Source organism: Geodermatophilus sp. SYSU D00879 (assembly GCF_054050375.1).
The window spans coordinates 448180-561746 of record NZ_JBJGZF010000001.1 but is presented as its reverse complement, the minus strand read 5'-3'; the positions used below and the strand labels follow the sequence as shown (position 1 = coordinate 561746).

109 protein-coding genes and 3 tRNA genes (2 of these 112 only partly in view) are annotated in these 113567 nt (G+C 76.3%); 64 read left to right on the top strand and 48 right to left on the bottom strand.

The features are described from left to right. Window positions 1–762, bottom strand: partial view of an MFS transporter gene (locus tag ACI79B_RS02840; RefSeq protein ID WP_456928082.1) — the 5' portion only. The gene continues 609 nt to the left of window position 1, outside the view; only the first 762 of its 1371 coding nucleotides appear in the window; the start codon lies at window positions 760–762; its stop codon lies off the left edge, out of view. A 396-nt stretch (window positions 763–1158) separates the two neighbouring features. On the opposite strand from ACI79B_RS02840, the gene ACI79B_RS02835 reads away from it, so the two are divergent. Then, the gene (locus ACI79B_RS02835; protein ID WP_456928083.1) at window positions 1159–1947 is read left to right on the top strand and encodes a DUF3027 domain-containing protein; all 789 of its coding nucleotides are present in this window, start codon (window positions 1159–1161) and stop codon (window positions 1945–1947) included. Between the two features lie 9 nt (window positions 1948–1956). Here the strand turns inward: ACI79B_RS02835 and ACI79B_RS02830 are convergent, their stop codons facing one another. After that, window positions 1957–2193, bottom strand: a complete 237-nt coding sequence (locus ACI79B_RS02830) for a DUF2530 domain-containing protein (protein WP_456928084.1) — start codon at window positions 2191–2193, stop codon at window positions 1957–1959. A 109-nt stretch (window positions 2194–2302) separates the two neighbouring features. Here ACI79B_RS02830 and ACI79B_RS02825 point away from each other — a divergent pair, with 109 nt between their 5' ends. Genes ACI79B_RS02825 through thpR form a run of 5 tightly spaced genes read left to right on the top strand, consistent with a single transcriptional unit; the run spans window position 2303 to window position 6669 of the window. Continuing rightward, window positions 2303–3826, top strand: a complete 1524-nt coding sequence (locus ACI79B_RS02825; RefSeq protein ID WP_456928085.1) for an NCS2 family permease — start codon at window positions 2303–2305, stop codon at window positions 3824–3826. 29 nt (window positions 3827–3855) lie between these two features. Continuing rightward, the gene (locus tag ACI79B_RS02820; RefSeq protein WP_456928086.1) at window positions 3856–4290 is read left to right on the top strand and encodes a MarR family winged helix-turn-helix transcriptional regulator; all 435 of its coding nucleotides are present in this window, start codon (window positions 3856–3858) and stop codon (window positions 4288–4290) included. Then, the gene (locus tag ACI79B_RS02815) at window positions 4287–5663 is read left to right on the top strand and encodes an MFS transporter (protein ID WP_457000055.1); all 1377 of its coding nucleotides are present in this window, start codon (window positions 4287–4289) and stop codon (window positions 5661–5663) included. The genes ACI79B_RS02820 and ACI79B_RS02815 overlap by 4 nt, the downstream gene beginning before the upstream one ends. A gap of 35 nt (window positions 5664–5698) precedes the next feature. Then, window positions 5699–6097, top strand: coding sequence for a hypothetical protein (locus ACI79B_RS02810; protein ID WP_456928088.1), 399 nt, complete (start codon window positions 5699–5701; stop codon window positions 6095–6097). Beyond that, entirely contained in the window at window positions 6094–6669 is a 576-nt protein-coding gene (gene thpR / locus ACI79B_RS02805; RefSeq protein WP_457000058.1) for an RNA 2',3'-cyclic phosphodiesterase, read from the top strand. The genes ACI79B_RS02810 and thpR overlap by 4 nt, the downstream gene beginning before the upstream one ends. On the opposite strand, the gene ACI79B_RS02800 is transcribed toward thpR, so the two are convergent. Next, a complete protein-coding gene (locus ACI79B_RS02800) occupies window positions 6638–7606 on the bottom strand; it encodes an aldo/keto reductase (RefSeq protein WP_456928089.1) in 969 nt (322 codons plus the stop codon). The genes thpR and ACI79B_RS02800 overlap by 32 nt on opposite strands. A 28-nt stretch (window positions 7607–7634) precedes the next feature. Between ACI79B_RS02800 and ACI79B_RS02795 the strand changes: the two genes are divergently transcribed. Then, window positions 7635–8450 carry a thioesterase family protein gene (locus tag ACI79B_RS02795; RefSeq protein WP_456928090.1) on the top strand — a complete coding sequence of 272 codons (816 nt, stop codon included), beginning with the start codon at window positions 7635–7637 and terminating at the stop codon, window positions 8448–8450. On the opposite strand, the gene ACI79B_RS02790 is transcribed toward ACI79B_RS02795, so the two are convergent. The 5 genes from ACI79B_RS02790 to ACI79B_RS02770 form a co-directional block, all read right to left on the bottom strand. Next, the gene (locus tag ACI79B_RS02790) at window positions 8447–9007 is read right to left on the bottom strand and encodes a TetR/AcrR family transcriptional regulator (protein ID WP_456928091.1); all 561 of its coding nucleotides are present in this window, start codon (window positions 9005–9007) and stop codon (window positions 8447–8449) included. The genes ACI79B_RS02795 and ACI79B_RS02790 overlap by 4 nt on opposite strands. Before the next feature lie 53 nt (window positions 9008–9060). After that, the gene (locus ACI79B_RS02785) at window positions 9061–9837 is read right to left on the bottom strand and encodes an ABC transporter permease (RefSeq protein ID WP_456928092.1); all 777 of its coding nucleotides are present in this window, start codon (window positions 9835–9837) and stop codon (window positions 9061–9063) included. Further along, window positions 9834–10556, bottom strand: a complete 723-nt coding sequence (locus tag ACI79B_RS02780; RefSeq protein WP_456928093.1) for an ABC transporter ATP-binding protein — start codon at window positions 10554–10556, stop codon at window positions 9834–9836. Before ACI79B_RS02780 ends, ACI79B_RS02785 begins: the two co-directional genes overlap by 4 nt. Before the next feature lie 95 nt (window positions 10557–10651). Then, a complete protein-coding gene (locus ACI79B_RS02775) occupies window positions 10652–11683 on the bottom strand; it encodes a hypothetical protein (RefSeq protein WP_456928094.1) in 1032 nt (343 codons plus the stop codon). After that, complete coding sequence (locus ACI79B_RS02770; RefSeq protein ID WP_456928095.1) at window positions 11684–12637, bottom strand: NAD(P)/FAD-dependent oxidoreductase; 954 nt, start codon at window positions 12635–12637, stop codon at window positions 11684–11686. It abuts the gene before it with no gap. Between the two features lie 50 nt (window positions 12638–12687). On the opposite strand from ACI79B_RS02770, the gene ACI79B_RS02765 reads away from it, so the two are divergent. Then, entirely contained in the window at window positions 12688–13488 is an 801-nt protein-coding gene (locus tag ACI79B_RS02765) for a TrmH family RNA methyltransferase (protein ID WP_456928096.1), read from the top strand. On the opposite strand, the gene ACI79B_RS02760 is transcribed toward ACI79B_RS02765, so the two are convergent. Continuing rightward, complete coding sequence (locus tag ACI79B_RS02760) at window positions 13485–13958, bottom strand: general stress protein (RefSeq protein WP_456928097.1); 474 nt, start codon at window positions 13956–13958, stop codon at window positions 13485–13487. The two genes, ACI79B_RS02765 and ACI79B_RS02760, sit on opposite strands and share 4 nt — an antisense overlap. Before the next feature lie 92 nt (window positions 13959–14050). Then, the gene (gene sepH, locus ACI79B_RS02755; protein WP_456928098.1) at window positions 14051–14944 is read right to left on the bottom strand and encodes a septation protein SepH; all 894 of its coding nucleotides are present in this window, start codon (window positions 14942–14944) and stop codon (window positions 14051–14053) included. Window positions 14945–15097: 153 nt separating this feature from the next. Here sepH and ACI79B_RS02750 point away from each other — a divergent pair, with 153 nt between their 5' ends. Next, window positions 15098–16339: an osmoprotectant NAGGN system M42 family peptidase gene (locus ACI79B_RS02750; protein WP_456928099.1), complete on the top strand. Its 1242-nt coding sequence runs from the start codon at window positions 15098–15100 to the stop codon at window positions 16337–16339. 106 nt (window positions 16340–16445) lie between these two features. On the opposite strand, the gene serC is transcribed toward ACI79B_RS02750, so the two are convergent. Next, window positions 16446–17561: a phosphoserine transaminase gene (gene serC, locus ACI79B_RS02745; protein WP_456928100.1), complete on the bottom strand. Its 1116-nt coding sequence runs from the start codon at window positions 17559–17561 to the stop codon at window positions 16446–16448. Window positions 17562–17599: 38 nt separating this feature from the next. Beyond that, window positions 17600–18730, bottom strand: a complete 1131-nt coding sequence (locus ACI79B_RS02740; RefSeq protein WP_456928101.1) for a citrate synthase 2 — start codon at window positions 18728–18730, stop codon at window positions 17600–17602. A 162-nt stretch (window positions 18731–18892) separates the two neighbouring features. Here ACI79B_RS02740 and pdxH point away from each other — a divergent pair, with 162 nt between their 5' ends. Further along, the gene (gene pdxH, locus ACI79B_RS02735) at window positions 18893–19540 is read left to right on the top strand and encodes a pyridoxamine 5'-phosphate oxidase (RefSeq protein WP_456928102.1); all 648 of its coding nucleotides are present in this window, start codon (window positions 18893–18895) and stop codon (window positions 19538–19540) included. A gap of 107 nt (window positions 19541–19647) precedes the next feature. Beyond that, entirely contained in the window at window positions 19648–20898 is a 1251-nt protein-coding gene (locus ACI79B_RS02730; protein ID WP_456928103.1) for an MFS transporter, read from the top strand. Here the strand turns inward: ACI79B_RS02730 and ACI79B_RS02725 are convergent. Both ACI79B_RS02725 and ACI79B_RS02720 read right to left on the bottom strand, forming a co-directional pair. Continuing rightward, window positions 20895–21572 (bottom strand): UdgX family uracil-DNA binding protein, encoded by a 678-nt coding sequence (locus tag ACI79B_RS02725; protein WP_456928104.1) that lies wholly within the window; start codon window positions 21570–21572, stop codon window positions 20895–20897. The genes ACI79B_RS02730 and ACI79B_RS02725 overlap by 4 nt on opposite strands. A gap of 81 nt (window positions 21573–21653) precedes the next feature. Next, a complete protein-coding gene (locus ACI79B_RS02720; protein ID WP_456928105.1) occupies window positions 21654–22097 on the bottom strand; it encodes an SRPBCC family protein in 444 nt (147 codons plus the stop codon). Window positions 22098–22239: 142 nt separating this feature from the next. On the opposite strand from ACI79B_RS02720, the gene ACI79B_RS02715 reads away from it, so the two are divergent. The 3 genes from ACI79B_RS02715 to ACI79B_RS02705 all read left to right on the top strand — a co-directional run bounded on the left by ACI79B_RS02715 (window position 22240) and on the right by ACI79B_RS02705 (window position 25303). Continuing rightward, window positions 22240–23169 (top strand): ABC transporter ATP-binding protein, encoded by a 930-nt coding sequence (locus ACI79B_RS02715; RefSeq protein ID WP_456928106.1) that lies wholly within the window; start codon window positions 22240–22242, stop codon window positions 23167–23169. Further along, entirely contained in the window at window positions 23166–24338 is a 1173-nt protein-coding gene (locus tag ACI79B_RS02710; RefSeq protein WP_456928107.1) for an ABC transporter permease, read from the top strand. Before ACI79B_RS02715 ends, ACI79B_RS02710 begins: the two co-directional genes overlap by 4 nt. Before the next feature lie 104 nt (window positions 24339–24442). Continuing rightward, window positions 24443–25303 carry a tetratricopeptide repeat protein gene (locus tag ACI79B_RS02705; protein ID WP_456928108.1) on the top strand — a complete coding sequence of 287 codons (861 nt, stop codon included), beginning with the start codon at window positions 24443–24445 and terminating at the stop codon, window positions 25301–25303. A 34-nt stretch (window positions 25304–25337) separates the two neighbouring features. Here ACI79B_RS02705 and ACI79B_RS02700 read toward each other — a convergent pair whose 3' ends face one another. Next, the gene (locus ACI79B_RS02700; protein ID WP_456928109.1) at window positions 25338–26237 is read right to left on the bottom strand and encodes an SMP-30/gluconolactonase/LRE family protein; all 900 of its coding nucleotides are present in this window, start codon (window positions 26235–26237) and stop codon (window positions 25338–25340) included. 57 nt (window positions 26238–26294) lie between these two features. On the opposite strand from ACI79B_RS02700, the gene ppc reads away from it, so the two are divergent. Next, window positions 26295–29102 (top strand): phosphoenolpyruvate carboxylase, encoded by a 2808-nt coding sequence (ppc, locus tag ACI79B_RS02695; protein WP_456928110.1) that lies wholly within the window; start codon window positions 26295–26297, stop codon window positions 29100–29102. On the opposite strand, the gene ACI79B_RS02690 is transcribed toward ppc, so the two are convergent. After that, complete coding sequence (locus ACI79B_RS02690) at window positions 29065–30024, bottom strand: glycosyltransferase (protein WP_456928111.1); 960 nt, start codon at window positions 30022–30024, stop codon at window positions 29065–29067. The two genes, ppc and ACI79B_RS02690, sit on opposite strands and share 38 nt — an antisense overlap. A gap of 66 nt (window positions 30025–30090) precedes the next feature. Here ACI79B_RS02690 and ACI79B_RS02685 point away from each other — a divergent pair, with 66 nt between their 5' ends. Continuing rightward, a complete protein-coding gene (locus ACI79B_RS02685) occupies window positions 30091–31155 on the top strand; it encodes an inositol monophosphatase family protein (RefSeq protein WP_456928112.1) in 1065 nt (354 codons plus the stop codon). On the opposite strand, the gene ACI79B_RS02680 is transcribed toward ACI79B_RS02685, so the two are convergent. After that, a complete protein-coding gene (locus tag ACI79B_RS02680; RefSeq protein WP_457000054.1) occupies window positions 31152–32558 on the bottom strand; it encodes an FAD-dependent oxidoreductase in 1407 nt (468 codons plus the stop codon). The genes ACI79B_RS02685 and ACI79B_RS02680 overlap by 4 nt on opposite strands. A 74-nt stretch (window positions 32559–32632) precedes the next feature. Between ACI79B_RS02680 and ACI79B_RS02675 the strand changes: the two genes are divergently transcribed. After that, window positions 32633–32941, top strand: coding sequence for a putative quinol monooxygenase (locus ACI79B_RS02675; RefSeq protein ID WP_456928114.1), 309 nt, complete (start codon window positions 32633–32635; stop codon window positions 32939–32941). A 62-nt stretch (window positions 32942–33003) separates the two neighbouring features. Here ACI79B_RS02675 and ACI79B_RS02670 read toward each other — a convergent pair whose 3' ends face one another. From ACI79B_RS02670 to ACI79B_RS02640, 7 genes are all read right to left on the bottom strand, one after another. Continuing rightward, window positions 33004–33813 (bottom strand): Fpg/Nei family DNA glycosylase, encoded by an 810-nt coding sequence (locus ACI79B_RS02670; protein ID WP_456928115.1) that lies wholly within the window; start codon window positions 33811–33813, stop codon window positions 33004–33006. Beyond that, complete coding sequence (locus tag ACI79B_RS02665) at window positions 33806–35179, bottom strand: cryptochrome/photolyase family protein (RefSeq protein ID WP_456928116.1); 1374 nt, start codon at window positions 35177–35179, stop codon at window positions 33806–33808. Before ACI79B_RS02665 ends, ACI79B_RS02670 begins: the two co-directional genes overlap by 8 nt. Before the next feature lie 48 nt (window positions 35180–35227). Further along, window positions 35228–35548 (bottom strand): GNAT family N-acetyltransferase, encoded by a 321-nt coding sequence (locus ACI79B_RS02660; protein WP_456928117.1) that lies wholly within the window; start codon window positions 35546–35548, stop codon window positions 35228–35230. A gap of 124 nt (window positions 35549–35672) precedes the next feature. Beyond that, on the bottom strand, window positions 35673–35843 hold the full coding sequence (locus ACI79B_RS02655; RefSeq protein WP_456928118.1) for a hypothetical protein: 171 nt from the start codon (window positions 35841–35843) through the stop codon (window positions 35673–35675). A 49-nt stretch (window positions 35844–35892) separates the two neighbouring features. Continuing rightward, the gene (locus ACI79B_RS02650; protein ID WP_456928119.1) at window positions 35893–36189 is read right to left on the bottom strand and encodes a hypothetical protein; all 297 of its coding nucleotides are present in this window, start codon (window positions 36187–36189) and stop codon (window positions 35893–35895) included. 64 nt (window positions 36190–36253) lie between these two features. Then, complete coding sequence (locus ACI79B_RS02645; RefSeq protein WP_456928120.1) at window positions 36254–36778, bottom strand: hypothetical protein; 525 nt, start codon at window positions 36776–36778, stop codon at window positions 36254–36256. 58 nt (window positions 36779–36836) lie between these two features. Further along, a tRNA-Arg gene (locus tag ACI79B_RS02640) sits at window positions 36837–36909 on the bottom strand. Window positions 36910–37004: 95 nt separating this feature from the next. Between ACI79B_RS02640 and ACI79B_RS02635 the strand changes: the two genes are divergently transcribed. The 5 genes from ACI79B_RS02635 to ACI79B_RS02615 are packed head-to-tail and all read left to right on the top strand — an operon-like array spanning window position 37005 to window position 39996. After that, complete coding sequence (locus tag ACI79B_RS02635) at window positions 37005–37328, top strand: hypothetical protein (protein ID WP_456928121.1); 324 nt, start codon at window positions 37005–37007, stop codon at window positions 37326–37328. 44 nt (window positions 37329–37372) lie between these two features. Next, window positions 37373–37810: an SRPBCC family protein gene (locus tag ACI79B_RS02630; protein ID WP_456928122.1), complete on the top strand. Its 438-nt coding sequence runs from the start codon at window positions 37373–37375 to the stop codon at window positions 37808–37810. A gap of 41 nt (window positions 37811–37851) precedes the next feature. Beyond that, entirely contained in the window at window positions 37852–38706 is an 855-nt protein-coding gene (locus tag ACI79B_RS02625; RefSeq protein WP_456928123.1) for an NAD-dependent protein deacetylase, read from the top strand. Continuing rightward, entirely contained in the window at window positions 38703–39002 is a 300-nt protein-coding gene (locus tag ACI79B_RS02620; RefSeq protein ID WP_456928124.1) for a biopolymer transporter Tol, read from the top strand. The genes ACI79B_RS02625 and ACI79B_RS02620 overlap by 4 nt, the downstream gene beginning before the upstream one ends. A 31-nt stretch (window positions 39003–39033) precedes the next feature. Next, window positions 39034–39996 (top strand): MSMEG_6728 family protein, encoded by a 963-nt coding sequence (locus tag ACI79B_RS02615; protein WP_456928125.1) that lies wholly within the window; start codon window positions 39034–39036, stop codon window positions 39994–39996. Here ACI79B_RS02615 and ACI79B_RS02610 read toward each other — a convergent pair. Genes ACI79B_RS02610 through ACI79B_RS02600 form a run of 3 tightly spaced genes read right to left on the bottom strand, consistent with a single transcriptional unit; the run spans window position 39966 to window position 41559 of the window. Further along, window positions 39966–40784 carry a phosphotransferase family protein gene (locus ACI79B_RS02610; RefSeq protein ID WP_457000053.1) on the bottom strand — a complete coding sequence of 273 codons (819 nt, stop codon included), beginning with the start codon at window positions 40782–40784 and terminating at the stop codon, window positions 39966–39968. The genes ACI79B_RS02615 and ACI79B_RS02610 overlap by 31 nt on opposite strands. After that, window positions 40781–41200 carry a PaaI family thioesterase gene (locus tag ACI79B_RS02605; protein WP_456928127.1) on the bottom strand — a complete coding sequence of 140 codons (420 nt, stop codon included), beginning with the start codon at window positions 41198–41200 and terminating at the stop codon, window positions 40781–40783. The genes ACI79B_RS02610 and ACI79B_RS02605 overlap by 4 nt, the downstream gene beginning before the upstream one ends. After that, window positions 41197–41559 carry a VOC family protein gene (locus ACI79B_RS02600; RefSeq protein WP_456928128.1) on the bottom strand — a complete coding sequence of 121 codons (363 nt, stop codon included), beginning with the start codon at window positions 41557–41559 and terminating at the stop codon, window positions 41197–41199. Before ACI79B_RS02600 ends, ACI79B_RS02605 begins: the two co-directional genes overlap by 4 nt. An 89-nt stretch (window positions 41560–41648) precedes the next feature. On the opposite strand from ACI79B_RS02600, the gene ACI79B_RS02595 reads away from it, so the two are divergent. Then, the gene (locus ACI79B_RS02595; protein ID WP_456928129.1) at window positions 41649–42347 is read left to right on the top strand and encodes a YbaK/EbsC family protein; all 699 of its coding nucleotides are present in this window, start codon (window positions 41649–41651) and stop codon (window positions 42345–42347) included. Here the strand turns inward: ACI79B_RS02595 and mscL are convergent. The 3 genes from mscL to ACI79B_RS02580 form a co-directional block, all read right to left on the bottom strand. After that, window positions 42344–42775: a large conductance mechanosensitive channel protein MscL gene (gene mscL, locus ACI79B_RS02590; RefSeq protein ID WP_456928130.1), complete on the bottom strand. Its 432-nt coding sequence runs from the start codon at window positions 42773–42775 to the stop codon at window positions 42344–42346. The two genes, ACI79B_RS02595 and mscL, sit on opposite strands and share 4 nt — an antisense overlap. Window positions 42776–42787: 12 nt before the next feature. After that, window positions 42788–43405 carry a Flp pilus assembly protein CpaB gene (gene cpaB, locus ACI79B_RS02585; RefSeq protein WP_456928131.1) on the bottom strand — a complete coding sequence of 206 codons (618 nt, stop codon included), beginning with the start codon at window positions 43403–43405 and terminating at the stop codon, window positions 42788–42790. A gap of 85 nt (window positions 43406–43490) precedes the next feature. Beyond that, window positions 43491–43835: an FmdB family zinc ribbon protein gene (locus ACI79B_RS02580; RefSeq protein WP_456928132.1), complete on the bottom strand. Its 345-nt coding sequence runs from the start codon at window positions 43833–43835 to the stop codon at window positions 43491–43493. A 216-nt stretch (window positions 43836–44051) separates the two neighbouring features. Between ACI79B_RS02580 and ACI79B_RS02575 the strand changes: the two genes are divergently transcribed. Beyond that, the gene (locus ACI79B_RS02575) at window positions 44052–45074 is read left to right on the top strand and encodes a class I SAM-dependent methyltransferase (RefSeq protein WP_456928133.1); all 1023 of its coding nucleotides are present in this window, start codon (window positions 44052–44054) and stop codon (window positions 45072–45074) included. A 55-nt stretch (window positions 45075–45129) separates the two neighbouring features. Here ACI79B_RS02575 and ACI79B_RS02570 read toward each other — a convergent pair whose 3' ends face one another. Further along, the gene (locus ACI79B_RS02570; RefSeq protein WP_456928134.1) at window positions 45130–45927 is read right to left on the bottom strand and encodes a bestrophin-like domain; all 798 of its coding nucleotides are present in this window, start codon (window positions 45925–45927) and stop codon (window positions 45130–45132) included. A gap of 222 nt (window positions 45928–46149) precedes the next feature. Here ACI79B_RS02570 and ACI79B_RS02565 point away from each other — a divergent pair, with 222 nt between their 5' ends. Continuing rightward, the gene (locus ACI79B_RS02565; RefSeq protein ID WP_456928135.1) at window positions 46150–46602 is read left to right on the top strand and encodes an SRPBCC family protein; all 453 of its coding nucleotides are present in this window, start codon (window positions 46150–46152) and stop codon (window positions 46600–46602) included. Window positions 46603–46610: 8 nt separating this feature from the next. Here ACI79B_RS02565 and ACI79B_RS02560 read toward each other — a convergent pair whose 3' ends face one another. From ACI79B_RS02560 to ACI79B_RS02550, 3 genes are all read right to left on the bottom strand, one after another. Continuing rightward, window positions 46611–47510: an alpha/beta fold hydrolase gene (locus ACI79B_RS02560; RefSeq protein WP_456928136.1), complete on the bottom strand. Its 900-nt coding sequence runs from the start codon at window positions 47508–47510 to the stop codon at window positions 46611–46613. A gap of 72 nt (window positions 47511–47582) precedes the next feature. Further along, window positions 47583–47990 (bottom strand): YkvA family protein, encoded by a 408-nt coding sequence (locus ACI79B_RS02555; protein ID WP_456928137.1) that lies wholly within the window; start codon window positions 47988–47990, stop codon window positions 47583–47585. Between the two features lie 26 nt (window positions 47991–48016). Beyond that, window positions 48017–50104 carry a SpoIIE family protein phosphatase gene (locus tag ACI79B_RS02550; RefSeq protein ID WP_456928138.1) on the bottom strand — a complete coding sequence of 696 codons (2088 nt, stop codon included), beginning with the start codon at window positions 50102–50104 and terminating at the stop codon, window positions 48017–48019. Between the two features lie 147 nt (window positions 50105–50251). Between ACI79B_RS02550 and ACI79B_RS02545 the strand changes: the two genes are divergently transcribed. Continuing rightward, window positions 50252–50773 carry an SRPBCC family protein gene (locus ACI79B_RS02545; protein ID WP_456928139.1) on the top strand — a complete coding sequence of 174 codons (522 nt, stop codon included), beginning with the start codon at window positions 50252–50254 and terminating at the stop codon, window positions 50771–50773. Here the strand turns inward: ACI79B_RS02545 and ACI79B_RS02540 are convergent. Continuing rightward, entirely contained in the window at window positions 50740–52020 is a 1281-nt protein-coding gene (locus ACI79B_RS02540) for an aminotransferase class I/II-fold pyridoxal phosphate-dependent enzyme (RefSeq protein WP_456928140.1), read from the bottom strand. The genes ACI79B_RS02545 and ACI79B_RS02540 overlap by 34 nt on opposite strands. 229 nt (window positions 52021–52249) lie before the next feature. Here ACI79B_RS02540 and ACI79B_RS02535 point away from each other — a divergent pair, with 229 nt between their 5' ends. From ACI79B_RS02535 to ACI79B_RS02525, 3 genes are all read left to right on the top strand, one after another. After that, a complete protein-coding gene (locus ACI79B_RS02535) occupies window positions 52250–52744 on the top strand; it encodes a MarR family winged helix-turn-helix transcriptional regulator (protein ID WP_456928141.1) in 495 nt (164 codons plus the stop codon). Window positions 52745–52787: 43 nt separating this feature from the next. Next, window positions 52788–53813, top strand: a complete 1026-nt coding sequence (locus ACI79B_RS02530; RefSeq protein WP_456928142.1) for an LLM class flavin-dependent oxidoreductase — start codon at window positions 52788–52790, stop codon at window positions 53811–53813. A gap of 254 nt (window positions 53814–54067) precedes the next feature. After that, window positions 54068–54466 carry a VOC family protein gene (locus tag ACI79B_RS02525; protein WP_456928143.1) on the top strand — a complete coding sequence of 133 codons (399 nt, stop codon included), beginning with the start codon at window positions 54068–54070 and terminating at the stop codon, window positions 54464–54466. Window positions 54467–54548: 82 nt separating this feature from the next. On the opposite strand, the gene ACI79B_RS02520 is transcribed toward ACI79B_RS02525, so the two are convergent. The 4 genes from ACI79B_RS02520 to ACI79B_RS02505 are packed head-to-tail and all read right to left on the bottom strand — an operon-like array spanning window position 54549 to window position 59250. Further along, window positions 54549–56069 carry a carboxyl transferase domain-containing protein gene (locus ACI79B_RS02520; protein WP_456928144.1) on the bottom strand — a complete coding sequence of 507 codons (1521 nt, stop codon included), beginning with the start codon at window positions 56067–56069 and terminating at the stop codon, window positions 54549–54551. Then, complete coding sequence (locus ACI79B_RS02515) at window positions 56066–57244, bottom strand: CaiB/BaiF CoA transferase family protein (RefSeq protein ID WP_456928145.1); 1179 nt, start codon at window positions 57242–57244, stop codon at window positions 56066–56068. Before ACI79B_RS02515 ends, ACI79B_RS02520 begins: the two co-directional genes overlap by 4 nt. Before the next feature lie 20 nt (window positions 57245–57264). Beyond that, a complete protein-coding gene (locus tag ACI79B_RS02510) occupies window positions 57265–58614 on the bottom strand; it encodes an SLC13 family permease (RefSeq protein ID WP_456928146.1) in 1350 nt (449 codons plus the stop codon). 42 nt (window positions 58615–58656) lie between these two features. After that, window positions 58657–59250 (bottom strand): 5-formyltetrahydrofolate cyclo-ligase, encoded by a 594-nt coding sequence (locus ACI79B_RS02505; RefSeq protein WP_456928147.1) that lies wholly within the window; start codon window positions 59248–59250, stop codon window positions 58657–58659. A gap of 57 nt (window positions 59251–59307) precedes the next feature. Here ACI79B_RS02505 and galU point away from each other — a divergent pair, with 57 nt between their 5' ends. The 5 genes from galU (at window position 59308) to ACI79B_RS02480 (ending at window position 63307) form a co-directional block, all read left to right on the top strand. Beyond that, a complete protein-coding gene (gene galU, locus ACI79B_RS02500; protein ID WP_456928148.1) occupies window positions 59308–60225 on the top strand; it encodes a UTP--glucose-1-phosphate uridylyltransferase GalU in 918 nt (305 codons plus the stop codon). 31 nt (window positions 60226–60256) lie between these two features. Next, entirely contained in the window at window positions 60257–61651 is a 1395-nt protein-coding gene (gene glp / locus ACI79B_RS02495; protein WP_456928149.1) for a molybdotransferase-like divisome protein Glp, read from the top strand. 10 nt (window positions 61652–61661) lie between these two features. Continuing rightward, a complete protein-coding gene (locus ACI79B_RS02490) occupies window positions 61662–62270 on the top strand; it encodes a GNAT family N-acetyltransferase (protein WP_456928150.1) in 609 nt (202 codons plus the stop codon). A gap of 189 nt (window positions 62271–62459) precedes the next feature. Next, window positions 62460–63161 carry a divisome protein SepX/GlpR gene (sepX, locus tag ACI79B_RS02485; protein ID WP_456928151.1) on the top strand — a complete coding sequence of 234 codons (702 nt, stop codon included), beginning with the start codon at window positions 62460–62462 and terminating at the stop codon, window positions 63159–63161. 72 nt (window positions 63162–63233) lie between these two features. Beyond that, a tRNA-Ala gene (locus ACI79B_RS02480) sits at window positions 63234–63307 on the top strand. A 77-nt stretch (window positions 63308–63384) separates the two neighbouring features. Here the strand turns inward: ACI79B_RS02480 and ACI79B_RS02475 are convergent. After that, a complete protein-coding gene (locus ACI79B_RS02475; protein WP_456928152.1) occupies window positions 63385–64179 on the bottom strand; it encodes an ArsR/SmtB family transcription factor in 795 nt (264 codons plus the stop codon). 109 nt (window positions 64180–64288) lie between these two features. Then, the gene (locus tag ACI79B_RS02470) at window positions 64289–65821 is read right to left on the bottom strand and encodes a dolichyl-phosphate-mannose--protein mannosyltransferase (protein WP_456928153.1); all 1533 of its coding nucleotides are present in this window, start codon (window positions 65819–65821) and stop codon (window positions 64289–64291) included. Between the two features lie 54 nt (window positions 65822–65875). On the opposite strand from ACI79B_RS02470, the gene rsmI reads away from it, so the two are divergent. Then, complete coding sequence (gene rsmI, locus ACI79B_RS02465) at window positions 65876–66712, top strand: 16S rRNA (cytidine(1402)-2'-O)-methyltransferase (protein WP_456928154.1); 837 nt, start codon at window positions 65876–65878, stop codon at window positions 66710–66712. A gap of 611 nt (window positions 66713–67323) precedes the next feature. On the opposite strand, the gene corA is transcribed toward rsmI, so the two are convergent. Beyond that, complete coding sequence (gene corA, locus ACI79B_RS02460; protein WP_456928155.1) at window positions 67324–68418, bottom strand: magnesium/cobalt transporter CorA; 1095 nt, start codon at window positions 68416–68418, stop codon at window positions 67324–67326. Window positions 68419–68539: 121 nt separating this feature from the next. Here corA and ACI79B_RS02455 point away from each other — a divergent pair, with 121 nt between their 5' ends. The 8 genes from ACI79B_RS02455 to ACI79B_RS02420 all read left to right on the top strand — a co-directional run bounded on the left by ACI79B_RS02455 (window position 68540) and on the right by ACI79B_RS02420 (window position 77608). Then, window positions 68540–70021, top strand: a complete 1482-nt coding sequence (locus ACI79B_RS02455; protein WP_456928156.1) for an amino acid permease — start codon at window positions 68540–68542, stop codon at window positions 70019–70021. A 99-nt stretch (window positions 70022–70120) separates the two neighbouring features. Continuing rightward, window positions 70121–70732 (top strand): hypothetical protein, encoded by a 612-nt coding sequence (locus ACI79B_RS02450; RefSeq protein ID WP_456928157.1) that lies wholly within the window; start codon window positions 70121–70123, stop codon window positions 70730–70732. A 36-nt stretch (window positions 70733–70768) separates the two neighbouring features. Next, entirely contained in the window at window positions 70769–72565 is a 1797-nt protein-coding gene (gene metG / locus ACI79B_RS02445) for a methionine--tRNA ligase (protein WP_456928158.1), read from the top strand. A gap of 37 nt (window positions 72566–72602) precedes the next feature. Further along, window positions 72603–73493, top strand: a complete 891-nt coding sequence (locus tag ACI79B_RS02440; protein WP_456928159.1) for a TatD family hydrolase — start codon at window positions 72603–72605, stop codon at window positions 73491–73493. A gap of 27 nt (window positions 73494–73520) precedes the next feature. Then, on the top strand, window positions 73521–74360 hold the full coding sequence (locus ACI79B_RS02435; protein ID WP_456928160.1) for a hypothetical protein: 840 nt from the start codon (window positions 73521–73523) through the stop codon (window positions 74358–74360). Between the two features lie 322 nt (window positions 74361–74682). Then, the gene (locus ACI79B_RS02430) at window positions 74683–75774 is read left to right on the top strand and encodes a transglycosylase family protein (protein WP_456928161.1); all 1092 of its coding nucleotides are present in this window, start codon (window positions 74683–74685) and stop codon (window positions 75772–75774) included. After that, window positions 75747–76652, top strand: coding sequence for a 16S rRNA (adenine(1518)-N(6)/adenine(1519)-N(6))-dimethyltransferase RsmA (rsmA, locus tag ACI79B_RS02425; RefSeq protein WP_456928162.1), 906 nt, complete (start codon window positions 75747–75749; stop codon window positions 76650–76652). Before ACI79B_RS02430 ends, rsmA begins: the two co-directional genes overlap by 28 nt. After that, window positions 76649–77608 carry a 4-(cytidine 5'-diphospho)-2-C-methyl-D-erythritol kinase gene (locus ACI79B_RS02420; protein WP_456928163.1) on the top strand — a complete coding sequence of 320 codons (960 nt, stop codon included), beginning with the start codon at window positions 76649–76651 and terminating at the stop codon, window positions 77606–77608. Before rsmA ends, ACI79B_RS02420 begins: the two co-directional genes overlap by 4 nt. Window positions 77609–77611: 3 nt before the next feature. On the opposite strand, the gene ACI79B_RS02415 is transcribed toward ACI79B_RS02420, so the two are convergent. Beyond that, window positions 77612–78199 carry a TetR family transcriptional regulator gene (locus ACI79B_RS02415; RefSeq protein WP_456928164.1) on the bottom strand — a complete coding sequence of 196 codons (588 nt, stop codon included), beginning with the start codon at window positions 78197–78199 and terminating at the stop codon, window positions 77612–77614. Window positions 78200–78228: 29 nt separating this feature from the next. Next, a complete protein-coding gene (locus tag ACI79B_RS02410; RefSeq protein ID WP_456928165.1) occupies window positions 78229–79218 on the bottom strand; it encodes an acyl-CoA desaturase in 990 nt (329 codons plus the stop codon). A 186-nt stretch (window positions 79219–79404) separates the two neighbouring features. Here ACI79B_RS02410 and ACI79B_RS02405 point away from each other — a divergent pair. From ACI79B_RS02405 to ACI79B_RS02395, 3 genes are all read left to right on the top strand, one after another. Continuing rightward, window positions 79405–79477 (top strand) — tRNA-Gln (locus ACI79B_RS02405). A 39-nt stretch (window positions 79478–79516) separates the two neighbouring features. Then, window positions 79517–81028: a bifunctional UDP-N-acetylglucosamine diphosphorylase/glucosamine-1-phosphate N-acetyltransferase GlmU gene (gene glmU, locus ACI79B_RS02400; protein WP_456928166.1), complete on the top strand. Its 1512-nt coding sequence runs from the start codon at window positions 79517–79519 to the stop codon at window positions 81026–81028. A gap of 12 nt (window positions 81029–81040) precedes the next feature. Continuing rightward, window positions 81041–82021, top strand: a complete 981-nt coding sequence (locus tag ACI79B_RS02395; RefSeq protein ID WP_456928167.1) for a ribose-phosphate diphosphokinase — start codon at window positions 81041–81043, stop codon at window positions 82019–82021. Window positions 82022–82116: 95 nt separating this feature from the next. On the opposite strand, the gene ACI79B_RS02390 is transcribed toward ACI79B_RS02395, so the two are convergent. Then, the gene (locus ACI79B_RS02390) at window positions 82117–82815 is read right to left on the bottom strand and encodes a hypothetical protein (protein ID WP_456928168.1); all 699 of its coding nucleotides are present in this window, start codon (window positions 82813–82815) and stop codon (window positions 82117–82119) included. A gap of 467 nt (window positions 82816–83282) precedes the next feature. Between ACI79B_RS02390 and ACI79B_RS02385 the strand changes: the two genes are divergently transcribed. The 10 genes from ACI79B_RS02385 to ACI79B_RS02340 all read left to right on the top strand — a co-directional run bounded on the left by ACI79B_RS02385 (window position 83283) and on the right by ACI79B_RS02340 (window position 97610). Continuing rightward, entirely contained in the window at window positions 83283–83987 is a 705-nt protein-coding gene (locus ACI79B_RS02385) for a 50S ribosomal protein L25/general stress protein Ctc (RefSeq protein ID WP_456928169.1), read from the top strand. A 92-nt stretch (window positions 83988–84079) separates the two neighbouring features. Next, entirely contained in the window at window positions 84080–84643 is a 564-nt protein-coding gene (pth, locus tag ACI79B_RS02380) for an aminoacyl-tRNA hydrolase (RefSeq protein ID WP_456928170.1), read from the top strand. 162 nt (window positions 84644–84805) lie between these two features. Further along, window positions 84806–86311, top strand: coding sequence for a sugar transferase (locus ACI79B_RS02375; RefSeq protein ID WP_456928171.1), 1506 nt, complete (start codon window positions 84806–84808; stop codon window positions 86309–86311). 137 nt (window positions 86312–86448) lie between these two features. Beyond that, window positions 86449–87735, top strand: coding sequence for a DUF1972 domain-containing protein (locus ACI79B_RS02370; protein WP_456928172.1), 1287 nt, complete (start codon window positions 86449–86451; stop codon window positions 87733–87735). Next, on the top strand, window positions 87732–88487 hold the full coding sequence (locus tag ACI79B_RS02365) for a CDP-alcohol phosphatidyltransferase family protein (protein WP_456928173.1): 756 nt from the start codon (window positions 87732–87734) through the stop codon (window positions 88485–88487). Before ACI79B_RS02370 ends, ACI79B_RS02365 begins: the two co-directional genes overlap by 4 nt. Next, entirely contained in the window at window positions 88484–89155 is a 672-nt protein-coding gene (locus ACI79B_RS02360) for a hypothetical protein (RefSeq protein WP_456928174.1), read from the top strand. Before ACI79B_RS02365 ends, ACI79B_RS02360 begins: the two co-directional genes overlap by 4 nt. 231 nt (window positions 89156–89386) lie before the next feature. Further along, window positions 89387–93691, top strand: a complete 4305-nt coding sequence (locus ACI79B_RS02355) for a PKD domain-containing protein (RefSeq protein WP_456928175.1) — start codon at window positions 89387–89389, stop codon at window positions 93689–93691. A gap of 89 nt (window positions 93692–93780) precedes the next feature. Further along, window positions 93781–95838 carry a glycosyltransferase gene (locus ACI79B_RS02350; protein ID WP_456928176.1) on the top strand — a complete coding sequence of 686 codons (2058 nt, stop codon included), beginning with the start codon at window positions 93781–93783 and terminating at the stop codon, window positions 95836–95838. 36 nt (window positions 95839–95874) lie between these two features. Then, on the top strand, window positions 95875–96879 hold the full coding sequence (locus tag ACI79B_RS02345; protein WP_456928177.1) for a glycosyltransferase family 2 protein: 1005 nt from the start codon (window positions 95875–95877) through the stop codon (window positions 96877–96879). After that, window positions 96876–97610 carry a polysaccharide deacetylase family protein gene (locus ACI79B_RS02340; protein WP_456928178.1) on the top strand — a complete coding sequence of 245 codons (735 nt, stop codon included), beginning with the start codon at window positions 96876–96878 and terminating at the stop codon, window positions 97608–97610. Before ACI79B_RS02345 ends, ACI79B_RS02340 begins: the two co-directional genes overlap by 4 nt. A gap of 12 nt (window positions 97611–97622) precedes the next feature. On the opposite strand, the gene ACI79B_RS02335 is transcribed toward ACI79B_RS02340, so the two are convergent. From ACI79B_RS02335 to ACI79B_RS02325, 3 genes are read right to left on the bottom strand one after another with little or no spacing between them, the layout of a single operon-like run. Then, the gene (locus ACI79B_RS02335; protein WP_456928179.1) at window positions 97623–98639 is read right to left on the bottom strand and encodes a glycosyltransferase; all 1017 of its coding nucleotides are present in this window, start codon (window positions 98637–98639) and stop codon (window positions 97623–97625) included. Beyond that, window positions 98636–100138 (bottom strand): oligosaccharide flippase family protein, encoded by a 1503-nt coding sequence (locus tag ACI79B_RS02330; protein WP_456928180.1) that lies wholly within the window; start codon window positions 100136–100138, stop codon window positions 98636–98638. Before ACI79B_RS02330 ends, ACI79B_RS02335 begins: the two co-directional genes overlap by 4 nt. After that, complete coding sequence (locus tag ACI79B_RS02325) at window positions 100135–101382, bottom strand: hypothetical protein (RefSeq protein WP_456928181.1); 1248 nt, start codon at window positions 101380–101382, stop codon at window positions 100135–100137. Before ACI79B_RS02325 ends, ACI79B_RS02330 begins: the two co-directional genes overlap by 4 nt. 240 nt (window positions 101383–101622) lie before the next feature. Between ACI79B_RS02325 and ACI79B_RS02320 the strand changes: the two genes are divergently transcribed. The 8 genes from ACI79B_RS02320 to ACI79B_RS02285 form a co-directional block, all read left to right on the top strand. Further along, complete coding sequence (locus ACI79B_RS02320; protein ID WP_456928182.1) at window positions 101623–103038, top strand: polysaccharide biosynthesis tyrosine autokinase; 1416 nt, start codon at window positions 101623–101625, stop codon at window positions 103036–103038. Beyond that, entirely contained in the window at window positions 103035–103610 is a 576-nt protein-coding gene (locus tag ACI79B_RS02315; protein WP_456928183.1) for an arsenate reductase/protein-tyrosine-phosphatase family protein, read from the top strand. Before ACI79B_RS02320 ends, ACI79B_RS02315 begins: the two co-directional genes overlap by 4 nt. A 141-nt stretch (window positions 103611–103751) precedes the next feature. Next, window positions 103752–104225, top strand: a complete 474-nt coding sequence (locus ACI79B_RS02310) for an adenylyltransferase/cytidyltransferase family protein (protein WP_456928184.1) — start codon at window positions 103752–103754, stop codon at window positions 104223–104225. Further along, window positions 104222–105316, top strand: a complete 1095-nt coding sequence (locus tag ACI79B_RS02305) for an acyltransferase family protein (RefSeq protein ID WP_456928185.1) — start codon at window positions 104222–104224, stop codon at window positions 105314–105316. The genes ACI79B_RS02310 and ACI79B_RS02305 overlap by 4 nt, the downstream gene beginning before the upstream one ends. A 186-nt stretch (window positions 105317–105502) precedes the next feature. After that, on the top strand, window positions 105503–106756 hold the full coding sequence (locus tag ACI79B_RS02300; protein ID WP_456928186.1) for an MFS transporter: 1254 nt from the start codon (window positions 105503–105505) through the stop codon (window positions 106754–106756). Beyond that, on the top strand, window positions 106749–107783 hold the full coding sequence (locus ACI79B_RS02295) for a hypothetical protein (RefSeq protein WP_456928187.1): 1035 nt from the start codon (window positions 106749–106751) through the stop codon (window positions 107781–107783). Before ACI79B_RS02300 ends, ACI79B_RS02295 begins: the two co-directional genes overlap by 8 nt. Window positions 107784–108023: 240 nt before the next feature. Beyond that, complete coding sequence (locus ACI79B_RS02290) at window positions 108024–109544, top strand: sugar transferase (RefSeq protein ID WP_456928188.1); 1521 nt, start codon at window positions 108024–108026, stop codon at window positions 109542–109544. After that, on the top strand, window positions 109544–113567 hold the 5' portion of the coding sequence (locus tag ACI79B_RS02285; RefSeq protein WP_456928189.1) for a DUF4082 domain-containing protein. 2723 nt of this gene lie beyond the right edge of the window; only the first 4024 of its 6747 coding nucleotides appear in the window; its start codon is at window positions 109544–109546; its stop codon lies beyond the right edge, outside the window. The genes ACI79B_RS02290 and ACI79B_RS02285 overlap by 1 nt, the downstream gene beginning before the upstream one ends.

The window sequence follows — 113567 nt, the reverse complement described above, 5'->3', positions numbered from 1 at the left end:
CCGCAGCGCGAGCACCACGTGCGGGTTGACCGGGCGGCGCCGGCGGCCGGCGACCGGCACCGGGCCGGTGCTGAGCACGTCGGCCGGCTGCTCGCCGGTGGGCACGTCGACGTGGCGGGGCAGCCGGACGGCGAGCACCCCGGTGACGGCGAAGACCGCGGCGGTCGCCCACAGCAGCGGCTCGAAGCCGGAGGCCCAGGCCAGGCCCGCCCCGATGCCGCCGAAGACGCCGGCGGTGACCAGCCCGAACACCGACAGCCGGGCGTTGGCCGAGGTGAGCGACATGGCGCCGGGCAGCACCCGTGGCACGACGGCGGCGCGCAGCACGTTGTGCGCCTTGGACAGCACCAGGACGCCGAGCGCCGCGGGGTAGAGCAGCCAGTCGGTCTGGTGCGCGGCCATGACCAGCGCCAGCGCCGCCCGCCCCAGCGAGGCCGCGCCGAGCGCCCAGCGGCGGCCGCGCTGCAGCCGGTCCAGCAGCGGGCCGACGACCGGGGCGACCACGGCGAACGGCGCCATCGTGACCAGCAGGTAGAGCGCGACGTTGCCGCGCTGCGCGTCGGCGGCCGCGGCGAAGAAGAGGGTGCCGGCCAGCGAGACGGCGACCATCGCGTCCCCGGCCATGTGCAGGGCGTTGACCCACAGCAGCTGGGTGAGGCCGCTCTCGGCGGCGCCGTCGGCGCGGCTGGCGGCGCGCACCCGGGCGACGGCCGCGCCGGTGAGCTCGCGGGTGCGGGCGACGGCGACCCGGGTGACGGTCACCCGCGGCTGCGCCTGCGGCGGCTGCTCCTGCGGGGGCGGTGCCGGGGGGAGCGCCTGCGGCGGAGGGCCGTACCCGGGCGGTGCCGGGTCCGTGGGCGGGCCGTACCCCGGCGGGCCGTACCCCGGCGGGCCGTACGCGGGTGGCACGTACCCGGGCGGGGGCACCGCGGCCTGCGGCCGGGTCCCTGGTCGGGGCAGGTCCAGCGGGGTGGTGTCCAGGCGGTCGGGCGGGACCGGGTCCGGCCGCGACCGGCGCAGCGGGCCCCGGCGGGACCCGGGCGGACGCGACGACGGCACGCTCCCATGGTGCCGCACCCACCTGGGAGTCCGGGCGGGCGTGATCACGCGGGTCCCCGCGTGCGCGTCGTCGGCACCCACGTCTGGGAACATGGGGCCGTGACCCCCGATCCCGCCCCCAGCGACGTGCTGACCGGCGCGGTCGACCTCGCCCGCGCCGCGGCCGAGGAGACCGCCGGCGACCCCGCGGTGGTCGGCGAGCACCTGGGCGCCACCCCGGAGCAGCCCGGGGACGCCGCGACCGCCGTCCTCGGCGAGGTGGTCACCCACTCGTTCGCCAGCCGGCTGCCCGGCTACGTCGGCTGGCACTGGGCGGTCACCCTCGCGCACGTCCCGGGCGACGACGTGGCCACCGTCGACGAGGTCGTGCTCCTGCCCGGCGACGCCGCGCTGCTGGCGCCGGCCTGGGTGCCCTGGCACGAGCGGCTGCGCCCGGGCGACCTGTCGGTGGGCGACGTCCTGCCGGCCACCGAGGACGACCCGCGGCTGGTGCCCGCCTACACGACCGAGGACGACGCCGCGGCCGACCCCGAGGCGCAGGCGCTGGCGAGCGAGATCGGCCTGGGCCGGGAGCGGGTCATGTCCCGCGAGGGGCGCAGCGCCGCGGCCGCCCGCTGGCTCGCCGGGGACTTCGGCCCGCGCGCGCCGATGGCCCGCCAGGCCCCCGGCCCGTGCGGCACGTGCGGCTTCTTCCTCCCGCTGGCCGGGTCGCTGCGGACCCTGCTCGGCGCCTGCGGCAACGAGTACGCGCCCGCCGACGGCCGGGTGGTCGCCGTCGACTACGGCTGCGGCGCGCACAGCCAGGCCACCCTCGCGGTCGGGGAGCCGGCCGAGGTCGTGACGTCGGCCCGCTACGACACCGCGGAGTTCGACGTCCTCACCGACTAGCGGCCCGGCTCAGCGGCGGGGCCCCAGCTGGCCCTGCCAGCGCATCACCGCCAGGCCCACGCCGGCCAGCGCGATCCCGGCCACGCAGGTCCACGTCCACACCCGGTCCACCCGGTCGCCGAGGAGCAGCAGGACGACGAGGGCCAGCGCCCACAGCGCCGTCAGGGCGAGGACGACGCGCGCGGTGTCGACGCGCAGCGGCGGAGGGGCCGGCTTCAGGGGGCCGGGTGCAACGGGGCGGGACACACCGCCGACACTAGGCGGCGTCCCCCGGAGACCGGCGGGGAGGCGCGCGTGCGGTGTGGCACGCTGTCGCGGCTCACCGCCCGGCAGCCGCATGTCCGCAGGAGCCCGCATGCCCGAGAAGTCCCGTCCCGCCCGCGGCGCCCGCGCCGCCGCCCCCACGGGGGACACGCCGGCCGACGTCGCGGTGGAGGCACCCCGCCCGCGCCGCAGCGCCGGCCCGCAGGTCCGGCCGCGCAACGGGCTGGACCGTTACTTCGGGATCAGCGCCCGGCGCAGCACGGTCGGCCGCGAGGTCCGCGGCGGCCTGACCACCTTCTTCACGATGGCCTACATCGTGGTGCTCAACCCGATCATCCTGTCCGGCGTCGACGTCACGGGCGCCTCGCTGCCCTTCGGCGCCGTCGCCGCGGTCACCGCGCTGGTCGCCGGCGCGCTCACCGTGCTCATGGGCGTCGTCGGGCGGTACCCGTTCGCGCTGGCCACCGGCCTCGGCATCAACGCGATCGTCGCGGTCTTCGCCGCCACCCAGCTGGCCTGGCCGGAGGTCATGGGCCTGGTCGTGCTCGAGGGCCTGCTGATCACCGTGCTCGTGCTCACCGGCTTCCGCCGGGCGGTGTTCGAGGCGATCCCGCCGCAGCTGAAGACGGCGATCGCCGTCGGCATCGGCTTCTTCCTCACGATCATCGGCCTGGCCGACGCCGGGGTGATCCGCCCGGGCTCGCCGCTGATCAGCTTCGGCGTGGGCGGCCAGCTGGCCGGGTGGCCGCTGCTGGTGTTCGTCGTCGGGCTGCTGCTCACCGCCGTCCTGGTGGTGCGCAAGGTCCGCGGCGCGCTGCTGATCGGCATCGTCGTCTCGACCGTGCTGGCGATCGTCATCGAGGCGGTGGCCGGGGTCGGCGCCCGCACCCCCGACGGCGGCAACCCGCGCGGGTGGGCGCTGCAGGTGCCCAGCCTCCCCGACCAGGTGGTGAGCGCCCCCGACCTGTCGATCGTCGGGCAGTTCTCGCTGTTCGGCGGGTTCGAGCGGATCGGCGTCGTCGCCGCGCTGCTCATCGTCTTCTCGATCATGATCGCCGACTTCTTCGACACCGTCGGCACGGTCACCGCCGTCGGCGCCGAGGGCGGCCTGCTCGACGAGGACCGCAACCTGCCCGGCTCCCAGCCGGTCCTGCTGGTCGACTCGGTGGCCGCGGCGGCCGGCGGTGCGGCGAGCGTCTCGTCGAACACGACCTACATCGAGAGCGCCTCCGGCGTGGCCGACGGCGCCCGCACCGGCCTGGCCAGCGTCGTCACCGGCGTGCTGTTCCTGCTGGCGATGTTCTTCACCCCGCTGGTGCAGGTCGTGCCCTCGGAGGCCGCGGCCCCGGCGCTGGTGATCGTCGGCGCGCTGATGATCAGCCAGATCCGCACGCTCACCTGGGACGACATGTCCCTGGTCATCCCGGCCTTCCTCACCATCGCGCTCATGCCGTTCACCTACTCGATCACCAACGGCATCGGCGCCGGCGTGGTCAGCTACGTCCTGCTGCGGACGGCGGTGGGCCGCCGCCGCGAGGTGCACCCGCTGATGTGGGTGATCGCGCTGGCGTTCGTCGTCTACTTCGCGCTGGAGCCGCTCCAGCAACTGTTCTGAGCGGCGCTAACGACCGGTAGGCTGGGGTCGTGACCCGGTCGACGCTGGACACCGCAGCGCTGGCCCACGACCTCCGCCTGGCGGTGATGCGCTTCTCCCGCCGGCTGCGCAACCAGCGGGTCGACACCTCGGTCACGCTCACCCACCTCGCCGCGCTGTCCACGATCCAGCGGCACGGCGCGATGAGCCCGGGGGAGCTGGCCGCGCACGAGCGGGTGCAGCCGCCGTCGATGACCCGCGTCGTCGTCGCGCTCGAGGGCATGGGCCTGGTCACCCGCACGCCGCACCCGACCGACGGCCGCCAGGTGGTCATCGACCTGACCCCGGCCGCCGAGACGCTGCTGGCCGAGGAGGCCCGGGCCCGGGAGGCGTGGCTGTCGGGCCAGTTGCAGCGGCTCACCCCCCAGCAGCGGGCGACCCTGCGCGAGGCCGCGGAGATCATGGAGGAGCTCGCCGGTGGGTGACGTCCACGCCTGCTGAACCCGGCTCGGGGGGACCGGCCACCAGCGGGCGCAGCCCGTTCCGGTCCCTCCGCGTGCACAACTTCCGGCTCTACGCGTCGGCGAACCTGGTCAGCCTGACCGGCACGTGGATGCAGCGCATCGGCCAGGACTGGCTGGTGCTGCAGCTGTCCGGCGACAGCGGGGTGGCGCTGGGCCTGATCACCGCCCTGCAGTTCGGCCCGATGCTGCTGCTGGGCATGTACGGCGGGGTGCTGGCCGACCGCTACGACAAGCGCCGCGTCCTCGTCGTCACCCAGGCGCTCATGGGCCTGCTGGCGCTCGGCCTCGGCGCGCTCGTGGCCACCGGCGCCGTCGCGCTGTGGCACGTGTTCCTGCTGGCCGGCGCGCTGGGGTGCGTGTCGGCGGTCGACGCCCCGGTGCGCCAGGCGTTCGTCTCCGAGATGGTCGGCGGCGACCTGCTCGCCAACGCGGTCGGGCTCAACTCGACGATCTTCAACGGCGCCCGCCTCGTCGGCCCGTCGCTGGCCGGGCTGCTCATCGGCGCCTCGGGCGGCGACACCGCGCCCGCGTTCCTCGTCAACGCCGCCAGCTTCGTGTTCACCATCGGCGCGCTCCTGCTCATGCGGGCCGGGGAGCTGCGCCGCAGCGAGCCGGTCGCCCGCGCCCGCGGGCAGCTGCGGGCGGGGCTGGCCTACACCTGGTCGCGCCCGGACCTGCGGCTGGCGATGGTGCTGGCCTTCGTCATCGGCACCTTCGGGTTCAACTTCCAGGTCACCATCGCGCTCATGGCCCGGGAGGTGTTCGACCTCGGCGCCGAGGCGTTCGGCCTGCTCTCGACCACGTTCGCCGTCGGCTCGCTGACCGGCGCGTTCCTGTCCACCCGCCGCAGCGCCCGCCCGCGGCAGCGGTTCCTGGTCACCTCGGCCGTCGTGTTCGGGCTGCTCACCGTGGCCTGCGGCCTGGTGCCGGGCTTCTGGTCGTTCGCCGTGCTGCTGGTGCCCACCGGCGCGGCCGCCCTGGTGTTCAGCGTGGCCAACAACAGCTTCGTGCAGCTGGGCGCCGACCCGCAGATGCGCGGGCGGGTGATGGCGCTGTACTTCACGTCCTTCATGGGCGGCACGCCGCTGGGCGCCCCGCTGATCGGCTGGGCCTCCGAGCACCTCGGCGCGCCGTGGGGGCTGATCCTCGGCGGGCTGGTCGTCGTCGCGGCGGGCGCCGTCGCGGGGCTGTGGCTGGCCCGGGGGCGGCGGGTCCGGCTGGAGGCCCGCGTGCTCCCGCCGCGGCTGCAGCTGCACGTGGGGGCGCGGGCCCTCCCGTCGTTGACTCCGGCGGACGTGAGGGGAGGCCGGACGCCGTCCCACGACGTACCGTGACACACGTCACGACCCGCGTCGTCCGTGGAGGCGACATGCCCGCTGCGCTGCTGCAACTCGGATCGATCGTCGCGGGCGTGGTCGGGTCGGTCGCGCTGCTCGGCTGGATCGCCAGGGTGGTCTTCGGGTCGGCGCAGGTGCCGGCGCCGCTCCGCCGCCGGAGCCCGGCGCCGGTGGAGCCGCCGCACCGGCCGCTCGAGGTCGTCGCCACCGACCTGCGCCGGGTGTCCCGCCAGGTCGCCCGGGTCCCGGCCGGGGTGCCCATGGCCCGGCGGCGCGGGATCCTCGCCGCCTACGACGACCTCCTCGCCGAGGCCGCGGAGCTGCTCGAGGTCCCGACCACGCTGCTCGGCACGCCGCCGGGCACCGCGCGCGACGCCGAGCGGCTGCGGGTGGAGACCGCGCTGGCCCGGGCCGGTCTGGTGGTGCGCTGAGCGCGCCGGCGCCGCTGCGGCTGTTCGTCGCGGTGGCACCGCCGGCGCCGGCCCGCGACTCCCTCGCGGCGGCCGTCGCGCCGCTGCGCGAGGCCCCCGGCGCGCCCCGCTGGGGGGACCCCGCGCGCTGGCACCTCACGCTGCTGTTCCTCGGCGCCGTACCGCCGGCGCTGCTGGAGCCGCTCACCGCCGCGGTGGGGGCGGCGGTCGCCGGCACGCCGCCGGCGGTGCTGCGGCTGGCCGGCGCGGGCCGGTTCGGGTCCGCCCGGCGGCCGCAGGTGTTCTGGGCGGGGCTGGACGGCGATCTCGCCGTCGTCACCGCCCTGGCCGGGCGGCTGGCCCGCGCCGCCCGCGGGCTGGGCCTGCCGGTCGAGGACCGGCCGTTCCGCCCGCACCTCACCCTCGGCCGCTGGCACCCCCGCCGCCCCGCCGACGGCGACCTGCCCGCCCGGCTGGCCGGCTACCGCGGGCCGGAGTGGGCCCTGACGGAGGTGACCCTGGTGCGCAGCACCGGCGGCCGGCACGAGACGCTGCGCACCTTCACCACGCGTACTCCATCGGAGCGGGCCTGAAGCCGGGGAAGACCTCGTCGAGGCGGTCGAGCTGGGCCTGCTCCAGCCGCACGTCGAGCGCGGCCAGCGACCCGGTGAACTGCTCCATCGTGCGCGGGCCGACGATCGGCGCGGTGACGCCGTCCCGGTGCAGCAGCCAGGCCAGCGCGACGTCGGCCGGGGCGAGTCCCCACTCGCGGCAGGCGTCCTCGTAGGCCTGCAGCGCCGGGCGGTGCCGCTCGATGCGCCGCTGCTGGCGGTCCTCCGTGCGGCGGGTGCCCTCCGGCTGCCCGAGCGCGCCGGCGAGCAGGCCGCCGGCGAGCGGGCTCCACGGGATGACGCCGATGCCGTAGTGCCGCGCCGCCGGGAGCACCTCGAGCTCCACGTGCCGGGTGAGCAGGTTGTAGTGCGACTGCTCGCTGACCAGCCCGAGGAAGTGCCGCCGGGCCGCGGCCTCGTTGGCCGCGGCGAGCTGCCAGGCCGCGTGGTTGGACGACCCGACGTAGAGCACCTTGCCCTGGGCGACGAGCGTCTCGCAGGCCTGCCAGATCTCGTCCCACGGCGTCTCGAGGTCGACGTGGTGGAACTGGTAGAGGTCGATCCAGTCCGTCCGCATCCGGCGCAGCGACTCGTCGGCCGACCGCACCAGGTTGCGCGCGGAGAGGAACGTGTCGTTGGGCCACTCGCTCATCGAGCCGTAGACCTTGGTGGCCAGGACGGTGCGCTCGCGGCGGCCGCCGCCCTGCGCGAACCAGGTGCCCAGCACCTCCTCGGTGCGGCCCTTGCCGGCGTCGAAGCCGTAGACGTTGGCCGTGTCGAGGAAGTTGACGCCCTCGTCGTGCGCGCGGTCCATGATCGCGTGGGCGTCGGCCTCCCCGGTCTTCCAGCCGAAGTTCATCGTGCCCAGGCACAGCCGCGAGACCGACAGACCGCTGCGCCCGAGGTGCGTGTACTCCACGGGGAACCACCCTGGCACCCTGTCCGCCGTGCCGCAGACCGACACCGCACAGTCCGCCTTCGACCGGGCCACCGCCGTCACCCGCACCGAGGGCGGGGGCGTCCGGGCCGAGCTGGACCCGGGCTGGGACGTCGGCAGCGGGGTCCTCAACGGCGGCTACCTGCTCGCCGTCGTGGCGCGGGCGGCGCTGCTGGACAGCACGCACCCGCACCCGGTGGCGCTGTCGGCGAGCTACCTGCGCGCCACCCCGGGCGGGCCGGCCGACCTCGCGGTCACCGCCGGGCCGGCCGGGCGGACGCTCGCGCACTCCTCGGTGCTGCTCGCCGGCGCCGCCGGGCCCTCCCTCGCCGTCCAGGTGACGACGGCGACCCTGGGCACCGACGCCGTCGCCGACTACACGGTCAACCCCGCGCCGGAGCTCCCGGCACCCGACGAGTGCGTGGCGACCCGTACCACCGAGGGCGGCCCGGCCGTGGGCCTGGCCCGGCAGCTGGACACCCGGCTGGACCCGGCGACGGCGGGCTGGGTGGCCGGCCGGCCCTCGGACCGCCGGCTGCTGCGCGCCTGGATCCGGCTGGCCGACGGCCGCGAGCCCGACCCGCTGGCGCTGCTGCTGTTCGCCGACGCCCTGCCGCCCACCGCGTTCGCCGTCGGGAAGCCCGGCTGGGCCCCCACCGTGCAGCTGCAGGTGCTGGTGCGGGCGCTCCCGGCGCCGGGCTGGTGCGTCGTCGAGTCCCGGTCCACCGAGGTCAGCGGCGGCTGGTCGGACGAGGAGTGCCGGATCTGGGACTCCACCGGGCGGCTGGTCGCCCAGGCCCGGCAGCTGGCCCGCGTCGCGCGCTAGTCCCGCCGGCCCGGGAGGGCGACGTCCCCGGTGAGGTAGCGCTGCACGGTCGGGCCGACCGCCGCGGCCAGCTCCTCCGGGGCGGCCGAGGCCAGCGGCTCCAGCCGGAGCACGTAGCGGGTCATCACCAGGCCGATCACCTGGGAGGCGACCAGGGCACCGCGGGTGTCGCGCTCGGCCACCGGCATGTCCATCGAGCCGATGACCCGGCGGATGACCTTCGTCAGCACGAACTCGCGCAGCAGCCGCGCCGACCACTCGTGGTTCACCGCCGAGCGGACCAGCGCGAGGATCCCCGGCCGGGCGGGCCCGTCCCACACCCGCAGCACCGTGCGGACCACCGCCTCGCCGCGGGCGTCCACCGGCACGGCCAGCACCTCGGGCAGGAAGTCCTCGGGGTCGGCCGGGGCCTCGACGGCGGCGAGGAACAGCGCGTCCTTGGTGCCGAAGTAGTGGTGCACCAGCGCGGGGTCGACGCCCGCGGCCGCGGCGATGGCCCGGATCGAGGCGCCGTCGTACCCGCGCTCGGCGAAGGCGGTGCGGGCCGCAGCCAGCACCGCCTCCCGGGTGTCGGGGTTGCCGGGGCGCCGTCCCGGGCGCCGTGCTGCCGTCAGCTGGTCCTCCTCCGCAGGGTCGCCGCCGCCAGGGCGAGGGCGAGCACCGCCGCGCCGGCCACGATGCCGACGTCCCGCCACATCGTCCCCGTCCCGGCCGCCGACCGCCCGACCTCCTGCAGCGCCTCCACCGCGTAGGTCAGCGGCAGCACGTCGCTGATCGCCTGCAGCCAGCCGGCCATCTGCTCGCGGGCCACCAGCAGGCCGCAGAGGAAGAACTGCGGCAGCACGATCACCGGCATGAACTGCACGGCCTGGAACTCGCTGCGGGCGAAGGCGCTGGCCAGCAGCCCGAGGGCCACCCCCAGGACGGCGTTGGCGACGGCGATGAGCACCACCAGCCAGGGCGACCCGGCGATGTCGAGGTCGTAGAGGGTGGTGGCCACCGTGACCGTGACCAGTGCCTGCACCGCGGCGGCCAGGCCGAAGGCGGCGCCGTAGCCGAGCAGCAGGTCCAGCCGGGACAGCGGGGTGGTGAGCAGCCGCTCGAGCGTGCCGGAGGTCCGCTCCCGCAGCATCGCGATGCTGGTGACCAGGAACATCACCACGAACGGGAAGACGCCCAGCATGGTCAGCCCGACCCGGTCGAAGACGCTCGGCTGTCCGGGCAGCGTGGGCACGTCCCGCCAGAGCAGGTACAGCAGCCCGAGCAGCAGGCTGGGCAGCAGCACCATCATCGCGAGGGTGCGGTGGTCGTGCCGCAGCTGCCGCAGCACCCGGGCGGTGACCGCGCCGGTGAGCCGGGGGCTCAGGACGGCGGTCGGGGCGCTCATGCCGCCACCTCCTGCTGCGCCCGCACGAGGCGGAGGAAGGACTCCTCGAGGTCGTCGGTGCCGGAGTCGGCGCGCAGCCGCGCGGGCGTGGAGTCGGCCAGCAGTCGGCCCTCCCGCAGCAGCAGCAGGCGGTCGCAGCGCCCGGCCTCGTCCATGACGTGGCTGGAGACGACGAGGGTGGTGCCGGTCGCGGCGAGGGCGTGGAACCGGTCCCACAGCTCCACGCGCAGCACCGGGTCCAGGCCGACGGTCGGCTCGTCGAGGACCAGCAGCTCCGGCTCGCCCACCAGCGCGCAGGCCAGGGACGCCCGGCCGCGCTGGCCGCCGGAGAGGTCGCCGACCAGCTGCCCGGCGGCGTCGGCCAGCCCGACGGCGGCCAGCGCGTCGTCGGCCGCCCGGGCGCCCCGGCCGTACAGGGCGGCGAAGTGGCGGGCGTTCTCCCGCACGGTCAGGTCGGCGTAGACGCTCGGCGCCTGGGTGACGTACCCGACCCGCCGGCGCAGGCCGGGGGAGCCGGCGGGCTCGCCGAGCACGGTCACCGTGCCCGAGCGGACCTTCTGGACGCCGACCAGGGCGCGCATGAGCGTCGTCTTCCCGCTCCCGCTGGGTCCCAGCAGCCCGGTGACCCGTCCGGCGGGGACCGTGCACGACAGGTCGTGCAGCACGCGGCGGCGCCCGCGGTCGACGACGAGGTCGGTGACTGTGACGGCGTCGGTCATGTCGGCCTCCCGAGTGGCGAGAACTCAACGCCTGATGAACTCAACGCTAGATGAGTTCGCCGGGCGGCGTCAACGGCCCGGTGCACGGGGGAGGGTCAGCGGCGGCGGGCGGCGGCGTCGACCAGCGCGATGAGCAGCAGCGGCACGGCGCACCACAGCCCGAGCACCCACACGGCGCGGCCCACACCGTCGCCGTCGAGGTAGGCCAGGCCGCGCAGGGCCCGTACCGCCACGCCGGGCGGCAGGACGGACGCGAGCGGCTCGAGCCCGCCGGGCAGGTACTCGGCGGGGAAGCTGCCGGTGCTGGTCGCGGCGCCGACGGTGAGCAGTACCGCGGTGGCGACGAAGGTGCCCGCGCCGCCGAGCAGGCGCAGGGCCAGCGCGGCCGCGCAGCCGCACGCCAGGGCCAGCAGGCCGACGAGCCCGGCCACCGGCCAGAACGCTGCGGGCAGGGCGTCGGAGACGGGGCCGGCCAGCAGGGCGCCGGCCAGACCCGCCGCGGCGGCGAAGAGGACGGCGCTGAGCAGCCGCAGCCCCAGCCGCTGCCGCGGGGCGACCTGGTAGCTGGTGATGCCGAACAGGAAGCCCCCGAGCACCACGCCGAACGCGAGGTGGTCGACGGCGCGGCCCCGCTGGTCGCCGGCGGCCAGCGGCGCGAGGTCGGTGACCGTGGGCGGGGCGCCGGTCCGCGCGGACACCGCCGGGACGAGGACCTCGGTCAGGTCCTCCGTCACCGGCCGGCCGTGGGCCCCGGCCACCAGCAGGGCCGGGCCCGGCGGTCCCAGCACCAGGGCCGCGTAGACGTCGCCGGAGGCCACCGCCCGCTCGGCGGCCCCGGGATCGGGCAGGCCGACGAGCCGGACGGCGCCCGGCCGCGCCTCGTCCACCGCCCGCCGGACGGCGTCCACCTCGGCGGCCGGGCCGGCGACGCCGACGGGCAGGCCGTGCGGCGCCGCGGTGGGAAAGGCGGCCAGGTGGACCACGACCAGCAGGGTGCCGATGGCGACGGCCACCGCGGCCGGCAGGACGATGCCGCGCAGGCCGGCGCGCGCCGGGGACCCGTCCGAGCGCTCCTCCTCGGCCGCCTGGTCGGCCGGGCCCGGGGGAGGGGCGAGGCCCGCGGGCACTCAGCGCCCGCCCAGCGCGGTGCCGAGCAGGTGCCCGCTGGTCCAGGCGCTCTCCACCTTCGACGGCGCCCGCCACCCGTCGCCGCAGACGCCGACGTCCTCGGCCAGCCCGAACGGCTCCTCGCGCGGGGCCGCCGGCTTTGCGAACGTCCAGCGGTGCACGTGCGTCCAGGCCGGCGGAACGTCGATGCCCAGGGCGCGGCACACGGCGGCGGTGACCTCGGGCGCCGCGCGGCCGGGGTCGTCGAGGTGCGCGGCGGCGGTGCCCGGCGTCGTGTGCGCCACCAGCACCGGGGCGCCGTCGCCGCGCCGGTCGCCGTCGTCGGCGATCCACTCGACCACCGGGTCGTCGTGCACGAAGGCGCCGTGCAGGTCGGCCGGCCAGTGGCGCTCGTCCCAGCCCAGCGCCACGGCCAGGCTCGGCTGCCAGGGCCGCGCGTCCTCCTCGCCGAGCAGCCGGGCGGCCAGGTCCGGCGGCAGCAGGCGGCGGGCCTGCGGGTCGGGCAGCGCCAGGACGGCGGCGGGCGCCTCGGCGCCGTCGACCCGGACACCGGGCTCGACCCGCTCCACCGCGGACTCCCGGACGACGTCGAGGCCGGCGGCGAGGTCGGCGACCAGCGAGCGCAGCCCGCCGGGCGCGGCGTAGCGCACCGGGCCGCTGCTGCTGTCGCGGATCCCGTCCGGCCCGGCGACGGCGAAGGTGTCGGTCCACGGCCGGGCCAGCCCGCGGGCCACCCAGTCCCCGACGACGGCGGCGAACGGCGTCCCGGCCGAGGCGGTCAGGTAGGAGGCGCCGAGGTCGGTGACCCGGCCGGCCAGCGTCCGGGACGCCATGCGGCCCCCGGGACGGCGGCCGCGGTCGCGGACCCGCACCGGCACACCCGCGTCGGCGAGCGCGCGGGCGCAGGCGACGCCGGCGATCCCGGCTCCGACGACGGCGATCTCGTTGGGCACCACTGGATCCTGCGGGCAGCGCGCCCGGACCGCTCGGGGAGGATCGGGGCGTGAGCGTGCTGATCACCGACGTCGCCGACGAGCGGGTGGCCGACTTCCGCGACCTGCACGCCGGCGACCGGCCCGCCGGGCGGGTGCGGGGGACCGGCCCGGTGATCGTCGAGGGCGTCCCGGCGGTGCAGCGGCTGCTGGCCTCGCCGTACCGGGTGCGGGCGGTGCTCGGCGTCCCGGGGCGGCTGGCGGAGCTGGACCTGCCCGAGGGCGTGCCGGCCTACGAGATGGACAAGTGGGCGCTGTCGGAGCTGATCGGCTTCCGGCTGACCCGCGGCGTCCTGGCCTCGGCCGACCGCCGCCCGCCGGCCGACGTCGGCGCGCTGCTGGCCGGGCCGGACCCGGCGGCGCCGCGGCGGCTGGCGGTGCTCGAGGCGCTCAACGACGCCGAGAACCTCGGCTCGATCGCCCGCTCGGCCGTGGCGCTCGGCGTCGACGGGCTGCTGCTGGACCCGCGCTGCGCCGACCCGCTCTACCGGCGCGCGGTGCGGGTCTCGATGGGCCACGTGCTGGCGCTGCCGTTCGCCGTCCTGCCCGACTGGCCGGCCGGGCTCGAGCGGCTGCACGCGGCCGGCTACCTCACCGTCGCGCTCACCCCCGCCGCCGACGCGGTGGACCTGGACGAGGTGGACCCGCGGGCGCACCCGCGCACCGCGGTGCTGCTCGGCGCGGAGGGGCCCGGGCTCACCCCGGAGGCGCAGGCCGCCGCCCGGGTGCGCGCCCGGATCCCCATGCGCGCCGGCGTCGACTCCCTCGGCGTCGCCGCCGCGGCCGCCGTCGCGTTCGCGCTGCTGCGTTAGTTGCGGAGGGACCACCGGGCCAGGATGGCGCGGGCCTCCTCCGCGCGGGACGGGTCGCACATGACGTCGTACCGGCTCGCGGTGACCTGCGAGACGCTGGTGAAGTCGCGCTGGCCGCGGGTGGCCGCGTAGCCCACGGCGCCGAACAGGGCGCCGAACGCGAGGCCGATGAGCAGGCCGGTCAGCACCGCACTGAGCCAGCCGGTGCCGTCGGGGGCGAAGATGCCCAGCAGCAGGCCGACGAACAGACCCCACCAGGCGCCGCCCGCGGCACCCGCGCCGATCGCGCGCCCCCAGGTGAGCCGCCCGGTGACCCGCTCGACCATCCGCAGGTCCGACCCGATGATCGTCACGTTCTCGACCGGGAACCTCTCGTCGGAGAGGTGGTCCACCGCGGCCTGCGCCGCCTGGTAGGTGTCGTACGACCCCACCTGGACTCCGCCCAGGGGCATCGACACGGACATCGACATGTTGCGCTCCACTCCCGCACTGGTTCGGTTGTGGACGACGTACCCGCGGCCCCCCGGACGGACACGTCGGTCCGGTGCGGCGAGCCTACTGCTCAGCGGTTGCGGCGGACCCCGAAGACGATGTCCTCCCAGGCGGGCACCCGGGCCCGCGGGTCCTCGTCCTCGCCGTCGGACTCGCCCGTGCGCAGGACGACGGTGTCGTGCTCGGAGACGTCCTCGTCCTCGGCGGGGTCGGTGCGCCGCTCACCCGGGCCGGTGCGCGGCTCGTCGGCCGGCGGGCCGGGCCGCTCGCCGGTGGGGCGCTCGCCGGGCGGCCGCTCGGAGGCGGGGCGCTCGGGGGTGGCGGCGCTGCGGTGCACGGGCAGCGCCGGCCGTTCGGCGGGCACCCCGGGGACCACGCGGACCAGCCGGGTGCCCTCGGCGAAGTCGCGGGTGGGGGCGTCGAGGGGGCTGACCGCGCGGCCGGCGAGGTCGTAGGCCCACTGCGTGGTGCCCTCCTTGGTCCCGGCGCGCCAGGCGGCGGTGACCACCCAGGTGCCGTCCTCGGAGCGGGCGGCGTCCCAGCGGACGGCGTCGAGGTCGGCGCCGAGCAGCCGCAGCCGCTCGGCCATGAACTGCTGCAGCGGCTCGCCGGAGGTGCCCTCCGACAGCCGGACCCGGGCCTGGCGGGCCTGCTCGGCCATGCGGGCGCGCTCCTGCAGCACCGTGTGCGCGAAGCGCATGATCCGCTCCACCCGGGTGCCCGAGGCGGCGGCGACCTGCTCGGGGGTCTCGCCGGCGCGGATGCGGGCCTGGATCACCCGCGGCGACAGGCCGCCGTCGGGCTCCATCTGGCCCAGCCGGCGGGTGTCCCCGCGGGCCGCGGCGCGCACCCGGTCGTCGATCGGCAGCTCGAAGCGCTCGCCCTCGTCGCCGTCCCCGCCGTCGAGGGCGAGGACCAGGCTGCGGCCGTCGTCGGACAGGCCCACGAGACGCAGCGAGCGCACGGGACCTCCTCGGACGGACGGCGGGACGACGGGGACCCCTCGTCACAGGGGACCACGCGCGAGGCTATCCGCGGCAGCCGGGTCCGTGCCGGACGTGCCCCGGCGTGGCGGGCCGCGGGGGCGCCCGCCCGGTCCGTCTTAGACTCGACCCCCATGCTGACCGGTCCCCGGGACGACGCCGGCCTCGTCCGAGACGACGGCGAGCTCAACCCCCGTTTCCTGCCGAGTCCGGTCGACGCGGGGCAGAAGCGCCTGCCCATCGACATGGACTACGTCCAGCGCGTGCTGCTGGAGATGCTCGACATCCCGAGCCCCTCCGGCCGCACCGACCACGTTATGCAGCTGATCGGCGGTGAGCTGCGCGCCCTGGGCATGGACTTCGAGGTCACCCGCCGCGGCGCGCTGCTGGCCGAGCTGCCCAGCGCCTCGCCCGGCGCCGACCGCACCGTGGTGGTGCACGCCGACACGATCGGCTGCATGGTGAGCGGGCTCAAGGACAACGGCCGGCTGGCCATCGTCCCGGTGGGCACGCACAGCGCCCGCTTCGCCGAGGGCGCCCGGGTGATCATCTTCTCCGACGACGTGTCCGGCGACTACCGGCACACGGGGACGATCCTGCCCAACAAGGCCAGCGGGCACCGCTTCGGCGACGAGGTCGACGAGCAGGGCGTGGGCTGGGACCACGTCGAGGTCCGCGTCGACGAGGTGGTGCACACCCGCGCCGACCTCGAGCGCCTGGGCATCCAGGTCGGCGACTTCGTGGCCATCGACCCGCAGCCGGTGATCACCGCCAGCGGCTTCGTCAACAGCCGCCACCTCGACGACAAGGCCGGCATCGCCGCCGCGCTGGGCGCGTTCAAGGCGATCATCGACTCCGGCATCCAGGTGCCGGTGACCGCGCACCTGCTGGTCACCATCGCCGAGGAGGTGGGCCTGGGGGCCAGCCACGGCCTGGACGCCGACGTCGCCGAGCTCGTCTCCATCGACACCTCGGTGGTCGCGCCCGGGCAGGCGTCGTCCGAGCAGTGCGTGAACATCGCGATGCAGGACTCGACCGGGCCGTTCGACTACCACCTGACCCGGCACCTGATCGACCTGTGCCGGGTGCACGAGGTGCCGCACCGCCGCGACGTCTACAAGTACTACCGCTCCGACGCCGCCTCGGCGCTGGAGGCCGGCGCCAACACCCGTGCCGCGCTCATCGGGTTCGGCATCGACGGCAGCCACGGCAACGAGCGCACCCACCTCGAGGGCATCCGCAGCACCGCCGAGCTGGTCGCGCTCTACCTGCAGACGGACCTGACCTTCCGCAGCTGGGACCGCCGCCCGTCCGGCGACCTGCGGGACTTCCCGAGCACCGCCGTCCAGCCGGCCGACGGCGAGTCGGCCCGCTGAGGCGTCCGGGCCGGGGCCGCGCGGCCCTGGTGAGGTGCTGGAACGGCCCTCCTGCAGGGGCCCGCTCCGAGCGTCAGCGAGGGGTGGGGGGCAGGAGGGTCCTTCCTCAGAGGCGCTCGACGACGAAGTCGATGCAGGCGGTCAGCGCGCTGACGTCGTCGGGGTCGACGGCGGGGAACATGCCGACCCGCAGCTGGTTGCGGCCGAGCTTGCGGTAGGGCTCCACGTCGACGACGCCGTTGGCCCGCAGCACCCTCGCCACCTGGGCGGCGTCGACGGACGGGTCGAAGTCCACCGTGCCGACGACGAGGCTGCGCTGCTCGGGGTCGGCGACGAACGGCGTCGTGTAGGGGGTCTTCTCCGCCCACCCGTAGAGCCGGCTGGAGGACTCCCGGCTGCGGGCGACGGCGCCGGAGAGCCCGCCGAGGCCGAGCATCCAGCGGACCTGGTCGGCGAGCAGGAACAGCGTCGCGACGGCGGGGGTGTTGTACGTCTGGTCCTTGGTGGAGTTGTCGATGGCGATCGACAGGTCCAGGAACCCGGGGATCCACCGCCCCGACGCCTTGATCTCGGCCACCCGCTCCAGCGCCGCCGGGCTCATCAGCGCGATCCAGAGCCCGCCGTCGGAGGCGAAGGACTTCTGCGGCGCGAAGTAGTAGGCGTCGGCCTCGGCGACGTCGACCGGGAGGCCGCCGGCGCCGCTGGTGGCGTCGATCAGCACGAGCGCGTCGTCGTCGGCGCCGTGCGGGCGCACCACCGGCGCCATGACCCCGGTCGAGGTCTCGTTGTGCGCCCACGCGTAGGCGTCGACGCCCTCCTGCGCCGTCGGCAGCGCCAGCGTGCCCGGCTCGCCCCGCGTGACGACCGGCTCCTCGAGGAACGGCGCCTCGGCGACCGCGGAGGCGAACTTCGCGGAGAACTCGCCGTAGGTGCCGTGGGCGCTGCGCCGCCGCACCAGCCCGAGCGCGGCGGCGTCCCAGAACGCCGTGGAGCCGCCGTTGCCCAGCACGACCTCGTAGCCCTCGGGCAGGTCGAACAGCTGGGCCAGCCCCTCGCGGACCTGCCGGACCAGGCCCTTGACCGGGGCCTGGCGGTGCGAGGTGCCCATCAGCGCCGCGCCGTCAGTGGCCAGGGCCCGCAGCGCCTCGGGACGGACCTTCGACGGGCCGCAGCCGAACCGCCCGTCGGCGGGCAGCAGGTCGGCGGGGATGGTGGTGCTCATGCCGGTGGGTGCTCCTCGACGGGCGGTGCGGCCGCAGGTCAGGCGGGGGCGGCCTCGTTGACGGCCTTGACCGTGATGGTGTCGAAGCCCTCGACCTCCTCGGGCTTGCGCGCGGCGGGCCCGACGTAGCGGGCCGACGGGCGCACGAGGCGGCCGGTCTGCTTCTGCTCCAGGATGTGCGCGCACCAGCCGGCGGTGCGGGCGCAGGTGAACATCGACGTGAACATGTGGCTCGGGACCTCGGCGAAGTCGAGGACGATCGCCGCCCAGAACTCGACGTTGGTCTCGATCGGCCGGTCCGGGCGCCGCTCGCGCAGCTCCTTGAGCGCGGCGTTCTCCAGGGCCAGCGCGGCCTCGAAGCGCGGGGCGCCGAGCTCCTTCGCGGCCTTGCGCAGCGTGCGGGCGCGGGGGTCCTCGGCCCGGTAGACCCGGTGCCCGAAGCCCATCAGGCGCTCCTTGCGGTCCAGCAGGTCCTTGACGTACTTCTCCGCGTTCCCGGACTGCTCCACGCCGTCGAGCATGTGCAGCACGCGGGAGGGGGCGCCGCCGTGCAGCGGGCCCGACATCGCGCCGATCGCGCCGGACATCGCGGCGGCGACGTCGGCGCCGGTGGAGGCGATGACGCGGGCGGTGAAGGTGGAGGCGTTCATGCCGTGCTCGGCGGCCGACGTCCAGTAGGCGTCGACGGCGGCGACGTGGCGGGGGTCGGGCTCGCCCCGCCAGCGGACCATGAACCGCTCGACGATGGTCGCGGCCTCGTCGATGCGGCTCTGCGGCACGGCCGGCACGCCGATGCCGCGCGCGGACTGCGCGACGTAGGACAGCGCCATGACCGCGGCGCGGGCCAGCTGGTCGCGGGCCTCCTCGTCGCTGATGTCCAGCAGCGGGCGGTAGCCCCAGAACGGGGCCAGCATCGCCAGCGCGGCCTGGACGTCGACGCGGACGTCGCCGCTGTGCACCGGGATCGGGAACGGCTCGGCCGGGGGCAGGCCGGGGCCGAACTTGCCGTCGACCAGCAGCGCCCAGACGTTGCCGAAGGTGATCTTGCCGACCAGGTCCTCGATGTCGACCCCGCGGTAGCGGAGCGACCCACCGTCCTTGTCGGGCTCCGCGATCGTGGTCTCGAAGGCGATGACGCCCTCCAGGCCGGGTACGAAGTCGTCGGCCATCTCGCATGCTCCTCTGCGCGCGCGGACCTCGTGCCCGCACGTTCAGCGGCGCACGACTGCACCGCGACACTAGGCCCCGCGGCCGTCTCCGTTCCATCCGGGGCTGCCGTCCAGCGGGAGCCGCCCGGCGCCCGGTCCCCGGCGCGGTGTCAGCATGGCGGGGTGGCCGACCTCTCCCGCATGCGCAGGGACTACGACCGCCCGGGCCTGCGCGAGGAGGACCTCGCGCCCACCTGGGTCGAGCAGTTCGACGCCTGGTTCCGCGACGTCGTCGCCGCCGACGTCCCCGACCCGAACGCGGTGGTCGTGGCCACGGCCGACGCCGACGGCGCCCCCGACGCGCGGATCGTGCTGCTCAAGGGCTACGACGAGGCCGGCTTCGTCTTCGGCACCAGCTACGCCTCGACCAAGGGCGCGCAGCTGGCCGCCAACCCGCGCGCCGCGCTGGTCTTCCCCTGGCACGCGCTGCAGCGGCAGGTCCGGGTGACCGGCACCGTCGAGCGGATCGGCGAGGCCGCCTCCGACGACCTGTGGGACCCCCGCCCGCGCGAGGCGCAGCTGGCCGCCGTCGCCTCGGTCCAGTCCACCGTCGTCGACTCCCGGGAGGAGCTCGAGGCGCGGGTGCGGCTGCTCGACGAGGAGACGACGACGGAGAAGGTGCCGCGGCCGCCGGTCTGGGGCGGCTACCGCGTGGTGCCGCGGACCGTCGAGTTCTGGCAGGGCGGCCCGGGCCGGCTGCACGACCGGCTGCGCTTCGTCCGCGACGACGAGGAGGGGGGCGGCTGGGTGCTCCAGCGGCTCGCCCCGTGACGGAGGACCCCGCTGCCCCCCACACCTCGCACGCTCGACGCGGGCCCCTGCAGCAGGGCCGACCCGTCGACCCGGCCGAGCCGGGGGAGGTGGCGGAGCCCGCGCCCGTGCCCCGCCGCCGCGGCTGGGCCCTGGACACCAGCCCGCTGCGCAACCCCGGCTACCGGCGGCTGTTCTGGGGGCTGACCTCGACGATGGTCGGCCAGCAGATGACGCTGGTCGCCGTCCCGGTGCAGGTCTACGCGATCACCCGCGACTCGCTGCTGGTCGGCGTCACGTCGATGGTGTCGCTGGTGCCGCTGGTGGTCTTCGGCCTGCTCGGCGGCGCCATCGCCGACGCCATGGACCGGCGGAAGCTGATGCTCGTCACCGGGGTCGGCTCGGCGGTGACCAGCGCGCTGCTGGCCCTGCAGGCGCTGCTGCCCGGCGGCGGGAACATCTGGCTGCTGTGGGTCCTCGTGGCCGCGGTCTCCGGCTTCACCGCGGTCAACCAGCCCGCCCGCAGCGCGGTGATCCCCGCGCTGGTCGGACCGGAGGGCGTGGCGGCGGCGAACGCGCTGGCGATGACCGTGCGGCAGGTCGGCGTCATCGTCGGCCCGCTGGTCGCCGGGCTGCTCATCGCACTGGGCGACCTGTTCGTCGCCTACGCCGTCGACGCCGTCACGCTGCTCGTCGCCGTCGTCCTGGTGCGCGGCCTGCCGCCGCTGCCTCCGGGCGGGAACACAGGGCCGCTGCGGCTGGGCGCCGCCGTCCGCGGGGTGGGGGAGGGCTTCGCCTTCCTGCGCACCCAGCCGGTGCTGCTCATGACGTTCGTCGTCGACGTGATCGCGATGCTGTTCGCCTGGCCGCAGGCGGTGTTCCCCGAGCTCGCCGCCGACCGCTACGCCGGGTCGGCCAACGCCTACGGGTGGCTGTTCGCCGGCATCTCGATCGGCGCCCTGCTCATGGGCCTGACCTCGGGCTGGGTGTCGCGGGTCGACCGGCAGGGCGCGGTGGTGCTGGCCGCGATCGTCGTGTGGGGCGTCGCGATCATCGGGTTCGGGCTCGCGCAGCCGCTGTGGCTGGCGGTGTTCTTCCTCGCCGTCGCCGGGGCCGGGGACATGGTCAGCGCGGTGCTGCGCTCGTCGATGCTGCAGACCGCCGCGCCCGACGAGATGCGCGGGCGGATGCAGGGGGTGTTCATCGTCGTCGTGGCCGGCGGGCCGCGGCTGGGTGACCTGCGGGCCGGCGCGGTGGCCAGCGCGGCGGGGGTCGGCGTCGCCATGGTCTCCGGTGGTGTCATCGTCGTCGTCGCGATGGTGGTGGTCGCGCTGCTGGTGCCCTCGTTCCGCCTGTTCCGCGCGTCCCGGGTCGTCTAGGCGAGGGCGCCGGCGACGACGCGGAGGTCCGCGACCAGCGCGTCGAAGGCCGCGGCACGCGCCTCGTTCGGCGTCCGCAGGATCGCCGAGGGGTGCGCGGTCGCGAGCATCCAGGTCTGGGCGGGGGCGTCCTCCTCCGGCTCGTCGTCGCCGGCCTCGGCGCGCGTGACGCCCGGCGGCGTCCACGGCATGAGCTTCCCGCGCTCCTTGGTGATCCGGAACGACGGCGAGATGAGCGCCTTGGCCGCCGTCGCGCCCAGGCAGACGACGACCTCGGGCTTGAGCACCTCGAACTCCGCCTCCAGCCACGGCCGGCAGGCACGCAGGTGCTCGGCACCCGGCGACTGGTGGATCCGCCGCTTGGGCGTCGGCGTGAAGCGGAAGTGCTTGACCGCGTTGGTGACGTAGGCGTCCCTGCGCTCGATCCCGGCGTCGGCCAGCGCCCGGTCCAGCAGCCGGCCGGCCGGGCCGACGAACGGCTCGCCCCTGCGGTCCTCCTGGTCGCCGGGCTGCTCGCCGACGAACACGATCCGCGCGGTCTCCGGGCCCTCCCCGAAGACGGTCTGGGTCGCCGGCTCCCACAGCTCGCAGGCACGGCAGCCGGCCGCCGCCTGGCGGAGGCCCTCCAGCCCGACGCCCGTCGGCGGGCTGGCGGGGACGTTCTCCTGGCTCATGGGCCTGATGACACCGCAGCGAACGCCGGAGCGCGAGGGGAGCCGCGGCCGGGGACGAGCCGTCGGGTCGCCCGGACCCGCTCAGCCCCCGAGGGCCTCCGCCAGCCGGTCGAGGCTGTCCGACCAGCCGGCCCGGTGCAGGTCCTCCCGCTCCTGCGTGGCGAACCCCTCGTGCGTCAGGGACAGCACGGTCCCGGTGCCGCGGTCCCCGAGCACGAGCGTCACCACGGTCTCCCGGTCGTCGGGGGCGGGCTCCTCGTACCGGAAGGTGTAGGAGAGCCCGCGTCCGGGGTCGACGGACAGGAAGCTGCCGGACAGGTGGAACGGGGGAGCTCCCGGCGGCTGCATCGTGAACCGGTAGCGACCGCCCGCCCTCAGGTCGACCTCGGCGCGGACCAGCGTGAACCCCCGGGGGCCCCACCACCGCGCGAGCTCGTCCGGCTCGGTCAGCGCGCGGAACACCCGCCCGGGCGGCGCCCCGAGCACGCGGGTGAGGGTCAGGCGCAGTCCGTCGTCCCGGTCCACGGGTCGACCCTGGCAGCCCCGGGCCCGTCAGGGGGTCCGAGTGCGCGGCGGTCTCCCCGGTCCTGGACCCGGTCGGCCGCGGGGTCGTCGTCGCCCGGCCCGATAGCGTCGGCGCGCACGGGGATCTTGGAACGGAGGAACGGTGCTCGAGTTCGACGGGCTCCACAAGAGCTACGGCGACAACCGCGTGCTGGAGGGCGTCGGCTTCACCGTCGCCCCCGGCTCGATGTTCGGCTTCTGCGGGTCCAACGGGGCCGGGAAGACGACGACCATGCGCATCGCCATGGGCCTGGCCCGGGCCGACGCGGGCGAGGTGCGCTGGCGCGGCCGGCCGCTGGACGAGGAGACCCGGCGGCGGATCGGCTACATGCCGGAGGAGCGCGGGCTCTACCCGAAGATGCGGGTCGGCGAGCAGCTGACCTACTTCGCCCGGCTGCACGGCATGGACGCCGCCGCCGCGGCCCGCGCCGCGGACGAGTGGTCCGGGCGGCTGGGCCTGGGCGGGCGCCGCGGCGACCCCGTCGAGAAGCTGTCGCTGGGCAACCAGCAGCGGGTGCAGCTCGCCGCCGCACTGGTCAGCCGGCCCGAGGTGCTGATCCTCGACGAGCCCTTCAGCGGCCTGGACCCGGTCGGCGTCGACGCGCTGGCCGAGGCGCTGCTGGAGCAGTGCCGCGCCGGGGTTCCGGTCGTGTTCTCCAGCCACCAGCTCGACCTGGTCGAGCGGCTGTGCGACTCGGTGGGCATCCTCGCCCGCGGCCGTATGGTCGCCACCGGCACCGTCGAGGAGCTGCGCCGCCGCGAGGCCGGCCGGCTGCTGCGGGTCGTCGTCCCCGACGCCGCGCCCGGCTGGGCCACCGCCGTGCCCGGCGTCCGGGTCGTCTCCGAGCAGGCCGGCGACACGCTGCTGGAGCTGGCCGCGACCGCCGACGACCAGCAGGTCCTCGCCGCCGCGCTGCGCACCGGCCGGGTCACCCACTTCGCCCGGCGCGAGGCCACGCTGGTCGAGCTGTTCCGCGAGGCCGTCGCCGACCCGGCGCAGCAGGCCGCCTCCCGCGAGGAGGTGGCCGCGTGACCGCCCCGCTGTCCAGCGGGCGGCTGGTCCGCCTGGTCGCCGCCCGCGAGGTCTCCACCCGCATCCGCGACAAGGCGTTCATCGCCAGCTCGGCGCTGATGATCGTGCTGATCCTCGGCCTGCTGGTCTTCCAGGTCGTCGTCAACTCCGGGGAGGACACCGGCCGCGTCGGCGTCGTCGGCGACCCCGGGCAGGTGGGCCGGGCCCTCGAGGCCCAGGGCGACGCGCTCGGCGTCGACGTCGAGGTGGTCCGGTTCGACACCGACGACGCCGCCCGCGCCGCCGTGGAGGACGAGGGCGTCGACGGCGCCCTGGTCGGCGCGGCCGCCGCCCCGGAGCTGGTGGTCCGCGAGCCCGACACGACGCTGGAGGCGCTCGTGTCCGGCGCGGTCGGGGCGGTCGCGCTCACCGACGCGCTCGCCGCGGCCGGCGTCGACCCCGCCGACCTGCCGCGGCTGTCGGTGTCCGCCCTCGACGACGACGGCGACGGGCAGGGCGTCGTGGTCGCGATCGTCGGCGTCGTCGTGCTCTACAGCCTGCTCATCCTCTTCGCCCAGTTCGTCGCGCAGGGCGTCGTCGAGGAGAAGTCCAGCCGGGTGGTGGAGCTGCTGCTGGCCACGATGAAGCCGTGGCAGCTGCTGGCCGGGAAGATCCTCGGTCTCGGCGTGCTGGGCCTCGGGCAGATCGCCGTGATCGCCGCGGTCGGGGTCGGCGGGGCGGTCGCCTTCGACGTCGTCGACCTGCCCGGGGAGCTGGTCGGCACGGTGCTGTGGCTGCTGTTCTGGTTCGTCCTCGGCTACGCGCTCTACGCGTCGCTGTTCGCCGTCGCCGCCTCGCTGGTCAGCCGGCAGGAGGACCTCGGCAGCGTGCTCACGCCGGCGACGCTGGTGCTGGTCGCCGGGTTCGCCGTCGCCGTCCAGGCGGCCGGTGACCCGGACGGGACGCTGGCCGCGGTGACCTCGTACGTGCCGGGCCTGTCGCCGATGGTCATGCCGGTGCGCCAGGCGGCCGGCGACGTCGCGGGCTGGGAGGTCGGCGTGGCCGTCGTGCTCATGCTCGTGGCGATCGCGCTGGTGGTCCGGCTGGGCGGCCGGGTGTACTCCGGCGCCCTGCTCCGGACCAGCGGGAAGACCAAGCTGCGGGAGGCCCTGCGGGCCGGTCGGGCCTGAGCGCCGGAGGGGGGACACCCGCCCGGACGAGCACCGGACACGTTGGGGTGACCTCACCCCTGCGGAGGGCGTGCGCCCAGGTCAGCGCGGCCATCATCGGCGCCATGACCGAGGACCTGGACGCGCGCCTCTGGCGGCTGCAGGCCTCCGAGGACGCCGACGAGCTGATCGAGCTGGGCTGCGACCTCGCCGACGCCGGCCGGCAGACCGACGCCGAGTGGTGCTTCCGCCGCGCGGCGGAGCTCGGCGACGCCACCGGCTACTACGACCTGGGCAACAGCCTCGCCGCGCAGGAGCGCTGGACCGAGGCCGCCGAGGCCTACGAGGTGGCCCTGGCCGGCGGCGAGGACGACGCCTGGCGCAACCTCGGGCTGGTGCTCGAGCAGCTCGGCGACCTCGCGGGGGCCATGGCCGCCTACCGCGGGGCCGCCGACGCGGGGGACACCGAGGGCGGCCTCCAGCTGGCCTTCCTGCTGCGCGAGCAGGGGGAGCGCGACCAGGCCCTCTCCGTCGCCGAGGAGCTGGCCGCGAGCGGCGACGCCGAGGCCGACGCCGTCGCCGCCTGCTGGCAGTGGTGCGCGACCCTCGACCCGGCGCTGGAGGACCGGCTGCGCGCCGGCGCCGCCCACTTCGCCGCCGCCCGCGCCGACCTCGCCGCGCTGCTGCTGCAGACCGGCCGCGCGGCGGAGGCCCGCTCGGTGCTCGAGCGCGGCGCCAAGCTCGGCGAGCAGGTGGCCTGGCTGCCGCTGGGCAACCTCTACCGCGAGTTGCTCGCCGACGACGAGGCCGCCGAGGAGGCCTACCGCGCCGGGATCCAGGCCGGCGACGCGTACTGCCACCACAACCTCGGCGTCCTGCTGGCCGACCGCGGCGACCTGCCCGGCGCCGCGGAGGAGTTCGAGCGGGGCGCCGCGGCCGGCGACCAGCTCGCCGCCGCCGCGCTGGCCCTGCTCCAGGGCAGCTAGCCGGTCCGGGCACTTCCGCGGAAGTGCACGGACCTCACCGCTGCCGCAGGTCGCTCAGGGGGCCGCGGTAGGGGTTGGCCGGCGCGCCGGTGACCCCGGGCCGCACGGTGAACAGCCGCCCGGCCTCGTCCTCGTCGCCGTGCGCGGTGCTGATCACCAGCAGGCCGCGGTCCGGCCCGGCGAAGGCGCAGCTGGAGGTGTTGGCCACCGGCACCTCGACGACGGCGAGCAGCTCGCCCTCCGGTGACCAGCGGCGCACCTGCCCGCCGCCCCACATCGCCGTCCAGAGGCAGCCCTCGTCGTCGACGGTGAGGCCGTCGGCCACGCCGTCGGGGCCGCCGGTCTCCAGCAGCACCCGCCCGCGGCTCCACGCGCCGGTGGACGGGTCGTGGTCGAAGGCGTGCACCAGGCCGGGGCCGGAGTCGGCGAGGTAGACGGTGCGGTCGTCGGGCGACCAGCCCAGCCCGTTGGAGACGGTCAGCCCGTCGCGGACGGTGGTCACCGTGCCGTCGGTGTCCAGCCGGTAGAGGGCGCCGGCCCTGGGGCGCTCGTTGAAGGCCATCGTCCCGGCGTAGAACCGGCCGGCGCGGTCGCACTTCCCGTCGTTCATGCGGGTGCCGCCGGCGTCCTCGCGGCCGCCCTCGCCGGCCAGCTCCAGCAGCACCCGCGCGGTGCCGTCGTCGGCGAGGTGGGTGAACCCGGCGCCCGCGGCGGCCAGCCACCCGCCGCCGGCGGCCGGGACGACGGCGCCCACGGTGTCGCCGGCGCGCAGCGAGCCGGCGTCGGTGAGCGTGTCGCCGTCGAGGGCGGCCCGGCGGACGACGCCGGCGCCGACGTCCACCCAGAGCAGCTCGGCGCGGGCGTCGTCCCAGGTGGGGCCCTCCCCGTGGTCGGCGGGGGCGGGGGCGGCGGGGGTGGCGCGCAGCGTCAGCACGCGGGGGAGCTTCCCCCGGGACACCTGCCCGTCACATCGGGGGCCGATACTGCCCGCATGTCGGAAGCCACCGTCGACGTCGCCGACCTGCGCCTGCCCGGGCGCGACCCGGAGGGGGACGGCCGGGCCGACGACGCCCCGCTGCGCGAGGACATCCGGCTGCTCGGCCGGGTCCTCGGCGAGGTGATCCGGGAGCAGAGCGGCGACGACGTCCTGGACCTGGTCGAGTCCACGCGCGTGCAGGCCTTCGCGCTCCGCCGCTCCGAGACCGACCGGGCGGAGGTCGCCGCCCGCATGGGCGACCTCGACGTCCGCGCGGCCAACCACGTCATCCGCGCCTTCAGCCACTTCTCGCTGCTGGCCAACCTGGCCGAGGACCTGCACCACGAGCGGCGCCGCCGGCACCACCGCCGGGCCGGGTCGCCGCCGCAGCCGGGCAGCCTCGCGGCCACCTTCGCGCTGCTCGACCGGGCGGACCTGGACCCCGACGTCGTCGCGCGGGAGCTGACCGGCGCGCTGGTGGTCCCGGTGGTCACCGCGCACCCGACCGAGGTGCGCCGCAAGACGATCTCGCAGGTGCAGCAGGAGGTCACCGAGCTGATCCGGGAGCGCGACCGGATGGCGCCGGGCGAGGTCGACGAGGCGGCCTGGTCGGCGCAGCTGGAGCGGGCGGTGCTCACCCTCTGGCAGACGGCGCTGCTGCGGCTGTCCCGGCTGCGGCTGGCCGACGAGATCGACGAGGCGCTGCGCTACTACGACCTCTCGCTGTTCCGGGTGGTGCCCGAGATCAACGCCGACCTGCGCCGCGCGCTGCGGGAGCGCTGGCCGCACGCCGGCCTGCCGACGCAGCCGGTGCTGCAGCCGGGCTCGTGGATCGGCGGCGACCGCGACGGCAACCCGTTCGTCACCGCCGACGCCGTCCGCCGGGCCAGCACCCGGCAGGCCGAGACGGCGCTGGCCCACCACCTCGGCGAGCTGGTGCAGCTGTACCGCGAGCTGTCGATGTCCGACCGGCTGGTCACGCCGACGCGGGAGCTGGCGCACCTGGCCGAGGCCTCCCGCGACGACTCGCCGTTCCGCGCCGACGAGCCCTACCGGCGGGCGCTCAACGGCGTGCACGCCCGGCTGGCCGCCACCGCCAAGCGGGTGCTCGGGCGGGTGCCCGGCGTGCCGCCGATCGCCGAGCTCGACCCCTACGACACCCCCGACGAGCTCCTGGCCGACCTCGCCGTCGTCGACGCCTCGCTGCGCAGCCACGGCGCCGGCGCGCTGGCCGACGACCGGCTGGCCCGGCTGCGCGACGCCGTCGAGGTGTTCGGCTTCCACCTCGCCGGGCTGGACATGCGGCAGAACTCCTCGGTCCACGAGGAGGTCCTCGCCGAGCTGCTGGCGTGGGCGGGCGTCTGCCCCGACTACGCCTCCCTCGACGAGGCCGCCCGGGTGGAGCTGCTGGCCGGGGAGCTGCAGATGCGCCGGCCGCTGGTGCGCCCGGGCGCGCAGCTGTCGGAGCTGGCCCGCGGGGAGCTGGACCTGCTGGAGGCCGCCGCCGGACAGGTCGCGCTGCTCGGCCCGCGGGCGATCCCGAACTACGTGATCAGCATGTGCGAGTCGGTGAGCGACGTGCTGGAGGTCGCCGTCCTGCTCAAGGAGGTCGGCCTGCTCGACCCCGACGGCGAGGACGGCCCCACCTGCCCGGTCGGCATCTCGCCGCTGTTCGAGACGATCGCCGACCTGCAGGGCGCCGGCGAGACGATGACCGCCGTCCTCGCCCAGCCGGTGTACCGGGCGCTGGTCGCCAACCGCGGCGACGCGCAGGAGGTCATGCTCGGCTACTCCGACAGCAACAAGGACGGCGGCTACCTCGCCGCCAACTGGGCGCTGTACCGGGCCGAGCTGGCGCTGGTCGAGGTGGCGCGGCGCGAGGAGATCCGGCTGCGGCTGTTCCACGGCCGCGGCGGGACCGTCGGCCGCGGCGGCGGCCCGAGCTACGAGGCGATCCGCGCCCAGCCGCCCGGCGCGGTGGCCGGCGCGCTGCGGCTGACCGAGCAGGGCGAGGTCATCGCGGCCAAGTACGGCGAGCCCGACCTCGCCCGCCGCAACCTCGAGGCGCTGGTGGCGGCGACGCTGGAGGCCACGCTGCTCGACGTCGAGGGCCTCGGCGACGGCGCGGAGGAGGCCTACGCGCTGCTCGACGACCTCGCCGGCCGGGCGCAGGCGGCCTACCGGGCGCTGGTGCACGAGACCCCGGGGTTCGTGGAGTGGTTCCGCGCCGCGACGCCGATCCGCGAGCTGGCCGAGCTGAACATCGGCAGCCGCCCGCCCTCGCGGAAGGCCGGCGACCGGATCGCCGACCTGCGCGCCATCCCGTGGGTGTTCAGCTGGTCGCAGGCGCGGATCATGCTGCCCGGCTGGTACGGCACCGGGTCGGCGCTGGAGTCCTGGATCGGGGACGACCCGGCGCGGCTGGCCCGGCTGCAGGAGCTGCACCGGCGGTGGCCGTTCTTCCGGACGGTGCTGTCGAACATGGGGATGGTGCTGGCCAAGACCGACCTCGACCTCGCCGCCCGCTACGCGGGGCTGGTGCCCGACGAGGAGCTGCGGGCGCGGGTGTTCGACCAGATCACCGCCGAGCACGAGCGCACCTGCCGGGTGCTGCTCGCGGTCACCGGCGACGACCACCTGCTGGCCGACAACCCGTCGCTGGCCCGGTCGATCCGCAACCGGTTCCCCTACCTGGAGCCGCTGCACCACCTGCAGGTGGAGATGCTGCGCCGGCGCCGGACCGGGGACGACGACGAGCTGGTGCGGCGCAACATCCAGCTCACGATCAACGGGATCGCGACGGCGCTGCGGAACTCGGGCTGAGCTCGCGCACCGGCAGGCGGTGGCGGTCCAGCCAGGCGGCCAGCCGGACACCGTCCCAGGGCCGGCGGCGCCGGGCGGCGGCCATCGCCAGCCCGCGCGGCAGCTCGGCGAGTGCCAGCGCGATGCCCGCGGCTCCGGGGGCGTCGCCGTCGCGGAGGTGGTCGAGGACCGAGCGTCCCCGCCGGGCGAGGAAGGCCGCCGTCTCCCGGACCGGCCGGTCGGCGTGCTGGGGGAGGAGCACCTGGACGGTGCGGGCGTAGTGCCACTCGCGCAGGAACACCCCGCGCGCGGTGCGGCCGCCCTTGCCGTGCCGGAAGACGGTGTCGGGCACCCGCAGCAGCAGGTGCCCGGCCGCCCGCAGCCGCCGGGAGGCGTCGCGGTCCTCGTTGTAGAAGAAGTACAGCGGGTCGAAGCCGCCGGCGGCGAGGAACTCCGCCCGGCGCACGAGCAGCGCGGTGCCGGCCAGCTCCTCGGCCGGGAACGGCGGGCCGGGCGGGTCGTCGTCCTCGCCGGGGCCGTGCACCGCGGGCGCGGCCCAGACGGCCCGCGGCTCGGCGTCGAGGACCGCGGCCAGCCGGCGCAGCATGCCCGGGTCGGGCTCGCCGTCGGAGTTGACCAGCGCGACGTGGCGGCCGGTGCAGGCGTCGAGGGCGAGGTCCACGGCGCGTGCCCAGCCGAGGTTGCGCGGGGAGGACAGCACCCGGGCGTCGGCGTCGGGGTGGCAGTCGCGCAGGAGGGCGCGGGCGGCCGCGGAGGTCGCCGGCGCGGCGGCGTTCTCCACCAGCAGCGCCCGGCCCCGCCACCCCCGGCCGGTCGCCGCCGCCACCGCGGCGTGGTGCCGGGCGAGCATCTCCGGCGCCTCGCGGTGGACGAGGAACACGACGTCGACGTCGTCGAGGGAGGTGCGCGCGGGTGCCGTCACCGTGGCGCCCTACCCCGCGCGCGCCGGTGGCCTACCGTGCCGGGGAGCACTGACGGCGGGGGGACCGTGGCGGACACGATGCGGGTGGCGGCGTCGGGGGAGGACCTGCGCGCCGCGGCCCGGCTGCTGGGCGTCGGCCCGGCGACCCTGGCACCCGAGCTGCTCGACCCCGGCGCGCGGCTGCTGGTCGGCGACGACGCCGCCGCGCACCTGCGCCGCCGCTGGACCGACGAGGGCACCACCGAGGCCGTCGTCCTCCACCGCTCCACGCACGTCACCGGCCGGTCCGCGCTGCTCGCCGTCGCCGCGGCCTGGGGCTGCTCGCAGGTCCGCGACGCCGGCACCGGCCGGGTGGTCGAGGTGGCGCCCCCGCCGGACGACGCGCCGCTGACCGCGCGGTTCGCGCACCTGGCCGCGCTGGCCGCGACGCGGGTCGAGGTGGCCGTGGCGCTGGCCCGCGACACCGGCCGCGACCGGCGCAAGGACGACGGCAGCTGGTCGATGGCCGCCGACGAGGCCGCGCACGCCGCCGCGGCCGGGACGCTGGCCCCGCTCGGCGTGCCCGTGCTGTCGGAGGAGCGGCCCGACCCCGCCGTGTCCGACGACGACCCGTGGATCGTGCTCGACCCGCTCGACGGCACCGGCAACTTCCGCGCCGGCCTGCCGCCGTGGGCGTTCTCGGCGGCGCTGGTGCACCGCGGCCGGGCGGTGGCCGGGCTCGTCGTCGACCTGTCCTCGGGGCGCCGCTGGGCCGGGACCGCCGACACCGGCGCGCAGCGGGACGGCGTGCCGGCGCGGGTGCGGGAGGGCAGCACCGTCGTCGCGCCGTCGGGCCGGACCGTGCGGGTGCCCGCGACGGCGCACCGCGTGCGGGTGACCGGCTGCACCGCCGTCGACCTGTGCCTGGTCGCCGACGGGTCGGCCGGCGCCTGGCACGACCTGGACCGCAGCGGCACGCACGTGCACGACGTCGCCGGCGGGCTGGCCGTGCTCGCCGCCGCCGGCGGGGTGGCGCTGACCCCCGACGGCGACCCGCTGTCCCTGCGGCCGGACACCGAGACGCTGATCCGGTTCGTCGCGGCGGCCTCCGCGCAGGGCGCGCGGGACCTGATCGCCGCGGTGCGGGACTAGCGCCCCGCGGCCGCCCGCACCGCGGCCAGCAGGGACTCGCGCTCGTGCAGCGTGGTCCGGGCGCGGCCGCGGGTGGCGCCGAGGGCGACCTCGGCGGCGTCGATGGCCCGCCAGTCCTCCAGCAGCACCGGCTCGGCGCCGCGGGCGCGCAGCGTGCGCACCAGGTCGTCGCGGTCGCCGTGCGCGCCGATCACCCCGGCCTCGGCGTCGGCCAGCAGCGAGGCCACGGTCTCGCGGGCGTCGTGCTTGTTGGTGCCGACGACGCCGGTGGGCCCCCGCTTGATCCACCCGGCCACGTACTCGCCGGGCGAGCGGGCGCCGTCGCGCAGCACCCGGCCCTCCTCGTTGGGCACGGTGCCGGTGCGCGGGTCGACCGGCAGGCCGGGCAGGCCCTGCCCGCGGTAGCCGACCGAGCGGACGACGAGGTCGGTGGGCAGCACCGCGGTCTCGCCGGTGCCCACGGCCCGCCCGTCGCCGTCGACGGCGGTGCGCTCCACCTCGATCCCGGTGACCCGGTCGGTGCCGAGGATGCGCACCGGCCGGCGGTAGAAGCGCAGCCACAGCCGGCCGCGGCCGGGCTCGGGCCGGTGGCCGGCCCACTCGCGCAGGACGGCGAGGTTGCGGCTGGCGTTGCGATCGCCGGACAGGCGCTCCTCGGCGGCCGGGTCGAGGTCGAGGTCGGCGGGGTCGACGAGCACGGTGGTCCGCTCCAGGCCGTCGAGCTCGCGCAGCTCCATCGTGGTGAACGACGCCTGCGCCGGGCCGCGGCGGCCGAGCACGGTGACCTCCTCGACCGGCGTCGCGGCGAGGGTGTCGAGCACGTGCTGCGGCATGTCGGTGGGCTCGAGCTCCTGCGGGGCGCGGGAGAGCACGCGGGCGACGTCGAGGGCCACGTTGCCGACGCCGACGACGACCGCCCGCCGCGCGCCCGCGAGCGCCGCCTCCACCTTCGCGCGGTCGGCGTCGGGGTGGCCGCAGTACCAGGCGACCAGGTCGGTGGCGGCGAGGCTGCCGGTGAGGTCCTCGCCCTCGATCGCCAGCGCCCGGTCCAGCGCCGCCCCGTAGGTGTAGACGACGGCGTCGACGTGCGCGCGCAGGTCCTCCAGCGAGACGTCGGTGCCCACCTCGACGTTGCCGACGAACCGCACGCCCGGGTGGTCCAGCGCCCGGTGCAGGGTGTCGCGGATCGCCCGCATCTTCGGGTGGTCGGGCGCGATGCCGTGCCGGACCAGGCCGAACGGGGTGGGCAGCCGGTCGAGCAGGTCGACGGTCACCGGGACCGGTGCCCGGCGGGTCAGCGTCTCGGCGGCGTAGATGCCGGCCGGGCCGGCGCCGACGACGGCGACCCGCAGCGGCCGCTCACCGTCCGGGGCGGGGGATCCGTCGTCGGCCACGACTGGCATCCTGGCCCGGCCGGGGCGTGGTGCGCCAGATCACCGCCCGGCGAGCCGACCACCCACCGCAGAGGGGACCGCCCGTGTCCGTCGTCGTCGTCGCCACCATCAGCCCGAAGCCCGAGCACGTGGACGAGGTCCGTCAGGCCGTGCTCGAGACGGTGCCGCAGGTGCACGAGGAGCCCGGCTGCGAGCGGTACGCGCTGCACGAGGGCCGCGGGGTGTTCGTCATGGTCGAGCAGTGGGAGAGCCCCGAGGCGCTGGCCACCCACGGCAAGGCCGAGCCGCTGACCGCGCTGTCGGCGAAGCTCGAGGGCAAGCTCACCGAGCGCCCCGCCGTCCAGGTGCTCACCGCCCACCCCGCCGGCGACGCCGCCAAGGGCGCCCTCTAGACGAAGGACCCCTCTGCCCCCCACCGCTCGCGCGCTCGCGGTGGGCCCCTGCAGAGGGGCCGTCAGGCCGCCTGGCAGACGGGGCACCAGTAGAGGTTGCGGCCGACCATCTCCTCGGTGCGCACCTCGGTGCCGCAGATCCGGCAGGGCAGGCCGGTGCGCCGGTAGACGTAGTGCGCGTCCTCGCGGCGCACCGCGCCCGAGCGGCGGGAGCGGTCGGCCGGCTGCGTGGTCACGATCCGGCCCATCCGGACGCCGGCGCGCATGAGCACCACCAGGTCGTCCCACAGCGCCTGCCACTCCTGCGCGCCGACGTCGCGGCCCGGCCGGAACGGCGAGATCCGGTGCCGGAAGAGGATCTCGGCGCGGTACACGTTGCCGACGCCGGCCAGCACCGACTGGTCCATGAGCAGCGCGCCGACCGCCGTCCGGCTGCGGCCGACCCTCGCGTACGACAGCGGGCCGCCGCGGCGGGTGCGCAGCGGGTCGGGGCCGAGCCGGTCGAGGATCGCGTCGACCTCGGGCTGGGGGAGGACGTCGCAGGCCGTCGCGCCGCGCAGGTCGGTCCACACGCCCTCGCCCTTGGGCCCGTCGGCCACCCAGCGCATCCGCAGCGCGCCGCGCGGGGGCGGCGGGTCGCCGACGCCGGTCGTGAAGGTGCCGTAGAGGCCCAGGTGGACGTGCAGCACGTCGCCGCCGAAGTCGGCGAACAGGTGCTTGCCGTAGCTGGTGACCTCCTCGAGCACCCGCCCGTCGAGCAGCGCGGCGCCGGCGGCGAAGCGGCCCTGCGGGCTGGTGACGTGCACCGGGCGGCCCGCGAACAGCTCCGACTGCTCCGCGGCCAGCCGGTACAGGGTGTGGCCCTCAGGCACCGCGCACCGCCCGGTAGCGGGCCAGCGCCACCTGGCGCTCCTCGGCGTGGTCGACGACCGGCGGCGGATAGCCCTCGGGCGGGCCGCCGGGCATGGTCCACGGCTCGTGCACGTAGCGGTCGGGGACGTCGCGCAGCTCCGGCACCCAGCGCCGCACGTAGACGCCGTCGGGGTCGAACTGCCGGCCCTGCCGGGTCGGGTTGAACACCCGGTGGTACGGCGAGGGGTCGGTGCCGGTGCCGGCCACCCACTGCCAGCCGTGGTGGTTGCTGGCGAGGTCGCCGTCGACGAGGTGGTCGAGGAAGTACGTCGCCCCCCGCCACCAGTCGACGTGCAGATCCTTGCAGAGGAACGACGCCACGATCATGCGGACGCGGTTGTGCACCCAGGCCTCGCCGCGGAGCTGCCGCATCCCGGCGTCGACGATCGGGTAGCCGGTGCGCCCCTCGGCCCAGGCGGCGAAGTGCTCGTCGGCGACCGGGCCGGTGTCGTACTGCATGCGCTTCATGTCCGGGTTGAACGGCTCGTGCGCGGTGTCGGGGCGGTGCCACAGGACGTCGGCGTAGAAGTCGCGCCAGATCAGCTCGCCGACGAAGCGCTCCACCGCCTCGGCGTGGTCCCCGGCCAGCGCCTGCGCCTCGGCGACCAGCGTCCGGGGGTGGACGGTGCCGTACTTGAGGTGCGCCGACAGCCGGCTGGTGCCGTCGGTGCCGGGGGTGTTGCGCGACGTCGCGTAGCCGAGCAGCCGCTGGTCGCGGAACAGCGCCCAGGCGTCCAGCCCGGCGCGCTCGCCGGCCGGGGGCAGCACCGTGCCGTCGAGGTCCTGCGCCGGCGGCAGGTCCTCGGAGCGGACGCCGTCGGCCCACACGACGTCGTCCGGGCAGGGGGCGGGGGAGTGCAGCCCGCGCGCCCGCCAGGCCCGCGCGAACGGCGAGTAGACCCTGAACGGCGTCCCGTCGTCCTTGGTCAGCCGGCCGGGGGTGACGCCGTAGGGCGAGCCGGTGCGGACGAGCGGGACCTCGCCCAGCGCCCGCTCGACCGCGGCGTCCCGCGCCCGCCCGTACACGCCGGCGTCGGAGGACACGTGCACGCTCCCCGCGCCCGTCTCGCGGACGAGGGCGGGGACGACGCGCGCCGGGTCCCCGGAGCGGACGACCAGCGCCCCGCCGGTCTGCTCGCGCAGGTCGGCCAGGCAGCCGCGCAGGAACTCCCGCCGCGGCCGGCCCGACGGCTCCCACAGCCGCGGGTCGACGACGAAGACCGGCACCACGGCGCCGTCCCGGCCGGCCGCCTCGACCGCGGCGACCAGCGCCGGGTGGTCGCGCAGCCGCAGGTCGCGGCGGAACCAGAGCAGGGCTGTCGGCACCCGCGCCAGGTTAGGTCGCCCGGCGCGGGGCCGCAGGTCAGCGCCGGGTCAGCGGTCGGCGGTGGCCAGACCGAAGTGGGGCTTGTCCTCGTCGGCGACGAGGTCGAGCGTCTCGGGATGCTGCTGGATGTAGTGGCGCACGAAGGAGCAGTAGGGCAGGACGTGCAGTCCGCGCTCGCGGGCGGCGTCGAGGACGCCACCCACCAGGACCTTGCCGAGTCCGCGTCCCCCCATGCTGGGGTCCACCTCGGTGTGCGGCAGGGCCATCGTGCCGTTCTCGACGTGGTAGCTGGCCAGTCCGACGACGCGCTCGCCGACCCGCACCTCGAACCGTCCCCGCTCGGGGACGTCGACCACCGTGGTCTCCATCGTTGCGTTCCCACCTCCGCTATGCCCCGGCGCCGTTGCCGGGGGCACGACGTGCATCTGGAACGGTAACGCCTCGCAGCCGCGAAGGTTTCCTTCTCGAACCAGTGTCCGCTGGACGGGTTCGTCAGCCGGTGCCGCCCCACAGCGCCAGGACGGCGCCCGCGACGAACGCGATGGGGGCGAGGCGGAGCACGCTCGGACCCCACGGGTCCTCCGGCCGGGAGGCGTGCGCGGCGGCGACGGCGAGGGCACCGACGGCGACGGCCAGGACCAGTGCCACGACGAGGAAGTCCACGACGACCCTCCCTGCTCGCTGGTGGTACAGGGGTACCACCGAGCGGCCGTCAGGGGCGGGGATTCGTGCGTGTCCACCCGCGGTCGTCCCGGCGGGCGCCGAGCGCGGCGCGGCAGCGGCGGCACACGGCCTGCACCTCCTCGGCGTGCCGGCCGGACTCGGGCTGCACGTCGGCCCAGCCCACGTGCGGGAAGCGGGCCAGCCGGGAGCGGGACAGCGACAGGCCGCAGACCGTCTCGTTGCGCCCGCGCTCCCAGGCGTGCACCTCGCCGCTGGGGTAGCGGATGCCGTCGTCGGGGTCGGTCCACTGGCCGGCGGCCGCGACCGCGGCGTTGCGGAGTGCCATGCGTCCCCCGTACCCGCGGTGCACCGTCGGGCCCACCCCGACGCCGCGGCGGGGTCGCGCCAGGTCAGCGCAGGTCGTCGAGCCGGTCCTGCAGGGAGTCCAGCTGGGCCTGCGCCCGGGCCTCCGCGCCGTCGAGGAAGGCTGCGGCGGCGCCCATCTCGCGGTGGACCGCAGCGACGTCGACGCGGTCGGAACCGAACGCGGTCCGCAGCCGGATCAGTGCGCGGGACGTCACCGCCGTGTCCTCGGCGGCATCGGGCCACAGGCCGACCAGCACCTCCTGCACCGCGCTCCAGTCGGTGAAGACGTCGTCCCCGTCGAGCGCGAGCGGCTCCCCGGTGAGCGCCGGCAGGTCCTCGACGAGGACGAGCAGGGAGAGTCGGAGGTGCTCCCGCCAGGCCTCCAGGAAGCGGTAGACCACCCACTGGCCGGCCGGGTCCCCGGCGGTCAGCCGGGCGTACAGCAGGGCCGTCTCCTCGAGGACGCCCTCCCGCTGCTCGTAGCAGCCCTGCCGTCCGTCCCAGGACAGCGGCACCAGGAGCGCGTCCGCCGACGCTGCAGGTCCCGCCGAGTCCGCGTCGTCCGCCATGGTCCGGAACGGTAGAGGGCGTCCGGCCCCGCCCGGAACGCCGGACGCCCGGCACGGGTGCCCCCGGCAGGATTCGAACCTGCGACACACGGTTTAGGAAACCGATGCTCTATCCCCTGAGCTACGGGGGCTCGTCGGCGCAGCGCCGACCGGGGTGTGCGCAGCCGAGGCTACCGGGACGCCCGGGAGGGGCCCGCGGAGCGTCCCCGGTGTCTACCGTCTGTGTGTGTTGCTCGCGGTGGTCGAGATCGTGCTGCTGCTGGTGCTCGTCGCCCTGCTGCTGTCCCGCCTCGGCGTCTGGACGGCGGGCCGGCGGGCCGCCCTCCCGCGGGCCCGGTGGGCGCCGGCGCACGACGAGGTCGACGGGCAGACGCGGGTGCTGCTGCGCCGCTCCTACCCGGGCCCCGACGGAGCGCCGGTCGTGCTCGAGGACCGCGTGTTCGCCACCTTCCCGGCCGACGACCCCGCCTGGGAGGCCCGCTTCACCGAGGCGATGGCCGGCGCCCGGTTCCGCTGCTCCTACCTGGACGCCGAGGACTCCGCCGGCTGAGCCCCCGCGGCGCGGCCGGCGCCGGCGAGGGCAGGATGGCGGCCATGGGACAGGTCGTGGCCACCGCCGAACGCGTCGTCCGTGCCCCCGCCGAGCGGGTGCGGGCCGCCCTCGCCGACTACACCGGCACCCGGCGCGAGGTGCTGCCCGAGCAGTTCAGCGACTACCGCGTCGAGGCCGGCGGCCAGGGGGCGGGCACGCGGGTGCACTGGCGGTTCGCCGCGACGTCGAAGCGGGTGCGCGAGCAGGACGTCGAGGTCACCGAGCCCGACGGCACCCTCGTCGAGCGCGACACCCGCTCCTCGATGGTCACCACCTGGACCGTCACCCCGGCCGACTCCGGCAGCAGCACCGTGCGGGTGCGCACCACCTGGAACGGCGCCGGCGGCATCGGCGGCTTCTTCGAGCGCACCTTCGCCCCCAAGGGCCTGCGCCGCGTGTACGACGACCTGCTCGGCCGCCTGGAGGGCCGGCTCAGCTGACGACGGCGGCGCGGCGGGCGGGCACGGAGGACCATGGGCCGGTGACCGCCGCCCTCCCCGCCGTCCAGACCGCGGACGGCCTCGACGAGCTGGCCGCCCTGGTCGCCGACGGCGACGTCCTCGTCCTCTCCGGCGCCGGCCTGTCCACCGACTCCGGCATCCCCGACTACCGCGGCGCCACCGGCTCCCTGCGCCGGCACACGCCGATGACCTGGCAGACCTTCCGCCGCGACCCGCGCGGGCGGCACCGCTACTGGGCGCGCAGCTACGTCGGCTGGCCGCAGATGGCCGCCGCCCGCCCCAACGCCGGCCACTCCGCCGTCGCCCGGCTGCAGCGGGCCGGCCTGCTCGCCGGCGTCGTCACGCAGAACGTCGACGGGCTGCACCAGGCCGCCGGCGCCCGGGACGTCGTCGAGTTGCACGGCGGGCTGGACCGGACGGTCTGCCTGGCCTGCGGGGACGTCGCCCGGCGGGACGAGCTGCACCGCCGGCTGCGGGCGGCCAACCCGGCCTTCGGCCCGCGCGTGGACGAGGTGAACCCCGACGGCGACGCCGAGCTGCCCGACGAGGTGCTCGACGGCTTCGTGATGGTCGGCTGCACCGCGTGCGGCGACGGGCCGCTCAAGCCCGACGTCGTCTTCTTCGGCGAGACCGTGCCGCGCGACCGCGTGGACACCTGCTTCCGGGTGCTCGAGGACTCCGCCGGCCTGCTCGTCCTCGGCTCCTCGCTGACCGTCATGAGCGGCTACCGGTTCGTCCTGCGCGCCGCCGAGCTCGGCATCCCGGTGGCGGTGGTCAACCTCGGCCCCACGCGCGGCGACGCCAAGGTCGACGTGAAGGTGGACGCCCCGCTCGGCGAGGTGCTGCCCGAGCTGGCCCGCCGCTGCGGCGCGTGACCCGCCGCGAGGTCGAGCACACCGGGGACGGCCGCTGGCTCGTCGTCGACGGGCGGCGGTGGCGGAAGGCGGACCCGACCCTGCCCGACGACGTCCGCGCCCGGCTGCTCTCCCACCTGGGCACGGCGCGCGCGGCGGTGCGCACGGCTCCCGACCCCGTGGCGCGGCGGGCCGCCAGGGACCGGGTGCAGCTGGCCAAGACCGGGCTGGGGGAGCGCGGCCCGGCCTGGTGGGAGCAGGACGACGACGCCCGCCGCGCCCGGTGGGAGGCGGCGCTGGAGGCGCTCGGCGGTTGACCGCCCGCCCGGCCGGGCAGGAACCGCCGCGATGCAGACCTTCCTGCCGGTGGCCGACTTCGAGGAGAGCGCGCGGCTGCTGGACTCGCCGCGCCTGGGCAAGCAGCGGGTCGAGACGCTGCAGGTGCTGCGCGCCCTGGAGCTGCCCGACTACGGCTGGTCCTCGCACCCGGTCGTGCACATGTGGCGCGGGCGGACGGCGGCGCTGGTCGCCTACGGCCTGGCGATGGTGCGGGTCTGGCGCGAGCGCGGGTTCGCCGACAGCACGCACACCTTGATCGCCGAGTTCGCCCCCGACGTCGAGGGCGCCACGCAGGACGAGCTCGCCCGCGCCGGGATGCTGCCCTCCTGGGTCGGCGACGAGGCGCTGCACCTGTCCCACCGGTCGAACCTGCTGGCCAAGGAGCCGGACTTCTACCGGCCGCGGTTCGCCCCGCTGTTCGGCGCCGAGCCCGACGACCTGCCCTACGTGTGGCCCGGTCCCGACGACGTCCCGCCGGCGGCCGAGCCCGAGGGCACCCGGGTGTGGGTGGTGCGGCCGCGCGCGCACAACGAGCTGGGCGCGTGCCTGGCCGCCGGTGTCGTCGGGCTGGGCACCCAGTCGGGGATCGACGTCGACGCCACCGGCCTGTCGCCGGCCGAGCTGCGCGCGCTGGCCAAGGAGATCTCCGGGCGCCGGCCGAGCAAGGACCTGCGCCAGCTGTCGACCTTCCTGGACGAGATCCGCCCCGGCGACCCGGTGGCCCTGCCCGTCGAGCACGGCGCCGGCCTGCTGGTCGGGGAGGTCCTCGGCGACTACCTGTTCGACGGCCGCGAGCTGCTGCCGCACCGCCGCCCGGCCCGCTGGGACCACGTGGTGCCGCGCGCGGCGGCCCGCCCGCCCGCGACGCTGCAGGACCCGCGCGCGCTGTTCTCCGTGGTGCTCGACCCCGGCGTGCTGCCGCCGTCGCCGGCCGGCACCACCTACCGCGAGCCCGCGCTCCCGCTGGTCTGAGCCGCGCGGACGACGCTCGTCCACGCCTGCGCGTGCAGCCGGCGCAGCTCCAGCCACGGCGCGAGCTCGGCGTCGGACGGGCCGCCCGCCGCGTCCAGCGCGGCCCGGCCGTCCAGCCGGGAGGTGAGCCGAAGGCAGGCGAGGTCCCACTCCGGTGGCCCGGCGCAGGTGTCCTCGAGGTCGGCCCACCGCCAGCCGTCCGGCGTGGCCAGCAGGTTGCCGGGGTGCGCGTCGCCGTGCAGCGCCTGCACCGGGCCGCCCAGCCGGGGGCGGAGGGCCTCCACCCGCTCCGCCGTGCGCGCGCGGACGGCGGGCCCGACGCCCCACGCGCCCGCCCGCTGGCTGAAGACCGCGAGGTCGTCGAGCGGGGTGTCCAGCGGGCGCCCGGTCACGGGCAGGCCGGCGAGCACCGCGTGCAGGCCGGCGAGCGCGGTGGCCACCTCGGCCGGGGCCGGCGTCCGCGGCAGCACCTCCACCCGGGTCCAGAAGGTGAGCGTCAGCCCGTCCTGCACGTGCGGCCCCGGCGGCAGCAGGTCGCTCGGCGGGACGACGGGCGCGCCGGCCGCGGCCAGGGCGCCGGCCAGCCCGACCTCGCGGCCGAACGGGCGGCCCGGGTCGGGGCGCAGCAGCGGCGTCAGCGTCGCCACCCGCGCCACCACCGGCGCCGGGGCCAGGTGGACGACGACGTTGACGCCGTCGTGCAGCACCCGCGCCCCGGTCGACCGGAGGCCGTGCGCGGCGGCCACCGCGGTGGTGGCGGCCGCCGCGCGCCGGGCCCGGTCGCTCACGCCCCCGGGAACGGCACGTTCTGCAGGCGCACCTGGCCGCGGGCGACGAGCTTGCCGTCCTCGGCGCGGGTGAGCTGCACCAGCCACAGCTGCAGGGTGCGGCCCTGCTGCACGGGTTCGGCGACGACGTCGAGCCGGCCGGCGGTGACCGGCCGCAGGAAGTCGGTGCTGTTGTTCACCCCGACGGCGAACTGGCCGCGGTCGGCGACGGCGGTGCTGGCGCCGATCGACGCCGCCGACTCGATCACCGCGCAGTAGACGCCGCCGTGCACGACGCCCCACGGGGTGTGGTGGTCCGGCCCGAGCTCGACGGTGCCGGTGACCCGCGTGCCGCTGACCTCGGCGACGTCGAACCCGGTGGCCGCGACGAACGCGCTGGCCCTGCTCCGGTCGACGTCGGGCACCTGCGCGCTCACGCGGCGTCCCACACCAGGCAGAACGGGTGGCCCACCGGGTCGGCGTAGACGCGGAAGTCGCCCCCGCCGCCGGGCAGCTTCCGCGCGCCCAGGGCGAGCACCTCCGGCTCGGCCTCGTCGACGTCGGTCACGTAGACGTCGAGGTGGAACTGCTGCGGGCGCTGAGGGTCCGGCCAGTCCGGCGGGACCAGGTCCGGCGCCTGCTGGAACGCCAGCCGGTGCCCGCGGCCGCTGACCACGACCCAGTCGTCGCCCGGGCCGCCCTTGCTCACCTCCAGCCCCAGCAGCTCGGCGTAGAAGGTGGCGAGCGCGTGCGCGTCGGGCGCGTCGATCACGACGGAGTGCAACTGGCCGATCATGGGCCCCATCCTGGCCGGTCGGCGCCGCCCCCACCGCCCGCGATCGGGCCGTCCGTCGCAGGGATCCGGCCAGGGGGCAGGATCGGGACGTGCCCGACCCGACCGACCAGCCCCCCGTCCTCGGCTCGCTGACCTGGGTGCCCGCCGCCTCGCGCGCCGACCTGCTCGCCGGCCCGGTCGCGGCCGCGCTGGCCGGCCTGCCCGGGCCCGCGTGGGTCGCCCCCGTCGACGACGCGCTCGCGGACACCGCCGCGTTCACCGAGGCGTACGGGGTGCCGCCGGAGGCCTCGGCCAACTGCGTCGTCGTGGCCGCGCGCCGGGCGGGGCAGACGACGCTGGCGGCCTGCCTCGTGCTCGCGACCACCCGCGCCGACGTCAACGGCGTGGTCCGGCGGCACCTGGGCGCGCGCAAGGCGTCGTTCGCGCCGCAGGACGTCGCCGTCGCCGAGAGCGGGATGGCCTACGGCGGGATCACCCCGATCGGGCTGCCCGCGTTGTGGCCGGTGCTGGTCGACGCCGCGGTGGCCGCCGCGGGGCTGGTGGTCGTCGGCTCGGGGACCCGCGGCGCGAAGCTCGCCGTCCCGGGGGCGCTGCTCGCCGGCCTGCCCTCGGCGGAGGTCCTCGACGGGCTCGGGGTGCCGGTGGCCGACGCGCCCCCGCCGGCGCCGGCGGCCCCGGCCGAGCGGGCCCCCGACGACCGCGACCTCGGCTGGGGCGAGCGCCCCGACGACCGCGACCCGGACCGCCGCTACCTGGAGGACCGGCCGCCGCACTGGGGCTCCGACTAGGCGGAGGACCCCGTCCTCCCCACCCCTCCCTCGCTCGCTGCGGTGCCCGGGACGGGCCCGTTCTGCAGCAGGTCGCGGATCTGGGCGAGCAGTTCCACCTCGGTCGGCTCCGCGGGCCCGGCCTCGACGCCGCGCCGGCGCCGCTCGGCGATCCGCTTCGTCGGCACCACGACGACGAAGTAGACGACCGCCGCGGTCAGCACGAACGTGACCACCTGGCTGACGAACGCGCCGTAGGTGAACGTCTCGCCGTCGACGGTGAACTCGCCGCCGACCCCGCCACCGCCGGTGACGAGCGCGATCAGCGGGGTGAGGAACGAGTCGGTGAACGCGGTGACGACCGCGGTGAACGCGGTGCCGATGACCACCGCGACGGCCAGTTCGACGACGTTGCCGCGCAGCAGGAAGTCCTTGAAGCCCTTGAGCACCCGGCCATCCCCTCACGGCGACCGCGGCAGGCTCAACGTCAGCGTGGCGGTGGTGGCCGCAGCGGCGAGAGTGGCGGCCGTGGCCTCGTCGACGGCGAGCACGAGCAGCCCGCCGTCGTCCCCGCCGGACCGGGGCGCGGCCAGGACCAGCGCGCCGCGGGCCACCGCCTCGGCCCGCGCCGCGCCCGGCGCGGTGGCCAGCACGTCGACCCGGTCCCCGGCGGCGGCCAGCCCCGCGACGGCGAGGTCGGCGAGGCGGACGGGCGCGGCCACCTGGCCCGCCGGCAGCAGCGCCGTCAGGCCCGGGCCGAGCAGGCGGACGTCGGTGACCGGCTCACCGGCGCGCAGCGGCGCGGCCAGCACCCGGCCGGCCAGCTGCGCCGGGTCGGCCGCGACGCCGGCCGGGACCGTGCCGGCCGGCAGGTCCGCGGTGGCGAGCAGGTCGGCGCCCAGCACCGTCCCGGCCGGCAGGTCACTCGCGGCGGTGACCACCGGCGTGCCGGCGGTCGGGGGAGCGACCGGGGCCGGCGGCGGGCGCAGGGCGAACAGCAGCGCACCGACGGCGAGCGCCGCGGCCAGGCACCGGCGCAGCAGGAGGGCGGGAGAGCGGGGACGGCGGAGGCGGACCACCGGCCCAGGCTCGGCGCCCGGGAGCCCCGGCGGCGCCGGGGCGGGGTAGCTGTGGAGCGGCCGTCCGGCTGTGGACGGCCGGGGCTCAGCTCGCGGCGGCCTTGCTGCCGCCGCCCGACGACGAGGACGACGACGAGGAGGACGACGAACTGCTGCCGGACGACGACGTCGAGGAGGACGAGTCCGAGGACGAGTCCGAGGACGACGACGAGGAGGTGGCCTTCGACGAGTCGCCGGCGGACGAGCCGGACCGGCTGTCGGTGCGGTAGAAGCCCGAGCCCTTGAAGACCACGCCGACCGAGCCGTAGACCTTGCGCACGGGGGCGCTGCAGGTCGGGCACTCGGCCACGGCCGCGTCGGTGAAGGACTGCACCACCTCGAACTGGTGCTTGCCCTCGGGGTTGGTGCAGACGTACTGGTACGTGGGCACGGCGTGGCACTCCTGGTCGAGCGGGGGTGGGACGGGCCCGGTGCCGGCGGGGCTGGCACTCGGGGCCCTCGACTGCCAATGATGCGCCACGCCGCGACCCGCCGTCCACGGATGTCGGCGAGCGTCACGTCCGCGTCGCGCGAGCGGAGGATCGCGGTGGTGGCTCCGGGCGCTACCGTCGCGCTCTCCGGGCCGAGGGGGTGGCCGGTGGCGAGGATGCCCGACCCGAGAGTGCTGGCCGAGGTGCTGCGCGGTGGGGACCTCCGCGCGCGGCTGCGCGCCGCGCGGGAGGGTCTGACCGGCGTCCGGCTGCAGCTGATCGCCGCTGCGCTCGACCTGGGCCTGCTCGACGCACTCGGCGAGGGCCCGGCCGGCACCGAGCAGCTGGCCGGACGCCTGGGTGTGGTCGACCGGGACCTGCTGGCCGCCTACCTCCGCGTGCTCACCGCCGCGGGGCTGGTCACCGGGGACGGCTCGTGGCGGCTCACCCGGTCCGGCCGCGCGGTCGTCGGCGACGACGTCGTGCGCGCGTCGTACGAGGGCTTCGGCGGCTACCACACCGAGCTCTACCGGGACCTGCCGGCGCTGCTGCGCGGTGGCCCGGCGCGGCGCGACACCGCGGAGAGCGGCGAGGTGATCGCCCGGCTCTCGGCCGCGATCTCCCCGCTCGTCCGCGCCCGGCTGGTCCGCACGGTCACCGAGCGTCGGCCGCGCCGGGTGCTCGACATCGGGTGCGGTGCCGGCCTCTACCTGGCGGCGGTGCTCGAGGCGGCCCCGGACGCCACCGGCATCGGCGTGGACGTCGACCCCGACGCCGCGGCACTGGCCCGGCGCACGCTGAGCGAGCGGGGGCTGGCCGACCGGGCCAGCGTCGCGGTGGTCGACATCCGGGAGGTGCTCGCCGCCGGCCGCCCGGGCGCCCTCACCGACGACATCGACCTGGCCCTGCTCGCCAACGCCGTCTACTACGTGCCGGTCGACGAGCGGGTGGAGCTGCTGCGCGCGGTCGCCCGCCTGCTCGCGCCCGGCGGCGCCCTCGTGGTCGTCACCACCGTGGCCGGGCCGCAGCTGTTCAGCCGGCACCTGGACCTGCTGCTGCGGGCGCAGGAGGGCCGCATGGAGCTGCCCGCCGTCGACGTGCTGCTCGGTCAGCTCCGCGAGGCGGGCCTGCACCCGCACCCACCGGAGCGGATCGGCCCTCCCGGCGCCGCGCTCACCGCGGTGACGGCGAGCCGCTGAGGACGTCGGTCACCGCGGTCCCGCGCACACGGTGACCGCGGAGCCGGCGCGCCGGCTAGTCGCCGTCCGCCGGGCTCCCGAAGTCGTCGAGCACGCGCTCGAACGCCGTGGGGTGCACGGCGACGTCGCCGGCGAACGGGAAGTTGAACCCGACCGCGACGAACAGGAGCACACCGATGAGCACCGCGAGGCTGCCCACCATCACCAGGTGCAGCGCGGTGCGCTCCAGGCCGAACAGCAGCGCGAAGCCGACGGTGACGAGGGCGCCGACGACCAGGGCGATCCACAGGCTGGCGGGGATCCCGCTCTCGACGAAGTCGAGCCGCTGGCTGCGCAGGCTCACGAGCTCGTTCAGCCGGTCCACCTCCGCGCCCACGAACTCCTGCTGACCGGGCGTGGTGACGGGCGTGGCGGCGAGCACGTCCGCCATCTCCTGCAGGACGTCGCCCGCCTCGGGGTCCCCCGGCTGTCCGTCGGCCATGGCCGGCCACGAGTCCTCGACCACCTCCGTCGCGTACTGCAGGACCAGGCCCCGCATCTCCGCCTGCGACTCCGCGGGCAGGCCGACGCTGTCCCGGTAGAGGGTCCGCAGGGCGCTCGCCTCCTGGCCGACCACCTCCTCGGCGCGGGTGAAGCTCTCCCAGGCGACGATGACGACGAAGGCCAGCAGCACCGCGTAGATGACCCCGACGACCGCGATGATGAAGCCGACCACGTCGTTGTGCTCGCCCCGCGCCAGCGCGGGCCAGCGGCGCCGGATCCCCACCTGGACGAGCAGGACCAGCGCGGGGAAGACCACCACCAGCCCGATGAAGACGAGCCATCCCGGGGCGGAGAGGATGCTCCGGACCATGCTGCCTCCCGGCGCTGCTGATCCCGGGCGCTCGGGATCGCGTCGTGGTCCAGGGCAGGGTCGCACTCCCCGCCGGGGGCGGGAACCCGATCCGGCCCGGCCCGCGGTCCCGTCCGCGGGCGCCGGTGGGCGCCAGCCCGCGGCGGGACGGACCGTCGGCCCCCGGTGGCAGGGTGTCGGTGCCGCCACGGCGGCGGCAGCACGGCGAGGAGGCGGGGCGGCATGCGGGACCTGGAGGTCCGCCGGCACGTGGCGGCACCGGCGGAGCGGGTGTGGGCGGTGGTCACCGACCTCGCGGGGTCGCCGCGGGTGGTCCGGGGCATCGACGCGGTGGAGGTCCTCACGCCGGGGGAGTTCGGCGTCGGGACGCGGTGGCGGGAGACCCGCACGATGCTGGGTCGCGCGGCCACCGAGGAGATGACCGTGACCGCGGTGGAGCCGCGGCGGTCGTACACCACCGAGGCGGTGCGGCCGGGCGTCCGGTACCTGTCGACGGTCGCGGTGACGCCGGCCGGCGACGGCGGTAGCGACCTGGCGATGACGTTCGGGGCCCGGCCGACGTCCACGGTCACGCGGGTCCTCGGGGCGCTCACCGGCCCCCTCGGCCGGCGCGCGGTGACCCGGGCGCTCGAGGCGGACCTGGCCGACCTCGCCGCGGCGGCCGAGCGGTCCTGACGCCCCGGTCAGCGGCCGACGAAGCGGAGGACGGCGTCGTTCACGGCCGCGGGGGCGTCCTCGTGCACCAGGTGGGAGGCGCCCGGCACGACGACCTGCTCGGCGGAGGGCAGCAGCTCGGCCAGCCAGTCGGCGAGCGCCCGCGTCACCGCCGGGCTGCGCTCGCCGGTGAGCAGCAGGGCCGGCGCCCGCACGGTGCGCAGCTGCGCCTCCGTCACCGGCGGGAACCCCGCGCGGAACTCGGCCTGCAGCGTGTCCGCGCTCTCGTGCACCTGCTGCCGGCGCTCCGGGCCCATCGCGGCCAGCGCCGCTCGCCCGAGCACCCCGCGGGCGAAGAGCTCCAGCGCCCGGCCGGGGTCGCCGCGCCGGTACGCCCAGGCCATCGGGGCGGACGTGCGCAGCCCGAACCCGAGCACCGCGAGCGTCGCGCGCGGCCGGCGCCGCAGCGCCCGTGCCAGGTCGGCCGGGCGCGGCCGGGGTCCCGGGCCGAGCACCAGCGGCAGCAGCGGCGGCTCCTCGAGGACCAGGCCGCGGACGACGTCCGGGTGCTCCAGCGCGGTGAGCAGGCAGACGTACGCGCCCCACGAGTTGCCCACCAGGTGCGCCGGCGCGGCATCCAGCGCCCGCAGCAGCGCGACCAGGTCCGTGACGTGCACCGGCATCGGGTCCGGCGCACCGGCGGGCAGCGGCGCGTTGGGGCGGGCGAAGCGGCGGCTGTAGGCGACCACCCGGCACCGCGCGCCGAGGGGTCCGAGCTGGGCGGCCCACGTGCGCAGGTCGCCGAGCCCGCCGTGCACGAGGACCACCGGCTCGCCGGTGCCTTCCTCCCGGTAGGCCAGCGACGCCCCGTCGACCGTCACGTGCCGCAGCGTCCCGAACCCGCTGCCCGGTGCCTGGGTCACGGCCATGCCCGCTCCTCGGTCCCGCGGGCACCCCAGCGTCCTCGCCGGCCGGCCCGGAGGGCAAGCGGCGACCGCGGCTCAGCCGGGCAGCCGCGCCACCCGGCGCACCGCGGCCAGGCCGGCGTCCGTGCCCGGCCAGTGCCGGCTCACTGCGTCCGCGCCGGCGCGGCGGACCACCGAGCGCAGCACGAGGGCCACGGCGACCGCGTCGTCGGCGTAGCCGATCACCGGGATGACGTCGGGCACGAGGTCGAGCGGCAGCGCCAGGTAGCCCAGCAGCAGCCACAGCCGCACGCGGACCCCGCGGGGGAGGGAGCGGTCGGCGGCCAGCCGGCGGACCAGCCGCAGCACGTCGGGCAGCAGCCGCACCAGCTCCCGCGCCCGCAGCTCGTCGGGCCGGGCCACCCAGAGCGCCGCGACCAGCGCCAGCCAGCACAGCAGCAGGCCCCCGCCGATCCCGGCCACCGTCCACGCCCACCCGGGCACCGCGTCCTCCTCGCGCCGGCGCGACGCTACGTCGCCGGCTGCGGCTCCACCACCGTGGCCGGGCGGGGCGTCCTCGGCGCCACCAGGGGGGCGGCCGGCTGCAGCCGCAGGCACAGGAGCACGACGTCGTCGTGGAGCCGCTGCCCGCCGGTGAGCTCGGCCATCACCGCGTCGCACCAGGCCCGGGGGTGGACGCCGTCGAGCGTGGCGGCGACCGACGCCAGGCGGGCGAGGCCGGCGTCGAGGTCGGCGTCGCGCCGCTCGACGAGGCCGTCGGAGTACCAGAGCAGCGTCGAGCCGGGCGGGACCTCGACCTCGTCCTCCGCGCGCGGCCCGGCAGCGGCCGACAGCGGTCGCGACCGCCCACCGGTGAGGTACCGGGCCTCGCGGCCGGTGACCAGCAGCGGGGGCGGGTGCCCCGCGCAGGCGTAGCGCAGCCGGCAGGTGACCGGGTCGTACTCGCCGTAGCCGATGGTGGTGAGCGCCGCGCCGGGGACGGCCGACGACGCCCGGTCCAGCGCCTCGAGGACCGCGGCGGGCCCGTCGTGCGGCGCGGCGGCCAGGACGCTCAGCGCCGAGTGCAGCCGGCCCATCGCCGCCGCGGCCCGCAGGTCGTGCCCGACGACGTCGCCGACGGCGAACCCGACCCGGCCGAAGGGCAGCGGGAAGGCGTCGTACCAGTCGCCGCCGATGTCGTGCTGCTGGTCGGCCGGGCGGTAGCAGCCGGCGAGCACCGCGCCGGGCAGCTCCTCGGGCACGGCGGGCAGGAAGGCGCGCTGGAGCTGGTGGGCGGCGTCCCGCTCCTCCTCGTACAGCCGGGCCCGGTGCAGCGCGGGGCCCATGAGCTCGGCCAGCGTGCGCGCCATCGCCTCGGCGTCGTCGGCCTCGTCCTCCTCGTCGGCGGACCGGAAGCCGAGGGCCCCGAACGTCGTGCCGGCGACCCGGGCCGGCACCGCCAGCCCGGCCGGGGAGCGGACGGCGGCGCCTCGGCGGGCGGCGGTGGCCAGGGGGGACGGGTCGGCGAGCGGCAGCCCGGTCTCCCCGTCCCCGTCGGTCGTCCACACGCGCAGCCGGCCGCCGTCCCGGTCGACCACCCCGACGGCGCCCGAGCCGGCGAGCAGCGCGATGCCGGAGCGGACCAGCACCGCGGCGATCGCGTCGGTCGTCGCCGCGGTCGCGAGCCCGGCGGTCACCTGCTGCAGCGCCTCCACCCGGCGCCGCGCGGCGGCCTCCCGGCGGGACACCGACCGCGCCCGGTCCCGCTCGCCGATCTCCACGGCCAGCAGCCAGGCGCCGAGGACCGCGACCGCGATGAACAGCTGGAGGACGGCGGCCTCCATCCGCGGCGTGTCGTGGAGCGGGGCCCACGGCCCGCGCCCGACCACGGTCATCACGTTGGCGGTGACCGCGACGACCAGCCCGGCCTGGGTGACGACGGCGACGCCGTACCGGACGGCCAGCCAGGTGAGCCAGGGGATCGTCAGGTACGCCACCGGGACGTCGACCGGCCAGAACACGGCCGCCGTCACCGCGGCGGTCAGGAGCAGCAGCACCGCCCGCCGGGCGGGCCGGGGCGCTCCCGGCCGGCCGCGGGCCGCCCACCAGGTCAGCACGGCGCCGCCCGCGGTGAGCGCGCCGAGCCCGTCGCCGGCCCAGAACGGGACGAGGCCGTCGAGCACCGCCGGGCCCTGCGACCAGTGGATGGTGATCGAGCCGACCAGCCCGCCGACGAGCGGGCCGGCCAGCACGCCGCAGAGCAGGAACGCCGTCAGGTCGCGGCGGCGGCGCAGGTCGGGGACCGGGGCGAACCGGCGCAGCAGGAGCGCGCCGACCAGGGGCTCGGCGGTGTTGGCGAGGGCGAATCCCCAGGCGGCGACCGGGCCGATGCCCATGGCCCGGTCGATCCCCACCTCGACCAGCGCGGCCGTGGCCAGGACCCAGGGCCACCGGCGCCGGTCGGTGAGCACCAGCGCGGAGAGGGTCACCCCGGCCGGCAGGAACAGGACGGCGCCGGTGACCGACGCCTCGAACAGCAGGAACGAGGTGAGGGAGCCGGCGGCGTACCCCGCCGCGACGGCGAGGACGAGCCGCCAGGGCACGGACAGGCGCGTCATCCCGGCCTCCGACCAGTGGAGGGGCCCCGCGCGCCTGGTTCGACGGAGGCTGCCTCGTGCACGACCCTGGCAGGTGCGGGGCCGGAGCGGTAGGGGTGATCGTCGCGGCTCTGGTCCGCGGACGCCGGCCGGTGCACCATCCCGCGGGTGAGCCTGCGCATCCCGCCGTCGGTGTCGGTCGAGGTCGAGGTCGGGGCGCCGCCGGAGGCGGTGTGGGCGGTGCTGGCCGACCCGACCCGGGTGGGGGAGTGGAGCGGCGAGTGCGTCCGGGCGGCCTGGCTGCCGGGTTCCTCGGCGGTGGCCCCCGGCGCGCGCTTCCGCGGCTGGAACCGGTCGGGCCGGTCGCGGTGGGCGCGGGTCTGCGAGGTGACCGAGGTGGACCCCGGGCGGGTGCTGGCCTGGCGGACCGTCCCCACGGGGCCCTACCGCGACCGGACGCACTGGCGGGTGGAGCTCACCCCGGCCGCCACCGGTACCCGGATCCGGCAGCGTTACGACCTCACCGGCATGCCGGCGGCGGTGGAGCGGGTCGCCGCGCTGCTGCTGCCCGCGCACCGCGACCGCACCGCCGGCCTGCGGGCCGACCTCGAGCGCCTCGGCCGGGTGGCGGCCTCGGGTCGGGCGACGGCCTCGGGTCAGGCGACGGCGAGCTCCCCGCCGAGCTCCTGACCCGCGCTCTCCCCGTCCCGGGTGGACCGGACGGCGGCGGCCACCGAGCCCGCGGCGGCCTGCAGCTGCTCGGCGGTGTGCGTCGCCATCACCGACAGGCGCAGCACCCCCTTGCCCCGCGGGACGGCGGGGTAGGCGACGGCGTTGCAGTACACCCCCGCCTCGTAGGCGGCCCGCCACGCGGCGGCGGTCGCCTCCTCGCTGCCGGTCGGGACCGCGACGACCGCGCCGCTGCCGGGCAGGGGCGGGGTGCCGGCGACGGAGAGCTCGACGCGCAGCCGGGCGCCGTTCTCCTGCAGCCGGTCCCGGCGCCCGGGCTCCTCGCGGAGGATGCGCAGCGCGGCCAGCGCCGCGCCGACGCCGGCCGGCTCGTTGGCCGCGCTGAACACGTAGGGCATGGCGCTCGCGCGGATGCCGTCGGCCACCGCCTTCGACGTCAGCACCGCCCCGCCTACGCTGGCCAGCGACTTGCTGAACGCCAGCGTCACCGCGTCGACCCGGTCCAGGACGCCGCAGTGCTCGGCCGCGCCGCGGCCCTGCTCGCCGAGCACGCCGAGGCCGTGCGCCTCGTCCACGACCAGGCGCGCGCCGTACGCGGCGCACAGCTCGGCGAGGCCGGCCAGCGGCGCGGTCTCGCCGGTCATCGAGTAGACGCCGTCGACGACGACGACCGCGCCGGCCTGCGGGCCGAGCCGGTCCAGCCGCCGGACCAGCGACTCCAGGTCGTTGTGCCGGAACCGGACCACGGTGCCGCGGCTGGCGGCCGCCCCGGCGTGCACGCTGGCGTGCGCGTGCGCGTCGACCAGCAGCGCGTCGTCGGGACCGCAGGCGGTGGACAGCAGCGCGACGTTGGCGTTGACCCCCGAGGAGGTCAGCACGGCCGCCTCCACGCCGTAGTGGTCGGCGAGCTCCTCCTCCAGCTGCAGGTGCAGCCGGGTGGTGCCGTTGAGGACGCGGCTGCCCGAGGTGCTCGTGCCGAACCGGCGGACCGCGGCCACGGCGGCCTCGACGACCCGCGGGTCCCCGGCCAGGCCGAGGTAGTTGTTGCTGCCCAGGTTCACCCGCGGGACGCCGTCGTCGTAGACGGTGACCGGCTCGGGGGCGCCCGCCGTCGGGACGCCGTGGGTGCCCACCCCGGCGCGGTCGTGCTCGCGCAGCAGCGCGGCGAGGGGGTTGCCGAGCAGGGGGGCGAAGGCGTCGCGCCGCCCGGTCGCGCGGGTCGCGGCGGGCTTCTCGCCGTGGGGCACGGGGTCTCCGTTCAGGTGGTGCAGTTCAGGAACCGGCCGGTCCGCCGGCCGCAGCACACCCTCGGTGGCCGGTGACTCTCGGTCAACGGTGCATCGGCTCACAGTCCGGGCGGGTGACACCCTTCCCCCAGGCAGGCGTCACGCGGTGGTCGGCCGCTCACAGTGCGTACCACCGGATCCGGTGGCGGGCGGTTCATCCGGGTGACGACGCGCCGGTACCGTCGCCGCCGTGACCGCGCGCTGGCTCGACGACACCCAGCAGCGGGCCTGGCGCGCCTGGCTCACCCTCGCCGAGCTGCTCCCGCGCGAGCTGGACGCGCAGCTCCAGCGCGACGCCGGCCTCTCGCACGCCGCCTACGTCGTGCTGGCGATGTTGTCCGAGGCGCCCGGCCGCAGCCGGCGCATGAGCGACCTCGCCCGGCGGGCCAACCAGTCGCAGAGCCGGCTCTCCCACACCGTGGCGCGGCTGGAGGACCGCGGCTGGGTCCGCCGCGAGCGCTCGCCGGAGGACGGCCGCGGCAACGTCGCCGTGCTCACCGACGCCGGCTGGGACCTCGTCCGCAGCGTCGCACCCGGGCACGTGGACGCCGTCCGGGGCGCGCTGTTCGACCCGCTCACCGCCGAGCAGACGGAGCTGCTGCGCGAGGTGCTCGAGACGGTCGTCGAGCACCTCGACCCCGACCGCTCCCGCCGGGTGCCGCACGGCGGGGACGCCGCCGGCTGAGGCGCGGGAAGCCGGGCCGGTCCCGGCGGCGTTGCGCGCGGTGATGTCCGAGACCGCGCCCCTGCCGCTGTCCGTCCTCGAGCTGGCCACGGTCGGCTCGGGGCAGTCCACCGCCGACGCCCTGGCCGCCACCACGCGGGTCGCGCAGGCCGCCGACCGGCTCGGCTACACCCGCCTCTGGGTAGCCGAGCACCACAACACGCCCGCCGTGGCCAGCACCAGCCCGCCGGTGCTGATCGCGCACCTGGCCGCGGTGACCGGCCGGATCCGGGTCGGCTCGGGCGGGGTCATGCTGCCCAACCACGCGCCGCTCGTCGTCGCCGAGCAGTTCGCGCTGCTCGAGGCGCTGCACCCGGGCCGGATCGACCTCGGCATCGGCCGCGCGCCGGGCACCGACGCGCACACCGCGATCGCGCTGCGCCGGGACCCGGCGGCGCTGAACGCCGAGGACTTCCCCCAGCACCTGCTCGACCTGCTGGGCCTGCTCGGCGACCGGCGGGTCGAGGGTGGGCTGGCGGAGCTCTTCACGGCCACGCCGGCCCCGACGTCGTCGCCGGAGGTCGTGCTGCTGGGCTCGAGCGGCTTCTCCGCGCAACTCGCGGGCGCGCTGGGCCTGTCGTTCGCCTTCGCACACCACTTCGGCGGGCCGAACGTGCAGGCCGCCGTCGAGCTGTACCGGGAGTCGTTCCGGCCCTCGCCGGCGCTCGACCGCCCGTACACGGTGGTGACGGCGAACGTGCTCGCCGCCGACACCGAGGCGGAGGCGCGCCGGCTCGCCCTGCCCGGACAGCTCCTGCGCCTGGCCATCCGCACCAACCGGCTCCGCCCGGTGCCGACCCCGGAGGAGGCGCAGGCCGACCCCGAGCGCGCGGCCGCCGAGAACATGCCGAGCAACGCCGTCGTCGGCGACCCCGCGCAGGTCGCCGCGCAGCTGCGCGAGCTGGCCGCGGCCACCGGCGCCGACGAGCTGATGCTGTCGGCGTCCACCCACGGCGTGGCGGAGCGGGTGCGCAGCCTGGAGCTGGTCGCGGCCGCCTGGGGGCTGGTCCCGGAGGCCACCGCGGCCTGACCGGGACGTCCCCTCCTGCGGCCGAGGACCTCCCTCCCCGAGCACGCGCCGGACGCCCCTCCGGTCCGCCGAGGGGGCGTCTGGCGTGTGGTCACCGCGCGACTGCGGGGAAGTCGCCGCCTGCGACGCGCTCCGCACCGCGACTTCCCCGCAGTCGCCGTGCGGAGGCGGCCGGTCGGAACTCGTGCTCGCGACCACCGACAGGGGCCGCTGGTCCCTGTCGGGACCGGCGGGGCGCGACTAGCTTGCGCGCCATGGGAGCGCGCCTGGCCGCCTACCTCAGCTACCGCGACGCACCGGCCGCCCTGGCCTGGATGGCGGCGCTCGGCTTCACCGTCGTCCGGCGGGCCGACGCCGACGACGGCACGGTGGCGCACGCGGAGGTCCGCTGCGACGACGTCGTCCTGATGGTCGCCAGCGACGACGCCGGGTACGTGCGCCCGCCGCTGCTCGGCCGGTCCACCGGGTCGGGGCTGTACCTGGTGCTCGACGACCCCGCCGACGTCGACGACCGCTTCGCCCGCGGCGTCGCCGCCGGCGCGACGCCGGTCATCGCCCCGGAGGACACCGAGTGGGGCACCCGGCGGGCGCGGCTGGTCGACCCCGGCGGCCAGGAGTGGAGCTTCGGCACCTACGCCCCCGGCGTCGCTTGAGGAAGGACCTCCCTGCCCTCCACCACTCGCAGGCTCGGGGCGGGCCCCTGCAGGGAGGCCACTCGATCGGGCTGCGCCGCTCTCAGCGGCCCAGCCGGCGGTAGCGGTGCAGGCGGCTGCGGTGCCGCTCGGCGTCGTCGCGGCCGAGCAGCCCGGCCAGCTCCTCGCCGAGCACCCGGCCCAGCCGGCGGCAGAACTCGACCGGCTCGTCGGCGGCGTCGGGCCGCTCGGGCACCACGCGGTCGACGATCCCGGCCCGCCACAGGTCGGTCGCCCGCACGCCCTGCGCGGCGGCCATCTCCGGCGCCCGGGCGACGGTGCGGTGCACGATCGCCGACGCGCCCTCCGGCGGCAGCGGGCCGAGCCAGCCGTTGGCCGCGGCGAGCACCCGGTCGGCCGGCACCAGCGCCAGCGCACCGCCGCCGGTGCCCTGGCCGAGCAGCACCGCCAGCGTCGGCGCCCGCAGCGTCACCAGGTCCTCCAGGCAGCGGGCGATCTCCGCGGCGAGCCCGCCCTCCTCGGCCTCGACCGACAGCGCCGCGCCCGGGGTGTCGATGAGCGTCACCAGCGGCAGGTGCAGCTCGGCGGCCAGCCGCATGCCGCGCCGGGCCTCGCGCAGCGCCGCCGGGCCCAGCGGCGCCGACAGCGACTGCCCGCGCCGGTCCTGCCCGAGGACGACGCACGGCGCGCCGCCGAAGCGGGCCAGCGCCAGCAGCAGGCCCGGGTCCTTCTCGCCGGCGCCGGTGCCCGAGAGCCCGACGACGTCGGTGGCCGCCGTCCGCAGCAGCCGCCGCACGCCCGGCCGGTCGGGCCGCCGGGACGCGGTGACGACGTCCCACGCGCTGCGGCCGTCCTCCGGGTCGTCGTCCTCGGTGCCGTCCTCCGGCGTCGGGCGCTCGGCGTCGCGGACGTCGGCGTGCCAGGTGCGCCGGGCCGACAGCACCGACAGCGCCCGGTCGGCGAGGTCGGCGACGTCCTCGTGCGGCACGACGGCGTCGATCAGGCCGCGCTCGGCGAGGTGGTCGGCGGTCTGCACGCCGGCCGGGAACGGCTCGCCGTACAGCGCCTCGTACACCCGCGGGCCGAGGAAGCCGACCGCCGCACCGGGCTCGGCGATGGTCACGTGCCCGAGCGACCCCCACGAGGCGAGCACCCCGCCGAACGTGGGGTCGCGCAGGTAGACCAGGTAGGGCAGGCCCGCGGCCTTGTGCCGGGCGATCGCCGCGGTGATGCCGACCATCTGCAGGAAGGCGACCGTGCCCTCCTGCATCCGGGTGCCGCCGGACACCGGCGCGGCCAGCAGCGGCAGGCCCTCCTCGGTGGCCCGCTCGATCCCGGCGACCAGCCGCTCGGCCGTGGCCACCCCGATCGAGCCGGCGAGGAAGCCGAACTCCCCGGCGACGACGGCCACCCGCCGGCCGCGCAGCCGGCCCTCGCCGGTGACCACGGCCTCGTCCTGGCGGCTGCGCTCGGCCGCGGCGCGCAGCTCGGCGGCGTACTGCGGGTCGACGTCGCGGGGGCCGATCGGTGCGTCCCAGCTCGTCCACGAGCCGGGGTCGAGGACCAGGTCGCGCAGGGTGCGGGCGTCCAGCCGCCGGCTCACCGCGCCAGCCAGGCGCGGACCGCCTCGTCCGACCCGCCGAGCACCGGGGGAGCGGCGTGGTCGCGGCGGGTGGTCTCGGTCTCGCCGTCGGGACCGGCGGCGAAGAACCGCAGCGGCGGGCCGGGCAGCTGCAGCCGGCCGAGGGTGGCGTGCTCGACGTCGACCAGCAGGCCCTGCGAGAGCGTCTGCTCCCAGCCGTAGACCTCGTCGATCGTGCGCACCTTCCCCGCGGGGACGCCCGCGGCGGCCAGCCGGGCGAGCAGCGTCTCGGCGTCGACGTCGGCGAAGGCCCGCTCGAGCAGCTCGATGACCTGCTGCCGGTTGCCGACCCGCTCGCCGTTGGTGGCCAGGCCCGGTGCCTCGGGGTCCAGGTCGAACTCGGCGCACAGCCGCCGCCACAGCGACTCCGACCCGCAGGACAGCTGCACGCTGCCGCCCCTGCAGTGGAACAGGCCGTAGGGGGCGATCGAGGGGTGGTGGTTGCCCTGCGCACGGCCGACCTGCCCGCCCACGGTCCACGCCGTGCCCTGGAAGGCGTGCACGCCGACGACGGCGGCCAGCAGCGAGGTGCGCACCACCTGGCCGCGGCCGGTCCGCTCCCGCTCGTGCAGCGCGGCGAGCACGCCGTAGGCGCCGTACATGCCGGCCAGCAGGTCGCCGATCGGGACGCCGACGCGCTGCGGGTCGTCCGGGCCCGGACCGGTCAGCGACATCAGCCCGGCCTCGCCCTGGGCGATCTGGTCGTAGCCGGCGCGGCCGCCCTCGGGGCCGTCGTGGCCGAAGCCCGAGATCGACAGGGTGACCAGCCGCGGGTTGAGCTCGGCGAGCACGGCGGTGCCGAAGCCGAGGCGCTCGAGCGTGCCGGGACGGAAGTTCTCCATCAGCACGTCGGCCCGGCGGACGAGCTCGCGCAGCAGCTCCTTGTCGGCCTCGTCCTTGAGGTCGAGGGTGATCGACTCCTTGTTGCGGTTGGCCGACAGGAAGTAGGTCGACTCCCGCTCACCGGCCTCGGGCTGGACGAACGGCGGCCCCCAGCCGCGGGTGTCGTCCCCGCCGCCGGGGTTCTCCACCTTGATCACCCGGGCGCCGAGGTCGCCGAGCATCATCGCGGCGTGCGGCCCGGCCAGGGCGCGGGTCAGGTCGACGACGAGCACGCCGTCCAGCGGTCCGGTCATGGCCTGGCTCTCCGTTCCGGTCAGAACAACGAGGGGACGACGACGAAGACCAGCCAGGCCAGCAGCGGACCGACGGCCACGACGATCCCGGCGTAGGCGAGGATCTGCTTGTAGAAGCGGTCCTTGTCCACGTCCTGGGCGTTGGCGAGCACCAGCGCGCCGTTGGTCGAGAACGGGCTGACGTCGACGATCGTGGAGGCTACCGAGAGCGCCACCACGACCCCGACGGCGCCGATCTCACCGGCCTGCAGGAACGGCACCGCCAGCGCGATCGAGACGCCGATGATCGCCGTCGAGGAGGCGAAGGCCGACACGATGCCGCCGATGTAGCAGAGCAGCAGCGCGATGAGCAGCGGCACCCCGAGGCCGATCACCGCCTCGCCGACGTAGTCGATCGTGCCGGCCTCCTGCAGCACGAAGACGAAGGTGAGGACGCCGGCGATCAGCAGCACCGTCGACCAGCTGATCTGGCCGACCGCCCCCTTCTGCCGGGCGGCCTGGAACAGCGCCAGCACGGTGGCGACGGTGATCGACACGAAGCCGATGTCGAGGTCGAACACCAGCGCCAGGACGGCGACCGCGGCCAGGCCGACCAGGGTCAGGACCTGGTCGAGGGTGGCCTTCTGCGGCGGCCGGGTCTCGCCGTCGGCGCCGTTCCCGCCGCCGCCACCGCCGACGGCCGGCCGGGGCGGGGCGCCGTGGCCGCCCCCGACGGTGGCCTCCGCGTGCTCGGTGTCGGCCGGGGCCGCGACGCTCACCTTCCGGCCCAGCAGCCGGCGGCCGCCCAGAACGACGAACAGCACCAGCGCGATGGCCAGGTTGAAGAACAGGCTGCCCAGGAAGACCGCGATCGGGCTGCTCGGGAGGCCCTCGTCGTCGACGATCGTGTTCACCGTGACGCCGTAGACGCTGATCGGCGAGAACCCCCCGCCCTGCGCGCCGTGGATGACCATCATGCCCATGAGCAGCGGGTTGATCCCGTAGCGGGCGGCGAACCCCAGCGCGATCGGCGCGATGATCGCGACCGCGGCGGGGGAGAGCGCGCCGATCGCGGTGAGCAGCGCGGTGACGAAGAACATGATCCAGGGGATGGCGGCGACGTGGCCGCCGACCAGGCGTACCGCGCTCCTGACCAGCAGGTCGACGGTGCCGTTGTTCTGCGCGATCGCGAACAGGTACGTGACGCCGATCAGGGTCAGCACGAGCTCGGCGGGGAACCCGGCGAGGATGTCGTCGGTGCTCAGGCCGACCGACAGGGTGCCGACGAGGAACGCGGCCGTGAACGCCAGCGCCCCCATGTTGATCGGCAGGAACGTGGCGATCGCGAAGATGGCGACCAGCGCCAGGATCGTGACGATCTCCGGGGACACGGGGGCTCCTCGACGTCGGCGCTGACGGGTCGACCCACCGTGTCACCTACTGGCTGGTATCTCCTGCCAGCCGCCGGAGGGGGTGACGACGGCGGTCACCGGGCGGTCGTGCTCGAAGGCCGGCAGCCGGTCGACCAGCTCGTCGTCGAAGACCAGCGCCGCGACCACCGCGCCGGGGCGGACGTGCTGCAGCGCGCGGTCGTAGTAGCCGCCGCCCCGGCCCAGCCGCACGCCGCTGGGGTCCACCGCCAGGGCCGGGACGACGACGACCTCCGCCGTCCCCAGCGCCGTCGGCCCCAGCCGCGGGCCCACCGGCTCGAGCAGCCCGAAGCGGCCCGGCGCCAGCCGGCCGGTGTCGACCGCCCAGCGCAGCTCGGCGCCGCTGTCCGGGACCACCGGCAGGAGCACCCGGGTCCCGAGCTGGGTGAGCACCGCGGGCAGCCGCCCGTGGCCGGGCTCGGTCTCGTCGGGCACGAAGGCGGCCAGCAGCCGGACCCCGGTCAGGCGCTGCAGGAGCGCCGCGGCGACCGCGGCGGCCGCGGCGGCGCGCTCCGCGGGGGGACGGGCCCGGCGGCGGGCGACGACCGCCTCGCGCAGCGCGGCCTTGGCCGCTTCGCCGTCCTGCGCGGAGGTCACTCGCGAAGGTTAGTGGCGGGAGACCCGCCCGCGACGGGCTGGATAGGCTCCCAGCCCATGTCGACCCCGACGCCGCGTCCGGCGCGCAAGGCTGTCATCCCCGTCGCGGGGATGGGGACCAGGTTCCTCCCGGCCACCAAGGCGGTGCCCAAGGAGCTGCTGCCCGTCGTCGACCGGCCGGCGCTGCAGTACATCGTCGAGGAGGCCGCCCGGGCCGGCCTCGCCGAGGTGCTCATGGTCACCGGCCGCAACAAGGCGGCGATCGAGGACTTCTTCGACCGCACCCCCGAGCTCGAGACCGCGCTGGAGAAGAAGGGCGACGCCGACCGGCTCGCCGCCGTCCACGAGTCCACCCAGGTCGCCCAGGTGCACTTCGTCCGGCAGGGCGAGGCGCGCGGGCTGGGCCACGCGGTGCTGCAGGCGGCCGCCTTCGTCGGCGACGAGCCGTTCGCCGTCCTGCTCGGCGACGACCTGATCGACGCCCGCGACCACCTGCTCGAGCAGATGCTCGCCGTCCAGGCCGAGCACGGCGGGTCGGTGATCGCCCTGCTCGACGTCGGCCGGGAGAACATCGACAAGTACGGCGCGGTCGCGGTCGAGCCCGGCTCGTCCGACGGCGTGGTGACCGTGACGGGCCTGGTGGAGAAGCCGCCGGTCGACGAGGCGCCGAGCAGCCTGGCGATCATCGGCCGCTACGTGCTCGCCCCCGAGGTGTTCGGGGTGCTGCGCGAGACCGCGCCCGGCCGCGGCGGGGAGATCCAGCTGACCGACGCGCTGGCCACGCTGGTCGAGCGCGGTGAGCCGCTGCACGGCGTGGTCTTCGACGGCCGCCGCTACGACACCGGCGACAAGCTCGACTACCTCAAGGCGGTCATCCGGCTGGCCGCGGAGCGGGAGGACCTCGGGCCCGCGCTGCGCTCCTGGCTGACCGAGTTCGTGGCCGACCTGCCCGCCGAGGGCGCGTCGCAGGCCTGACCCGCTCCCCGCAGGGGGGACGATCGCAGCGATGAGCGAGAACGGCACGCCCGGGGCGCGGGACACCACGGCGCTGGACCTCCGCAGCGGGGCCACCCTCGACCCCCCGACGTCGCCGCGGCTGGCGGTGCACACCACGGCCGCGATCGGCCCCGACGCGCCGCTCCCGGCCCCGCCGGCGGCCGCCGAGCCGGAGACGCCGGTGCTGCGCACGGTCGAGACGCACCTGGACGAGATCCTCGCCGCGGTGCCGCAGCCGGAGCCGATCGAGCTCGCCGTCCTCGACGCCCAGGGCCTGCTCTGCGCCGAGGAGGTGGTCAGCGCCCGCGCGCTGCCCGCCTTCGACCAGGCTGCGCTGGACGGCTACGCCGTCCGGGCCGAGGACGTCGCCGCGGCCACCCCGGACGCGCCGGTGGAGCTGGCCGTGGTGGGGGAGACCGTCGCCGGCGCGGCGGGCCCGACCGCGCTCGCGCCCGGGCTGGCGCAGAAGGTGGCCGCCGGGGCGATGCTGCCCACCGGCGCCGACGTCGTCGTCCCGGCCGTGTGGACCGACGGAGGGCTGGTCCGGGTGCAGGTGCACGGCGCGCCCGAGGCCGGCGGCTACGTCCGGCGGGCCGGCGACGACGTCTCGCCCGGCACCGTCGCCGTCCGGACCGGCACCCCGATCGGCCCGGCGCAGATCAGCCTGCTCGCCGCCGTCGGCCGCGACCGGGTGCACGTCCGGCCCCGGCCGCGGGTCGCCGTCCTGTCCGCCGGTACCGAGCTGGTCGACATCACCGCCCAGCCCGTGCCCGGCCAGGTGGTCGACGTCAACACCTACGCCCTCGCCGCGGCCGCCCGCGACGCCGGCGCGGCCGCCTACCGCTGGGGGATCCTGCCCACCGACCGGCGCCGGCTGACCGAGGTGCTCGAGAGCCAGCTGCTGCGCAGCGACCTGGTGCTCATCGCCGGCACCTTCGCCGCCGAGGGCGACATGGTGCAGGAGGTCCTCGCGGAGCTGGGCCCCATGCGCTTCCGTCAGGTGACGATGCACCCGGGACCGGTGCAGGGCTTCGGCCGGCTGGGCCGGGACGAGGTGCCGGTCATCTGCGTGCCCGGCGAGCCGGTGGCCGCGCTGGTGTCCTTCGAGGTCTTCGTGCGCCCGGCGATCCGCTCGATGCTGGGCAAGCGGCAGCTGTTCCGCCGCACCGTGCAGGCGATCTCCGCGGAGCGGCTGGTCTCGCCGCTGGGCTACCGGCAGTACCTGCACGGCCAGGTCATGCGCCACCCCGACGGCGGCTACGTCGTCGAGCCGCTCGGCGACGGCGACGAGGCGATGCTCGCCCGGATGGCGCGGGCCAACTGCCTGGTCGTCGTCGACGAGGACGTCACCGAGGTCGCCGAGGGCGGGCTCGTGACGGTCATGCCCCTGCTGCTGGGCGGCTGACCTGGACCCGGTGCAGCACCCGGGCTGGCCCGCCCGCCTGGCGCACGGCCCGGTCGAGCTCCACCCGCTCCGCCGCGGCGACGCCGCCGAGTGGAGCCGGCTGCGGCTGGCCAACGAGTCCTGGCTGCGGCCGTGGGAGCCCTCGGCCGGGGTGGCCTGGTCGGTGCGGCACACGCCGGCGGCCTACCGGGCGATGCGCCGCTCGGTCGCCCGGCGCGCCCGGACCGGGGCGGCGCTGCCGTTCGCCGTCCGGGTGGACGGGCGGCTGGCCGGGCAGGTCACCGTGGACAACATCGTGCGCGGCGCGCTGCGGTCGGGGTCGCTGGGCTACTGGATCGACCGGGAGGTGGCCGGGCGGGGCATGGCCTCGCTCGCGGTGGCGCTGGTGTGCGACCACGCGTTCGGCCCCGGCGGGCTGCACCGGCTGCAGGCCGACATCCGCCCGGAGAACGGGCCGAGCCAGCGGCTGGTCGAGCGGCTGGGGTTCCGCCGCGAGGGGCTGCTGCGCCGGTACCTCGACATCGACGGCGACTGGCGCGACCACCTCGCCTACGCGCTGCTGGCCGAGGACGTGCCGCACGGCGTGCTCGGGCTCTGGGCCTCCCGCGCACCTCGCTGACGGGTCTCTATCACGTTCACACTTCGTGAGCAGTCGACTACGTGTCGACACGCCGCTTGGCAAACCCCTTCCGTCACACGACCACTCGCGCGACACGCCCAGGAACCTCCCTCGACCTGGGGATTCGCGTGCATAACCTGCCGCGGCAAGTGACTCGTGTGACGGGTGGTGTTCTCGATGGGGTCAGGCGTGCTTCTCGCCGCGCTGGTCGTGCTGTGGTTCGTCGTGCTGGTGCCGATGGTGGTGACCCGCGGCGACTCCGCGGCGACCCGCGCGGAGGTCACCCGGGGCCGGACGCTGCAGCGCCGGCGCGTGGGCGACCCGGTCCGCTCGGCGGAGACCGAGCGGGTCGCGGTGGACCGCGACCTGCTGCGGCAGACCGGCGAGCTGCGGATCGACGTGCACGCCGTCCGGCGGCGCACGCTGGCCGGGCTGCTGACGCTGACGCTGCTGGCGCTGGCCGGCGCGCTGACCCTCACCCCGTGGCTGTGGGTGGCCCAGGGGCTGCTCGACGTCGCGCTGGTCGGCTACCTGGTGGTGCTGCGGGCCGCCGCGCGCCGGGAGCGGGCCGCCGCCCGCCGGGCCGCCCGCGCCGCCGCGCGCTCGACCGCGCGGCCGGCCGCCCGCCCCGCGCCGCAGCCGGCGCCCCGGGTGGCCGAGCCGCTGGTCGCCGAGCCGGTGCTCGCCGACGACGAGCCGCTGCACTCGACCGTCGGCCTGCCGCACCCGAGCCTGCCGCTCGCGCCGGTGCACCCGCTGCGCCCGGCCCGCGTGGTGGCCGCCCGCCCGGTGCCGGCCGGCTGGCAGGACAGTGCCGTCGTCGGCCTGGACGACGACGACATCGGCTTCGCCGACATCGACCTGTACCAGCCGCGCGTCGTCAACGGCTAGACCGCGACACCCCGGGTGCCACCCCGCTGGTGGCGCCCGGGGTCGCGGGCGGTAGTCTTGGGCCCGCAGTCAGGGGCTGTAGCGCAGTCCGGTAGCGCACCTCGTTCGCATCGAGGGGGTCAGGGGTTCAAATCCCCTCAGCTCCACCCAGACCGCACCACCGCCGACGCCGTCGGGGCACCCGCCCCGGCGGCGTCCGCCGTTCCGGGACCCCGGACGCCGGTCAGGCCGGGGTCGGCGCCATCTCCCACGGCGCCTCCGGCAGCACCTCGCCGGTCTCCAGCAGCGACTTGAGGTTGGCGCAGACGGCGGGCCAGCCCTGCGACACCTGGCCCAGCTCGGTCTCGCCGGCCAGGTTCTCGTGCGTCACCGTCAGCCGGACGATGCCGCCGTGCTCCTCGACGAGGAACGTCACGACCGAGTCCCCGCCCGGGGGCTCCTCGCCGTCGGCCTCCCCGAAGGTGACCACCAGGCGGCGCGGCGGGTCGGTCTCGAGCACCCGGCCGCCGGCGTCGGCGATCCCCGACCCGTCGGTACGCCGGTGCTCCCAGCGCGAGCCCGGCCGCCAGTCCGAGACGTTCGCGTGGCCCCAGAAGCGGGCCGTGAGGTCGGCGTCGGTCAGCGCGTGCCAGACCTGCGCGGCCGAGGCGCGGACGTACGTGACGTAGACGTAGGTCGGGACCCGCTCGCTCATGGCGTTCTCCTCTGCTGCGGTGCGGATGGCGGACAGCGCCTGCAGGCGCGGCCGGTCGAACGCCGCGATCCACCGCCGCTCGATCTCGGCGATCGGGACCGGGTTGAGGAAGTGCAGCCGCTCCCGGCCGCGGCGGACGGCGGTGACCAGCCCCGCGGCGACGAGGACGTCGAGGTGCTGCGTGGCCGACTGGCGCGCCATGCCGGTGCCCGCGCACAGCTCGCCGAGCGTCTGGCCGTCACGCTCCCGCAGGCGGTCCAGCAGGAGCCGCCGGGTGCGGTCGGCCAGCGCCTTGAAGACGGCGTCCTCGCCTCCGGGCTGCACCCCGTCGATCGTGCAGGCATCCACCTGCACATGTCAACGCGCGGACCCGGGGCTCGGCCGTACGCCCCGCTCATCTGCCGCGGCGACGGGCCCTCAGGACGACGGCTTCTCAGAACCAGGACGGGAACCACATGCGCAGCAGCCAGTCGGCGTGCGACAGCGGGCGCCCGGCGAGCACCGGGTAGAAGAAGACGAAGGTGCCGGCCACCACCGCGACGTAGCCGCTGACCGCGGCCAGGCCGGCGCTGCGCCGCCACTCGGGAGCGCCCGGGCGGCCGAGGACGTCCTGCAGCACCAGGGTCACGGCCAGCACGAAGAACGGCAGCACCGGCGCCATGTAGAAGACGAACATCGTGCGCTCGGGGTTGAGGAACCAGGTGCCCCAGCCGGCGGCCACCGTGACGGCCACCAGCAGCGCGGCCGGGTCGCGGCGGGCGACGATCCGCCAGGCGGTCCAGGCCAGCGCGGGCGCGAACGCCAGCCACAGCGTCGGCGTCCCGACCATGAGGATGTAGCGGACCACCTGGTCGCCCGCGGCGTCGGTGAGCCCCTGCGGGTTCCACAGCAGGATCGGCCGGCCGTTCACTAGCCAGGTCCAGGGCCCCGACTCCCACGGGTGCGGCGTGGACAGGCCGTTGTGGAAGGTCCACCACTCGGCGTGCATGTGCCACCAGGAGCGCAGCGCGTCGGGGACCCACGGGAACGCCGTCTCCGGGTTGCGCTGCGCCCACCAGCGCCCCTGCGCCGTCTCCCCGAGGAACCACCCGGCGAAGCTCGCGACGTAGGTGAGCACCGGGACGGCGGCCAGCGCCCAGGTGGCGCCGGGCAGGCCGCGGCGCAGCGCCGTCGCCGTCGGCCTCGGGACCCCCGCCTCCCGCCACGCCTGCCGGTCCCACCACAGCGACAGCACGGCGCAGAACGCCAGGAACCAGATCCCGCTCCACTTTACCGAGCAGGCGCAGCCGAAGAGGAACCCGGCCGCGATCCGCCAGCCCCGTGGGCCGAGGCGGAACCCGGTGGCGGGGACCGGGAGCGAGCCGGCGACCCGGGCGCGCACCCGGTGCCGGTCGACCACCAGGCAGGCGACGGCGGCCAGCACGAACAGCTGCAGGAAGACGTCGAGCAGGCCGATGCGGGAGACGGTGAACGCGAAGCCGTCCAGCGCCAGCAGCAGCCCGGCGACCAGGCCGAGCAGCGTGGACCCGGTCAGCCGCCGGGCCAGCCGGGTGAGCAGGACGACGGCGAGCGCGCCGGCCACCGCCGAGGGGAACCGCCAGCCGAGGCTCGTGTAGCCGAACACCTGCTCGCCGGCGGCGATGAGCCACTTGCCGAGCGGCGGGTGGACGATGAACGTGTAGCCGCGGTTGTACTCGTGGCCCCAGACCAGCAGGTCGTGCGCCTCGGGCGGGTAGTAGGCCTCGTCGAACAGCAGCGTGTCGGGGTAGCTGATGCCGACCAGCCGGCCCGCCAGCGTCGCGACGCCGAGCACCGCGGCCAGGGCCCACGACAGCAGCCGGTCGCCGGGCAGCGGCGGGACCCGGTCCACCCGCGGCCGGGGGACCGGCCACCGGCGCGGGGGACGGGCGGGGGCGTCGTCCGGCTGGTCCCCGGCGCCCGTGCGCTCGGGAGCCAGGACCGCCATGCGCCTCAGGGTATGTGGGACGGCGGTGTGCCCCGGCGTGACAGGCTCGTCGTCGTGACCGGACGGCTCGTGCTCGGTGGTGCGCCCCTCGGCCAGCCCGGCGACGTCGGCCCGCGGCTGCGGCAGGTGATGGCGTCGGCCGACGTCCTGGCGGTGGAGGACACCCGCCGGCTGCACCGGCTCGCCACCGACCTCGAGGTCGCGCTGACCGGGCGGGTGGTCACCTTCCACGAGTCGGTGGAGCGGCAGCGGCTGCCCGGGCTGATGGCGGCCCTGGCCGACGGCGCGACCGTCCTGCTGCTCACCGACGCCGGCATGCCCTCGGTCTCCGACCCCGGCTACACGCTGGTGCGGGCGGCGATCGACGCCGGCGTCGAGGTCACCTCGGTGCCCGGGCCGTCCGCGGTGACGACGGCGCTGGCGGTCTCCGGGCTGCCGGTCGACCGGTTCTGCTTCGAGGGGTTCCTGCCGCGCAAGGCGGGGGAGCGGCGGTCCCGGCTGGCCTCGCTCGCCGACGAGCGCCGCACGATGGTCTTCTTCGAGTCGCCGCACCGGCTGGCCGAGGCGCTCGCCGACTGCGCGGCCGCGTTCGGGGACGCGCGGGAGGCCGCGGTGTGCCGGGAGCTCACCAAGACGCACGAGGAGGTCCGGCGGGGGCCGCTGTCCGCGCTGGCCTCGTGGGCCGCCGACGGCGTGCGCGGGGAGATCACCCTCGTCGTCGCGGGGACCACGCCGGAGCCGGTGTCGCTGTCGCCCGCCGAGCTGGCCGCGCTGGTGGCTGGGGAGGAGGCGTCGGGCGCCACGCGCAAGGACGCCATCCGCGCCGTTGTCACCCGCACCGGCCTGCCCCGCCGCACCGTCTACGACGCCGTCGTCGCCGCCAAGCCCTGACGGCGGCGGGGTGCGAGTGTGCGCGCGCCGGGGTCACGGGAGGGCCTGAGACCCCGACGAGCGCACGGTCGCCCGGCCTGTGGACGACGCCGGCGAGCGGGTCCCCGGGTGCGGCACCGTGCGGCCGTGTCCCGTCCGCCGGTGCAGCCACCCGACCTCGTCGGTCGGCCCTTCCGCGGCACGGCGGCGGTGGCCCGGGGGCTGCTCACCGCAGAGCAGATCCGCAGCAGCGCGTGGCGTCGGCTGTTCCGGGACGTCCACGTGCACCGCGACGTCCCACTGACCCACGAGGTGCGCGTGGCCGGGGCGGCGCTGCTGCTGCCCGGTGCCGTGGTGTCGGGCAGGAGCGCGGCAGTGCTCTGGGGCGTCGACCTCGCGGGGGCCGGCGACGACGTCGAGCTCACGCTGCCCCCGCGGCGGCACCCGGTCCGCGCGGCCGGCCCGCGCGTGCGCCGGGCGCGTCGTCTTCGTGACCGCCGAGGACCTCCACCGCCCCGACGAGCTGCTCGCCCGCATCAGCGGGGCGCTCGCCGCCGCGAGAGTGCGCCGGACGGGCACACCGGGGCGCCCGTGACCCCGATCAGTGCACTCTCGGCCGGCCGCCGGGCGGGTCAGAGCCAGCCGTTGCGCTTGAAGCCGCGGTAGAGCAGGGAGCAGGTCACGAGGATGACCAGCCAGACCATCGCGTAGCCCCAGCGCCAGTGCAGCTCGGGCATGTGCTCGAAGTTCATCCCGTAGATCCCGGCGATCGCGGTCGGCACCGCGACGATCGCCGCCCACGCCGAGATCCGGCGCATGTCCTCGTTGTCGGCCATCGACGTGCGCGCCAGCGAGGCCTGCAGGATCGACGACAGCAGCTCGTCGAGCCCGGCCACCTGGTCGCGCACCCGGATGGCGTGGTCGAGCACGTCGCGGAAGTAGGACCGCATCGGGTGCGGCACCGAGTCGACCTGCCGCTCGGCCAGCTTCTGCAGCGGCACCTCCAGCGGCCCGACGGCCCGCCGCAGCGACATGAGCTCGCGCTTGAGCTGGTACAGCCGGCCGATGTCGTCGGTGCGGTCGGGGCTGAACACCGACGCCTCGAGCTCGTCGACGTCGTCCTGCACCTGCTCGGCGACGTCGACGAAGGTGTCGACGACGTGGTCGGCCACCGCGTACAGCACTGCCGACGGGCCCAGGCACAGCAGGTCGCGCTGCTCCTCCAGCCGGTGCCGCAGCTCGGTCAGGTCGTTGTGGTCGCCGTGCCGGACGGTGATCACGTGGTGCGGGCCGAGGAACACCATGACCTCGCCGGTGTCGACCACCTCGCTGGTCGCGGTCAGCTGCTCGTGCTCCACGTACCGCGCCGTCTTGAGCACCATGAACAGGTCGTCGTCGTAGCGCTCGAGCTTGGGCCGCTGGTGGGCGTAGACGGCGTCCTCGACGGCGAGCGGGTGCAGCCCGTAGCGCTCGGCGATCGCGCCCAGCTCGGCCTCGGTCGGCTCGAACAGCCCCAGCCAGACGAAGCCGTCCCGCTCGACGGCGGCCTCCAGAGCCACCATGGGGTCCACCGGCGGCTCCCGGCGCCCCTCCACGTAGACGGCGCAGTCGACGATCGCGCCGACGCCCGCCGCCCGCGTCGTCGCCGGCCGTGGCGCCCCGGCCGGCCGCGGCCGGGTGGTCGGCACGAACGGCCCGGGAGGGGCGTCCGCCCGCTGGTCGGTCACCGGTGCGCCTCCTCCCGTCCCGCCGCCGCGGCGGGGCGACAGAAGCGTAGGCGTGCGGGCTCGCGGCCCCCGTGCCACGCTGCCGGAGAGGCCCCGTCGGGTGGCAACCGAGGAGGACGCCGTGGCCGCAGACTCGCGCCGGGTGAAGTCGGTCGAGGACTCCATCCGCGACACCGAGGAACCCGAACACCGGCTCAAGAAGAACCTGTCCGGGCTCGACCTCGCCGTCTTCGGCGTCGGGGTGATCATCGGCACCGGGATCTTCGTGCTCACCGGCGAGGTGGCCAGGACCACGGCCGGTCCGGCGGTCGCGATCTCCTTCGTCATCGCCGGCGTCGTCTGCGGGCTGGCGGCGATCTGCTACGCGGAGTTCGCCTCCACCGTCCCGGTCGCGGGCTCGGCCTACACGTTCTCCTACGCCACGATGGGCGAGCTGGTCGCCTGGATCATCGGCTGGGACCTGGTGCTCGAGCTCGCGCTCGGCGCGGCCACGGTCTCGGTCGGCTGGTCGGGTTACCTCAACCAGCTGCTCGGTGACATCGGCATCCCGCTGCCGACGTCGATCGCCGGTGAGACCGCGACGGTGAACATCCCGGCGATCGTCATCGCGCTGGTGATGACCGGCGTCCTGGTGCTCGGCATCAAGCTGTCGTCGCGGGTGACCAGCGTGATCGTCGCGATCAAGGTCGCGATCGTCCTGCTCATCATCGTGCTCGGGGTCTTCTACCTGACGGCGGACAACTACACGCCGTTCGTCCCGCCCGCCGAGCCGGCCGGCGAGGGGGAGAGCGGCTGGCACGCCCCGCTGATCCAGCTGTTCGGCTTCGACCAGGGCACGTTCGGCTGGGGCGGGGTCATCGCCGGCGCCTCGATCGTGTTCTTCGCCTTCATCGGGTTCGACATCGTCGCGACGGCGGCGGAGGAGACCCGCAACCCCAAGCGCGACCTGCCCCGAGGCATCCTCGGCTCGCTGTTCGTCTGCACGCTGCTCTACGTCGCCGTCTCGCTGGTCGTCGTCGGCATGCAGCCCTACTCGGAGCTGTCCACCGAGGCGCCGCTGGCCGAGGCGTTCGCCAGCGTCGGGCTGTCGTTCGTCTCCAGCCTCATCTCCGTGGGCGCCCTGGCCGGCCTCACCTCGGTCGTGATGATCCTGATGCTGGGCCAGTCGCGGGTGCTGTTCGCCATGAGCCGCGACCACCTGCTCCCGCCGGCCATGGCCGCGGTGCACCCGCGCTACGGCACGCCCTACCGCATCACCATCGGCACCGGGATCGTCGTCGCCCTGCTCGCCGGGTTCCTGCCGCTCGGCACGCTGGCCGAGCTGGTCAACATCGGCACGCTGTTCGCCTTCGTGCTCGTGTCGATCGCCGTCATCGTGCTGCGCCGCACCCGCCCGGACCTGCACCGGTCCTTCCGCGTGCCGCTGGTGCCGCTGGTGCCGATCCTGTCCGCGCTGGCCTGCTTCTACCTGATGCTCAACCTGCCGGCCGACACCTGGCTGCGCTTCGCGATCTGGATGGTGCTGGGCTTCGTCCTCTACTTCGCCTACGGCCGCCGCCACAGCCGGCTGGCCCGCGAGGGGGACCGGATCCGGGCCGGCTGACCCACCCGGGAGGGTGAGACCCGCCCTCCCCGGCCTCCTGCGCCGGCCCGCGCGGGACGACCTGACCGGTGACCGACGTCCCCGGCCAGGAGCAGACCCGTGGCGACCAGCGTCCTCGACGCACCCCTCCCCGCACCCGCACCGTCCACGCCGCGGCGGTGGCCGGCGGCCGTGCTCGCGCTGGCCGCCGTCTGCGGGCTCGAGGCCGCGGCGCTGCTCGCGGCCGGGCTGACCGGGCTCGACGGGTTGTTCGCCGCCGCGTCGCGGCCGCCCGCGCCGGTCGTCGTCGCGGTGCTCGGCGGGCTGGCCGGCTGGATCGTGCTGTGCGCGGGCGGCGGCCTGGCGGCCCTCGACGGCGGACGGCGGCTCGCGACCGGCCTGGCCTGCGCGGAGATCGTGGGCGTGGCGGTCCTGTTCGCCGTCAGCCTGGTCACCCCGCTGGTCGGCGACCTGCCCACGACGCTGCCGCTGCCGGCCGTCGCGCTGCTGGCGCTGGCGGTGCCGGTCGGCAAGCTGCTGCTCACCTCGGCGCCGGCCACCGTCGCCTGGTCCGCCGCGGTCCCGGCGCGCCCCCGCCCGACCGCACCGACCCGGCACCCGCGGACCCGCCTGGCCACCGTCGCGGTGATCGGGGTCGCTCTCGGCACCGTCGCGCTGACCACGCCCGTCGCCGGCGAGCTCCCGCCCGCGAGCACCGTCGCCGGTCACTGACGAGGCGGGCAGCGGCCGCTCACTACCCTCGGTGTCGTGAGTGATCGGCACATCCTGACCGCCGTGGCCTGGCCCTACGCCAACGGCCCGCGGCACATCGGCCACGTCTCCGGCTTCGGCGTCCCCTCCGACGTCTTCAGCCGCTACCACCGCATGGCCGGGGACCGCGTCCTCATGGTCAGCGGCACCGACGAGCACGGCACGCCGATCACCGTGGCCGCCGACGCGGAGGGGGTGAGCCCGCGGGAGATCGCCGACCGGAACAACCGGCTGATCGTGAACGACCTGCAGGCCCTCGGCCTGTCCTACGACCTGTTCACCCGCACCACCACGGTCAACCACGCCCGGGTCAGCCAGGAGATCTTCCTCGGCCTGCTCAAGAACGGGTACGTCTTCCCGCAGACGACGCTCGGCGCGATCAGCCCGTCCACCGGCCGCACGCTGCCCGACCGCTACATCGAGGGCACCTGCCCGATCTGCGGCTACGACGGCGCCCGCGGCGACCAGTGCGACAACTGCGGCAACCAGCTCGACCCCACCGACCTGATCAACCCGGTCAGCCGGATCAACGGCGAGACGCCGCGCTTCGTCGAGAGCGAGCACTACTTCCTCGACCTGCCCGCCTTCACCCGGTCCCTGGGCGACTGGCTGGACAGCCGCCGGGGCTGGCGGCCCAACGTGCTCAACTTCGCCAAGAACCTGCTCGACGACCTCAAGCCGCGCAGCTACACCCGCGACATCGACTGGGGCGTCCCCATCCCGCTCGACGGCTGGCGGGACCGGCCCGACAAGCGCATCTACGTCTGGTTCGACGCCGTCGTCGGCTACCTGTCGGCGTCCATCGAGTGGGCCCGCCGGTCCGGCGACCCCGACGCCTGGCGCCAGTGGTGGCAGTCGCCCGACGCCGACGCCTACTACTTCATGGGCAAGGACAACATCGTCTTCCACGCCGAGATCTGGCCCGCGCAGCTGCAGGGCTACAACGGCGAGGGCGACAGGGGCGGCAGCCCCGGCTCGCTGGGCCGGCTGGCCCTGCCCACCGAGGTGGTCTCCAGCGAGTTCCTCACCATGGAGGGCCGCAAGTTCTCGAGCAGCCGCCAGGTGGTCATCTACGTCCGCGACTTCCTCGCCCGCTACGACGCCGACGCGCTGCGCTACTTCGTCGCCGTCGCCGGCCCCGAGACCCAGGACACCGACTTCACCTGGGCGGAGTTCCTCCGGCGCAACAACGACGAGCTCGTCGCCGGCTGGGGCAACCTGGTCAACCGGACGGTGTCGATGGCGGCGAAGAACGTCGGCGCCGTCCCGACGCCCGGGGAGCTGACCGACGCCGACCGCGCGCTGCTGAGCTCCACGTCGTCGGCGTTCGGGCCGATCGGCGACCTGCTGGCCCGCAACCGGCAGAAGGCGGCGGCCACCGAGGCGATGCGGGTGGTCGGCGAGGCGAACAAGTACCTGTCCGACCAGGCGCCGTGGAAGCTCAAGGAGGACCCGGCCCGCCGGGACACCGTGCTGCACACCGCGCTGCAGGCGGTCAGCGACTGCAACGCGCTGCTCACGCCGTTCCTCCCGCACTCGGCGCAGAAGGTGCACGAGCTGCTCGGCGGCACCGGCGTCTGGTCGCCGGCGCCGCGCATCGAGGAGGTCACCGACCTCGACGACGGCTCGCCGTACCCGGTCATCACCGGCGACTACGGCGACGCGCAGGCGGTGTGGGCCTCGCGCCCGCTGCCGTCGGGCACGCCGCTGTCCCCGCCCACCCCGGTGTTCCGCAAGCTCGACGACTCCGTCGTCGCGGAGGAGCTGGCCCGGCTGGAGGGCGACGCCTCGTGACGGCAGGAACGGCCACCTCTGCCGCACGGGCCGGGCAGTGAGCCGCTCGGCCGCGTCCCGCGCCAACCGGCGGGGCGATCCGCCGCCGTCCCCGGAGCCGCTGCCGGCCCCGGCGGTCGACAGTCACACCCACCTCGACATCGTCCTGAACGGCTTCCGCACCGACGAGCCCGCGGACGACGACGCGGTGGACGCCGAGATCGCCGCCGCGGCCGCGGTGGGGGTGCCGCGGCTGGTGCAGGTCGGCGTCGACGTGCCCTCCTCGCGGTGGTCGGCGGAGCTGGCGGCGCGGCACCCGGGCGTGCTGGCCGCCGTCGCCGTCCACCCCAACGAGGCCGGGGAGGGCGCCGCCGACGACGACGCCCTGGCCGAGATCGACCGGCTGGCGGCGCTGCCGCGGGTGCGCGCGGTGGGGGAGACCGGACTGGACCGCTTCCGCACCGGGCCCGAGGGCTGGGCGGCGCAGGAGGCGTCGTTCCGGGCGCACCTGCGCATCGCGAAGGAGCACGGCGTCGCGCTGGTCGTCCACGACCGCGACGCGCACGACGAGGTGCTGCGGGTCGTCGACGACGAGGGCGCGCCGGAGCACGTGGTCATGCACTGCTTCTCCGGCGACGCCGCGTTCGCGCAGGCCTGCGTCGAGCGCGGCTTCGTGCTGTCCTTCGCCGGGACGCTGACCTTCGGCAACGCCGGCTACCTCCGCGAGGCCGCCGCGCGCACGCCGCTGGAGCAGCTGCTCGTCGAGACCGACTCGCCCTTCCTCACGCCGGTGCCGCACCGTGGCCGGCCCAACGCCTCGCGCCTGGTGCCGCACACCGTCCGGGCGTTGGCCGAGGTCACCGGCGTGGAGGTCGCACAGCTCTGCGACGCCCTGACCCGGAACGCCGAGCGGGTCTTCGGGACCTGGGGGACCGACCGGCTCGACTGACCGCGTCGGCGTTGCACACTGGTCTGCGTGGGTCGCCTCATCGCCGTCGTGCTGTTCATCGCCGTCCTGGTGCCCGGCGTGCTGCTCGCCCGCGCGTGGGCCCTGGCCGCGGGTCGCCGCGCCGTCGCGTCGGCGGCGATCGACTTCGCCACGCCCACGCCCGAGGGCCGGGCCACGCTGCAGCGGCAGGCCCAGCACGGCCGCCGCGTGCGCCGGCTCGGGCTGCTGCTCGGCGTCGTGGGGATCGTCGCCAGCGTCGTGATGTTCGCCGAGGCGTCGGTCTTCCTCTGGCTGCCCGCCCTCGTCGTCGGCCTGCTCGCCGGCGTGGTGCTCGCGGAGGCGACCCGCCCGCGGCCGCGCTGGCGGCTGTCCGACCCCGCCCGCCGGCCGCGGCGCGGCGAGCAGGTCTCGCCGTGGCTGCTGTGGACCACGCGCGCCGTCGTGCTCGCGGAGGTCCTCGTGACCGTCCTGATGTGGCAGCGCGGTGAGCTCGCCGACACCGTCGCCTGGGTCGCGCTCCTGGTCCCGCTCGTGGCGTGGCTGCTGGCCGAGACGGCGCTGCTGCGCGTCCTCGTCCGCCCGCTGCCGGCCGAGGGCGCCGACGTGCCGGTCGACGAGGCGCTGCGCACCTGGACCGCGCACCTGGTCACCGCGGCGACCAGCGTGCTCGCCCTGCTGCCCCTCGGCACGCTGCTGCTGGTCGCGGGCATCGACCTCGGCGACCGGGTGACCGAGAACGTCGACCTGCTGCCGGTCGCGCTGGTCGCCGGCGGCTTCGCGAGCCTGGCCGCCGGCCTCGCCGTCGCCGGCTTCCTGCTCACCTGGCTGCGCCCGGTGCGGGCGAACGAGCGGGCGCTGGCCGGCTGAAGCCCGGTCCGGTGCCCGGCCGGGGCGCCGGTCACACCGTGACGTCGGTCACCGCCTGATCTCACGCCCCGCATCCGTCACCGCTGTCACATGCGGCGCGTCCCTCACCGTTCGTGTCGGCGCGGCTGCATGTCGACGTGTCGTCCCTCTGGTTCACTTCCTGCGCACCGTTGCTAGACGTGGCGCACTCGTTATCGTGTCGTGACTGACAGCCGGGGTGGGATCGCCGGACGGCGTCCGACGGTCCCGGGAAGCCCCGCGCTGTCGGCTGCCGCTCGGGTGTGCGACCCCCTGCCCGGTCCCTCGACCCCGTGGAAGTGTCGTGCCCCGAACGCTGAAGCTCGCCCTGTTCGCCCTGGTCCTGCTCGGGCTGGTCGGCGGCTCCGTGGCCTGGTTCGCCGCGCAGAAGTCGCTCACGCTCACCGTCGACGGGCAGGCCCGCGAGGTCAGCACCTACGCCGACACCGTCGGGGAGGTCCTCGAGGAGGAGGGCCTGCGGACGCAGTCGCACGACGTCGTCCTCCCGCGCCCCGCGGCCGCGGTGGCCGACGGCGACACGGTCGTGGTCAACCGCGCCCGCCCGCTGCAGCTCACCGTCGACGGCGTCACCCGCGAGGTCTACGTGACCGCCCTGTCGGTGGACGAGGCGCTCGACCAGCTCGGCTACCGCGCCGAGGACATGGTGCTGTCGGCCAGCCGCAGCGAGCGTCTCCCGCTCGACGGCATGGCGCTGTCGATCACCACCCCGAAGGCCGTCATGCTCGTCGTCGACGGTGCCACCCGCGTGGTGACCACCACCGCGGCCACCGCCGGCGACCTGCTCGCCGAGCAGGGCGTGACCCTCGGCGAGCACGACCGGACCAGCCTGTTCGCGACCCAGCCGCTGCTCAACGCCATGCGGCTGCAGGTCTACCGTGTGCAGGTGACCGAGCAGGTGGTCACCACCCCGATCCCGCACCAGACGGTCCGCACCGACGACCCGGAGGTCTTCGAGGGCGACGAGACCGTCACCCAGCCCGGCGTCGACGGCGAGCAGGCCACCACCTTCCGCGTGACCGTCACCGACGGCGTCGAGACCGGCCGCGAGCAGCTGGACACCACGGTCACCCGTCCGGCGGTCGACGAGCTGGTCAGCGTCGGCACGAAGGAGCGCCCGGCGCCGGAGCCCTCCACCAGCGGGCTCGACTGGGACGCGCTGGCGCGGTGCGAGGCCGGCGGCAACTGGTCCATCAACACCGGCAACGGCTACTACGGCGGCCTGCAGTTCAACCAGAGCACCTGGCTGGCCAACGGCGGCGGCGAGTACGCCCAGTACCCGCACCAGGCCACCCGGGAGCAGCAGATCGACATCGGGGAGCGGCTCTACGCCGCCCGCGGCGCCTCGCCGTGGCCGCACTGCGGCCGCTACCTCTGAACCACCCGGAGAACACCCCGCTGAGCACACCTCCCGAGCAGGCCGACGGGCTGCTGGGCCCGGCCGCGATCCGCGAGCTGGCCCAGCAGCTCGACCTGCGCCCGACCAAGACGCTCGGGCAGAACTTCCTGCACGACGCGAACACCATCCGCCGGATCGTGCGCACCGCCGGGCTGCGGCCCGACGACGTCGTCCTCGAGGTCGGGCCGGGCCTGGGCTCGCTGACCCTCGGCCTGCTGCCGGCCGCCGCCGCGGTCACGGCCGTCGAGATCGACCGGCGGCTGGCCGCGCTGCTGCCGGCCACGGTGGCCGCCCGCCGGCCCGACCTCGCCGGCCGGCTGACCGTCGTCGAGGCCGACGCGCTGCGGGTGACCGAGCTGCCCGGGCCGCCCCCGACGGCGCTGGTGGCCAACCTGCCGTACAACGTGGCCGTGCCCGTCCTGCTGCACCTGCTCGAGCTGCTGCCCTCGCTGCGCCGGGCGCTGGTGCTCGTCCAGGCCGAGGTGGCCGAGCGGCTGGCGGCCCCGCCGGGCGGCGCCGCCTACGGCGTCCCGTCGGTGAAGGCCGCCTGGTACGGCACCGCCCGCCGGGCCGGCAACGTCGGCCGCCGCGTCTTCTGGCCGGAGCCCAACGTGGACTCCGGGCTGGTCGCGCTCGACCGGCACGACCCGCCGCCCGGCGACCGCGCCGCCACCTTCGCCGTCGTCGACGCCGCGTTCGCGATGCGCCGCAAGGGTCTGCGCGCGGCGCTGGCCCGCTGGGCCGGTAGCCCGGCCGCCGCCGAGGCCCGGCTGCGGGCGGCGGGCATCGACCCCGCGACCCGCGGCGAGCAGCTGTCGGTGGCCGACTTCGCCCGGCTGGCGGCGACCGCGCCGTGAGCTGGTCCTCCCCGGGCGGTCCCGGCCACACCCGCGGCGACGGCTCCGTGGCCGCGCACGCCCCCGCCAAGGTCAACGTGTCGCTGGCGGTCGGCCCGCTGCGCGAGGACGGCTTCCACGACCTGCAGACGGTCTACCTCGCCGTCTCCCTGCTGGACACGGTGACCGTGCGCCCCGGCGATGGACTGTCGGTGACGGTGACCGGCGAGGGCGCCGGCGGCCCCGACCCGGTGCCCACCGACCGGCGCAACCTCGTCTGGCGGGCCGCCGAGCTGCTCGCCGAGCACGCCGGGGTCGCCGCCGACGCCGCCATCGCCGTGGACAAGGCCATCCCGGCCGCCGCGGGACTGGCAGGCGGCAGCGCCGACGCCGCGGCCGCGCTGGTCGCCCTCGACGCGCTGTGGGGCACGCGCGCCACCCGCGGCGACCTCACCGCGCTGGCCGCGCGGCTGGGCAGCGACGTGCCGTTCTCGCTGGCCGGCGGGGTCGCGCTGGGCAGCGGCCGGGGCGAGCGGCTCACCCCCGTCCTCGCCCGGCGGCCGTCGCACTGGGTGCTGGGCATCGCCGAGGGCGGGCTGTCGACGCCGGCCGTCTACGCCGAGCTCGACCGGCTGCGCGCCGAGGGCCGGGTGCCCTCCGGCGCCGTGTTCCCCCCGCCCGAGCCGGTGGTCGCCGCCCTGCGCAGCGGCCCGGTGGCCGCCCTCGCCGGCGCCCTGTCCAACGACCTGCAGGCGCCCGCCGTCTCGCTGCGCCCGGCGCTGCGCCGCGCCCTGCGGGGGGCCGTCGACGCCGGCGCCGCCGCCGCGGTGGTCAGCGGGTCGGGCCCGACCGTGGCCGCGCTGGCCGCCGACGAGGACGCGGCGGTGCGGCTGGCCGCCGTCCTGGCGGGGGAGGGCCTGTTCCGCACCGTCCGGGTGGTGCACGGGCCGGTCCCTGGGGCCCGCCTGGTCGGCTGAGCCTCAGCCGGCCCGGTGCCGCAGCGCGGGGTCGGGGTCCAAGCGCGCGAGCCCGTTGTAGGCGAGGTCCACCAGCCGGGCGGCCACCTCGGCCTTCCCCGGCGAGCGGGTCTCCAGCCACCAGTGGCCCACCTGCGCGACCATCCCGACCAGCGCCTGGCTGTAGAGCGCGGCCAGCCGCGGGTCGTGGCCGCGCGCGCCGAACTGCTCGGCGAGCAGGTGCTCGACCCGGCGGGCCAGCTCCCCGATCAGCGACGAGTACGAGCCGGGGGAGTCGCGGGAGAGCACGCGGAACCCGTCGGTGTCCTCCTCGACGTAGTCCAGCAGCGCCAGCGCCGCCCGCTCCAGCAGCGCCCGCGGGCTACCGCCGGCGGCCAGGGCGGAGGTGAACCGCTCGAGCACCCGCGCCATCTCCCGGTCGACGACGGCGGTGTAGAGCCCCTCCTTGCCGCCGAAGTGCTCGTAGAGGACCGGCTTGCTCACGTCGGCGCGGGCGGCCAGCTCCTCGATCGAGGTGGCCGCGTAGCCGCGCTGCGCGAAGACCTCCCGGCCGACCGCCACCAGCTGCTCGCGCCGCTGGGAGCGGCCCATCCGCGCCCGTCGCCGGGGCGCACCGGCGGTCAGGACGCCACGGCGCCGGCGGCCGGGACCCGCCGCTTGGCCGCCAGCCGGACCGGGTCGGGCCACTTGACCGAGTGGGCCCACCCGAGCTTCTCGAACACCCAGATGACCCGGGCGCTGATGTCGATCTGCCCGCGCAGCACCCCGTGCCGGGCGCAGGTGGGGTCGGCGTGGTGCAGGTTGTGCCAGGACTCGCCCGCGCTCAGCACGGCCAGCGGCCAGAAGTTGGTGGCGCGGTCCCGGGAGGCGAAGGGCCGGCTGCCCACCACGTGGCAGATCGAGTTGATCGACCAGGTCACGTGGTGCAGCAGCGCGACGCGCACCAGCCCGGCCCAGAAGAACGCCGTCCAGGCGCCGGTCCAGCTGCCGGTCACCAGGCCGCCGACCGCCGTCGGGACGGCCAGGCTCAGGAAGGCCCACAGGATGAACAGCCGGCTGGTGACCCGCAGGCCGCGGTCCTTGAGCAGGTCGGGGGCGTAGCGCTCGGCGTTGGTCTGGCGCCGGTCGAACAGCCAGCCGAGGTGGGCGTGCCACATGCCCTTGAGCAGCGCGTGGGTGTCGGTGCCGTACCGCCACGGCGAGTGCGGGTCGCCCTCGCGGTCGGAGAAGGCGTGGTGGCGGCGGTGGTCGGCCACCCACTGCACCACGGGGCCCTGGACGGCCATGCAGCCGACGACCGCCAGCGCGATCCGCAGCGGGCGGCGGGCCTTGAACGAGCCGTGCGTGAAGTACCGGTGGTAGCCGACGGTCACCCCGAGCAGGGTGAGGAAGTAGAAGCCGACGGCCAGGCCGACGTCCAGCCAGGACAGTCCCCAGCCCCACACCGCCGGCACGACGGCCGCCAGCGCGAGGAACGGCACGACGACGAACACGTAGAGCGTGAGCTGCTCCAGGTGCCCCTTCTCCTTGCCCAGCGCGTTGGGCGGCAGGCCCTTGTCCGGGTCTGCGGGACGGAAGGCCGTCGGCCGGGTGAGGGAAGGGGCGGACACGTGGCCTCCAGGGGTCGTCCGTCGCGGGCCCCGGGTCGGCGTCCGGTGGCTCCGGGGCCGTAACCTACGTCACCGTAGGGAGGGCCGCCCCTCGAGGGGACGACGCCGCCCGGGCGGCTCCCGTGCCCGCCTCCGGCGCGCCCCCTAGGCTCGTCCCACGCGGTGCCGTGCGGGGACGGCGCGCGGTGGGGGATGGGGTAATCGGCAGCCCGCCGGCCTTTGGAGCCGGGAAGTCTCGGTTCGAGTCCGAGTCCCCCAGCAACGTCCCACCCGCTCGCACCCGTCGTCGAGGAGATCCGTGAGCCCGCAGCAGCCCGTCGCCGCCGTCGTCGTCCTCGCCGCCGGTCAGGGGACCCGGATGCGGTCGACCACCCCGAAGGTGCTGCACGAGCTCGGCGGGCGCAGCATGCTCGGCCACGTCCTCGCCGCGACCGCGCCGCTGCAGGCGGGCACCACGCTGGTCGTCGTCGGGGCCGGCCGCGCGATGGTCGGGGAGCACCTGGCCGCCGTCGCGCCGGACGCCCGCGCCGTCGTGCAGGAGGAGCAGCGCGGTTCGGGGCACGCGGCGCAGGTGGCGCTGGAGGCGGTGCCCGACCTCGAGGGCCCGGTGCTCGTCGTCAACGGCGACTCGCCGCTGCTCACCACCGGCACCCTGTCCGCGCTCGTCGCGGCCCACCACGAGGCGGGCAGCGTCTTCACCGTGCTGACCGCCGAGGTCGGGGACCCCACCGGCCTCGGCCGGATCGTGCGGGGGGAGGACGGCGCGCCGCGGGCCATCGTCGAGGAGAAGGACGCGACCGCGCAGCAGCGGGCGATCCGCGAGGTCAACGCCGGCGTGTACGTCGCGGACGCCGCCACGCTGCGCCGGGTCCTCGCCGGGCTGTCCACCGACAACGCCCAGGGCGAGCAGTACCTGACCGACGCGCTGGCGCCGCTGGTCGAGGGCGGCGCCCCGGTGGCCGCCGTCGCGGCGCAGGACCCGGTCGACGTCCTCGGCTGCAACGACCAGCGGGAGCTCGCCGCGCGCCGGCGCACCCTCAACGACCGCGTCCTCGACGCGCTCATGGTCGCGGGCGTCACCGTCGTCGACCCGGCCACCACCTGGGTCGACGTCACCGTCTCCGTCCTGCCGGGGGCCCGGCTGCTGCCCGGCGTCCAGCTGCACGGGACGACGACGGTCGCGGCCGGCGCCGCCGTCGGCCCGGACACCACGCTGACCGACTGCACGGTGGGCGAGGGCGCCACCGTCCTGCGCACGCACGCCACCGAGGCCGAGATCGGGCCCGGGGCGGCGGTCGGGCCGTTCAGCTACCTGCGGCCGGGCACCCGGCTGGCGGCGCGGTCCAAGGTGGGCGCCTTCGTCGAGACGAAGAACGCCGTGGTCGGCGAGGGGTCGAAGGTGCCGCACCTGTCCTACGTCGGCGACGCCACGATCGGCCGCGGGGCGAACATCGGCGCGGCGACCGTCTTCGTCAACTACGACGGCGTGGCCAAGCACCACACGACGATCGGCGACGCCGTCCGTGTGGGATCGGACACGATGCTGGTCGCGCCGGTCACCGTGGGGGACGGCGCCTACACGGCCGCGGGCTCGGTGATCACCCAGGACGTCCCGCCGGGGGCCATGGGTGTGGCGCGGGCCAGGCAGCGCAATGTGGCAGGCTGGGTGGGACGCCGTCGCCCGGGTTCCGCAGCCGCGCAGGCCGCGGCGGCAGCGACAGCAGCAGCGGCCGAGGACCCGGCCGGGAGCCGGCCCGCGGGCGACGCGCCGGACCGGCCGGCGGAGTCCGAGGCCTCCCACGAGCAGTGAGGTACTGAGCCGATGAGTGCGATCCGGCAGACCACCAGCAAGAGCCTGATGCTCTTCTCCGGCCGGGCGTACCCCGAGCTCGCCTCCGAGATCGCCGGGCACCTCGGCGTCACCCCCACTCCCACCGCCTCGTACGAGTTCGCCAACGGCGAGCTGTTCGTCCGCTTCGAGGAGTCAGTCCGGGGCTGCGACGCCTTCGTCGTGCAGAGCCACACCGCGCCGATCAACACGTGGCTCATGGAGCAGCTGATCATGGTCGACGCGCTCAAGCGCGCCTCGGCCAAGCGGATCACCGTCGTCGCGCCGTTCTTCCCCTACGCCCGCCAGGACAAGAAGCACCGTGGCCGCGAGCCCATCTCCGCCCGGCTGGTCGCGGACATGTTCAAGACCGCCGGCGCCGACCGGCTCATGACCGTCGACCTGCACACCGCGCAGATCCAGGGCTTCTTCGACGGCCCGGTCGACCACCTGTTCGCCCTCGACCTGCTCGTCGCGCACGTGCGCGAGCGCTGGGGCGACCGCGACATCACCGTGGTCTCGCCGGACTCCGGCCGGGTGCGGGTGTCGGAGCGGTGGAGCGACAAGCTCGGCGGCGTCCCGCTGGCCTTCATCCACAAGACCCGCGACCCGATGCGGCCCAACGAGGTGGTCGCCAACCGCGTCGTCGGCGAGGTCGCCGGGCGGGTCTGCATCCTGGTCGACGACATGATCGACACCGGCGGCACGATCGTGAAGGCCGCCGAGACGCTGTTCGAGGCCGGCGCGGCCGACGTCATCGTCACCGCCACCCACGGCGTCCTGTCCGGCCCCGCGGTGGACCGGCTGAAGAACAGCAAGATCAGCGAGGTGGTCATCACCAACACGCTGCCGATCGAACCGGCCCGCCAGTTCGACAAGCTCACCGTCCTCTCCATCGCCCCGCTGCTCGCGCGAGCGATCAAGGAGGTCTTCGAGGACGGTTCGGTCACCAGCCTCTTCGGCGGCGCCAGCTAGCCGGAGGGCCTCCCTGCCCCCCACCGCTCGCAGGCTCGCGGCGGGTCCCTGCAGTGAGGCCGCGGTGACCCGTCGCGAGCCGCGTGCGTGGGGTGCTAGCGGGTGAAGGCGCGCGGCAGGCAGGCGCGCCGGCGGTCGTCGAGCCCGTCGGTGGCGAGCTCCCGCTGGCGGGCGGTGACCGGCGGCACCGGCAGCGTGGTCATGGGCGTCCGCGACGTGTACGAGAACGTCACCGAGTAGCGGTCGCGCTGCCGGGGCGGCATGGCCCGGTGGAACACCGCCCGCGTGTCGGCGACGACGGCGGTCCACGTCGGGCCGGTGGCCTGCCGCCACTCGGACTCGGGCACCTGCCCGCGCATCGCGTCGTCGTCCACGAAGCCGGTCACGTAGCGCAGGTCGCGGACCAGCCGGGCGGTGTGTCGGCGGGACACGTACTCGAACGGGCCACCCCCGAGGTCGACGTCGTTGAGCCAGACCAGGATCTTGAACATCCGGTGGTCCTCCTGGTCCCGGTGCCACTGGCGCACGCCGATGGTCCGGGCCGTCGCGTCCTCGCGACGCAGGTCGGCGCCGTAGTACCGGGCCGGCAGGCCCAGATGGCACTCCACCAGGTCGAGCAGCTCGTGCTGCAAGCCCCACTGCCAGACGCCGGACTCGGCCAGCACCTCGTCCAGCGGCGGGCGGCTGCTGTCCGGGCCGCTGCTCGGGCGGCCGGCCAGCCGGGCGGTGAGGACCTCCAGCCCCTCCTTCAGCCGGGCGGTCCCCGGGAAGGCGAGCCGGTCCAGGGACGTCACGCACACCCCCTCCTCGCGGAGGGTGGTGGCGACGGCGGCCCGGTCCGGGGGCAGGGCGGGCAGGTGGGGCTCGTGTCGCCGCAACCGCTCCCGGTGGAGGCGGTCGGAGAGGCCGCGGACGGGCGGCACCCTTCCGATGACCTCGCGCTTCGCGCGATTACCGGCACGAACGGCGACATCCAGCACTGCTGCTCCTCCACGTCGGGGCTACCTGGGCACAGGGGTACTGACGGTGGTTCCGGGGGGTGCTGGGCGGCGACCGTAGCGGCGCGGTGATCCAGGGCGGAACTCCGATCCCGCGCCCTGGAGCGGACGTTCTCGTATCGTTCGGGCCGGGTATGCTTGCCGGAGCCCGGCGAGGGAGGCGGCCCGTCCGCACTCCGTGATCGACGTGCGTGTGCTCCTGCGAGGTGTGCCGCGCCCGGCCGCCGGCACCAGGCCCACCCGCTGTTGAGGAGCACACCACCGTGGCTGACTTCCGCCTCGTCGCCGAGGCCCGCACCGAGTTCGGCAAGGGCAGCGCCCGCCGGACCCGCCGCGCGGGCCGCATCCCGGCCGTCCTGTACGGGCACGGCCAGGACGTCGTCCACCTGTCGCTGCCGGCCCGCGAGTTCGCCGCGGTGCTGCGCAACGGCGGCACCAACGCCCTGATCACCGTCGTCCTCGACGGCCAGGAGCAGCTGGCGCTCACCAAGTCGGTGCAGCGCGACCCGCTGACCCGCCAGCACGAGCACGTCGACCTGCTTGTCGTCCGCCGGGGCGAGCGCGTCACCGTCGACGTCCCCGTCGTGACCGTCGGCGAGTCCGCCTCCGAGACCCTGCTCAGCGTCGAGCTGAACACCGTCTCGCTCGAGGCCGAGGCCACCGCCATCCCCGAGACCATCGAGGTCGACGTCACCGGCCGCGGCGCCGGCGAGGGCGTAACTGCCGGCGACCTCCCGCTGCCGTCCGGTGCCACCCTGCTGACCGACCCCGAGGCCCTGGTCGTCAACGTCATGGGCGCCCCGACCGCCGAGCAGCTCGACGCCGAGCTCGCCGAGGCCGAGGCCGAGGCCGGCATCGAGCGCGAGGAGTCCGCGCCGGCCGCCGAGGGCGTCGGCGAGGGCGACGTCGTCCCCGAGCCGCTCGAGCAGGGCAGCGGCGAGTCGATCGAGTCGACCGAGAACAGCTGAGGTCCCCGCTGGCCGAGAGCACGACCCGCAGGGGCGCCGGCACCGCCGGCGCCCCTGCGGCGTCCGCACCCTCCGAGGGCCCCTTCCTCGTCGTGGGGCTGGGCAACCCCGGTCCCTCCTACGCCGGCAACCGGCACAACGTCGGCGCCATGGTGCTCGACGAGCTCGCCGCCCGGGCCGGCGTGAAGCTGGCCGCCGGCAAGGGCGCCCGCGCCCGCGCGCTGGCCGGTGAGGGGCGCCTGGCCGGCCGCCGCGTCGTCCTCGCCCGGCCGACGACCTACATGAACGAGTCCGGCGGTCCCGTGCGCGGCCTGCTCGACTACCACAAGCTGCCGGTCGCCGACCTCGTCGTCGTCCACGACGAGCTCGACATCCCCTTCGCCGCGGTCAGGCTCAAGCGCGGCGGCGGGGAGGGCGGGCACAACGGGCTGCGCTCGATCAGCCGGTCTGCCGGGACGAAGGACTACCTGCGCGTGCGGGTCGGCATCGGCCGGCCGCCGGGCCGCCAGGACCCCGCCGACTTCGTCCTGCGCGACTTCTCGGCCGGCGAGCGCAAGGAGCTCGACCTGCTGGTCGCCGAGGCGGCCGACGCGACCGAGGAGCTGCTCGCCCTCGGCCTCGAGGCGGCGCAGAACGTCGTCCACCCGCGCACCTGACCCTCCCCTTCGGGTGAACCGTCACTCTCCGCGTTGACCCGTTCATGACGCTCTGTGAGTGTCCTTCGTGCACCGGGGGAGTCGGCGCGGGGAATTCGTCGTGACGGTGCACGTTCCGTGACCGTCGTCTCCCTCGTGTACGCAGAGTGACGAGGGGGAGACGTGCTGCTGGATCACTCCGGCTCCGGGCCGGGGACCGTCACGAGGGTCCTGCCCGTCACGCACCGGGCCGCCGAGCCGTGCGACGTCCTGCACGCCGTCGGCCGTCCCGCCACCCGCCGCTGGGGCGCGCGCTACTCCGCCGTCCTGCACCTGCTCGACCTCACCGCCGCGGTCCTGGCCACCGGCGCCGTCGTGCTGGCCCACCCGGCCGGCACCTCGCCCGCCTCGCCCGTGGTCCTGACCGCCGCCGCGCTGGTCCTCGCCTGGCCGCTCCTGCTGGTGGGCACCGGCGCGCACGAGGAGCGGGTGTTCGGCACCGGCAGCGACGAGTACCGCGGCGTCGGCCGGGCCGGCTTCCTCCTCCTGGCCCTCGCCTGCGTCGTCTCCTTCGTCGGGCAGCTGGGCCTCAGCCGCGCGCTGGTGCTCCTGGCCGTCCCGGGGCTCACCGTCCTCACGCTCGCCGGCCGGTACGCCGCGCGCCGCGGGCTGCGGCGGCTGCGCGCGCGCGGCGCCTGCACCAAGCGGGTCGTCGTCGTCGGCCGGGGCGGCGCCGTCCTCGAGCTGGCCACCGCGGTGCGCCGCCAGAACTACGCCGGGCTCGAGGTGGTCGGCGCCTGCGTCACCCGCGACAGCCGGGTGCGGGTCGCCGACACCCTGGGCGTTCCGGTCGCGGGGCTCGACGACGTCGCCGCCACCGCGGCCCGGCTGGGGGCCGACACCGTCGCGGTGACCTCCGCCAGCGAGACCGCCGCCGAGTACCTGCGCCGGCTGTCCTGGCAGCTGGAGGGCACCGGCATCGAGCTGCTCGTCGCGCCCGGTCTCATCGAGGTCGCCGGCCCGCGGCTGCACATCCGCCCGTTCGAGGGCCTGCCGCTCCTGTCGGTCGAGCAGCCCCGGTTCCGCGGCTGGGGCCGGCTGGTCAAGGGCGGTGTCGACCGCGCCGCCGCGGCGGTCGCGCTGCTGCTCCTGGCGCCGGTCCTGCTCGCGATCGCCGCCGCGGTCAAGCTCGACAGCGCCGGTCCGGTGCTCTACCGCCAGGAGCGGGTGGGCGTGAACGGCCGCGCGTTCACCATCCTCAAGTTCCGCAGCATGACCGTCGACGCCGACCGCCGGCTGGCCGAACTGCTCGAGCGCAACGAGGGCGACGGGCTGCTGTTCAAGATGCGGCACGACCCCCGCGTCACCCGCGTCGGCCGCTGGCTGCGGCGGTTCTCCCTCGACGAGCTGCCCCAGCTGTTCAACGTGCTCGGCGGGTCGATGTCCCTGGTCGGGCCGCGCCCCCCGCTGCCCCGCGAGGTGGCGCGGTACGACTCCTCGGTCAGCCGGCGGCTCCTGGTCCGGCCCGGGCTCACCGGCCTGTGGCAGATCTCCGGGCGCAGCGACCTGTCGTGGGAGGAGGCGGTCCGCCTCGACCTGCGCTACGTGGAGAACTGGTCGCTGGCCATGGACGCGCTGATCCTCGCCAAGACCTTCCGCGCGGTGCTCAGCCGCTCCGGCGCCTACTGACCGTCCCCCTCGTCTCACCCACGGGCCACCCCTGCGGGGGAGGAACCGGCACACCCGTGCTCCCTACCGTCGGGCCGCGCCACCTGCGCGGAGCCGGCCCACCGTCTCCTGCTGCGCACCGACCGAAGGACGGATCGATGGACCGCTTGAGCATCGCCCTCGTGGGGACCCGCGGTGTGCCCGCGCGCTACGGCGGCTTCGAGACGGCCGTCGAGGAGGTGGGCCGGCGGCTCGTCGAGCGTGGCCACCGGGTCGTCGTCTACTGCCGCACCACGCCGGGCGCGGAGGAGCCGCCGCCGGCCGGGCACCTCGGCATGGAACTGGTGCACCTGCCGGCCGCCCGCCGCCGGTCGCTGGAGACCCTGAGCCACACGGCGCTGTCGGTCCGCCACCTGATCGCGCACCGCACCGACGCCGCCGTCGTCTTCAACTCGGCCAACGCGCCGCTGCTCCCGGCCCTGCGCGCCGCCCGGATCCCCGTCGCCACGCACGTCGACGGCCTGGAGTGGAAGCGGGCCAAGTGGGGCCGGGTCGGCCGGCGCTACTACCGCGTCGCGGAGGCGCTGGCCGTGCGCTGGTCCGACGTCCTCATCGCCGACGCCGAGGGGATCGCGGAGTACTACCGGGAGGCCTTCGCCGCGCCGACGACGCTGCTGACCTACGGCGCCCCGCTCATCGCCCCCGGCTCACACCGGCTGGCCGAGGCCGGCCTCGAGCCCGGCGGCTACCACCTGGTCGTGGCCCGCTTCGAGCCCGAGAACCACGTCGACGTCATCGTCGAGGGCTACGCGGCCAGCGACGTCGCCAAGCCGCTGGTCGTCGTCGGCTCGGCGCCCTACGCCGACGAGTACACCCGCCGGGTGCACGCGCTGGCCGACGACCGGGTGCGCTTCCTCGGCGGGGTCTGGGACCAGGAGCTGCTCGACCAGCTCTATGCCAACTGCGCCACCTACCTGCACGGACACTCGGTGGGCGGGACCAACCCGTCGCTGCTGCGCGCCATCGGCGCCGGCGCGGCGGTCACCGCCTTCGACGTGTCGTTCAACCGCGAGGTCGTCCGCGACTCGGGCCGCTTCTTCCGGACGCCGGAGGACGTCGCGCGGGAGCTGGCCGCCGTCGAGGCCGATCCCGAGGGCACCCGTCGCGCCGGCCGGCGGGCGCGCATCCTCGCCGCCCGCTACGACTGGGACGAGGTGGCCACCGGCTACGAGGACCTCGCGCGCCGGCTCGCCGCGCGCGACGTCCCGCGACGCCGGCCCAGCGGCCGGCGCCGCCCGACCACGGCCGACCTGCCCGTCGCGCCGCTCCCGGCCGCGTCCCTCCCCCAGGACGGGACCGTGCCGCCGGTGGTCCCGGACAACGTCGTGCCGCTCCCCGCCCCGGCCCGGCGTGACTGGAGCACCCTCCCGGCGGCCCAGCAGTGACCGCCGCGGCCCCGGCGGTCCCCGCCCCGGGCGAGACGCTCGCCGCCACCGTGCGCCGGCTGGCCGGCGCGCAGAAGGGCGTCCAGGGCGCCCCGGCCTACTCGCGGTTCGTCAACCGGCCGCTCGGACGGGTGCTGGCCGCGCTCGCCTTCCACGCCGGGCTCACCCCGAACGCGGTGACGGCGGTCAGCGCGGCCTGGACGGCGGCCGGCATCGCCGTGGTCGCGGTCGCGCCCCTCGGGTGGGCCACCGGCGCCGCGGCCACCGCGTGCCTCGTGCTCGGCTACGCCCTCGACTCCGCCGACGGGCAGCTCGCCCGGCTGCGCGGCGGTGGCTCGCCGGCGGGGGAGTGGCTCGACCACGTCGTCGACAGCGCCAAGATCGCCAGCATCCACCTCGCGGTGTTCCTCGGCCTGTCCCGCGTCGACGACCTCGCCCCGGGGTGGCTGCTGGTCCCGCTGGGCTTCTCGGTCGTCGCGGTCGTGCACTTCTCCGCCACCCTGCTCAACGAGGCGCTGCGCGCCCAGCACGGCGTGCGCACCCGTGCGGCCCGTACGGACGTGCGGCCCGGCGTGCTGCGGTCGCTGCTGGTGGCGCCGACCGACTACGGCGTCCTCTGCCTGGTCTTCGTCCTGCTCGGCGCGCCGGCGGTGTTCCTCGGCGCCTACGGGCTGCTCGCCCTCGGCACGGCCGGCTACGTCGTGCTGGCCCTGGGCCGCTGGTACCGCGAGATGGGAGCCCTGCCCCGATGAGTCCCCGAGACGCCGCGACGCCGCCCCCGCCCTCGCGCCGCCGCCGGCTGCTGGCCGCCCTGGCCGTCGTCCTGTGCGCGGTCCTCGCTGTCCTCGCGGTGGTGGCCGGGCGCGACGGCGACCCCGGCGGGGACACCGCCGCCGCCGGCCCGCCGGAGGCCACGGCGACCGCGTACCCGACCGAGGTGGTCCTCCCGACCGGGACGGTGCCGCCGCCCCCGCCCACCCCTGAGCCGACCGGCCCGACGGAGGACGCGACCGCGCTGCCGCCGAGCCTGGACCCGGTCGGGTTCGACGACGAGGCCGCGGTCGGCAACGGCGTCACCGCGACCGTCGAGGGCCTCGAGGCGGTCGAGGGCAGTGCCGAGGGCCCCGGTCAGGTGGCCGGTCCCGCGGTGCGGGTGACCGTCCGCATCGTCAACGGCACCGATGCCCCCGTCTCGCTGGACGCGGTGGCGGTCGACATGACCCACGGCCCCGATGCCACGCCCGCGTCCCCGCTCGACGACGTCTCCGCCGCGCCGTTCTCCGGGACCGTCGAGCCCGGCGGCAGCGCGGCCGGCGTCTACGTCTTCACCGTGCCCGAGGACGACCGCGACGCCGTGACCGTCGCCGTCGGCTACCAGGCCGGCGCTCCCTACCTGGTGTTCGCCGGCTCCGCCGGCTGAGCCCGTCCCGACCGGCGCCCGCCGGCCCCACCACCGGGGCCGGCGGGCGCCGTCGCGCGTCCGGGACCCCTGCTGCTGTGACGCAGTGTGACCCGCGCGGGTGACCCGGGACCACCTGTGGGTGGCCGGACACCTGATCAGGTGATCGTCGAGCCGCGGATGCCGTGTCACCGTCACTCTCGGTGAAGGGCGGCCGATGACGGTCCGCCCGTGTACACGGGGGAGCCGAGTGTGTCTGCACGTGTGTGGTCGTTGCCCGCTGCGTCGTTCCGGGCGGTCGCGGGACTCCTGAGCCTGCTGCTGGTCACCGGGGTCCTGGGCCTCGCGGCGCCGACGAGTGCCCGGGCGGACGCGACACCGCTGGATCCCGCCACGCCGGCGACCGTCACGGCCGACGTGCTCCCCACCGTCCAGGTCAACGGCGTCGTGTGGGCCCAGGTCGTCGTCGGCGACACCGTCTACGCCGCCGGCAGGTTCACCCGGGCCCGCCCCGCCGGCGCGGCGCCCGGGACGCAGGAGACGGTCCGGAACAACCTGCTGGCCTTCGACATCCGCACCGGCCAGCTGATCACGTCGTTCGCGCCGGACCTCAACGGCCAGGCGCTGGCCATCGCCGCCGCCCCCGACGGCAGCCGCATCTACGTCGGCGGTGACTTCACCGTCGCCAACGGGCAGCCCCGCAACCGCGTCGCGGCGTACAGCACCGCCACCGGCGCGCTGGTCCCCGACTGGCGCCCGAGCGTCAGTGGCCAGGTGCGGGCGATCGCGACGCTCGGCACCTCGGTCTACCTCGGCGGCGCCTTCACCGCCGTGGGGACGACGAGCCGCACCCGGCTGGCCGCGGTGTCCTCGGTCAACGGCGCCCTGCTGCCGTGGGCGCCGGTGCCCGGCATCGGCTCCACGGCGGGCAACGTGCTGCCGGTCTGGCAGAACGAGGCGACCCTCACGCCCAAGACCGACGCCCAGGGCAGGGTCGTCTACGACACCGCCGCCAACTCCCGCACCAGCAACGACGTGCAGGCGCTGGTCGTCGCCGGCGGCAAGGTCATCGCCGCGGGACGCTTCGACAGCCTCAACGGCGTCAAGGCCACCGGCATCGGCGCCCTCGACCCGGTCAGCGGGGCGACCCGGCCCTTCGCGGTCAACCAGCGCATCACCAACCAGGGCGCCAACTCCGCCATCTGGAGCCTGTCGACCGACGGGCGCGCCGTGTACGGCACCGGCTTCGACTACTACGGCCCCGGCAACATGGAGAGCGTCTTCGCCGCCTCGGCGACCGACGGCGCGCTGCTGTGGGCCAGCACCTGCCGCGGCGACACCTACACCAGCTGGCCGCTCGGTGGCGTGGTCTACACCGGCTCGCACGTGCACCAGTGCGGCAACATCGGCGAGTGGTCGGAGTTCGAGCCCCGGCAGCACCGGTTCGCGGCGGCCTTCAGCACCGCGGCCGCCGGCACCAACGGGCCCTTCGTCTGGAACAACGCCAACTTCGTCGGCACGCCGGCGCCGGCGATGCTCACCTGGTGGCCGACCCTCGCCCAGGGCAGCGCCAGCGGCCAGGCGCAGGCCGCGTGGTCGATCACCGGCAACGACCGGTACCTCGTCTACGGGGGCGAGTTCCCGAGCGTCAACGGCGTGCCCCAGCAGGGCCTGGTGCGCTTCGCGCTGCCCGGCACCGCGCCGGGCACCGTCGCGCCGAGCTCGGGCACCCTCACGCCCACCGTCAGCTCGCCGGCCCCCGGCACCGCCCGGGTCGTGTGGCGGGAGGCCAGCGACCCCGACAACGAGTACCTCACGTACTCGGTCTACCGGGACTACGGCACCGCGCCGGTCTACCAGGTGACCAGCGGGCAGGACTGGTGGAACCGGGAGACGCTGGCCTTCACCGACCGCGGCCTCACCGCGGGCACGCACACCTACCGGGTGGCCGTGGCCGATCCACAGGGCAACCGCAACAGCGGGTCCTGGGCGTCGGGCACCGTGTCCGCCGGCACCACCCTCGCGCGCGGCTACGTCGAGATGGCCCGGGCCGACGGCGCCCAGTCGCTGTGGTCGCTCGGGAACACCGGCTTCGCCATGGACCAGGTCGGTGGGTACGACCTGACGGTGAACGGCGGCGTCACGCGGGGCCAGGCCGGTGCACTGGCCGGGGACGGAGACACGGCCGCGGCGCTCAACGGGGCGGGTGGGCTGGCCGCCACGAGCATCCAGGCGCAGGCCCCGCAGACCTTCTCGCTCGAGGCGTGGGTCAACACCCGGACCACGGCCGGCGGCGTCGTCGTCGAGTTCGGCAACCGCAACAGCGGGATCGCGCCCGCCCACGACCGCCTCGTCTACTTCGACCGTGCGGGCCGGTTGAACTTCGGCGTCTGGCAGAACGCCAACAAGATCGTGACCAGTCCGCGGGCGTACAACGACGGCCGCTGGCACCACGTGGTCGCGACCTTCCGGGCCGGCTCGATGCTCCTCTACGTCGACGGGACGCAGGTCGCCGCCCGCTCCGACGTCCTGATGGGCGAGCCGAGCAACGGCTACTGGCGCATCGGCGGCGGCTACAGCTGGGAGTTCGCGGGCGACTCCTGGTTCAACGGCCGGGTCGACGAGGTGGCCGTCTACCAGTCGGTGCTGCCGGCGGACCGAGTCGCCCAGCACTTCGCGGCCGGCAGCAGTGGCGACGTGCCCAACCTGCCCCCGACGGCCGCGTTCACCGGCACGACCACCGACCTCACCGTCGCGCTCGACGCATCGGCCTCGGCCGACTCCGACGGCACGGTGACGTCGTGGGCCTGGGACCTCGGTGACGGCACCACGGCCACGGGGCGCTCGATGACGCACACCTACGCGACCCCCGGCACCCGGGTGGTCCGGCTGACGGTCACCGACGACGACGGTGCGACGGCGACCAGCAGCCAGGTGGTCACCGCCTCCGCACCGCCCACCGGCGTCGGGTCGATCGCGGCGGACACCTTCGACCGCGAGGTCACCTCCGGCTGGGGCAGCGCCCAGGTCGGCGGCGCCTGGACGGTGACCGGTGCGGCCGGCAGCTCGACGGTCACGGGCGGCACCGGCCGGCTGACCGCCGCGCCCGGCAAGGACGCCTCGGCCCGCCTCGCCGCGGTGGTCCGCCGTGACGTGTCGGTGCAGGCCAGCCTGGCCCTGCCCGCCCTGCCCACCGGGGGCGGCGCCTTCGCCAGCCTGGCGGTGCGGCGGTCGGGCGCCAACGACTACCGGGTCAAGCTCTGGTACGCGGCCAACGGCACCGTGACCGCCTCGCTCGTGGCCGTCGTCAACGGTGCGGAGCGGACGCTGGCGCAGACCGTGGTGCCGGGCCCGGTCGCGGCCGGGACCGCGCTGACCGTGCGCCTCGAGGCGGAGGGCGCGGGGACGACCCAGCTGCGGGCGAAGGTGTGGCGGGCCGGCACCGCCGAGCCGGCCGCGTGGTCGGTCAGCGCGAGCGACGCGACGGCCGCGCTGCAGCAGGCCGGCGGGCTCATGACCTACCTGTACGGCTCGGGCAGTGCCACGACGTCGGCGACCGTGCGGATCGACGACCTGCACGCCGAGCCGGCCGGCACGGTGGTGGTCGCCAACCGCCCGCCGACGGCGGCCTTCACGGCCACGCCCGCCGGGCTGACCGTCGCCCTCGACGGATCCGGGTCGACCGACGCCGACGGGACCGTGCGCAGCCTGGCATGGGACCTCGGCGACGGGACGACCGCGACCGGCAGCGCCACGTCTCACACGTACGGCGCGGCCGGCACCTACACGGTGCGCCTGACCGTCACCGACGACGTGGGCGCCACGGGGACGACGACCCGCCAGGTCACCGTCACCGCACCCGCGCCGGACCCGGACCCCGAGCCCGACCCGGAGCCGCAGCCCGGACCGGCCCCGTTGGCCGCGGACGCCTTCTCCCGGGAGGTGACCGGCGGCTGGGGGACGGCCGACGTCGGCGGTGCGTGGACGCTGGGCGGTGCGGCCGCCAACGCGTCGGTCACCGGCGGGACGGGCCAGCTGCGCGGCGCCGCGGCCCAGGGGACGTCCATGACCTTGGCGGCGCTGTCGCGGACCGACGTGGCGGTCCAGGCGCAGGTGACCCTGCCGCAGGCGGCCACCGGCGGCGGCACCTATCTGAGCGTGGGCACCCAGCGGGTCGGGGCCACCGACTACCGGCTCAAGCTGCGGTTCACCGCGGCCGGGCAGGTCGAGGTCATGCTGGTGCGCACGGTGTCGGGCGCGGAGACGCTGCTGGGCGGCACGACGCTGGCCGGCTCGTACGCGCCGGGGACGGCGCTGACGGTCCGCTTCGAGACCAGCGGCACCGGGACGACGACGCTGGCGGCGAAGGTGTGGCGGACCGGCACCGCCGAGCCGGCCGCGTGGAGCGTCACGCGCACCGACGCCACCGCCGCGCTGCAGCGCCCGGGCGTCGTGTTCCTCGAGGAGTACGTCTCCGGCAGCGCCACGGGGCCGTCCGCCGTCCGGGTCGACGACCTGTGGGTCGGCCCGGCCGGCAGCGCCCCGGCTGCGGCGTGAGCGCCCCGTCGGTCGCTCCTCCCACCTCGGGGGGAGCGACCGGGCGTGACTCCGGGGATGCCGGCCCCCGCCGGGCTACGGTCCGCGGCGTGCTGGGCGTCGTCGTCGTGAACTACGCGTCCAGCGCGCTGCTCCGCCGCAACCTGGCCGCCGCCGGCGCGCTCGGGCCCGACGTCCGCGTGGTGGTCGTCGACAACGCCAGCACCGCGGGCGAGCGGGCGGCGGTCGGGCTGCTCGCCGCCGAGCGGGGCTGGGAGCTGGTGGCGCTGCCGGACAACCGCGGCTTCGGCGTCGCGAGCAACGCGGGCATCGCCCGCGCCCGCGAGCTCGGCGCGACGACGTTCTGCCTGCTCAACCCCGACGCCTCGGTCTCGGCGCAGGTCCTCGACGAGCTGCGACGGGCCACCCTGGCCGACCCGCTGACCATGCTGACGCCGCGGATCGTCGACTCCGGCGGCCGCACCGTCTTCGCCGGCTCCAGCCTCGGACTGCGGGACGGCCGGACCGGCGCCCGCGGCGGGACCGCCGTCTCGACCGGGCCGGTCGAGGAGTGGCTCACCGGCGCCTGTCTGGCGCTGTCGGCCGAGCTGGTCGACCGGACCGGGGGCTTCGCCGAGGACTACTTCCTCTACTGGGAGGACGTCGACCTCAGCCACCGCGTCCTGGCGGTCGGCGGCCGGCTCGCGGTGCGGACGGACCTGGTCGCCGTCCACGACGAAGGCGGCACCCAGGGCCGGCAGCACGGGCGCGCGAAGTCGCCCCTGTACTACCGCTACAACGCCCGCAACCGGCTGGCCTTCGGAGCGGCCCACCTGTCCCGTGCCGACCTGCTGCGGTGGGTCGTCCGGACGCCGGCCGCGAGCTGGGAGATCCTGCTGCGGGGCGGCCGGCGCCAGCTCCTGCACTCGCCCCGCCCGGCGTGGGCGGTGCTGCGCGGGACGCTCGAGGGGCTGCGGATCGCGCTGGTGGCCCTGCTGCGTCCGCGACGGACCGCCCGTCCCCGGGTGCTCGTGGCGCACCCCGGTGCCGAGTTGTACGGCTCCGACCGCGTGCTGCTCGAGAGCGTGGAGGGTCTGGCCGCCGACCACGACGTGACGGTCACGGTCCCCGGCTCCGGGCCGCTGGTCGATGAGCTGACCGCCCGGGCCGTCCGCGTGGTCGTCTGCCCGGTGCCGGTCCTGCGCAAGGCCGCGCTGCGGCCCCGAGGGGCGCTGCACCTGCTGGGTGATGCCCTGCGGGGGCTGCTCCCCGCCCTGTGGCTCCTGCTGCGGTGGGGCCGGGACGGCGTCTACGTCAACACGGTCACCGTGCCCTCCTGGGTGGTCCTCGCCCGGCTGACCGGCCGACCGGTCGTGTGCCACGTGCACGAGGCCGAGCGCGGTGCGGTCCCCCTGCTGCGGCGGGCCACCACGCTGGCCCCCGCGCTGGCCGACCGGGTGGTCGTGAACAGCCGGTTCAGCCTCGAGGTCCTCACGGAGGTGGCGCCGGGGCTGACCCGGCGGTCCGAGGTCGTCTACAACGCCGTCCGGGGGCCGCAGGGGGTGGTTCCCGCCCGCGAGCGGCTCGACGGGCCGGTGCGGCTGCTGTTCGTCGGCCGGCTGTCCCCCCGGAAGGGACCGCAGGTGGCCGTCGCGGCCGTCCGCGAACTCGTCGCCCGGGGGGTCGACGCCCGGCTCGGCCTGCTCGGCTCGGTCTTCGAGGGCTACGAGTGGTTCGAGGAGGAGCTGCGCACGGCCATCGTCGCTGCCGCCCTCGAGGACCGGGTCGACCTGCTCGGCTTCCGTCCCGACATCTGGGCGGAGGTCGCCGCCGCTGACGTCGTCCTCGTGCCCTCGGTCGCCGACGAGCCCTTCGGCAACACCGCCGTCGAGGCGGTCCTCGCCGCCCGGCCGCTGCTGGTCAGCGGCACCAGCGGGCTGCTGGAGGCCGTCGCCGGGTACTCTGCGGTCCGCGCGCTGGACCCGGCACGCCCGGCGGACTGGGCGGACGCCGTCGAGCAGGTGGTCGCCGACTGGCCCCGCCTGCGCGTCGCCGCCCTGGCCGACGCGGACGTCGCCGCCCGCCGGCACGCTCCCATGAGCTATCGGCGGCGGTTGGTGGAGGCGGTCGCCCCGGTGTTCGGCACCCACCCTCGCTCCCGCGGGTGAGGCGCCCGCGGGTCCAGCGGTGATGGGATCGCCGGCGTGACCGCCACCCTGCCGTCGGCGGACCGGACGACGCCGGCCGGGCCGGTGCGCGTGACGGTCGCCGTGCCCACCTACCTCCGTCCCGCGCACCTGGGGGCGCTCCTCCCGGTGCTGGTCGAGCAGGCGGCGGAGGTCACCGCCGCCGGCCGGTACGCCGTCGAGGTGCTCGTCGTCGACAACGACCCGGACACCGGTGCCCGGCCGCTGGTCGCCGCCGTGGGTGGCGTCCGGTACGCCGCCGAGCCGACTCCGGGCATCGCGGCAGTCCGCAACCGGGCCCTCGACGAAGCCGCCGGCTCGCAGCTCCTGGCCTTCATCGACGACGACGAGCGGCCCTGCGAGCGCTGGCTGGCCGCCCTCCTGGCCACCTGGGAGACGACCGGCGCCGCCGCCGTGTCCGGCCGCGTGCTGGCCGATTACGCGCACGAGCCCGGCCCGTTCATCCGCGCCGGCGGCTTCTTCGTCCGGCGCAGCCTGCCGACGGGCACGCGGATCGACCTGGCCGCCACCGGCAACCTGCTGCTCGACCTGGACCAGGTGCGCCGTAGCGGCACCCGCTTCGAGCCCGCCCTGGGCCTCGGCGGGGGCGAGGACACGCTGTTCAGCCGGTCGCTGGCCCGGGCCGGTGCCTGGCTGGTGTGGTGCGACGAGTCGGCGGTGGTCGACCAGGTGCCCGCCGAGCGGCTGACCCGCCGCTGGGTGCTCACTCGCGCCTGGAGCCACGGCAACAGCAGCGTGCTCACCGACCTGCGGCTGACCTCGGGTCCGCTGCCGCGCCTGCGGGTGCGGCTGCGCGGCGCCGCCCGTGGGGGCCTGCGCGTGGCCGGGGGCGCGGCGCGGTGGGCGCTCGGGGTGCTCGTCCGCTCGCCGCGGCACCGGGCCCGGGGCCTGCGCGCCCTGTACCGCGGCGCCGGGATGCTCGGCGGCGCGGCCGGACTGGTGTACGTGGAGTACGCCCGCGGCGGCCGGCGCTGGCGGCTGGCCCGCGGGGCAGCCGCGTGACCGCGCCCCTGGCCCGGCTGCGGTCGCTCCCGCGCCACGGCACCCGGGTGCTCGCCCCCCTCGGCCGCTCGCTCGTGGCAGTCCGGACGGCGGCGCCGCACGTGGCGCTCACCTTCGACGACGGTCCCGAGCCCGGCGGCACCGACCGCGTGCTGACCGCGCTGGCCGACGCCGGTGCCACGGCCACCTTCTTCGTGCTGCTCACCCGCGTCCGCCGCGACCGCGCCCTGCTCGACCAGGTGGTCGCCGCGGGGCACGAGGTGGCCCTGCACGGCGTGGACCACCGGGCGCTGCCCACCCTGCCGCCGGGCGAGGCCGCGCGTCTCACCCGGGCCGGCCGCGCCGAGCTCGAGGACGCCACCGGGACGACGGTGCGCTGGTACCGGCCGCCCTACGGCCGGCTGGACCTGCGCACCTGGCGGGCCGTCCGCGGCGCCGGGCTGGAGCCGGTGCTGTGGGGCCCCACCACGTGGGACTGGAAGGACGTGTCGCACGGCGAGCGGCTGGCGAAGGCCCAGCAGCGGCTCCGGCCGGGGGCGGTGGTCCTCGCCCACGACGGCATCGCCGGTCCGGAGGACCTCGCCGAGGACGGGCCCGCGCCGGTCCTGGACCGCGGCCGGCTGGTCGCCGAGGTGCTGGAGGCCTATGCGCAGCAGGGGCTGACCGCCCGCTCGCTGGGCGAGGTGGTGGCCGGCGGCCGCAGTGTGCGACGCGCCGTCCTCACCGGCTGAGCGCCGGCTCCCTCAGCGGAGGGCGTCCAGGGCCCGCCGGTAGGCCGCCACGTGCTCCCGGCCGGCCAGGTCCCACTCCCGCCGGCTCAGGTCCGGCGCTGCCACCGGAGGACGGGCTCGCAGCGCGGCCACCGTGCCGGCCAGGTCGGCGGCGGTGAGCTCACCGGTGTAGGTCCACACCCACCCGGGGCCGACCTCCTCGGCCAGCCGCCGGTTGACCTCGTTGTCGGGCACGAGCACCGGCGTGCCGAGCGAGAGCGCGGTCAGCGCGCCACCGGAGTTGTGCATCTCCCGGTAGGGCAGCACCACCAGCTCGGCCGCTGTGATCTCGCCGACCAGGTCGGCGTCGGGCAGGAAGTCCAGCCGCAGCGAGATGCGCGGGTCCCGCCGGGCCGCGGCGTGCAGCGTCGCGGCCAGCTCCTCCGACGACGGGCGGCCGGCGATGCGCAGCGTCAGTCCCTCGGGCGCGCCGCCGAAGGCCTCGACCAGGTGGTCGACGCCCTTGTACCGGCGGACCAGCCCGAAGAAGGTGAGCCGGCCCGGGACGCGCGTCGCGCGCGGGTGACGGCCGTACCAGTCCCGGTAGTGCCCGTGCACCACGGTCGCCACCGGGCCGGGCCCGGACAGCTCGGTCGCCTCGTTGATCCGGATGCGCAGCGCCGTCTCCCGCTCGGCCCAGCGCAGCAGCGCCACCTCGCGGCGGCTGATGCCGGTCGGCAGGTCCAGGTTGTGCACCGTGCGCACGAGCGGGACGCGGGTCAGCCGGAGGCGGAGCAGGAACAGGACGAAGAGGACCTGCCGGACGGCCTTCTTCAGCGGACCCTTCCCCGAGACGAGGATCTCCGGCCAGTGCGCGTGGAAGACGTCGTATCGGGCGGTCAGCGCCCGCCGCCACGAGAAGGTCAGCACCCGGACACCGGGCACGCCGTCCAGGGCCTCGCGCAGCATGACGACGTAGGGGTTGGTCGTGGGCCTCGGCTCGGGGAACGACTGCAGGACGGTGAGCGGCCGCGAGGTGTCGGTGGTCACGGGACGAGGGCCTCCTGACCGCTCGAGGACTCGGGGGCGCGCCACGCGCCCCGGCCGCGCACCATGGCGCGGCCGAAGGACAGCACCCCGGCCACGTCCCGCCGGAGCGGACGGGACAGGAGGGGAGCCAGCCCCAGGACGGCGGCGCCGGCGGCGAGCGCCGCCGGCGCCCCCAGGGCCGCAGGCAGCGCCGCGCCGGCGTGCGCGGCCAGCGCGGACGCCAGCCCGGCGGGGACGGCGCAGGACAGGACGCGCAGCGCCCCGAGCGACAGGGCGCGCCCGGGGAAGTCGGTGATCCGGGACAGCCACCACAGCGAGAGGGGCCACTCCAGGCAGGCGGCCAAGGCGTAGCCCGCGGCCACCCCGACGACGCCCCAGGTGCTGCCGCCGACCACGCAGACCAGCCGGAGCGCGGACGTGAGCAGGGTGTAGCGGAACAGCTGGGGACCGAGCCCGCGGGTCAGGTAGACCCACAGCCCGACGAAGGCGAGGGTCTGGGCCGCGCCCGCAACGGCGAGCAGTGCGAGGACGGGGGCCACCTGCGCCCACCGGGGCCCGAGCAGCAGCTCGACCAGCGGGTCGGCGGCGCCGGCGACGACGGCCAGCCCGGTGACCACGGTGAACCCGAGGGCCAGCTGGCCCCGGCGCAGGTGGTCGTCGAAGCGCTCGCGATCGCCGTCGAGCCGGGACAGCACCGGCAGCGCCACGGTGGTCGCGGGCGAGCGGATCTGGTTGAGCGGCGTCATCAGCAGCTGGAACCCGCGGTTGTACAGGCCGAGTGACGCCGCGTCGAAGCGCAGCCCGATGGTGACCGTGTCCACGTTGTTGCTGGCGTAGTTCACGAGCTGGGTGCCCAGCAGCGAGCCCCCCAGCCGGAGCAGCGGCCACAGCTCCGGGGTGCGGCGGGGCCGCCCGGGCAGCCACCCCGCCCGCACCGCCACCACCAGCAGGACCACCGCCGCCGCGGTCAACTGCTGCGCGGCCAGCGCCCAGTGGCCGGCGCCGGCCCACGCCGCGACGACGGCCACCACGGCGCCGGTCAGCTGGCCGAGGACGTCGGCACCCACGAGGGCCCCGAACCGCAGTTGGCGGGTGAGGGTCACCCGCGGGACGGTGGCCAGCCCGTTGAGCACGAAGACCAGCGAGACCACGCGCGCCATGGACTCCAGCGCCGGGCGGTCGAAGGCCGCGGCCAGGAGGCCGGCGCCGGAGAGGACGGCGAGGCACAGCCCCACGCCGATCGCCGTCGTCGTCCAGAACAGGCCGTCCCGGACGGCGGGCGGGAGGGTGGGCGCCCGCACGGCCGCGGTGCTGATCCCCAGGTCGCGCACCATCTCGCCGACGCCCACGACGACGAGGACGACCGCCAGCAGGCCGTAGTCGGCGGGCAGCAGCAACCGGGCGAGCAGGACGATCGAGCCGAACTGGATCACGATGCGGGCGGCCTGGCCGGTGAGCGTGACGCCCGCGGCGCGGGCGGTGCGCGGCTCGCCGCTCACCGCTGCGGCTCCCCGTCCCGGGAAGGGCGGGCGGTGCCGAGGACGAGCAGGGCCACGGCCACCACCGCGACCGCGTTCCACTCCAGGACGTCGAAGGACAGGAACATGACGACCAGCAGCAGCGCGGCCGGCCGGGTGGCGCGCTGCCCGCGGCGCAGACCCGAGACGACGAGGGCCGCCAGCGCCGCGACGCCCACCAGCCCCGCCGTGCCGAACGTGGCCACGAACTGGTTGTCGACGGCGAAGAACCCGTCGAGCTGCAGGTAGCCCGCGTCGAACAGGTCGGGCAGCGATCCCGTTCCGCTACCCAGCAGCGTCTCCGCCGGCGGGCGGCCGAACAGCCGGACGGCGGCGTCCAGCGCGCCGAGCCGGTGGGTGAGCGAACCGGTGCCCTGCAGGCCGGCCACGACCGGCAGGGTGCCGACCTGGACGGTGAGCAGGGCGCCGGCCGAGACGAGGACGGCGACCGTCCGCCAGAGCGGCCCGATGCGCAGGACCCCCGGGGTCAGCATCGCCACGGCCACCGCCAGGAGCAGCGCCAGCGCCGCGCTCCGGCTGCCGGACAGGACCACCCCGCCGCAGCCGGCGGCGCCGACGAGCAGCCGCGCCGGGACCGGCCAGCGCAGCACCGGGAGGAGGGCCAGGAGCGCGGTCAGCGCCAGGAGGGCCCCGAACGGGAGGGGGTGCGCCATCGTCCCGGTGACCCGCCCGCCGACCGCCGGCAGGAGCGGGTTGGTCTCGAAGAGGCTGCCCGGGGTCCCCAGGTAGCCCCACGGTGCGGGCGTGCCGAACAACGTGCTGGCGAGCCCGACCGCGAGCTCGGCCAGGCCGACGACGACCAGCCCCCGGCCGAGCAGACGGACGTCGGCGGGCCCGGCGTTCGCGGCGAGGAGCGCGCAGCCGAGGAGGAGCAGGGCGCCCGACCCGTGCGTCACCAACCCGGTGAGGGTGCCGTGGTGGGAGGTGGACAGCGTCCCGCAGAGGAGGAGGACGGCCACGAGCGTGACCGGCCACGGCCACCGCAGGGACCGCGCGTGGCGCCAGAGGGCGTTGGCCACCAGACACGCCAGCGCCCCGGTGAGCAGCCAGTTCAGCCGCGGGCCCGCGGCCAGCGATGGCACGAGGCACCAGGCCGCCACGACGGCGGGGACGACCAGCCCGGGACGCGTGAGCAGCGGCTCGGGCGCCGTGTCCTCACGCGCCCCGATCCGGGGGATCGTCCCCGCGCCGGTCCCGGTGGTCATGCCGGGAGTCTGGGCCGTCCCGGACGGCCGGCGACCTCTCGGTGGGGACCGGCACACCCGGAAGGGGCATCCCGGGCGGCCGGGCGGCCGGGGGCCTCACCTGTTGGGGGCAGCACCGCCCGCCGTCCGGCGCGGAGCCGGCGCGGGCCGTCCTAGCGTGCGGGCGACCGGTGCGATCCGGTCGACCGGGAGGGAGCCCGCGCCGGCCGGGCGCGCCGGGCGCGGACACGGGGGAGAGCCATGAGCCTGCACGAGTACCTGCAGATGCTGCGGCGCCGCTGGCGGTGGGTGGTCGCGGCCACCCTGGTCGGCGTGGTGCTCGCGGCGCTGGTGTCGCTGACGACCGCCGCCAGCTACCGGGCGACGAGCAGCGTCTTCTTCTCGCTGCGCTTCGGGAACTCCGCCAACGACCTCGCGCAGGGTTCGGTGTTCGCCCAGGACCAGGTCGTCTCCTACGCGGTCCTCGCGACCACCCCCACGGTGCTCGATCCGGTCGTCGACGAGCTCGGGCTCGACACGACGGCCCGTCAGCTGGCCGCCCGGGTGTCCACCGAGGTCGTCCCGGACACCGTCGTCCTCGAGGTCAGCGTCGACGACGCCACCCCGGAGGGTGCGGCCGAGCTGGCCAACGCGGTGACCGACCAGCTGGTCACGACGGTCGGGGAACTGGCCCCGGTGAACGCCGAGGGCCAGCCCACCGTGCAGGCCACCACCGTCGCGCCGGCGACGCCGCCGGGCAACCCGGCCTCCCCCCGGACCGCGCTGGACCTCGCGCTCGGCCTGATCGCCGGCCTCGTGCTGGGCATCGCGGCGGCCGTGGGCCGCGACCTGTCCGACACCCGCGTCCGCACCGCCCAGGACCTGTCCCGGGTGACCGACCTGCCGCTGCTGGTCTCGCTCGACACGCCGGGACAGGGGGACGGGCGTGACCTCGTGGTGGCCACATCCCCGCGCAGCGCGCAGGCCGAGGCGTTCCGGTCGCTGCGGACCGCGGTCCAGTTCGCCGCCCGGCCCGGCCGGCCGCTGACCCTGCTCGTGACCTCGTCGCGGCCGGCGGAGGGCAAGTCGACCGTCGCGGCGAACCTGGCCCTGACCCTGGCCGAGGCCGGATCCCGCGTCGCCCTCGTCGACGCCGACCTGCGGCGGCCCTCCGTGGCGACGACCTTCGACCTCGAGGGCGCGGCCGGGCTGACGACGGCGCTCATCGGCCAGGCCGACGTCGAGGAGGTGCTGCAGCCCTACGGCACCTCCGGGCTCGACGTGCTGACCGCGGGAGCGCTCCCGCCGAACCCGAGCGAGCTGCTCGCCTCGCCGGCCATGACCCAGGTCCTCGAACGGCTCGGCGCCGGTCACGACGTCGTCGTCGTGGACACCGCACCGCTGCTGCCGGTCACCGACGCGGCCATCCTCGCTCGCGGGGTGACCCGCACCCTCGTGGTCGCCGACGCCTCCCGCACCCGCCGCGGCGTGCTGCGCCAGGCACTCGACCTCCTCGACCGGGTCGATGCCCGCGTGCTCGGCGTGGTCCTCACGCACGTCCGGCGCTCCCGCACCGACGTGTACGGGTACGACCAGGTCCAGGAGCCGGGAGCACCGGCGCCGGAGGCCGCCGACCGCGCCGGGTCACGCGTGGGCGCGGTGCCGGCGGCGCGGTGAGCTCCGACGCGGTGCGGTCCGGCACCTCCGTGCTGGTCGTGTGCACGGGGAACGTCTGCCGGTCCCCGGCCGCCCAGCTCCTGCTCGCCGCGGGCCTGCTGGACGCGGGGGTCACCGTGACCAGCGCGGGCACGCGGGCCCTGTCCGGCCGGCCCGTGGACCCGCCGATGGCGCGGCTGCTGCGGGACTCCGGGATCGTGACAGACGGCTTCGCGGCCCGGGACCTGCGGCCGGAGATCCTGCGAGAGGCCGACGTGGTCCTCGCCGCGGCCCGTGAGCACCGCGCGGCCGCGGTCGCGATGGCACCGGCTGCCCTGCGGCGCACCCTCCTCCTCACCGACGCCGCCGCGGTCGCGGAGGCGGTGGCCGCGGCGGGGTGGCCGGCCGACGTCGCGCCGGACCCGGGTGCCCGCCTGGCGGCGCTCCCGCGCCTGGCCGCCGCACACCGGGCTCCCGGACGACCGGCCGGCGCAGACGTCCCCGACCCCTACCGCCGCGACCTCGCGACCTACGCCGCGTCCCTGCAGGTCGTGCGCGACGCCGTCGACCGGCTGGTCCACGCCGTCGTCTGATCCCCCGTCCGTGGTCGCGGAGGGTGGTCGTCGTCGTCCGAACGGGTGTACCAGGACGGTGTCGACCCGTCCGGGTGATGACGCAGAGTCACCGTCGTTGATCGACTGCCCGGGACGTCGGACGAGGTCCTGGGGGAAGACATGACCGTCATCGGCTACGCGCCGGGTGCGTACGACCTGTTCCACATCGGGCACCTCAACGTGCTCCGGCACGCCGCCGCACACTGCGACCGGCTGGTGGCCGGCGTCGTCGCCGACGAGGTGCTCCTCGAGACCAAGGGCCGGCTGCCGGTCGTGCCGCTGGCCGAGCGCCTCGAGATCGTGCGCAGCCTCCGGTTCGTCGACGACGTCCACGCCGAGGTCGTGCCGGACAAGCTCGAGGCGTGGCGGGCGGTCGGCTTCCACGTCCTCTTCAAGGGCGACGACTGGCGCGGCACGCCCAAGGGCGACCAGCTCGAGCGCGACCTCGCCGCCGTGGGCGTCGAGGTCCGGTACTTCCCGTACACGATGCACACGTCCAGCACGCTGCTGCGGCGGGCTCTCTCCCTCATCGACGGCGGCCAGCCGTCCGGCACGCCGGCCGGGCCCCCGGCCCGTCGGGGGGCCGCCCGGTGACCGCCGCGGCCGGTGGCGGCGCGATCGGGTCGGAGGCGGGGGTCCACGGCCGGTTCCTGCCGTCGCTCGACGGGCTGCGGGCGGTCGCCGCGCTCCTCGTCGTCGGCTACCACGCCGCCCCGACGGCGTGGCCGCTCGACGTCGGCTGGGCCGGGGTGCCCGTCTTCTTCGTCCTCAGCGGCTACCTGATCACCCGTCTCTCGCTGGCCGACGAGGCGGGCCGGGGGTTCTCCTTCCGGTCCTTCTGGATCCGCCGGGTCACCCGGATCCTGCCGCTCTACCTGCTCGCGGTGGGCGCCTTCCTCCTGCTGCCCTTCCTCGGCGAGGACGGCGGCGGCTGGTCGACGGTCCGCGCGACGGCGCCGTACTACCTGACCTTCAACGGGGAGTTCGTCGAGCACGGACCGATGACCGTGGCGTGGTCCCTCGGCATCGAGGAGAAGTTCTACCTGCTCTGGCCGGTCGTGGCCTTCGCGCTGTTCGCCGGTCGCGCCCGGCGGCTGCACGCGACCGCGGGCGCCGCGGCGCTCGGTCTCGTCGTGGCCGTGCTCTTCCCCGTTCCGCACCTGACCGGCTACGCCGCCTTGCTCGTGGGGGCCGCGGTCGCGTTCCTGGAGCGGCGCCGCGGGTGGGTGGGCGACGGCATGCCCGGGCCGCTGGCCCGCCCGGCGGCCGGCTGGGCAGCCGCCGTCGCCGTCGTCGCCGTCCTGCTGGCCGCGAACCTCCCGGACGACCGACTGGTCTACCTCCTGCTCTGCCCGGCCGTCGGCGTGCTGCTGCTGCACCTCGTCCACGGGCGCTCCGCGGTGGCCCGGGTCCTCGGCGCCGTCCCGATGCGGTGGATCGGCCGGCGCAGCTACGGGATCTACCTGGTCCACACGCTCGCGCTCACGGTGTGCGAGAAGCTGGTGCCGGCAAGCGTGCCCGCCCGCGGCCTGTGGGCCGGCATCGGCTGCCTGGTGCTGACCCTCGTGCTCAGCGACGCGGCGCACCGCCTCGTGGAGGCCCCGTTCCTCCGGCTCGGTCGGCAGTGGTCCGCCCGTCGGGACGCCCCTCGGTCACCGGCGCACGTCGCGGAGGTCGCGGCCTGACCGTTCTCAACGGCCGGGCGGACCCGTGCTGCAGGCGCTCGGGACCGGCGAGCCCGCGACCCGGACGGTGCCCGCCCTGACCAGTTGAGTTCCGCAAGGGGGTCCCCAGGGCCCGCGCGCGCCCGCATACTGCGCGCGGCACGGACCGGCAGGAGGACGCCGGCCACCGACGGGGGAGGAGGCCGGGTGTACGCGAGTGTGCGCGACGTCCCGCAGACAGGTGCACGGAGCGGGACGGCCCGCACCCGGGTGGGGGGCACGGTCCTCGCCCTCGGCACGGTCAGTCTGCTGACCGACGTCTCCTCGGAGATGGTGGCCGCCGTCCTGCCCGTGTACCTCACCCTGACGCTGGGGCTCTCGCCGCTGGCCTTCGGCGTCGTCGACGGGCTCTACCAGGGGACCTCGGTCCTCGTCCGGCTCGCGGCCGCGGCCGCCGCCGACCGGTGGCAGCGGCCCAGGGCGACGGCGCTGGTCGGCTACGGGTTGTCGGCGGTGTGCAAGCTCGGCCTGCTGATCGCCTCCGGCGCCGCCGCGATCGGGGCGGTGCTCGCCGTCGACCGCACCGGCAAGGGCCTGCGCACCGCGCCGCGGGACACGCTGATCGCCGACGCCGCACCGGCGGGGGCGCTCGGGCGGGCCTTCGGTGTCCACCGGGCCATGGACACCGCCGGGGCGCTGCTCGGCCCGCTGCTGGCCGTCGCGCTGCTGCTCTACCTGCCCGGCGACTACGACAGCCTCTTCCTGGTCAGCGCCGTGTTCGCCGTGCTGGGGCTGGCGGTGCTGGTGACCTTCGTCCCGGAGCGCCGCCGGTCCGCCGACCGCCCGCCGGTGCGGTGGCGCCAGGTCGCCGCGCTGCTGGGCCACCGCCCGGTGCGGCGGGTGGCGGTCACCGGCGCGGTGCTGGGCCTGCTCACGGTCACCGACGGGTTCCTCTACCTGCTCGTCCGCGAGCGCGGGGCGGTCAGCGCCGCGCTGTTCCCGCTGCTGTTCGTCGGCACGGCGGCGGTCTACCTGGTCCTCGCGGTGCCCCTGGGCCGGCTGACCGACCGGGTGGGCCGGGTCCCGGTCATCGTCGCCGGCCACGTCGCCCTGCTGGCCGCCTATGCCGCGCTGCTCCTGCTGCCCGGCGGGGGCCTGCTGCTGGCCGCGCTCGTCGTCGGGCCGCTCGGGGTCTACTACGCCGCCACCGACGGCGTCCTCGCCGCGCTGGCCGCCGAGCTCAGCCCCGACGACGTCCGGACCTCAGGCATCGCCCTCGTGCAGACGGCGGTCGCGGCCGGCCGGGCGGCATCGGCCCTGCTGTTCGGCCTGCTCTGGACGCTGACCGGGCAGTGGACGGCGCTCGCCGGGTTCGCCGTGGTGCTCGTCGTCGTGCTGCCGGGAGCCCGGTGGGCGCTGCGCGGGATCCAGGCCGCACCCGCGGAGGCCCCCCGTGCGTGAGCGCCGCCGGCTGGTGGCGTTCGTCGTCGCCGCGGTGCTGGTCCTGGCCGGCACCGTGGCCTACCTGCTGGTCCAGCGGCAGGGGGAGGAGGCGGCCGCGGCGGCCGCGGCCGAGGACGAGGCGGGCCGGACCCGCCTGGCGGTCGAGGACGTGCAGGCGGTGCCGCACCTCGTGGTCCGGAACACCGAGCCGGGGCCGTCGTCCGGCAAGGTCGCGCTGGTCCCGCTCGACGACCCCGACGGCCCGCGGGCGATCGTGGACCTCGCGTGCGACCGGGTGGCCGCGAGCGCCGGGGGAGCGGTCTGCGTGCAGACGGTGCCCGGCCTGGTGCCCACCTACCGCGCCGTCTTCCTCGACGAGGACTTCGCCGAGATCGGCAGCCAGGACCTGGGCGGGGTCCCGAGCCGGGCCCGCGTGTCCGCGGCCGGGACGTACGCGGCCACCACGGTGTTCGTCTCCGGTCACGCCTACACCGACGCCCAGTTCTCGACCGAGACGGTGGTGACCGACCTGAGCGGGCCCGCCCCGGCCTCCCTGGGCAACCTGGAGACCTGGACGGTCACCACGGCCGACGGGGCCCCCGTGACCGCGGAGGACCGCAACTTCTGGGGCGTCACGTTCGTCGGGGACGGCCCGGAGCTCTACGCGACCATGGGCACCGGCGGCGTCCGGTACCTGGTCCGCGGGGACGCCGGGACCCGGACGCTGACCGTCGTGGCCGAGGACGGCGCCTGCCCCTCGGTGTCGGACGACGGGTCGGCGATCGTCATGAAGGCGGTCGACCCGGTGTCGAAGGCCGACCTCCTCGTGGCCTACGACGTCGCCACGGGCGAACGCACCAGGCTGGCCGAGGGGCGGGCCGTCGACGACCAGGTCGCGTGGTCCGGCGAGGACCGGGTGCTCTACCCGGTGACGCGGGGTCTGGCCGCCTCCGGGGACTCCGACGTCTGGTACGCCGACGTGCACGGTGGAGAGCCCGCCATCTTCGTGCCCGACGCCTCGTCACCCTCCGTCGTCGTCCCCTGAGTTCCGGTTCTCCCGGGTGTCATCACTCCTCGTGAGGGGTCAACGACTACGGCCCTGACTCGTTTCGCGCGAGCAGGCCGGACGGCGCGGAAGAGGGTTGCGGTGCGTCACCCCCCTCTGCTTCGTTGACCGCACTTCGGTGTCGGGCCACGCGATCCCGGTCGCTGTCCGTACACGGGAGGCACGGGGGAGACACGACGGGTCGTCCCCCGCCCAGGTGAGCAGAGGGGGCGGGTCAGGGTGCTCCACGACCTCGGTGAGCTGCACCGCGCGGGATCGACCGGCAGCGGCAGCCCGTCGACGGCCACCCCCCAGGGAGTACGGCGCCGTCGATGGGCGACGGTCGCTCCCGGACGACGTCCCGCCCCGGCGTGGCTGCGCCGCTACCGCGCCGCGACCGTCGTCTCCGACGTCCTCGCGGCCGTGGTGGCGGCCGCGCTGGCCCAGATCGTGCGGTTCGGCGTCGAGGTGGTCCCCTCGACGCTGCTGGTGCTGGGGCTGTTCCCGCTCGTGTGGGTCGCGGTCGTCACGCTCGCCGGGGGGCACCGCAGCGGCCACCTGGGCACCGGGACCGAGGAGTACCGGGCCGTCATCCGGGCCGGCGTCGGGTGCCTGGCCCTCGTCGCGCTCGTCTCGTACGCGTTCGCCCTGGAGCTGTCCCGGGGCCTGGTCGTGGTGGCCCTGCCCGGGGCCCTGCTGCTCAGCGCGGTCGGGCGCCACGTGCTCCGGCGGGGCGTGCACCGGCTGCGCGCCCGGGGCCGGTGCCTGCGCACGGTCCTGGCCGTCGGCCGGACGAACGCCGTCGCGGACCTGGTCCGGCAGCTCGACCACGACCGGCACTGCGGGATGGTCGTCGTCTCCGCCTGCGTGCCGGAGCCCTCGGTGGGGGCCGCGCTGGCGGACACCGGCGTCCCCGTCGGCGGGGACCTGCGGGCGGCGGCGCGGCTGGCCCGCCGGCTCGACGTCGACGCCGTCGCGGTCACCAGCTCCAGCGAGACCGCGGCGGTCTACCTCCGGCGGCTGTCGTGGGAGCTCGAGGGCAGCGGCATCGAGCTGCTCGTCGCGCCCGGGCTCATGGAGATCGCGGGCCCACGGATGCACGTGCGCCCCTTCATCGGCCTGCCGCTGGTACACGTGGAGGAGCCGGTCTTCGCCGGCCCGAAGCGGCTGGTCAAGGAGCTCATCGACCGGGTCGCCGCGGCGCTCGCCCTCGTGCTCGTGCTGCCGGTCCTGCTGGCGGTCGCGGTGGCGGTGCGGGTGGACAGCCCCGGCCCCGTCCTGTTCCGCCAGGTGCGCGTCGGCCGGCAGGGGCGCACCTTCTCGATGCTCAAGTTCCGCACGATGTGCGCCGACGCCGAGCAGCGGCGCGCCGAGCTGGCCGCGCGCAACCAGAACAGCGACGGACCGCTGTTCAAGGTGGCCGACGACCCCCGGGTCACGCGCGTCGGCCGGGTGCTGCGCCGCTACTCCGTCGACGAGCTGCCGCAGCTGCTCAACGTGCTGCTCGGCCAGATGTCGCTGGTCGGACCCCGGCCACCGCTCCCGGACGAGGTCGCCGTCTACGACGACTCGGTCGCCCGGCGCCTGCTGGTCAAGCCGGGACTGACCGGCCTGTGGCAGGTGTCCGGCCGCAGCGACCTCACCTGGGACGAGGCCGTGCGGCTGGACCTCCGCTACGTCGAGAACTGGTCGCTCGCCCTGGACCTGCAGATCCTCTGGAAGACCTTCGCCGCCGTGACCCGTCCCCTGGGGGCCTACTGATGGACACTCCGCGGGTCGCGCCCGCCCTGCGCCGGCTCGGGCTGGTGCTGGTCGCCGTGGCGCTGGCCGCGGTGGGCCTGGCCGCCGTGCCGCAGCGGGCCGTCGCCGCCACCGACCCGTGCGCCGCCCCCGTGCTCAACCGGGTCGCCTGCGAGAACACCCAGCAGGGCAGCGCCGACTGGGTCGTGACGCCCGACAGCAGCATCGAGGGCTTCACCACCGACATCAGCGCCGACCTCGGCGACCGGGTCGACTTCAAGATCCGCACCGACTCGCGGGACTACCGCGTCGACGTCTACCGGCTGGGCTGGTACGGCGGCGCGGGCGGCCGCTTCGTCCAGTCGGTGCGCCCGAGCGCCGCGCTGCCGCAGCGCCAGCCCGACTGCCTGCGCGACGCCACCACCGGCATGGTCGACTGCGGCAACTGGGCGGTCTCGGCGAGCTGGACGGTGCCTCCCACCGCAGTCTCGGGCGTCTACGTCGCCGTGCTGCACCGCAACGACACCTCCGCCGAGAACCAAGTCACCTTCGTCGTCCGCGACGACAGCAGCCGCTCCGACGTCGTCTTCCAGACCTCGGACACCACCTGGGCGGCCTACAACGACTGGGGTGGCGCCAGCACCTACTACGGCGACGGCCCCGGGGGCGCCGGCCGGGCGTACTCGGTCAGCTACAACCGCCCGCTGGCCCCAGGCGAGTCCGCCGGGCAGGCGGCCTACGCCGAGTACCCGATGATCCGGTTCCTCGAGCGCAACGGCTACGACGTCTCCTACATCGCCGGTGTGGACACCGACCGGTACGGCAGCCTGCTCACCAACCACCGGCTGTTCCTGTCGGTCGGGCACGACGAGTACTGGTCCGGCCCGCAGCGCGCAGCGGTCGAGCGGGCCAAGGCCGCCGGCGTGAACCTGGCGTTCTTCAGCGGCAACGAGATGTGGTGGCGGTTCCGCTGGGGCCCGTCGATGGACGGTTCGGGCGCCGACCACCGCTCGCTAATCGTCTACAAGTCCAGTCTCGACGGCGCGCAGACCGACCCCTCCGGCGACTGGACCGGCACCTGGCGCGACCCGCGCTTCCGGCAGCCGGGAGTGACCCCCGAGAACGCGCTCATCGGCCAGCAGTTCTCGGTCAACGGCAACGGCGCGGGCTCCCGCGCCGACTCCCTCGCCGTGCCCGCCGAGTACGGGAAGGCCCGGCTGTGGCGCAACACCGCCGTCGCGAGCCAGGCGGCCGGCGCCACCTACACCTTCGGTCCCGGGACCCTCGGCTACGAGTGGGACTCCGACGTCGACAACGGCTTCCGGCCGGCCGGGCTCGCCCACCTGTCCCACACGGTGGTCGACGTCGCCGAGGCCGACGTGCTGCAGGACGACTTCGGGGTGCGGTACGCCCCGGGCCGGGCCACCCACAACCTCACGCTCTACCGCGACCGGACCAGCGGCGCGCTGGTCTTCGGGGCGGGCACCGTGCAGTGGTCCTGGGGGCTCGACGACGAGCACGCGGGCGGGGGCCCGGCCGTCGCGAACACCCCCATGCGGCAGGCCACGGTGAACCTGTTCGCCGACATGGGCGTCCAGCCGGCGACCCTGCAGTCGGACCTGCGGGCCGCCACCGCGAGCACCGACACGACGCCGCCGCAGGTGACCATCACCGCGCCGGGCGCGGCCGACCCGGTGTCCGTGGGCACCCCGGTCACGGTCCGGGGCACGGCGACCGACGTCGGCGGCGGGATCGTCACCGGGGTCGAGGTCTCGGTGGACGGCGGCGCGACCTGGCACCCGGCGCAGGGCCGCGGCGAGTGGTCCTACACGTGGACGCCCACCGCCTCCGGGCCGCTGCCGGTGCGCGTGCGCGCGGTCGACGACAGCGCGCGGCTGTCCGCGCCGGTCGCCCTGGACACCGCCATCGGCCAGCGCACCTGCCCCTGCACCATCTGGCCCGACTCCGCCGTCCCCGGGACGCCGGACACCGCCGACTCCACGCCGCTCGAGCTCGGGGTGCGGTGGCAGTCCCAGGTCGCCGGCTACGTCACCGGGATCCGCTTCTACAAGGGCGCGGGCAACACCGGCACGCACACCGGCAGCCTGTGGACCAGCGACGGGCGGCTGCTCGCCACCGGGACCTTCTCGAACGAGACGGCCACCGGCTGGCAGACGCTCACCCTCAAGACGCCGGTGGCCGTGTCGGCGGGGACGACCTACGTGGCCTCCTACTTCGCCCCGGCCGGGCACTACGCCGCCGACGGCGGGTACTTCTCCGCCGCGGGCACCACGACCGAGCCGCTGACCGCGCTGCGCGACGGCGCCGACGGTCCCAACGGCGTGTACCGCGTGGGCGGGACCGGCTTCCCGGAGAGCACGTTCCAGGGCGCCAACTACTGGGTGGACGTGGTCTTCCAGAGCACCGCGCCGCCGGACACCACCGCACCGTCGGTGACCCCGGGAAGCCCGATCGACGGCAGCAGCAGCGTGCCGCAGTCGACGGCGGTCACCGCGGTCTTCGACGAGCCGGTCGACGCGACCAGCATCCGCATCGGCGTCACCGGCGCCGGCGGTTCGGCCGTCGCCGGCGCCACGAGCTACGACCCGGGCACCCGCACGGCCACGTTCCGGCCCTCGGAGCAGCTGGCGGCGGCCACCCGCTTCACCGTGACCGTCTCCGCGGCCCGGGACACCGCCGGCAACCCTCTCGCCGCGCCGGTCAGCTGGTCGTTCACCACGGCCCGGCCCCCGGCGGTCCCGGGCGTGTGCCCGTGCAGCATCTGGGACGACACGGTGGTCCCGGCCGTGGTCACCGTGGCCGACCCCGCGGCCGTCGAGCTCGGCATGCGCTTCCGCGCCGACACCGACGGGACCGTCACCGGCGTCCGCTTCTACAAGGGCCCGCAGAACACCGGGACGCACACCGGGACGCTGTGGTCGGCCGACGGCCGCCAGCTGGCCCGCGCCACGTTCTCCTCGGAGTCCACCGCCGGCTGGCAGGAGGTCGCGTTCGACCAGCCGGTCGAGGTGACCGCCGGGACGACCTACGTGGTCTCGTACCACACCGACGCCGGCTACTACTCCGCCACGGCGGGCGGCCTGTCCCAGGCGGTGGTGCGGGCTCCGCTCACCGCCCTCGCCGACGGCGCGGACGGCCCCAACGGCGTGTACGTCTACGGCGGCAGCGCCTTCCCGACGCGGCCCGGCTCGGCCAACTACTGGGTCGACGTGGTCTTCCGGCCGGCCCCGGACACCCTGCCGCCGACCGTGACCGGGACCGCGCCGGGCACCGGCACCACGAGCGTGCCCGTCGACGCCACCGTCTCGGCCGCGTTCAGCGAGCCGGTGGACCCGGCGTCGGTCAGCGTGTCCGTGTCCTCCGCGGCGGGCGCCGCCGTCCCCGGGACGACGGCCTACGACGCCGAGACCCGCACGGTCCGGTTCACGCCGGCGGCTCCGCTGGCGGCCGCCACCGGGTACACCGCGACGGTGTCGGGGGTGCGCGACACCTCGGGCAACGCCATGACCGGGCCCTGGACCTGGTCGTTCACCACCTCGGGTGTCGGCGCCTGCCCCTGCACGCTGTTCAGCGACGCCGTGCCCGGGAACCCGGCGACCGACGACGGCCGGTCGGTGGAGCTCGGCACCCGGCTGCGCTTCGACGTCGACGGGTGGGTCACCGGCGTCCGGTTCTACAAGGGCGCCGGCAACACCGGCACCCACACCGGCACCCTCTGGAGCGCCGACGGCCAGGTGCTCGCGACGGGCACCTTCGACGCGGAGACGGCCGCGGGCTGGCAGCAGATGCGCTTCGCCAACCCGGTGGCGGTGACGGCGGGGACCACCTACGTCGTCTCCTACCACGCGCCGTCGGGCCACTACGCCGCCGACGTCGGCGCCTTCACCGACCGCGGCCGGGACAACGCGCCGGTCCACGCGCTGCGCGACGGCGCCGACGGGCCCAACGGGGTCTACGCCTACGGGACGGCCTCCGCGTTCCCGACGAGCAGCTACCGGGGCAGCAACTACTGGGTCGACGCGG

Excerpts from the sequence above, each read along its gene's own strand:
- ACI79B_RS02825 (WP_456928085.1), top strand. The coding sequence starts at position 2,303 with ATGCCCGAGAAGTCCCGTCCCGCCCGCGGCGCCCGCGCCGCCGCCCCC.
- ACI79B_RS02810 (WP_456928088.1), top strand. The coding sequence starts at position 5,699 with ATGCCCGCTGCGCTGCTGCAACTCGGATCGATCGTCGCGGGCGTGGTC.
- ACI79B_RS02785 (WP_456928092.1), bottom strand. The coding sequence starts at position 9,837 with ATGAGCGCCCCGACCGCCGTCCTGAGCCCCCGGCTCACCGGCGCGGTC.
- ACI79B_RS02780 (WP_456928093.1), bottom strand. The coding sequence starts at position 10,556 with ATGACCGACGCCGTCACAGTCACCGACCTCGTCGTCGACCGCGGGCGC.
- ACI79B_RS02760 (WP_456928097.1), bottom strand. The coding sequence starts at position 13,958 with ATGTCGATGTCCGTGTCGATGCCCCTGGGCGGAGTCCAGGTGGGGTCG.
- ACI79B_RS02750 (WP_456928099.1), top strand. The coding sequence starts at position 15,098 with ATGCTGACCGGTCCCCGGGACGACGCCGGCCTCGTCCGAGACGACGGC.
- serC (WP_456928100.1), bottom strand. The coding sequence starts at position 17,561 with ATGAGCACCACCATCCCCGCCGACCTGCTGCCCGCCGACGGGCGGTTC.
- ACI79B_RS02740 (WP_456928101.1), bottom strand. The coding sequence starts at position 18,730 with ATGGCCGACGACTTCGTACCCGGCCTGGAGGGCGTCATCGCCTTCGAG.
- ACI79B_RS02725 (WP_456928104.1), bottom strand. The coding sequence starts at position 21,572 with ATGAGCCAGGAGAACGTCCCCGCCAGCCCGCCGACGGGCGTCGGGCTG.
- ACI79B_RS02705 (WP_456928108.1), top strand. The coding sequence starts at position 24,443 with ATGACCGAGGACCTGGACGCGCGCCTCTGGCGGCTGCAGGCCTCCGAG.
- ppc (WP_456928110.1), top strand. The coding sequence starts at position 26,295 with ATGTCGGAAGCCACCGTCGACGTCGCCGACCTGCGCCTGCCCGGGCGC.
- ACI79B_RS02680 (WP_457000054.1), bottom strand. The coding sequence starts at position 32,558 with ATGCCAGTCGTGGCCGACGACGGATCCCCCGCCCCGGACGGTGAGCGG.
- ACI79B_RS02660 (WP_456928117.1), bottom strand. The coding sequence starts at position 35,548 with ATGGAGACCACGGTGGTCGACGTCCCCGAGCGGGGACGGTTCGAGGTG.
- ACI79B_RS02650 (WP_456928119.1), bottom strand. The coding sequence starts at position 36,189 with ATGGCACTCCGCAACGCCGCGGTCGCGGCCGCCGGCCAGTGGACCGAC.
- ACI79B_RS02645 (WP_456928120.1), bottom strand. The coding sequence starts at position 36,778 with ATGGCGGACGACGCGGACTCGGCGGGACCTGCAGCGTCGGCGGACGCG.
- ACI79B_RS02630 (WP_456928122.1), top strand. The coding sequence starts at position 37,373 with ATGGGACAGGTCGTGGCCACCGCCGAACGCGTCGTCCGTGCCCCCGCC.
- ACI79B_RS02615 (WP_456928125.1), top strand. The coding sequence starts at position 39,034 with ATGCAGACCTTCCTGCCGGTGGCCGACTTCGAGGAGAGCGCGCGGCTG.
- ACI79B_RS02600 (WP_456928128.1), bottom strand. The coding sequence starts at position 41,559 with ATGATCGGCCAGTTGCACTCCGTCGTGATCGACGCGCCCGACGCGCAC.
- ACI79B_RS02575 (WP_456928133.1), top strand. The coding sequence starts at position 44,052 with ATGCCCGACCCGAGAGTGCTGGCCGAGGTGCTGCGCGGTGGGGACCTC.
- ACI79B_RS02570 (WP_456928134.1), bottom strand. The coding sequence starts at position 45,927 with ATGGTCCGGAGCATCCTCTCCGCCCCGGGATGGCTCGTCTTCATCGGG.
- ACI79B_RS02565 (WP_456928135.1), top strand. The coding sequence starts at position 46,150 with ATGCGGGACCTGGAGGTCCGCCGGCACGTGGCGGCACCGGCGGAGCGG.
- ACI79B_RS02560 (WP_456928136.1), bottom strand. The coding sequence starts at position 47,510 with ATGGCCGTGACCCAGGCACCGGGCAGCGGGTTCGGGACGCTGCGGCAC.
- ACI79B_RS02550 (WP_456928138.1), bottom strand. The coding sequence starts at position 50,104 with ATGACGCGCCTGTCCGTGCCCTGGCGGCTCGTCCTCGCCGTCGCGGCG.
- ACI79B_RS02530 (WP_456928142.1), top strand. The coding sequence starts at position 52,788 with ATGTCCGAGACCGCGCCCCTGCCGCTGTCCGTCCTCGAGCTGGCCACG.
- ACI79B_RS02525 (WP_456928143.1), top strand. The coding sequence starts at position 54,068 with ATGGGAGCGCGCCTGGCCGCCTACCTCAGCTACCGCGACGCACCGGCC.
- ACI79B_RS02515 (WP_456928145.1), bottom strand. The coding sequence starts at position 57,244 with ATGACCGGACCGCTGGACGGCGTGCTCGTCGTCGACCTGACCCGCGCC.
- galU (WP_456928148.1), top strand. The coding sequence starts at position 59,308 with ATGTCGACCCCGACGCCGCGTCCGGCGCGCAAGGCTGTCATCCCCGTC.
- glp (WP_456928149.1), top strand. The coding sequence starts at position 60,257 with ATGAGCGAGAACGGCACGCCCGGGGCGCGGGACACCACGGCGCTGGAC.
- ACI79B_RS02470 (WP_456928153.1), bottom strand. The coding sequence starts at position 65,821 with ATGGCGGTCCTGGCTCCCGAGCGCACGGGCGCCGGGGACCAGCCGGAC.
- ACI79B_RS02415 (WP_456928164.1), bottom strand. The coding sequence starts at position 78,199 with ATGGGCCGCTCCCAGCGGCGCGAGCAGCTGGTGGCGGTCGGCCGGGAG.
- ACI79B_RS02395 (WP_456928167.1), top strand. The coding sequence starts at position 81,041 with ATGAGTGCGATCCGGCAGACCACCAGCAAGAGCCTGATGCTCTTCTCC.
- ACI79B_RS02370 (WP_456928172.1), top strand. The coding sequence starts at position 86,449 with ATGGACCGCTTGAGCATCGCCCTCGTGGGGACCCGCGGTGTGCCCGCG.
- ACI79B_RS02360 (WP_456928174.1), top strand. The coding sequence starts at position 88,484 with ATGAGTCCCCGAGACGCCGCGACGCCGCCCCCGCCCTCGCGCCGCCGC.
- ACI79B_RS02325 (WP_456928181.1), bottom strand. The coding sequence starts at position 101,382 with ATGACCACCGGGACCGGCGCGGGGACGATCCCCCGGATCGGGGCGCGT.
- ACI79B_RS02320 (WP_456928182.1), top strand. The coding sequence starts at position 101,623 with ATGAGCCTGCACGAGTACCTGCAGATGCTGCGGCGCCGCTGGCGGTGG.
- ACI79B_RS02310 (WP_456928184.1), top strand. The coding sequence starts at position 103,752 with ATGACCGTCATCGGCTACGCGCCGGGTGCGTACGACCTGTTCCACATC.